At 65.7% G+C, this 115,343-nt stretch carries 79 protein-coding genes and 1 tRNA gene (1 of these 80 running past the window's edge); 43 read left to right on the top strand and 37 right to left on the bottom strand.

The annotated features are described in order from the left end of the window. On the top strand, positions 1-43 hold the 3' end of the coding sequence (locus ACFE77_RS00400) for a fasciclin domain-containing protein (RefSeq protein WP_375419633.1). The gene continues 383 nt to the left of window position 1, outside the view; 43 of the gene's 426 nt are visible here — the last part of the coding sequence; the start codon falls outside the window, past its left edge; its stop codon occupies positions 41-43. 87 nt (positions 44-130) lie between these two features. Continuing rightward, positions 131-1,078 carry an NAD(P)/FAD-dependent oxidoreductase gene (locus ACFE77_RS00395; protein WP_375419632.1) on the top strand — a complete coding sequence of 316 codons (948 nt, stop codon included), beginning with the start codon at positions 131-133 and terminating at the stop codon, positions 1,076-1,078. Here ACFE77_RS00395 and crtI read toward each other — a convergent pair. Genes crtI through ACFE77_RS00380 form a run of 3 tightly spaced genes read right to left on the bottom strand, consistent with a single transcriptional unit; the run spans position 1,034 to position 4,408 of the window. Next, positions 1,034-2,704, bottom strand: a complete 1,671-nt coding sequence (gene crtI / locus ACFE77_RS00390; protein ID WP_375419631.1) for a phytoene desaturase family protein — start codon at positions 2,702-2,704, stop codon at positions 1,034-1,036. The genes ACFE77_RS00395 and crtI overlap by 45 nt on opposite strands. Beyond that, the gene (locus ACFE77_RS00385) at positions 2,701-3,666 is read right to left on the bottom strand and encodes a beta-carotene 15,15'-dioxygenase, Brp/Blh family (protein WP_375419630.1); all 966 of its coding nucleotides are present in this window, start codon (positions 3,664-3,666) and stop codon (positions 2,701-2,703) included. The genes crtI and ACFE77_RS00385 overlap by 4 nt, the downstream gene beginning before the upstream one ends. Then, positions 3,641-4,408, bottom strand: a complete 768-nt coding sequence (locus ACFE77_RS00380) for a bacteriorhodopsin-like (RefSeq protein WP_375419629.1) — start codon at positions 4,406-4,408, stop codon at positions 3,641-3,643. Before ACFE77_RS00380 ends, ACFE77_RS00385 begins: the two co-directional genes overlap by 26 nt. Before the next feature lie 747 nt (positions 4,409-5,155). Between ACFE77_RS00380 and ACFE77_RS00375 the strand changes: the two genes are divergently transcribed. Further along, the gene (locus ACFE77_RS00375; RefSeq protein WP_375419628.1) at positions 5,156-5,620 is read left to right on the top strand and encodes a hypothetical protein; all 465 of its coding nucleotides are present in this window, start codon (positions 5,156-5,158) and stop codon (positions 5,618-5,620) included. 147 nt (positions 5,621-5,767) lie between these two features. On the opposite strand, the gene ACFE77_RS00370 is transcribed toward ACFE77_RS00375, so the two are convergent. Then, positions 5,768-6,163, bottom strand: a complete 396-nt coding sequence (locus tag ACFE77_RS00370) for a hypothetical protein (RefSeq protein ID WP_375419695.1) — start codon at positions 6,161-6,163, stop codon at positions 5,768-5,770. Here ACFE77_RS00370 and ACFE77_RS00365 point away from each other — a divergent pair. Further along, positions 6,117-7,763 (top strand): tetratricopeptide repeat protein, encoded by a 1,647-nt coding sequence (locus ACFE77_RS00365; RefSeq protein WP_375419690.1) that lies wholly within the window; start codon positions 6,117-6,119, stop codon positions 7,761-7,763. The genes ACFE77_RS00370 and ACFE77_RS00365 overlap by 47 nt on opposite strands. Here the strand turns inward: ACFE77_RS00365 and ACFE77_RS00360 are convergent. Both ACFE77_RS00360 and ACFE77_RS00355 read right to left on the bottom strand, forming a co-directional pair. After that, positions 7,747-9,615, bottom strand: a complete 1,869-nt coding sequence (locus tag ACFE77_RS00360) for a YcaO-like family protein (RefSeq protein WP_375419627.1) — start codon at positions 9,613-9,615, stop codon at positions 7,747-7,749. The two genes, ACFE77_RS00365 and ACFE77_RS00360, sit on opposite strands and share 17 nt — an antisense overlap. 41 nt (positions 9,616-9,656) lie before the next feature. Continuing rightward, positions 9,657-9,971, bottom strand: a complete 315-nt coding sequence (locus tag ACFE77_RS00355) for a hypothetical protein (RefSeq protein WP_375419626.1) — start codon at positions 9,969-9,971, stop codon at positions 9,657-9,659. A gap of 266 nt (positions 9,972-10,237) precedes the next feature. Between ACFE77_RS00355 and ACFE77_RS00350 the strand changes: the two genes are divergently transcribed. Together ACFE77_RS00350 and rsgA are read left to right on the top strand one after the other, a co-directional pair. Further along, positions 10,238-10,447: a hypothetical protein gene (locus tag ACFE77_RS00350; RefSeq protein ID WP_375419625.1), complete on the top strand. Its 210-nt coding sequence runs from the start codon at positions 10,238-10,240 to the stop codon at positions 10,445-10,447. 10 nt (positions 10,448-10,457) lie between these two features. Next, entirely contained in the window at positions 10,458-11,498 is a 1,041-nt protein-coding gene (gene rsgA / locus ACFE77_RS00345; protein WP_375419624.1) for a ribosome small subunit-dependent GTPase A, read from the top strand. A gap of 167 nt (positions 11,499-11,665) precedes the next feature. Here rsgA and ACFE77_RS00340 read toward each other — a convergent pair whose 3' ends face one another. Then, on the bottom strand, positions 11,666-12,004 hold the full coding sequence (locus ACFE77_RS00340; protein ID WP_375419689.1) for a hypothetical protein: 339 nt from the start codon (positions 12,002-12,004) through the stop codon (positions 11,666-11,668). Positions 12,005-12,141: 137 nt separating this feature from the next. Continuing rightward, complete coding sequence (locus tag ACFE77_RS00335; protein ID WP_375419623.1) at positions 12,142-13,968, bottom strand: DUF885 family protein; 1,827 nt, start codon at positions 13,966-13,968, stop codon at positions 12,142-12,144. A gap of 337 nt (positions 13,969-14,305) precedes the next feature. Between ACFE77_RS00335 and ACFE77_RS00330 the strand changes: the two genes are divergently transcribed. Then, positions 14,306-14,626, top strand: a complete 321-nt coding sequence (locus tag ACFE77_RS00330; RefSeq protein ID WP_375419622.1) for a DMT family transporter — start codon at positions 14,306-14,308, stop codon at positions 14,624-14,626. 691 nt (positions 14,627-15,317) lie between these two features. Further along, positions 15,318-15,623, top strand: coding sequence for a hypothetical protein (locus tag ACFE77_RS00325; RefSeq protein ID WP_375419621.1), 306 nt, complete (start codon positions 15,318-15,320; stop codon positions 15,621-15,623). 158 nt (positions 15,624-15,781) lie between these two features. Here ACFE77_RS00325 and ACFE77_RS00320 read toward each other — a convergent pair whose 3' ends face one another. Beyond that, positions 15,782-19,048, bottom strand: coding sequence for a TonB-dependent receptor (locus tag ACFE77_RS00320; protein ID WP_375419620.1), 3,267 nt, complete (start codon positions 19,046-19,048; stop codon positions 15,782-15,784). Positions 19,049-19,192: 144 nt separating this feature from the next. Between ACFE77_RS00320 and ACFE77_RS00315 the strand changes: the two genes are divergently transcribed. After that, the gene (locus tag ACFE77_RS00315; protein WP_375419619.1) at positions 19,193-20,269 is read left to right on the top strand and encodes a LacI family DNA-binding transcriptional regulator; all 1,077 of its coding nucleotides are present in this window, start codon (positions 19,193-19,195) and stop codon (positions 20,267-20,269) included. Positions 20,270-20,335: 66 nt separating this feature from the next. Beyond that, a complete protein-coding gene (locus tag ACFE77_RS00310) occupies positions 20,336-22,021 on the top strand; it encodes a DUF5597 domain-containing protein (RefSeq protein WP_375419618.1) in 1,686 nt (561 codons plus the stop codon). Positions 22,022-22,106: 85 nt separating this feature from the next. Here the strand turns inward: ACFE77_RS00310 and ACFE77_RS00305 are convergent, their stop codons facing one another. Both ACFE77_RS00305 and ACFE77_RS00300 read right to left on the bottom strand, forming a co-directional pair. Then, positions 22,107-22,850 (bottom strand): prolyl oligopeptidase family serine peptidase, encoded by a 744-nt coding sequence (locus ACFE77_RS00305; RefSeq protein WP_375419617.1) that lies wholly within the window; start codon positions 22,848-22,850, stop codon positions 22,107-22,109. Beyond that, on the bottom strand, positions 22,823-24,271 hold the full coding sequence (locus ACFE77_RS00300) for a hypothetical protein (protein ID WP_375419616.1): 1,449 nt from the start codon (positions 24,269-24,271) through the stop codon (positions 22,823-22,825). Before ACFE77_RS00300 ends, ACFE77_RS00305 begins: the two co-directional genes overlap by 28 nt. A gap of 706 nt (positions 24,272-24,977) precedes the next feature. Between ACFE77_RS00300 and ACFE77_RS00295 the strand changes: the two genes are divergently transcribed. From ACFE77_RS00295 to katG, 3 genes are all read left to right on the top strand, one after another. Further along, entirely contained in the window at positions 24,978-26,201 is a 1,224-nt protein-coding gene (locus tag ACFE77_RS00295) for a glycosyl hydrolase family 18 protein (RefSeq protein ID WP_375419615.1), read from the top strand. 4 nt (positions 26,202-26,205) lie between these two features. Then, positions 26,206-28,338, top strand: coding sequence for a glycosyltransferase (locus ACFE77_RS00290; protein ID WP_375419688.1), 2,133 nt, complete (start codon positions 26,206-26,208; stop codon positions 28,336-28,338). A 148-nt stretch (positions 28,339-28,486) separates the two neighbouring features. Next, complete coding sequence (gene katG, locus ACFE77_RS00285; protein ID WP_375419614.1) at positions 28,487-30,715, top strand: catalase/peroxidase HPI; 2,229 nt, start codon at positions 28,487-28,489, stop codon at positions 30,713-30,715. Positions 30,716-30,968: 253 nt separating this feature from the next. Here katG and ACFE77_RS00280 read toward each other — a convergent pair whose 3' ends face one another. After that, complete coding sequence (locus tag ACFE77_RS00280) at positions 30,969-33,260, bottom strand: TonB-dependent receptor (protein WP_375419613.1); 2,292 nt, start codon at positions 33,258-33,260, stop codon at positions 30,969-30,971. Between the two features lie 163 nt (positions 33,261-33,423). Here ACFE77_RS00280 and ACFE77_RS00275 point away from each other — a divergent pair, with 163 nt between their 5' ends. The 5 genes from ACFE77_RS00275 to ACFE77_RS00255 all read left to right on the top strand — a co-directional run bounded on the left by ACFE77_RS00275 (position 33,424) and on the right by ACFE77_RS00255 (position 41,861). Beyond that, a complete protein-coding gene (locus tag ACFE77_RS00275; protein ID WP_375419612.1) occupies positions 33,424-34,950 on the top strand; it encodes an alkaline phosphatase D family protein in 1,527 nt (508 codons plus the stop codon). A 187-nt stretch (positions 34,951-35,137) separates the two neighbouring features. Continuing rightward, the gene (locus tag ACFE77_RS00270) at positions 35,138-38,188 is read left to right on the top strand and encodes a TonB-dependent receptor (RefSeq protein ID WP_375419611.1); all 3,051 of its coding nucleotides are present in this window, start codon (positions 35,138-35,140) and stop codon (positions 38,186-38,188) included. Continuing rightward, a complete protein-coding gene (locus tag ACFE77_RS00265; RefSeq protein ID WP_375419610.1) occupies positions 38,188-39,228 on the top strand; it encodes a phytase in 1,041 nt (346 codons plus the stop codon). Before ACFE77_RS00270 ends, ACFE77_RS00265 begins: the two co-directional genes overlap by 1 nt. A gap of 53 nt (positions 39,229-39,281) precedes the next feature. After that, on the top strand, positions 39,282-40,436 hold the full coding sequence (locus ACFE77_RS00260) for an alkaline phosphatase (RefSeq protein WP_375419609.1): 1,155 nt from the start codon (positions 39,282-39,284) through the stop codon (positions 40,434-40,436). Positions 40,437-40,583: 147 nt separating this feature from the next. Continuing rightward, positions 40,584-41,861, top strand: a complete 1,278-nt coding sequence (locus tag ACFE77_RS00255) for an MFS transporter (RefSeq protein ID WP_375419608.1) — start codon at positions 40,584-40,586, stop codon at positions 41,859-41,861. Here the strand turns inward: ACFE77_RS00255 and ACFE77_RS00250 are convergent. Continuing rightward, positions 41,842-44,136, bottom strand: a complete 2,295-nt coding sequence (locus tag ACFE77_RS00250) for a glycoside hydrolase family 3 N-terminal domain-containing protein (RefSeq protein ID WP_375419607.1) — start codon at positions 44,134-44,136, stop codon at positions 41,842-41,844. The two genes, ACFE77_RS00255 and ACFE77_RS00250, sit on opposite strands and share 20 nt — an antisense overlap. Positions 44,137-44,290: 154 nt before the next feature. On the opposite strand from ACFE77_RS00250, the gene ACFE77_RS00245 reads away from it, so the two are divergent. The 8 genes from ACFE77_RS00245 (at position 44,291) to ACFE77_RS00210 (ending at position 60,642) form a co-directional block, all read left to right on the top strand. Then, positions 44,291-45,328: a LacI family DNA-binding transcriptional regulator gene (locus tag ACFE77_RS00245; RefSeq protein WP_375419606.1), complete on the top strand. Its 1,038-nt coding sequence runs from the start codon at positions 44,291-44,293 to the stop codon at positions 45,326-45,328. After that, positions 45,325-48,309, top strand: a complete 2,985-nt coding sequence (locus ACFE77_RS00240; protein ID WP_375419605.1) for a TonB-dependent receptor domain-containing protein — start codon at positions 45,325-45,327, stop codon at positions 48,307-48,309. The genes ACFE77_RS00245 and ACFE77_RS00240 overlap by 4 nt, the downstream gene beginning before the upstream one ends. Before the next feature lie 64 nt (positions 48,310-48,373). Then, the gene (locus ACFE77_RS00235; RefSeq protein WP_375419604.1) at positions 48,374-49,777 is read left to right on the top strand and encodes a glucoamylase family protein; all 1,404 of its coding nucleotides are present in this window, start codon (positions 48,374-48,376) and stop codon (positions 49,775-49,777) included. Continuing rightward, a complete protein-coding gene (locus tag ACFE77_RS00230; protein WP_375419603.1) occupies positions 49,774-50,742 on the top strand; it encodes a discoidin domain-containing protein in 969 nt (322 codons plus the stop codon). Before ACFE77_RS00235 ends, ACFE77_RS00230 begins: the two co-directional genes overlap by 4 nt. 2,560 nt (positions 50,743-53,302) lie before the next feature. Then, entirely contained in the window at positions 53,303-56,344 is a 3,042-nt protein-coding gene (locus ACFE77_RS00225) for a TonB-dependent receptor (RefSeq protein ID WP_375419602.1), read from the top strand. 80 nt (positions 56,345-56,424) lie between these two features. After that, complete coding sequence (locus ACFE77_RS00220; RefSeq protein WP_375419601.1) at positions 56,425-57,978, top strand: tryptophan halogenase family protein; 1,554 nt, start codon at positions 56,425-56,427, stop codon at positions 57,976-57,978. Continuing rightward, positions 57,975-59,513, top strand: coding sequence for a tryptophan halogenase family protein (locus ACFE77_RS00215; RefSeq protein ID WP_375419600.1), 1,539 nt, complete (start codon positions 57,975-57,977; stop codon positions 59,511-59,513). The genes ACFE77_RS00220 and ACFE77_RS00215 overlap by 4 nt, the downstream gene beginning before the upstream one ends. Before the next feature lie 127 nt (positions 59,514-59,640). Further along, positions 59,641-60,642: a M48 family metalloprotease gene (locus ACFE77_RS00210; RefSeq protein ID WP_375419599.1), complete on the top strand. Its 1,002-nt coding sequence runs from the start codon at positions 59,641-59,643 to the stop codon at positions 60,640-60,642. 78 nt (positions 60,643-60,720) lie between these two features. Here the strand turns inward: ACFE77_RS00210 and ACFE77_RS00205 are convergent, their stop codons facing one another. Next, positions 60,721-61,113, bottom strand: a complete 393-nt coding sequence (locus tag ACFE77_RS00205) for a hypothetical protein (protein WP_375419598.1) — start codon at positions 61,111-61,113, stop codon at positions 60,721-60,723. 509 nt (positions 61,114-61,622) lie between these two features. On the opposite strand from ACFE77_RS00205, the gene ACFE77_RS00200 reads away from it, so the two are divergent. Next, positions 61,623-64,625 carry a TonB-dependent receptor gene (locus ACFE77_RS00200; RefSeq protein ID WP_375419597.1) on the top strand — a complete coding sequence of 1,001 codons (3,003 nt, stop codon included), beginning with the start codon at positions 61,623-61,625 and terminating at the stop codon, positions 64,623-64,625. A gap of 69 nt (positions 64,626-64,694) precedes the next feature. Here ACFE77_RS00200 and ACFE77_RS00195 read toward each other — a convergent pair whose 3' ends face one another. Genes ACFE77_RS00195 through ACFE77_RS00180 form a run of 4 tightly spaced genes read right to left on the bottom strand, consistent with a single transcriptional unit; the run spans position 64,695 to position 69,544 of the window. After that, positions 64,695-66,386, bottom strand: coding sequence for an alpha-L-fucosidase (locus ACFE77_RS00195; RefSeq protein WP_375419596.1), 1,692 nt, complete (start codon positions 66,384-66,386; stop codon positions 64,695-64,697). After that, the gene (locus ACFE77_RS00190) at positions 66,383-67,189 is read right to left on the bottom strand and encodes an SGNH/GDSL hydrolase family protein (RefSeq protein ID WP_375419595.1); all 807 of its coding nucleotides are present in this window, start codon (positions 67,187-67,189) and stop codon (positions 66,383-66,385) included. The genes ACFE77_RS00195 and ACFE77_RS00190 overlap by 4 nt, the downstream gene beginning before the upstream one ends. Beyond that, positions 67,189-68,001, bottom strand: coding sequence for a GDSL-type esterase/lipase family protein (locus ACFE77_RS00185; protein WP_375419594.1), 813 nt, complete (start codon positions 67,999-68,001; stop codon positions 67,189-67,191). Before ACFE77_RS00185 ends, ACFE77_RS00190 begins: the two co-directional genes overlap by 1 nt. A gap of 46 nt (positions 68,002-68,047) precedes the next feature. Then, positions 68,048-69,544, bottom strand: coding sequence for a tryptophan halogenase family protein (locus ACFE77_RS00180; protein ID WP_375419593.1), 1,497 nt, complete (start codon positions 69,542-69,544; stop codon positions 68,048-68,050). Positions 69,545-69,673: 129 nt separating this feature from the next. Here ACFE77_RS00180 and ACFE77_RS00175 point away from each other — a divergent pair, with 129 nt between their 5' ends. The 7 genes from ACFE77_RS00175 to ACFE77_RS00145 all read left to right on the top strand — a co-directional run bounded on the left by ACFE77_RS00175 (position 69,674) and on the right by ACFE77_RS00145 (position 82,535). After that, positions 69,674-72,652 carry a TonB-dependent receptor gene (locus tag ACFE77_RS00175; RefSeq protein ID WP_375419592.1) on the top strand — a complete coding sequence of 993 codons (2,979 nt, stop codon included), beginning with the start codon at positions 69,674-69,676 and terminating at the stop codon, positions 72,650-72,652. A 152-nt stretch (positions 72,653-72,804) separates the two neighbouring features. After that, positions 72,805-74,979 carry a WD40/YVTN/BNR-like repeat-containing protein gene (locus ACFE77_RS00170; RefSeq protein WP_375419687.1) on the top strand — a complete coding sequence of 725 codons (2,175 nt, stop codon included), beginning with the start codon at positions 72,805-72,807 and terminating at the stop codon, positions 74,977-74,979. Continuing rightward, positions 74,976-76,595, top strand: coding sequence for a DUF5597 domain-containing protein (locus ACFE77_RS00165; protein ID WP_375419591.1), 1,620 nt, complete (start codon positions 74,976-74,978; stop codon positions 76,593-76,595). The genes ACFE77_RS00170 and ACFE77_RS00165 overlap by 4 nt, the downstream gene beginning before the upstream one ends. A gap of 41 nt (positions 76,596-76,636) precedes the next feature. Further along, positions 76,637-79,531: a TIM-barrel domain-containing protein gene (locus tag ACFE77_RS00160; protein WP_375419590.1), complete on the top strand. Its 2,895-nt coding sequence runs from the start codon at positions 76,637-76,639 to the stop codon at positions 79,529-79,531. Positions 79,532-79,639: 108 nt separating this feature from the next. Beyond that, entirely contained in the window at positions 79,640-80,422 is a 783-nt protein-coding gene (locus tag ACFE77_RS00155; protein WP_375419589.1) for a ThuA domain-containing protein, read from the top strand. Between the two features lie 44 nt (positions 80,423-80,466). After that, positions 80,467-81,471 (top strand): alpha/beta fold hydrolase, encoded by a 1,005-nt coding sequence (locus ACFE77_RS00150; RefSeq protein WP_375419588.1) that lies wholly within the window; start codon positions 80,467-80,469, stop codon positions 81,469-81,471. Between the two features lie 11 nt (positions 81,472-81,482). After that, positions 81,483-82,535 (top strand): serine hydrolase domain-containing protein, encoded by a 1,053-nt coding sequence (locus ACFE77_RS00145; RefSeq protein ID WP_375419587.1) that lies wholly within the window; start codon positions 81,483-81,485, stop codon positions 82,533-82,535. A gap of 10 nt (positions 82,536-82,545) precedes the next feature. Here the strand turns inward: ACFE77_RS00145 and ACFE77_RS00140 are convergent, their stop codons facing one another. After that, a complete protein-coding gene (locus ACFE77_RS00140) occupies positions 82,546-83,064 on the bottom strand; it encodes a pseudoazurin (RefSeq protein WP_375419586.1) in 519 nt (172 codons plus the stop codon). 69 nt (positions 83,065-83,133) lie between these two features. On the opposite strand from ACFE77_RS00140, the gene ACFE77_RS00135 reads away from it, so the two are divergent. Further along, the gene (locus ACFE77_RS00135) at positions 83,134-83,886 is read left to right on the top strand and encodes a GntR family transcriptional regulator (protein WP_375419585.1); all 753 of its coding nucleotides are present in this window, start codon (positions 83,134-83,136) and stop codon (positions 83,884-83,886) included. Positions 83,887-83,889: 3 nt separating this feature from the next. Here ACFE77_RS00135 and ACFE77_RS00130 read toward each other — a convergent pair whose 3' ends face one another. Together ACFE77_RS00130 and ACFE77_RS00125 are read right to left on the bottom strand one after the other, a co-directional pair. Then, complete coding sequence (locus ACFE77_RS00130; protein ID WP_375419584.1) at positions 83,890-85,212, bottom strand: MFS transporter; 1,323 nt, start codon at positions 85,210-85,212, stop codon at positions 83,890-83,892. Between the two features lie 5 nt (positions 85,213-85,217). Next, positions 85,218-86,555 carry an amidohydrolase family protein gene (locus ACFE77_RS00125; protein ID WP_375419583.1) on the bottom strand — a complete coding sequence of 446 codons (1,338 nt, stop codon included), beginning with the start codon at positions 86,553-86,555 and terminating at the stop codon, positions 85,218-85,220. 176 nt (positions 86,556-86,731) lie between these two features. Between ACFE77_RS00125 and ACFE77_RS00120 the strand changes: the two genes are divergently transcribed. Beyond that, complete coding sequence (locus ACFE77_RS00120; RefSeq protein WP_375419582.1) at positions 86,732-88,915, top strand: PQQ-binding-like beta-propeller repeat protein; 2,184 nt, start codon at positions 86,732-86,734, stop codon at positions 88,913-88,915. On the opposite strand, the gene ACFE77_RS00115 is transcribed toward ACFE77_RS00120, so the two are convergent. The 6 genes from ACFE77_RS00115 to ACFE77_RS00090 all read right to left on the bottom strand — a co-directional run bounded on the left by ACFE77_RS00115 (position 88,912) and on the right by ACFE77_RS00090 (position 95,590). Beyond that, positions 88,912-90,069, bottom strand: coding sequence for an L-lactate dehydrogenase (locus ACFE77_RS00115; protein ID WP_375419581.1), 1,158 nt, complete (start codon positions 90,067-90,069; stop codon positions 88,912-88,914). The genes ACFE77_RS00120 and ACFE77_RS00115 overlap by 4 nt on opposite strands. 10 nt (positions 90,070-90,079) lie before the next feature. Continuing rightward, the gene (locus ACFE77_RS00110) at positions 90,080-90,856 is read right to left on the bottom strand and encodes an enoyl-CoA hydratase (protein ID WP_375419580.1); all 777 of its coding nucleotides are present in this window, start codon (positions 90,854-90,856) and stop codon (positions 90,080-90,082) included. Further along, positions 90,853-92,037 carry a CaiB/BaiF CoA transferase family protein gene (locus tag ACFE77_RS00105; protein ID WP_375419579.1) on the bottom strand — a complete coding sequence of 395 codons (1,185 nt, stop codon included), beginning with the start codon at positions 92,035-92,037 and terminating at the stop codon, positions 90,853-90,855. The genes ACFE77_RS00110 and ACFE77_RS00105 overlap by 4 nt, the downstream gene beginning before the upstream one ends. Positions 92,038-92,152: 115 nt before the next feature. Next, positions 92,153-92,596 (bottom strand): c-type cytochrome, encoded by a 444-nt coding sequence (locus ACFE77_RS00100; RefSeq protein WP_375419578.1) that lies wholly within the window; start codon positions 92,594-92,596, stop codon positions 92,153-92,155. Between the two features lie 23 nt (positions 92,597-92,619). Further along, positions 92,620-94,620: a PQQ-binding-like beta-propeller repeat protein gene (locus tag ACFE77_RS00095; RefSeq protein WP_375419577.1), complete on the bottom strand. Its 2,001-nt coding sequence runs from the start codon at positions 94,618-94,620 to the stop codon at positions 92,620-92,622. Positions 94,621-94,642: 22 nt separating this feature from the next. Then, entirely contained in the window at positions 94,643-95,590 is a 948-nt protein-coding gene (locus ACFE77_RS00090; protein ID WP_375419576.1) for a cupin domain-containing protein, read from the bottom strand. Between the two features lie 192 nt (positions 95,591-95,782). Between ACFE77_RS00090 and ACFE77_RS00085 the strand changes: the two genes are divergently transcribed. The 4 genes from ACFE77_RS00085 to ACFE77_RS00070 all read left to right on the top strand — a co-directional run bounded on the left by ACFE77_RS00085 (position 95,783) and on the right by ACFE77_RS00070 (position 103,162). After that, entirely contained in the window at positions 95,783-96,295 is a 513-nt protein-coding gene (locus tag ACFE77_RS00085; protein WP_375419575.1) for a hypothetical protein, read from the top strand. Between the two features lie 17 nt (positions 96,296-96,312). Further along, positions 96,313-98,592, top strand: a complete 2,280-nt coding sequence (locus ACFE77_RS00080) for a PQQ-binding-like beta-propeller repeat protein (protein WP_375419574.1) — start codon at positions 96,313-96,315, stop codon at positions 98,590-98,592. Positions 98,593-98,871: 279 nt separating this feature from the next. Next, the gene (locus tag ACFE77_RS00075) at positions 98,872-102,000 is read left to right on the top strand and encodes a TonB-dependent receptor domain-containing protein (RefSeq protein ID WP_375419573.1); all 3,129 of its coding nucleotides are present in this window, start codon (positions 98,872-98,874) and stop codon (positions 101,998-102,000) included. Between the two features lie 106 nt (positions 102,001-102,106). Then, positions 102,107-103,162, top strand: coding sequence for an oxidoreductase (locus ACFE77_RS00070; RefSeq protein ID WP_375419572.1), 1,056 nt, complete (start codon positions 102,107-102,109; stop codon positions 103,160-103,162). A 54-nt stretch (positions 103,163-103,216) separates the two neighbouring features. Here the strand turns inward: ACFE77_RS00070 and ACFE77_RS00065 are convergent, their stop codons facing one another. From ACFE77_RS00065 to ACFE77_RS00055, 3 genes are all read right to left on the bottom strand, one after another. After that, complete coding sequence (locus tag ACFE77_RS00065) at positions 103,217-104,710, bottom strand: family 43 glycosylhydrolase (RefSeq protein ID WP_375419571.1); 1,494 nt, start codon at positions 104,708-104,710, stop codon at positions 103,217-103,219. Further along, positions 104,703-106,283: a DUF885 family protein gene (locus ACFE77_RS00060; protein WP_375419570.1), complete on the bottom strand. Its 1,581-nt coding sequence runs from the start codon at positions 106,281-106,283 to the stop codon at positions 104,703-104,705. The genes ACFE77_RS00065 and ACFE77_RS00060 overlap by 8 nt, the downstream gene beginning before the upstream one ends. A 188-nt stretch (positions 106,284-106,471) precedes the next feature. Then, a complete protein-coding gene (locus ACFE77_RS00055; RefSeq protein WP_375419569.1) occupies positions 106,472-106,978 on the bottom strand; it encodes a DUF6805 domain-containing protein in 507 nt (168 codons plus the stop codon). A gap of 17 nt (positions 106,979-106,995) precedes the next feature. Between ACFE77_RS00055 and ACFE77_RS00050 the strand changes: the two genes are divergently transcribed. Together ACFE77_RS00050 and ACFE77_RS00045 are read left to right on the top strand one after the other, a co-directional pair. Then, positions 106,996-107,613: a hypothetical protein gene (locus tag ACFE77_RS00050; RefSeq protein WP_375419686.1), complete on the top strand. Its 618-nt coding sequence runs from the start codon at positions 106,996-106,998 to the stop codon at positions 107,611-107,613. 269 nt (positions 107,614-107,882) lie between these two features. Further along, a complete protein-coding gene (locus ACFE77_RS00045; RefSeq protein ID WP_375419568.1) occupies positions 107,883-109,091 on the top strand; it encodes an NF038122 family metalloprotease in 1,209 nt (402 codons plus the stop codon). 412 nt (positions 109,092-109,503) lie between these two features. On the opposite strand, the gene ACFE77_RS00040 is transcribed toward ACFE77_RS00045, so the two are convergent. The 6 genes from ACFE77_RS00040 to ACFE77_RS00015 form a co-directional block, all read right to left on the bottom strand. Next, a tRNA-Phe gene (locus ACFE77_RS00040) sits at positions 109,504-109,579 on the bottom strand. Positions 109,580-109,609: 30 nt separating this feature from the next. Then, complete coding sequence (locus ACFE77_RS00035) at positions 109,610-109,780, bottom strand: DNA gyrase inhibitor YacG (protein ID WP_375419567.1); 171 nt, start codon at positions 109,778-109,780, stop codon at positions 109,610-109,612. Next, complete coding sequence (locus tag ACFE77_RS00030; RefSeq protein ID WP_375419566.1) at positions 109,780-110,718, bottom strand: ribonuclease; 939 nt, start codon at positions 110,716-110,718, stop codon at positions 109,780-109,782. Before ACFE77_RS00030 ends, ACFE77_RS00035 begins: the two co-directional genes overlap by 1 nt. Continuing rightward, positions 110,711-111,280, bottom strand: coding sequence for a Maf family protein (locus ACFE77_RS00025; RefSeq protein ID WP_375419565.1), 570 nt, complete (start codon positions 111,278-111,280; stop codon positions 110,711-110,713). The genes ACFE77_RS00030 and ACFE77_RS00025 overlap by 8 nt, the downstream gene beginning before the upstream one ends. A gap of 31 nt (positions 111,281-111,311) precedes the next feature. Beyond that, positions 111,312-111,557 (bottom strand): translation initiation factor IF-1, encoded by a 246-nt coding sequence (gene infA / locus ACFE77_RS00020; protein WP_183987054.1) that lies wholly within the window; start codon positions 111,555-111,557, stop codon positions 111,312-111,314. 711 nt (positions 111,558-112,268) lie between these two features. Continuing rightward, a complete protein-coding gene (locus ACFE77_RS00015) occupies positions 112,269-113,729 on the bottom strand; it encodes a DNA-methyltransferase (protein ID WP_375419564.1) in 1,461 nt (486 codons plus the stop codon). A 265-nt stretch (positions 113,730-113,994) separates the two neighbouring features. On the opposite strand from ACFE77_RS00015, the gene ACFE77_RS00010 reads away from it, so the two are divergent. After that, positions 113,995-114,120, top strand: coding sequence for a hypothetical protein (locus ACFE77_RS00010; RefSeq protein ID WP_375419563.1), 126 nt, complete (start codon positions 113,995-113,997; stop codon positions 114,118-114,120). A gap of 213 nt (positions 114,121-114,333) precedes the next feature. Here the strand turns inward: ACFE77_RS00010 and ACFE77_RS00005 are convergent. Continuing rightward, positions 114,334-115,343: sodium/proton-translocating pyrophosphatase (locus ACFE77_RS00005; RefSeq protein ID WP_375419562.1), on the bottom strand; the 1,010-nt coding region annotated here is incomplete at its 5' end.

Below are 115,343 nucleotides of genomic sequence, written 5' to 3'. Positions count from 1 at the left end.
CGTGATCCACGTCATCGACAAGGTGCTGTTGCCCACGGGCTGACAGCTTTCAGTATTCAGTCGGCGGCAGCGGTGTCGCCGGCTATTTTTTCGACCCGTCTAGCGCGCAACGACATACCAGAGGATGCGGATGGCCGTAGCGATTATTGGCGCCGGCATTGCCGGTCTGTCCTGTGCGACACGCCTTCAGGAAACGGGACACCACGTTACCCTCTTCGATAAAGGCCGGGCCGCTGGCGGCCGCATGTCGACGAGGTCCGTCGCCACCGTAGCCGGCGTCTTCTCGTTTGATCACGGCGCGCAGTATCTGACCGCCCGTGATCCCGAGTTTAGAAGTGCCATCGACGACTGGGAAGCCCATGGCGTTGTCGCGCCGTGGCCTGCGGCAGGGGCTAACGCCTGGGTCGGGACACCTGGCATGTCCGCGATCGTCAGGCACCTCGCGGCGGATGTCGATGTCCGCTGGGGCACCTGCGTCGAAAGCATCGATCGCACTGAGGCAGAATGGCGGCTCTATCCCCGCATCGATGGTTGCTACGATGCAGTGATCCTCGCCATACCTGCCGAACAGGCGGCGCCGCTGCTCGCGCCGCATGATCCGTCGATGGCAAGCGAGGCGCTGGCTTGCCGGTCGGCGCCATGCTGGACCGTGATGCTCGCGTTCGACTTAGTCCTGAAAACGCCTGGCGACATCATCCGCGATGCCGGGATTATCGGCTGGGCTGCGCGCGATGTGGCGAAGCCGGGACGATCGGGAGCCGAGACTTGGGTTATCCAGGCGACGCCCGATTGGTCGAAGGCGCATCTAGAGGATAGCGCCGAACTGGTGATCGACCGGCTCGTCGCGGCCTTCGCTGAGCATGTCGCAGGGCGGCTACCTGACCCGCTCGTCCGGATCGCGCATCGGTGGCGCTACGCCAGAGTCGCCGCGTCCGATCTCGGCAGTCTGTGGAACGCCGAAGAGCGGCTTGGCGCTGCCGGCGACTGGTTGCTTGGTCCTCGCGTGGAAAGCGCCTGGTTGTCGGGACGACAGCTAGCCGACCGCATCCTCGAGGATCACACGCTCAGGCCTGTCTGAGGAGCTATGTGACGGCACCGCGTTGACGATCGCTGCGTCGATATCGAAGTCTCGTGCGATTTCGCGCGCAGTCATCTTGGCCGACATCATCACGGACGGTGTGCCGCCGCCTGGTTGGGTGTTCTGCCCAACCAGATATAGATTGGCGATATCCTCGCTGCGGTTGTGCGGCCGGAAGAAAGCGGTCTGGGTCAGGCGCGGCTCCACCCCGAAGCCGTTGCCGACATGCGATCCGAGCACCTGTTCGAAATAGTCGGGGGTCACGAAGCTGCGATGCACGATGCGGTTGCGCAGATCGGGGATGTAGCCGCGTTCGTCGAGGAAGGTGAGAACCTTCTCCGCGAAGCCATCGCCGACCGTATCCCAGTCGATGTTGCTATCATTGTTGGGTACGGGGATCAGCGTGTAGGCCGCGTGATGACCAGCCGGCGCCAAGCTCGGGTCGGTCAGTGTTGGGATATGGAGATATTGCGAGAAGTCGCCTGCGAGGATTTTGCGTTCGAATAAGTCGGTCAGCAACTCCTCGTAGCGCGGCCCGAGGATAATGTTGTGGTGGCGAAGGTCGGGGTCGCCGTCCCGCTTCCGGTATCCGAAATAGATGACCATCAGCGACATGCTCTGCTTACGAAACTTGACCAGCGCGTCGCGATTGATCGGCCGCTGTGCCTTGTCGATCAAGCGCATATAGGTGTTGGCGTAGTCGGCGTTCGAGACCACGCAGTCCGCGCTCAGCGTCTCACCACCTGCAAGCGTCACACCAGTAGCAACGCGCTTGCGGCGGCGTTTCTCGACATCGATCCGTTCGACCTCGGCGCCGAGCCTTACCGTGCCGCCAAGCTCCTCGAGCTTGCGGACCATGGCCGCGACCAGCGCGCCGGTGCCGCCCATCGCGAAGTGGATGCCCCAGGTCTTCTCGACGAAATGGATCATTGCGTAGATCGCCGGCACCTTCAGCGGGTTGCCGCCAATCAGCAGCGGCTCGAAGCTGAACACCTGCCGCATCTTGTCGCTCTTGAAGTATTTCGAGATCAACGAGAACAGCGGCTGGATCGCACCCAGCCTGAGCAGGTCGGGCAGCACGCCGACCATAGATCCGACCGAGCCGAAATAGGTATAGCCCAGTTCCAGGAACCCACGTTCGAAGATGGCACGCGCTGCCTCGTGAAAGCGCTCGTAGCCGTCGAGATCCTCAGGTGCGAGCCGTTCGATCTGCGCACGCACATTCGTCGGATCGGCGTCGTAGTCGAAGAAGGTGCCATCATCGAAATAGATCCTGTAGAAGGGAAGGATCGGCACGATCTCGACATAGCGGCTGGTGTTCGGACCGCCGGTGATACCTGAAATCTTGCGTTGTCCGGGTGCGAGCACTTCAGGCGGAAAGTCTGGCTCGCCGAGCATCGCCTTGTCGCGTTCCAGAGAGAATAGCTCTTCGATGAAGTGCGGGACGGTGAGCACCGTCGGTCCCATGTCGAATACGAAGCCGTCGACGCGACGCACATAGGCGCGTCCACCCACATCATCGAGCTTTTCGAGCACCGTCGTGTCGAAGCCTAGGCTCTGCAATCGTATTGCACAGGCGATCCCGCCGATGCCAGATCCGATCACGATTGCCTTCTGTCTGGTCATTCGGTCGTTCCGTAATCAAGGCTCGCCGCTGCCGATCGACGCGCGAGCAGGTTGGTAATCGATCTGGACATCAGCAGGTGCGGCACCGCGACGGCAGCGAGCAACTGAAACGCCTGAGCTGTCAGATCTGGCGTTGGCAAGCTCCAAACAAGGCGCGTGAGCACCAGCCAACCCGCTATCGCCGCGGTCGACATCGACGCACCGGTGAGGAGCCACCGCCGGCGAGACATCATCCGCAGCGTGCCACGCGTCGATGCGAAGTGGCGCGGCGAATGGAGGAACACGAAGAACAAGGCGAAGCCAAGCACGGGTGGCGCGATGAGCAACGCCAGTAGCGCCACCGTAGTGGCTGTAGCCCAGGCCCGCGCACCTTCGCGCCATGCCACTGCAACACCGACTGCGGTGACGAGCAGTGCTACCGGCGCCGCGGCGACCATCACCTGCGCGATCACCACGCCAGCGCGATCCTCGCTCATCGCGACGAACAGCGCCGTCACTGCTGCTGGATGGGCGAGTGCGGGCGCGGCAATGATCGCCGCCCCCGCCGCAACCTTCAGCAACGGCTCGTCCAGCATCGTCCAGTCTTCGCCGAAATGAACTGCCGCGGCAGCCAGGAACGCGATCAGCGCCACGACGGGTGCAGCAAGCCACAGAACGACCATGGACACTGCCACCAGGATGTAGCCGCCTAAACCGAGCACCATGCCGCGGCCGTCGAGCATTCGGGTCTGCGCCAGCAAGGCAATGTCGTAGGCGCCGTGAGGGAGTCCGCCGCCGACGAACAGAATGGTAGCGGCCAGCGTCGCCACGGTCCCGCTCAAGGGAAGTCCGATGGCCACCGCGAACGTCAGTAACGCGGCAGCAATCCAGAACGGCGTTGGCACGGGTTCACCGCGCCCCGTCGGGACGCGGTGAGCTGGACCGGCAAGGGTCGGTTCAAGCAGGATGGACGACGGTGCCATGCGCCTCCACCTGCGACTTGCGGACCGAGATGAGGAAGATCAGCACTCCCACCCCTGCCTTGGCGACGATGTCCGCAATGGTGTAGCCGATCTGGATCACCGTCGTGGCGTTTGCACCGGTAAGGCCGGCATAGGGCGCCATGTAGACAATCGGGTAGAAACCCCAAGACGCGAACGTCAGCAGCCGCGCCTTGCGGATCAGGCCGCGGGCAGCGACCGGCTGCTGGTCGATCGAGGCGCCTAGGCCGCGGAACAGCTCCCAGACGATGTACACGAACGGTATCGACGATAGGGTGCCCCACAGCGCGCGCGTAGGGATGTCAGTTGCGATCTCGCCCGGGTAACCGAGGATGATCATCAACGCTGCAGCCGAACCAAGGCGAAGTGCCTTCGACGAGGTTTCCTCGGCCGACAGACGCATCACCAAGACGAGCTCGATCAGTAGCAGCGGAACCGTCAGCAACCAATCGACATAACGGTAGGCATCGTTGAACGCGAAGCCCGTCGTGGCGACGAGACCGTTCTGCAACGTGTAGCTGGCATTCCAGCTCTCGAAGATGCGGAAGTAATGATACGCCGCGATCGCAGTCACCAGGCCCGAGATCGTGACCGCTGTTCGATAAGCCGGAGCGACCTGGGAGCGACTGAGCCAGAGGAATGCAGTCGCTGCTGCCATCACTGCAAAGGTGAAGGAGAATGCGTTATACACGAGCGAAAATTGGAAAGGTGTTACGACGTCCATAGATCTCTCCATCACCTGTTGTGAAGTGTCGCCTTGCTGACGATCTTACTCATGCGCTCAAAAGCCAAAAGCTTGGCCTGCTCCGCCGACAAACATCTTGTCAGCTGAGTAATGACGATATCACCAGATCGCTCGACGACGATTCCCAAGTGATCGGCGTTCAGGCCGGAAGCCCACAGTTGCCGTTTTAGCACTTACCTCCACAACACCGATACGGACCTTCTCCCGTAGTGAGAGCGCGATTGATCGAGGCGCCTCTGCGTGGCGTTCAAGAGCAGAATGCTGTTTTCGATTCAGTTCGGAAGTTGACCCATCGGTCGACTATTCTGATCATGAAGGTGAGCCGCTTAGCGGCGAACCTCTTCACGCGAGGTGCTCGTTGGCTTGGAGCTGGCTTCGCAACACCGCCGGTGCTGCGGTCTCCACAAGCTCCTTCCGGGCGGAAACTACGTTGGTGCACGTGCCGCACTCGCTCTGTCCGGCACTGCGGCTATGGTCTGCTCGTCCAGAACTTTGATATTTTACCTGATTTCCGCCGACCCACTGATACTCGAACGCGAGAGGCGCTCCCCATTGGCAAAGGCAGCGACCCGCACGCCGCACGCCGCACGCTGATCGGCTCGATCTTTTCACGAGTTTGCCACGCTTTTGACGATCGTTTCACGGCCCGCTTCGCCTGACTTCACGAGCGTGAGCCTACTCCACGTGAACCAGCAATCAGGCTGTGAAGCGAGGAATGATCCGATGTTGAAGTCACTAATCCACACTGCGGTGACGGTGTGTGCGACGCTGTTCCCGATCGCCAGCGCGCATGCCGAGACATCCGAACGCGCACTTTCGAGGTGGGTTCAGAAGGTCAATAACACGATGGACGCATGGGCGATCGACGGGACACGGGCGCAAGCGGGAACCGCGCAGATCTCTTTCCGGCGAGGCGCTGATGGACGGCCAACAGGTATCGCGATCCGCCGCGGCAGTGCCTCGAACGCTGCGGCGGCCATCGAAGCATTGAAAATGATCCGCAATCTGCCACCGCTGCCGAAGGCTTATGCGCCCGACCAGCAAGTGGTCCTCAACTTCTTCGTCGGTGAGAGCAATAACCGTGCGTATCGCCAAACCCGCAACCGTATGCTCGCGTCGGCGCGGCTGGCGAACATGCGGCTGGCGGCGAACGTCGAAGGTGTTCGGCTTGCAGCACTGGAGCCGCGGTGAAGGGAGCATCTCGCGACGGGGGCAGCACCAAGGCGCTGCTCCCGCTTGCGTTGCAGACTGGTTTGCCAAATAAGGGGGCAGCACTGATCATCGGCTCCCGTCCTTGCAACCCTCGCGATGGCGCGAACCACGACCTTTCGATGGAGGTCACATGCGGGGCAGCGCGGGCGCGACCATCCAGTTGCTGGGCGAATTCGGTGTCTGGGTCGGTGACGTCGACGCCAGACCGCGAGGGCGCAAGGCTTGCGCCATGCTCGGCGTGGTCGCGGCGTCGTCGGCGAAGTGCGTCAGGCGCGAGGAACTCGCGAATCTGTTCTGGGGCGACCGCGGCGAACAGCAGGCGCGCAGCAGCCTCCGCCAGGCGCTGGGAGAGATCCGCAACTGCGCGGCGGGCGCAAGTGGGACGATCGTCATCAGCCGTGACGAGCTGGCGCTTTCCGAAGCTGAAAGCACGACCGACGTCGACGTCATTCTCGACGCATGTGCGATCGGCGACATGGATCGGCTCGGCCGCGCGCTTGCCGGTTTGGGCGGCGTGTTCATGGCCGGTTACGATGGCACCGCAACTGGCTTCGACGACTGGTTGCGGATCGAACGCCCCCGCAACCACAGCCGGATCGTCACCGCGGTGCTGGATCAAGCGCCCGCGATGCTGACGCGCAAGGGCATCGCCAACGCGCAGGACATCCTGCGTGCGCTTGATCGGCTCGATCCCTTCAACGAGGTCGTAGCTCGGCTCGGCATGCAAATCGATCATGCAGCGGGAGACGGCGCCTCGCTGCACCGCCGGTATCGTGCGCTTAGCGAAGAACTGGAGCAGGAGTTCGGCGCTCGACCCGCGGCGGAGACGCGCACGCTGTTCAATCGGCTGACTGCCGAGATATCCGCCCCAGCTTCAGCCGACGCGTCGGACGAGCGAAGGGGCTTGGTCATCCAGGGAGATCGGCTGCCGCCGATGGTTTTGGTCAATCCGATCGTCGCCATCGACGGCGACGAGGAAAGCGCACAGATCGCATTGGCGGCCAGCGACGACATCAGGGTGGCGCTGGCGCGACATTCCGACGTGCGCGTGATCTCGCTGGACACGCTGGATGCCGAGCGCATCGAGAGCGTTTGTTCGTCCGCAGTCGCTGCCTATGTCCTCTCCGGCAAGCTGCGCCGCAGCGCGGACGGTATCCGCGCCAACCTGCAACTGGGCAATATCGGCTCGAGCCTGGTCGTATGGTCGGAGCATCTCCGCCTTGATCGCGGCGAACTGGACGAAGCGGTCGATCGCATCGTCTCGAAAGCGGTCGGCGCGATCACACCGTCGATCGAGCGCGACTATGCGCTCAGCCATCGTTCGTCGGCGCGCAACGAGGAAGATGCCGTCGCGCTCTATGCCAGGGCGCGCTACCTGACGCGTACGGTTCGCACGCTCGATGCAGTTCGCGACGGCATGGCGCTGCTGGACCGCGTGCTGGCGATCGATCATGGGCACGTCGGCGCGCGGCTGTTGCTGGCACAATTGTACAATACTGATCTTTGGCAGCAGATTGCGGGCCATGATGTGGCGGAGTACCGGTCCCGCGCGCTTGCGCTCATCCAGGAAGCTGCCGCTATCGAACCGGAAAACAGCAGGATCCAGGTGAAGCTCGCCTGGTGCTATCTGCGGCGGGGCGACTGGGCGGCGGCCGAGCGGCGCCTGCGTACTGCGTACGACGCGTCACCCTATGATGCCGACGCGATCAACGAATGTGCGCTTGCGTTCGCGCAGATCGGCGACGTGGATTTCGCGATCGAGGCCATGCAGCGGGCTTTCCTGCTAAACCCGTTTCCGCCTGCGGATTATCATGCCGACTACGCGATCATGATGTCGCTGAAAGGCGATCACCTCGCCAGCGAAGAGCATTTCGAGGCGTCCGGAGATACGCGGCTCCAATACATTGCTGCACGGCTGATCAACCTTGTTCAAATGCCGGGCGTCTTGCCCGCACACGCCGGGCTACGGGACGATTTCCTCCAGCGGTTTGGCGGCGCCTGGCAGCCGACCCGCAGGTTTGCGGAGGCGGATCTGGTGGACTGGCTTCACCATACCTACCCACTCCGGCTTCCGGAGCATCACGCCGCCTGGCAAGCCGCGCTGATCAGGGCGCTGACATGACCTTCGCGACGAGCTCGACGTAGCTTCCGGTGAGTTCGGGCGGCGCGATGGCGTTCGGAGGAGACCATTGCCCGCGGTCGAGCCGCTGGATCATCGACATCGCGTCTTCGTGCTTCAGCGATCGACGCTGGCGTAGCGATCTCTCGACGTCACCGGGCACAGCTCGCCCAGTTCTCGCCGCGAATTGGCAGAGGCATTCGTGCCAAGTCCGTCGCGCGAACGGCGTCGTACGAACGATCCGCTGTAGCATGCGACGATCCGCTGGAGGCATTTGTGTCGCGCAAAGCGCATCTTCGGCATCGACCAGCGCTATCGTCAGGGCCCGCCAGCCGAGTTCGGCGGGCGCATGCACCAGCATCACCGCGTCGTCACGGCACACGGACCCGTTCAGATACGCGTCGAACACCTGGCCGACGCCGAACATGCCATAGGTAGCAAGTTCCGCCGCCCGCAAAGCGCCGAGGCTACCCGCGCCAATCACGGGAATGCCGTTCGCCAGCAGCGCGATGATCTCCTTGTGCCAGACGCTGGGCGAGGTCGCAAAGTAGCCGTCGACCAGCCCCACCGCAGCGGGTGGGTCTCGCAGCAAGCGGGTAAGGTCGCCACAAGTCGCGGGTGGGAGCACCTCCACACCAGGAGGAACAGTCGCGCCTTCCAGGGTGGGGCCGATGAATACGACCGGCCTTCTCGAGCGGGCAGCCGCGGGAGGGGTCGAGGAGGGCAAGGTGATAAGGGGATCGCGTCTCGATGGTTCGGTGAGATCGGGTGCGACGACGCGCACGACCGCGAGGCCCGCTACGCCGCTGTCGTGCTCGATCGCGATCAGCGGCAGTGAGGTGCGAGATGCCGCAGCAGCGACAAGCAAGGCGAGCGCCTCGGCGGCGGTGCTGCATTGCAGGTCCGGGGTTCTCGCCCAATCCAGTGTTCCGCTACCGAACCCGAGCGTCGTCATGATCATCTCGACCTTGCGAGCGTCCGCGTGATCATAATGCTCCTGCACGAGATCGTCGCGCGCGCCCGCGACGAGTGTGGCGTGCACCTGGATCGCCTCTAGGATCGCCCGTAGCGCAGCGACGTCGCGCCGCGGGTGGCAACCCGATCCCGCGGTCGGTGGCAGCTCGGGGTGGCCGCGTCCCACGATCACGCAGCGAAAGGCAGCGAGGCGCTGGTCGTCCCCGATGCTCCAGAGGCGAAGATCGAAGCCGGCGCGTTCCACTCGCGCGACGATCCCTACGATGGATTGTTGGTCGATCGTGTCGAGATCCACTTCCGCCGCTCGTCGTTGGCGAGGTGAAGAGCGCTCGAACTGAACCGATAGGTCACGCTCGAGAAGTTCGGCCATCGCGCCGCAAGTCGCCTCGTGAAGGTCGTTGCCCGTTGCCAGGCCTGACGACGACGCCTGTGCGTCGCGATGGGCTGGGACGGTGAAATCGAGCGAGATGAGGTCGAATGGCACCGCCGTCCTGCGGCCGGTGACCAGACATTCTCCCTTGATCCAGCGACGGGGTGTCGCGGGATCAAGCGTGATCGCATCTTGGCGGCGCGGAGCGTCCGACCAGCAACGACGCGTTTCGATGTCGAGGTTCGTGAGCGGCTGGACGATCGTGGGCGCAGGCTGCTGTTCCGCGACGAAGAGTTCGGCCGATTCCAGCAATGCGGAAATCTGCGCCGCCATCGGGGTAAGCCCCTTGCCCTGCGACACCGAAATCGAGCGCGCCGACGGCCGCACTGCCTGGAAAACAGGGACGCCGAATGGCGTCAGTCCGGTCACGTCCGAAAGCCGCGTAACTCCGGCGCGGTCACCAGCCCGTCGTGCGAGTACCAGGGTCGCACCAAGCTCCCGGCTTCTCATCTGACCCTGCACCAGATCGGTGCAGGCAGGGCAGGAGGAGGTCAGTCCTTGCGCTCGATCTTGATCAGGTTGACCTCGACCGCAGTCGCCACCCCGGCACGGGTCGAGGCACCACCCTCCAGGTTACGCAGCCGAACGCTGGATGTCGTCTTCCCGGGCATGCGGACGGCGCGAAGCGTCTTGCCTCGGAACAGCGCGGCCAACTCGTTCCATGGCAGATCCCGGCTGCTGTCGGGGTCGACCATGACGATCCGTTCGCAAATCGCGTAACGAGTTCCCTCGCCCGCCGGCAACTCGACGAGGAAAAGCTCCTCGTCTGCTTCGTGCCTCGGTCCGGTCAGGTCGGCTTCGTTCAACGATCGTCTCCTGATGGCGGTTGAGCCAAGCTGAGGCTACGCGCCATTGTCACCGAGCGATTGGATAAATGCGACAAAATCGCTCGGGCATGCGGGAACGTCCGAAGCCGGTAAGCTGGCAAGAGGCCCTGAGCGTCGGCATGTGAGCCGTCCGGGAGCTGACATGGCATACGGCGTTCCGGCCCGGAGGAGAACGCTGGTCGAACCGACGTTCTTGCGGTGCGTCGTTGTGAGACTGTTCTAGAGCGAGGGATCAGTGTATTCGGATGGCGTGGGTTTTCACGTCGAGCGCTGTGCTCAGCCGACACCACAGTTCCGGAGCGACCGACATAGCCCGCAAGCCTAATTACGATTTCGAGCGTCGCGAGCGCGAAAGAAACAAGGCCGCCGAGTCCGCGAAGAAGGCGCAAGCCAAGGCGGATAAACGCGTGGCTGAACATCGAACGCCGGACGCAGATCAACCGGACGAGTCGTGAGCCCGAGCGAGTGAAATTGGGTTTGTCCGATCCGTTTCTCGAGCAGCTCGGCTGGAAACCCTTCTTCAGCAAGCAGGTCTCCGCAGAGCAGAGCCAAGAGTGCCAGCCAGTCCGCGTCATGTCGGTTCATCGCGGAAGGGTGACGGTTTCGGGGTCAGGGATCGACGACTCCATTTCCTCCAGCGTCCGATCACAAGGGGGAGCGGAAGACCGCCCTACGGTTGGCGACTGGTTGCTGATCGACCGCAACACCCGAGACATCGTGCGCATTCTCGATCGTACGAGCCTGTTCAAAAGGCCGGCGCCGGGTGACGATCGCCGGACCCAGCTCATCGCCGCGAACGTCGATACCCTGTTCATCGTGACCTCCTGCGACCAGGACTTCAACGTTGCGCGTATCGAGCGCTACCTCGTGCTGACACGTGAGGTGGGCGTCTGCCCGGTGGTCGTGCTCACCAAGTCCGATCTCGCCTCCAGGCCTGAACTATTGGTCGACGCGGTGCGTGCGCTCCAGTCGGGGTTGCGGGTGGAGCTGGTCGATGGCCGCGATCAGACGAGCGCCGCCCGCCTCGCAGACTATTGCGGCCTCGGGCAGACCGTCGCTTTGGTGGGATCGTCAGGTGTGGGTAAGTCGACCCTCGTCAACACGTTGAAGGGATCAAACAGCATCGCGACACAAGATGTCCGCGAGGACGACGGCAAAGGCCGGCACACCACCACCGTCCGCGAAATGCACCGTGTTGCCGGTGGTGCGGTCGGCAGCGGCTGGCTCGTGGATACGCCTGGGATGCGCGAGTTACAGATGTCAGAAGTTGCCGCAGGCGTGATCGAAGTCTTCGATGATGTCACGGCGGTAACGCTCGAGTGTCGGTTTACGAACTGCACTCATGTCGACGAGCCTGGATGCGCCGTTCGCGCTGCGATGACGACAGCCGCTCTCGATCCCGCTCGTGTCGAACGGTGGCGTAAGCTTACCCGAGAGGACGCGGCGAACAGCGGCCCCGCAGCGGCTCGCCGCTCCCGAATCAGCAAGTCCGGCAACAGGAGATGATGGTGTGCGGGCCGCGCACGCCGGATCGGCTCTGAATCGCGGGACTTGGTAGCTAGAGCGGAGCACCGAGCGAAACCGGCTTTACGGTCGCACGAGTGCTAACCTCCGGCGACGCTGTAGCCTCGGCGCGGGTACAGGCGCCGGTGGTGTTCCGGCGCATAGGCTGATCAGCGCTGTTTCTTCGCCGTGGTCGCCGTGAAATCGGGATCCTTTTTCGCGACCCAATCGACGAATTTTCGGACGTTGGCGTTGGCCAAAAGAGCGTCCACGTCCGTAGCATGTCGCTGCAGTTCGGAGTTGGTGAAGTTGGCCATCAGCGTCTGCTGGCAAATAGGGTGCATGGGAACAACATCACGCCCGCCGCGGCTTTTGGGTACGGGGTGGTGCCAGACGATGGTCTTTCCAGTAGGCCTGCCACAGAGCCAGCAAGGCGCAACTGTCGGCAGAAGTGCATCGTTCTCGTTCAGATCGACGTGCGGATCATGTTTCGAATGCTTGCGGGCCATGGCTACCTGATCCTTTGATTCTAGCTTCGTCTTTTTGCCCGATCCAGATCGCGCGCCGACCGCCTGCCTGCGAAAGCTCAGCGACAACAAGGCGCCGACCTTCGCCGAGAGGAGCATGGCCGCCGTATGGACCGGCCTTATCGCGCCTTCGTTGCCGCGATGTAGCGATCGACCTGCTCCTCCAGCACCGCGAGCGGCAGGGCGCCTTGGCTCAGTATCGCCTCGTGGAAGTCGCGCAGGTCGAACTTGGCGCCGAGACTCTGTTCCGCCCGCTTGCGCAACTCGGCGATCTTGAGCTGCCCGACCATGTAGCTGGTCGCCTGACCCGGCCAATTGAAGTAGCGGTCGACCTCCCGGCCGATGTCCTTTTCCGACACCGAGCTGTTCGTCTTGAAATAGGCGACCGCCTGTTCGCGCGTCCACCGCTTGGAATGGATCCCAGTGTCGAGCACCAGCCGGATCGCGCGCCAGACCTGAAGCGACAGCATGCCGAACCGCGCATACGGGTCCTTGTACACACCCATCTCGTTCGCCAGCCGCTCCGAATACAGGCCCCATCCTTCGACATAGGCACCGTAGCCACCGAACTTGCGGAACTTGGGGATGCCGGTCATCTCCTGCTGGCGCGCGATCTGGAAGTGATGCCCCGGCGCGCCCTCATGCGCGGCGATGCCGGCGACCTGCACCTTCTGCGTCTGGTTCATGTCGACGAGATTGACGTAATAGATGCCCGGCCGCGATCCGTCGGCGGAGGGCGGATTGTAGAACGCGGTCGAGGCAGTGCCTTCCCGCCACTTCTCTACCGCGCGCACCTCCAAAGGTGCCTTGGGCAGGACACGAAAATAGCGTGGGGCCGCGACCATCACGGACGCGATCACCGCGCGGGCATCTCCAAGATACTCTTCACGGCCGGCGGCGGTGTTCGGATATTTGAATCTCGGATCGGTGCGTATGCTGTCGAAGAACTGCTCCAGCGTACCGGTGAAGCCGACCTCCTGCTTGATCTCCCCCATCTCCTGACGGATTGACGCAACCTGACGCAGGCCGAGCTGGTGAATTTCGTCCGCGGTCAGGTCGGTTGTCGTCGAGCCCTTCAGCCGGTCCGCATAATAGGCCGCGCCGTTCGGCAGGCTCCAAGCACCGAAATTGCCCTTGGACAGCGGCTCGATCGTGTCCAGCGCGGCGAACAGCGTGTTGTAGCCGCGGCGGAACGGTCCGGTCAGCGCCGCAGCGGCATGCGCCAGCAGCTTCGCCTTCGTTGCGTCGGGCGCCTTCAGTGCGGCCACCTTCTTGCGGAAATCGGCCATGACGGTCGAGTCGGGGCCGTCGTCGAACGGCGCGCCGGTGATCACGGCCCTGGCATCGGCGCGCGCAGGGGCGAAATTGACCTTGTTGGGGATGATCCCTGCCGCCGCCTGCTCGCGCATCGTCGCCGCGACTTCGCGCATCACGCGCTCGGTATCGCGCAGGCGAGAGACATAGGCCTGCGCATCGGCGATCGTGTCGACCTTGTGGTTGTTGATCAGCAGGACCGGGATCTCGCCCGCCGGGCTACCGTTGGTCGACACCGGGAAGCGGAGCTTCCGGAACTGGAAGGACTCGCCTTCGCGCTCGACCTGATATTCGAACAGGCGGTAGCTGACACGCGCACTCTCGCCCAGTTGTTCAGGTCGGAACTGCGTCCGCATCGTCTTCAGCTGCCGCTCGGCCAGAGCCCGCGCCCGCACCGCGGCGGCGTCGGTATAATCGTCGAGCTTGCCGTAATTGGTCTTGAACCCGAGTTGCGTCTGGTTCTCCGGGCTCAGCGCGAGTTGCTCGTCATAGGCGCGGTCGAGGAACTGCAGCAGCGCGGCATCCTGCGCCTTCGTCGCGGCAGCGGACGGAGCGGCCTGGAGCGGCACCGGCGCGCCCGCCTGGATCAGCGGGGTCAGGGGCAAGATCAAAAGGGAGAAGAAAAGACGCATCGAACACTCCTGGGCGGAACCAGATCTCTGGCTGCTCTCCGGCGTCTTGAAGAAGACGAAGCCGGAAGCGAGCATCGATAAGGATCGATCGTCGATCGGTCGAGGTCAGACAGGCCATCAGGCGGGCAGCAAGCTCAAGAACAAACAATCCACTCGAGCTCCGTTAGGATCTTAGATCGCCCGATCCGCAGCCCGGTCGGCGAGTTGGCGCGTCTCGCGCAAAGACGGCAGTTGAAAATCCCGGAAGAACCGCCAAATCTCCCGGGCGGTGACCACGTTCCCGCCCCGCATTGGGCGGTCAAGCCCGGGACGGCCCGGCAGCTTATTGGAGGCTGTCATGGCGTGGGTTGCACTCGTTCTCGCTGGTCTGTCCGAGGTCGTTTGGGCCACGGCGATGAAGCAATCGCATGGGTTCACGAAGCTTTGGCCCACGATCATCACGGCAACGGGCATGTTGGTCAGCTTCGGTCTGCTGGCCTGGGCGATGCGAACGTTGCCGCTCGGGACCGCCTACACGATCTGGACCGGCATCGGCGCGATCGGCGCCTTCATCGTCGGCATCGCGGCTTTCGGCGAGACGTTCACGGCGACGCGCCTGGTCGCTGGTGCGCTGATCGTCAGCGGTCTCGTCTTGATGAAGCTCTCGTCGACTTCGTAGCGCCGAGTGGTCGCTTATGGTTGATGGACACCGTTCCGCCGATGTCCCGCGTCACGGCAGGAGGTCGTCGGATGGTTAATAATGAGCTCCGGTGTCTCGAATCGCGTCATGAGAATACCTCGTTAACCCTGTTCATAGATAAACGTTAATATTCGGTGGATAGAACGTTTATAAACTGGAACTACGCGTGGTTTCTGACATTGCAACGTCATGGCTACTATCCTGAATATCACCGAAATATTGAACGAACGACGCAAGGCTCGTCGCCTTACTAAGGATGTTCAATGGTCGGAGTTGAGAATAGCGCATGGACTTCTCTTGGTTACCGAGCGTGAAGTTCGGCGACAGATGATGGTTCTTTGCGATGAGAAAGCTACCAAGGACGAAGTCGAGGAGGCGATCGAGTTGATGCCGCTATTGACCGAGATCCTACTCCAAAGACAGCGTGAGCTCAGATGCATGGAGATAGCTTTGTCCGAAGACAACGTAATCCGCTTCGAATGAAGCGGGTGCGCCGGACAATAGCCAATTAGGGGACTGCTTTCCTGCAGCTATCGCGTCCGGTCATGCGCAACCCCGCGAATTGAAGAGAACGTGGTGAGCCGCCGCAACATCAAGCTTCTGTTTACGCTCGGCACATCGTCAAATTGGCGATCCAAATGAGGCATGCTCGGCCCGGTCAGGAGGCGATATGGGACTTTATCCATCCAGATCGGTGCCCGATTGCGAGTATCTTCTGAAGAGGTCGATAGCCGAGGCGACGCTGGCGGCACAGGCGCGTACGTCTCGTGCCGCAGCCGCGCATCATGCGATCGCGAGTTGCTACTTGGCGAAGCTCTTTGGTGAGCAAGAGGCCGATCTCACCGGCACTACGCGCATGACGATCGACGGATTGCAGGCCAGCGCAGCGATCGGACCGGTCACATTGCGTTTCGAAGATGTAACGTCGCTGACGACGGACGAGGAACTGACCCGGATACTACGTTCGATCATCTAGGACATCGAGGCATATTCAAACGAGCGCCGAAGAAACGATGTCCGTTCGTCTCAGGAAAGGATGGTCGCGCGCAGTGCCGCGATCCGCATGTCTTTCATCCGTGCCATACCGCCCACTGTCGCGGCCCCTGAGGCCGCGACAGTGGGAGACCGGCTTCGTCAGAACCGCCCGCGAATGCCCACCAACACCGTGCGGCCCGGGTTATATTCGTTGAAGGTCGCGTTCGGGAACTGGAAGTAGCTGCTCTGTGCTTCCTTGTTGATGTTGATGACGTTGACCACCAACGTCGGCAGCAGGTCGTTGTCGAGGATCTTGCCCAGATCGATATTGCCGGAGAAATCCAGCTGCCCATAGTCGCGGCCGAAGATCGCCGCGGCGGGGATGCCGTTCTGGTTCAGGCCGGAGTTCTGCGACCCTTCATTGTAGGTGTAGGTCAGACGCGCCGAGATGCCGTTGCCTTCGTAATAGCCCGTCGCGGTGTAGGTGGTCGGTGCCACGCCGAGCGCGATCGCGGGAGCGCCGGTGCCTTCGCCCTTCTGGTCGATAAAGGTCAGATTGCCCTGAAAGCCGAACCCGCGGACACCGATGAAGCGGGTGACGAAATCGAGCGGTTGAGTCAGCTGGAACTCGAGCCCGTTGACCTTCAGCTTGCCGTCCGCGTTGACCTGCTGCTGGAGCTGGATGATCGCCTGCTCCGGCGCGACCCCGGTGCCGGCGACCCGCGCTCGCAGCGCGTCCTGCTGGGCCTGGGTCAGCGAGGCGAAGGTGATTCCGAACGGCTCCAGCGTCGAGAACGGTACGTTGGTGAGGCCGTTGACGGTGAACCCGGTGATCGACTTGCGGAAAGCCGCGAACGCGATCACGCCCTCGCCGCCGGTGTAATATTCAAAACCGAGGTCGATATTGTCGGAGATATACGGGTCGAGCGCGTTGTTGCCGAGGGTGCCGACATCAGCCGACGGCTGCACGAAGCTCGCACCCGGCAGCAGCTGGTTGGGATCGGGTCGCGTCAGCGTTCGCGACACGGACGCGCGGGCGACCGCCTTGCTGCCGAAGCTGTACGCCACGTTCGCCGACGGCAGGAAGTTCGAGTAGAGACGGTTGCTGTTGTTGAAACTGGTCAGGACCGGATAGCAGGAGCCGTCCAGCACGAAGGTCGGCGCGACGCCAGGGCAGGTCAACCCGCCGCGCGTGTTGCGAGGATCGGGAATGGTGGTGCGCCCGCCGACGATCTGCTGGGTGCGGACATACCGAACGCCGCCGTTGAGCCGGAGCGTGTCGTTGTCCCCGATGTCGAAAAGGGCGTTCATCTCGGCAAAGGTGCCGGTCACCTTCTCGCGGATGAGGCCGCCATTGGCGCCGCTGCTGCCCGCGCCGGTCTCGGTGGCGCCCGCAAGCAGCTGATCGTAATTGGTCGCAGCCTTGAACTTGTTCCAGTCGACCGTGACGAACCCGCCGGGACCGGGCAGCAGGAAACCCGGCACCGCGGCGGTCGGCACGACCGAGCCTGCATAGACCAGCGGCGGCGCGCCGGCGGAGAATCCGGTGCCGTAAGCGGGGTAGGTGGGGTAGCCGGGAGGCGCCGCGGTGCCGGGAAGGTTGGCGCCGTCGCAGATCGGCTGGCGGTTGGGACCAGGTAGCACGACGTTCGGGTTGTTGCCGCAGATCAGTGCCTGCCACGGGTTAGTGTTGTCGAACGGGGTAATCCGGCGGCTGGTATCGTCATAGGCGGCACCGACGCGGACGCTGAAGCGCTTCTCGTCGCCGAACAACAGACTGCCGCGGATGCCCTGGGTCTTGGTGTCGCGTTCTTCGCCGTTGAGATTGACGCGGCCGCCGCCCGCCCAGCCGAAGCTGGCCGGATTGTTGAGGTCGATGTTCGTGCCGATCGACGGAATGCCGCCATCGTTCGCATAGTCGACCGTCACGCCGCTGCTGGGCGGTGTGATGACGAGCACCGTCGGGCTTTCGCGGCGGAAGTGACTCTCGGTGTAGTTCGCCTGCAGGTCGCCCTTGATGAAGTCGTTGATGATGAACTCGGCGCCCGGGTTCACGCCCCAATAATCCTGCCGATCGCGATAGGGGCGATATTCGAGAAAGAACTGCGAATTGGCGAAGGTACCGCCGGTGACGGTGCACCCCGCGGCGCAGTCGGTCTTGTCGTAGGTCGTGTTCAGCGGAATGGCGGCGCCGTTGCGAACCGCCCAATTCATCGCGGTGCGCGTGAAGTCCGTGTTACGCTTGGCGTACATGCCGTCGACGTAGAAGTGGAACGCATCGCTCGGCCGCCATTCGAACGAAGCCAGGCCGTTATAGCGGGTGCGCTCGCCTATCTCGGTACGCGGCCGGCCGAGGCGCGGCAGCAGGCCGTTGTCGATCTGGTCGATCGTCGCGCCCGGATTGCGGCTCAACAGAAACGCCTGATCGATCACCGTACCCGTTAGGAGGCCGTTGCCGGCGTTCGCCGGGACGGTGCCGGGGATGGTAAAATTGCCGCCGCCCGTCGCATTGCGGTTCGTGGCCGTGTTTTGCGCGGCGGTCAGGTTAGGGTTGGTCCACCCGATCGTCTCGAACCCGTCGACGCGGAAGCGGTTCTTGACCGCAGCGCCGCCGATCAGCAGGCCGAAGTCGCCGAAGGTGGCGCTCGCCAGCGCATAGCCGCGATAGCCCCATTTGTCGGCCTTGCTGACCTTCGACCCCTGGATCCCATAGCTGACATAAGGCTTCGGGTTGTCGAACGGCCGCGCGGATCGCAGGTTCACGGTGCCCGCTGCGCCGCCCTCCACCTGGCTGGCAGTCGGTGATTTGCTGACGGTCAATTGGGTGAAGAGTTCGGTCGGAATGAGGTCGAGATCGACTTCGCGATTGGTGCTCTGCGCGTCGAAGCGGACCGATGCGATCGCGACCGGTGCCCCGTTGAGCAGCACGCGGGTGAAGTTGGTGCCGAGCCCGCGGATCGCGACGTTCGACCCTTCGCCCGTGACTTCGCGCGCGATGGTGACACCCGGGATGCGATTCACCGATTCCGCGATGTTGGTGTCGGGAAATTTGCCGATGTCTTCGGCGAAGATCGTGTCGGTGAACCCGATCGAGTTGCGCTTGGCGTTCGCCTGGCTTTCGAGCGACGCACGGTAGCCGGTGACCACGATGTCCTGATTGCCCGTAGCCGACGGATCGGCCGGCGCCTGCGCGGTATCGTCGATCTGGGTCGGCTGGGTTGCGCCGGCGCCATCCTGCGTCTGCGCACCGGCATCTTGTGCGGTGCTGTTCGACGAGGCCGAGGGCGCGTTGCCGGCGTCGGCCTTGGGGGTGGAAGAAGGCTGAGCCTGGCTCGCGCTCTGCGCCAGTGCCGGCCAAGCGGAGCCGCACAGCAGCACCGCGGTGATCAGCGCGCCACCGCGCACCTTGCGTGTCGAAAGCTCCATTGCATCCTCCCAAATAGGCCCGAAAGCGCCCGTGTGTTCACGGTAACATAGCTACCTGACCTCACTCGTCCGAGATTGTCAATTGCCAGTGATGTCGTCGTGCAATAGCCTCAGTGGCTTCTCGGTGAGTACGACAAGGATGCGATGACGGCGCGGGACGTGACGGTGCGGGACACGACGGTGCTCCGCAGTCCTACCATCCATGATGTAGCCAGGCATGCCGGTGTGTCGCACATGACCGTGTCGCGCGTGATCAACGGCGATCGCGCGGTGCGGCACAACACCCGTGCGTCGGTTGAGGCGTCGATCGAGGCGTTGCGGTTCTCGCCGAACCTCGCGGCGCGTGCGCTGTCGGGCGCGAAGCAGGCGCGGGTCGCGCTGCTGCATCGGTTTCCCAATCCAGGCTCCCTCGGCGAATACCTGATTCGCCTCTCGCAATCGGCGAGCCGCGCCCATGCGATCCTCAGCTTTCGCGAAGTCACGGGATCTAACCTGGACCCAACCGTGATGGACGATCTGATCGCGCGCGGTGTGCAGGGCGTGATCCTGGCCCCGCCTCTCGGCGACGACGTCGATCTGGTCGCCGCGCTGCGCCAAGCCGGGATGGCGATCGTCGCCACCGGGTCGACGCATGGGGATCAAGGAGTTCAGTCCGTTGGGATCGACGATCGCAAGGCGGCGCAGGAGATGACCGCGCATTTGCTCGAACTCGGGCACCGCCGGATCGGCTTCGTTCAGGGGCGGGCGACCCACGCGTCGAGCAAGTACCGGCTGGAGGGATATCGCGATGCGCTGCGCGCGAGCGATGTTCCGGTCGATGCCGAGCTGATCGCGCAGGGCAATTACGATTATCAGTCGGGTATGCAGGCAGCGGACGAGCTTCTCGCCCTTCGGGTGCCGCCGACTGCGATCTTCGCGAGCAACGACGACATGGCCGCCGCCGCCGTATCGGTCGCGCATCGCCGCGGCATCGACGTGCCGGCGGATCTGTCAATTTGCGGGTTCGACGATACCTCGCTGGCGACGACGATCTGGCCCACCCTCACGACGGTACGCCAACCCACCGCCGACCTCACCGAACTGGCGTTCAAGCTCGTGCTGCACGGGATCGCGCGGGATCAGCCGAGCGCGACGCCCGACCACGTCGTGCTCGAACACTTGATCGTTCTGCGTGAATCGCACGGTCCGCCGCCGCATGCGCACGACGCGAATTTGCGCTGAACCGGGCAAGCGGCCACAAGCTCCGCGCGTAGCGGCGCTCGCCCAGTCGGCTACTTAGGAGTTCCCATGCGTCATCTGCTGTCCGCTTTCGGCTTGATCCTGGCGACCATTGCCAGTGCGTTGACAGGGGTCGCCTATGCGCAATCGGCGTCGGCACCGCATCTGGAGCGTCGTGGCGAGGCGACCCAGTTGATCGTCACGGGCAAGCCGTTCCTGGTGCTGGGCGGCGAGACGCACAACTCCAGCAGCAGCGACCTCGCGTACATGGCCCCGATCTGGCCCAAGCTTAAGGCGCTGAACATCAACACCGTCCTCGTCCCCGTCGCCTGGGAGACGATCGAGCCGGAGGAGGGCAAGTTCGACTTCAGTAACGTGGATGGCCTGCTGAAGGGCGCGCGCGAGCACGATCTTCGCCTCGTCATCCTCTGGTTCGGTACGTGGAAGAACACCTATTCCAGCTATGTACCAGCGTGGGTGAAGCGCGATCAGGCGCGGTTCGGCCGCGTTCTGACGAGCGACGGACGCGGGACCGAACGTCTGTCGCCCTTTTCCGCCGCGTCACGCGATGCCGACGCGCGCGCCTTCAGCCAGTTGATGCGGCACCTCCGCGCCGTCGACGGCACGCGCCATACGGTGTTGTTCGTCCAGGTCGAGAACGAGGTCGGGATCATCCCGGAATCGCGGGATCACTCCGCGCCCGCGAACGCCGCGTTCGCTGCACCGGTGCCCGAGGCGCTGATCCGCCACCTGGAGCAGCACCGTGCGACGCTCCATCCGCAGCTACGGGCGGCTTGGGAAGCCGCCGGGGGGCGGGGGTCGGGGTCTTGGGAGGAGGTGTTGGGCACCGGCAGCACCACCGACGCGCTGTTCATGTCGTGGTGGTACGCGACCTACATCGAGAAGGTGACCGCCGCGGGGAAGGCGGAATACGCCTTACCGATGTTCACCAATGCGGCGTTGATCCGGCCCAATTACGAGCCAGGTCAGTATAATTCGGGCGGACCGCTGCCGATCTCCCTCGACATCTGGAAGGCTGGGGCGCCGTCGCTCGATTTCCTCGCGCCGGACATCTACTTCGACAACTACGCGCATTGGGCGTCCGAATATCGCCGAGCCGACAACCCGCTGTTCGTGCCCGAGGCAAGGGGCGGTCCGGCCGGCGCCGCCAACGCGCTCTATACGATCGGCGCGATGAAGGGGCTCGGCTTCTCCCCGTTCGGCGTCGACGGTCAGGGCGTCGTCCTGGCCGGGGACGTGAGCGTCGGTCTCGACGCGGGCAACGCCGGTGACGCCGCGATGGGTGCGATATACGGCCAATTGGCGCGCCTTGCCCCGCTGGTGCTTCAGAAGCAGGCCGAGGGGAAGATCGAGACGGCCATCATGGAAGGCTCCGCTCAGCGCGCGGGCCGCATCCGCATCGGCGACTATATCGCCAACATCACGCGCGCGACCGGCCCCGGCGGCAACGTCGATCAGGCGAGCCGCGTCGCCGCCATGTTCCTCAAGCTCGGGCCCGACGAGTTCCTGATCTTAGGCAGTGGAGACACCCAGATCAGCTTCACCACCGACCGGCCCGGCGCGCCGATCGTCGGGATCGAGAGCATCGACGAGCAGATCCTGCGTGACACCGGCGCGGTGACCGGCCGGCGCCTGAACGGCGACGAGAACGGGCAGGGCCAGTCGCTGCGTCTATTTTCGGCCGATGCTGCGGAGCACCGGGTCTATCGTGTGCGTCTTTATAGATACCGCTAGCGAGCCTTAGATTGGTGGCGCCCAGCCAAGCGGACGCGAGGCGGTCAGCAACGCTCGACCGACGCGCCGAGCTTGCAGTCGACCCCTATGCAGGGGCGCGTGCGGTCGACAGGACGAAGGCGAAGATGTCCGCCCATTGCGCATCGCTCTGCTGTCGCGTCGAGCCCAGGCCATGACCGGCGTCGAAGGTGACGCGCAGCAGCACCGGACCGCCGGTCGACGCCTTCTGCAGACGTGCGGCGAACTTGGCCGGGTGCCATGGCGCCACGCGTGGGTCGGTCATGCCGGTGATTGCAAGGACCGCGGGGTAGCGCACGCCATCCTTGACCTTCTGATAGGCGTCCATCGCCACCAGCCCGCGGAACTCCGTGTCGTTCGACGGATCGCCGAATTCCGGGAAGTTGGGCGCGGAATTCTGTTCGACGCCCGCGCGCGACGTGTTGGTCCAGCCGACATTGTCGATCGCGCCGGCGAAGAGGTCGGGCCGCTCCACCAGGGCGTTGCCGACCGCGATGCCACCGGCCGACGTGCCCATGATCGTCAGCGTCGCCGGCGACGTCCAACCGTCGCGGATCACCGCCTCGCAACCGGCAATGAAGTCCCGCCAGGTGTTTGGCTTGTTCGCCTTCTGCCCGGCCCGCCACCACGGCGCGCCATATTCGCCACCGCCGCGCGCGTGCACTTCGAACATGACCCCGCCACGCTCTAGAAAGGCGATGAACCGCGGCGAGAAGACGGGCGAGGCAGAGACGCCGTAGCTGGAATAGCATTGCCCCAGAGCGGGAGCCCGTCCGTCGCGCTTCAACCCTCGCTTCGCGATGATCGACACCGGTATCTTCGTGCCATCCGGGGCGGTGGCGAAGATCTGCCTGGACTCATATTCGGCGGTGGAGAAGGCCGGTTTGGGGCTGAGACCGGCGTCCGACAGCGTTCCGCCCGCCTTATACCGGTAGATCGCGAATGGCTGTATCCAGCCGCCGATCCGCACGTCGATGCCGTCCTGATCGGGCAACCGAACAGGCCGTAGACACCGGCATCGAACGGCATCGCGATGTCGGTCGTCTTGCCATCCGATCCGATGCGATGAAGCGTGGTCGGGCCGCCATTCTGGCGCGCGAAATAGATCCCGTCGCGTGCGGCCAGCAGCCCGGTATCGGCGGTTTCGATCGGCGCACGCGCTTCGGGTACGACGATGTCGGCCCGAGCGATGTCGGGGTTCGCGGCGTCGAGCTTCAGGATGCGGCCGAGCGGCGCGTCCCTCTCGCCGACCAGATAGAGATCCCGACCACGAAGCGCGAAGCTGGTGACCTGATCGTCCAGTCGTGCTGCCGTCTTCCAGCTTGCCCGCCCGGCCGACAGATCGGACAAGGAGGCGGTGAACAGGGGGTTCTCGCGCCGAACGCCGCCATAGGGCAGCAGTATCGCGACATCGGACCCCGGCGTGACCACAATGAACGGGAACTCGATCGGGAGTATCTTGTAGCCGTCGATCGTATCGCCACCGCCGACGACACGGATATCCTGTTTGGGATCGGTGCCGAGCTTGTGGAACCAGGCGACGGAATTGGCGAAATAATCGGGAGCCCCGCGCACCGCCCCTTCGCGGATGCGACCGTGGAAGAAGCCCGAACCATCCGCCAGCCATTGCGGGTTCGCGAAGCGTGCGCGGTCGATCGTCTCGGGAAAGTGCGTGCCGTCCGCAGTGCGCAGGATGCGCGCCACCGACTCCTCCGAACCGGCGGGCGAGACGCCGTAGGCGACGAGGGCGCCGTCGTCCGATGCCCGCCACCAGTCGAGGCTCGTGTGCGCGCCGCCGGCCTCCTTCGTCGCCTCGGGATCGACCAGCAGACGGCGATCGCCGCCCGCGCGATCGATGACGTAGAGCTTCGGCACGCTGGCGCCAGCCGGGCGGAATTCGACGAAGGTCAGGGCACCCGCCCGCTGCACGCGCGTGGCGATCGGAAGATCGCCGGTGAGCGCGCCGACCCGCTTCGCCAGCGCGGCCCGGCCAGGCAACGCATCCAGCGCCTTACGGGCGTAAGCACCCTGGGCGCGCATCCAGGGCTCCCAGGCGGGATCCTTCGCATCTTCCATCCAGCGATAGGGATCCGGTAGGGCCATGCCCAAACGCCGGTCGACGGCATCGACGGTCTTTGCGACCGGTGGCCCCGCGGTTTCTGCGAACGCTGCCCGGGGCAGTCCCAACGCCGTGCTCGCAGCGATCGCGCCGAGGAAATCACGACGGTTCATTGCTGTTCTCCGAAATTGCTGAGCTTGCCGATCATCTGCTCCGAGCCGGTCCGCATCAGCGAGCAGGTCGAAGGCTCGGGATGCACGACGATGTCGACGGAGCCGAACCATCCGGGTTCACGACGCCTGCGAGATTTGGCTCTGCCGAGGCCGTGGTGCCATCAAATGGATTGGGCCCAGTAGCAAGACTGATTGCTTGGGCCGGTGACGCAGCCAAGGCCAACGTCGCAATTGCTCTCGAAAGCATATTGTCCCCTTTGCATCTTGACCCCGCAACCGACATCGCCTTGGTCATCGGTCTTGATCATAGCGCCGGTAATCGGCTGCTCATTGGACAATTACGACGTGGTCGCCGTCCTTCGCGAGTAATCGGGAGACTATTTCGTCCGTCGCGCCGTGGTGTTGCTTTTCGAACAGCGAGGTCGACCACTGTTCACGCGAGAAGCGACCGTATGCCAACGGGCGTGCATCGTTCGCTGTGCACCGGCATGGAGAATCTGGATTAAAGATCGCACGCAGGCACGGGTTCGAACGGGACCTCGTCGAGCCCATGCAGGCTGATCGCTTAGGTTTGTCATTCGCTCGCCCGTCGATGCCCCCGGCTCCGGACATCGGGCTAATGTGCAATGGTCTAAACCATTTGCTGGTTAACCGTATCTTTCCCCGCCGAAGCTAGGCGCAGCCATCCAATCTGCCCGGGGGCTTCGTGAACCAACCTGTCTTCTACGACGCCAGCGGCCGGCGGGCACGCTGGACCTGGATCGTTGCCGCCACGACGCTGGTCGGGCTGGCGGCGGCGTTGGGTTTCCTGCTGCTGACGATCACGCAATCGCGCCCACGGCTCCCGGTCCGGCTGAGCGAGGATGCACAGCGGCCGCGCGGTATCGCCGCGGCGCCGGTCGGCGGCGAGCGAGGCACTTGGCTTCCGTCATCGACCGGTCCGGTCCGCCGCCAGGCGACGCCCGTGCTCGGCTTCTACATGCCTTGGGACGAGCCGTCGCGGCGCTCGCTGGCGCAGAATGTCGGCCGCTTGGACTGGCTCGTTCCCGGTCTCGCGACGGTGACCGGATCGGCGCACCGCTTCGTCTACGAAGGCGATCCGCATATGCGCGCGACGGTGGGGGCCTCAACGCGTCGCCCGCTGGTCCTGCCGATGCTGCAAAACGCGCGCGAAGATGGCCAATGGGATGGCGCCGGAACCGCCAAGCTGCTGCGGGATCGGGCGGCACGACGGCGCCTGGCCGAGCAGATCGTCGGCATGATCGAGGCGGAGCGCGGGGCCGGGGTCATGCTCGATCTGGAGAGCCTGCCGGCGAATGCGCATCGCGATTACCGGCGGTTCCTGGCCGAGTTGCGTACCCGGTTTGCCGGACGCGGTTGGCAGGTGATGATCGCGGCGCCGGTCGCGGACCCGACCTGGGATCTCGGCGCCTATGCCGCTGTCGTCGACCGCGTCGTGCTGATGGCATATGACGAACATTGGATGGGCGGAAGCGCCGGGCCGATCGCGTCGCAGCCCTGGTTCGTCCGCGTCGTCGCCGACGCTGTGGCTGAGGTGGGCCGACAAAAGGCGATCGTCGCGATCGGCAACTACGCCTATGATTGGGCGGCCAACGCCACGACGCCGCTGAGCGTGACCGACGCCTGGGCTTTGGCGCGCCGCGCACACACCATGCCCCGTTTCGACGCGGCGAGCGGGAACTGGCATTTCGCCTACCGCGCCGGTGGCCGCGATCATCAGGTGTGGATGATGGATGCGGTCGTCGCCAACAACCAGTTGCGCGCGATCGCGCACAGGTGCCGCGGCGGTCGCGCTGTGGCGGCTCGGCAGCGAGGATCCCAAGCTATGGAGCGTGCTGGGCGGCGACGCGCGCGCAGTTGTCGGGCGCATCGACGCGCCGCCGGGGATCATCGTCCATGGCAATGGTGAACTCATGCGATTGGACGAGGCGGCCACGCCGGGGCAGCGCACCGTTCAGGTCGATGGCGCCGGCCTGATCCGGTCGGCTGCGATGCGGCGCCTGCCCGGCACCGATGTCGTGCAGCGCACCGGCGCCCACCGGCGGTTGGTGGCGCTCACCTTCGACGACGGGCCGGACGCGCGCTGGACGCCGCGGATCCTGGACGTGCTGAAGCGTTTCGGCGCGCCGGCAACCTTCTTCGTCACCGGCACCAACGCGCTGGGGCAGGGCGAACTGCTGCGTCGGATCATCGCCGAGGGTAGCGAAATTGGCAATCACTCGACCTCGCATGCGGATCTGTCGAGCCGATCCCCCGCCACGGTGCGGCTCGAACTCAACGCGACCGAACGCTTGGTCGAGGCGTATACCGGCCGCGCGTTGCGGCTGTTCCGCCCACCCTTCCTGGGCGACGCTGATCCGGATCGCAGCGACGAACTCCACGCCACCCGCGTCGCCGCGGGGCTGGGCTATGTCACGGTAGGCCTCAACGTCGATCCGCTCGACTGGCAGTCGCCGTCTGCGGGCGAGATCGCCGCCCGCACGATCGCGCAGGTCGAAGCCGGCACGGCAGAGCGCCCCGCCCAGATCGTCCTGCTGCACGATGCAGGCGGCGATCGCAGCCGGACGCTCGCCGCCTTGCCGGCGATCATCGAGGGGCTGCGTGGCAGGGGCTATATACTGGTAGGGGTGTCGCGGCTCGCCGGGCTGACCCGCGATCAGGCGATGCCGCGATTGGAAGGCCACCGATCGAGCAGCGCAGCATCCATGCGGTTCATGTTCGACGGGGTCGCGCTTGCGAGGACCGGCCTGGGCGCGCTGTTCGTGCTGCTGATCGCGATCGGTATCGCTCGCGCGATCGCGATCGGCGCGCTCGCTCTGGCGGCCCATCGCAAGCAGCGACCGAGCGACCCGCTGCCGCATCTGGTGCCGACCTCGGTCTCAATCCTGATCCCCGCGTTCAACGAAGCACGGGTCATCGAGGCGTCGGTGCGCCGGATCCTCGGCAGCCAGGGCGTTCGGCTGGATGTTATCGTGATCGACGACGGCTCGACCGACGGCACCGCCGACATCGTCGCGCGCGCGTTCGGCATCGATCCACGGGTGCGCCTGCTCACCCTGTCGAACGGCGGCAAGGCACGGGCGCTGAACGCTGCGCTCGAGATCGCCAAGGGTGACATCGTCGTGGCGCTGGATGCCGACACCCAGTTCGAACCGGAAACGGTCGCGCGCTTGTTGCGCTGGTTCGCCGACCCCGCGATCGGCGCGGTCGCCGGCAATGCGAAGATCGGCAACGCGGTCAATCTGCTGACCCGCTGGCAGGCCGTCGAATATGTCACGGCGCAGAACTTGGAACGCCGCGCGCTCGAGGCATTGGGCGCGATCACCGTCGTGCCGGGGGCCGTTGGCGCGTGGCGCCGCGCGGCGCTGGACGAGGTGGGCGGCTATCCGGACGATACCCTGGCCGAGGATCAGGACCTGACGATCGCGATCCAGCGGGCAGGGTGGCGCGTCGCATGCGATATCGAGGCGGTGGCGTGGACCGAGGCGCCCGAGACGGTGCGCGCGTTGTTCCGGCAGCGGTACAGATGGGCGTACGGAACGCTGCAGTGCCTGTGGAAGCACCGTGGCTTTATCGGCCGCGGGCAGCCGCGTGGACTGAGCCTGATCGGCCTGCCCCAGGCCGTGGTCTTCCAGTTGCTGTTCACGCTCGCCGCGCCGCTGATCGACATCGCCCTGTTGACCGGCATCGGCGGAACCGCGTGGCGCGTCATCGACCGGGGTTGGTCGGCCGCCGGAACCGACGCACTGTGGGTCGCCGCATTCTGGGGCGCGTTCACCGCGATCGATCTGGCCTGCGGATGGATCGCCTATCGGCTGGATCCGCGTGAAGCCCGTTTTCCGGCGATGAGGTTGTTGGCGCAGCGGTTCGGCTATCGTCAGCTGCTCTACGCCGTCGTCCTCCGGGCAATCGTTGCCGCGGTGGCAGGGCCCAAGGTCGGTTGGGGCAAGCTGGAACGGCGCGGCAGTGTCGCCGTGATCGGCGTGGCCGAGAATGGCGGATGGGGGCCGGAGGATGTCGACATGCCGCTTCGGAAGGCAGCATAGCGGCTCCAGAACGCCAGTGACGCGTTGAAAGGGCCTGCGCGCCGTGGCGGACTTATCGATCGAAACGATAGCCGAAATCATTACAATTGATTGGATAGATTTATCGGCGGCGCTACTGAACGATAGACTGATTCAAGGAGTGAGATTTATGGCTGACGAAGATCCCGGCGCACGCTGTCCCATGGGTCAAGGCGGTGGCGGCGAAATCAAGCTCCGCTCGCTGCTCGGCCGCACCAACAAGGATTGGTGGCCAGACGCGCTGCCGGTCGAAATCCTCCACCAGCACGGCGTGTCGCCCGATCCGATGGGCGAGGATTATGACTATGCCGAGGCGTTCGGAAAGCTCGATTACTTCGCGCTGAAAGCCGATCTGACGGCGCTGATGACCGACAGCAAGCCGTGGTGGCCTGCCGACTATGGTCATTATGGTCCGTTCATGATCCGCATGGCCTGGCATGCCGCGGGCACGTACCGCGTCACCGATGGTCGCGGTGGCGCGTCGTCGGGCCAGCAGCGGTTCGAGCCGCTCAACAGCTGGCCGGACAACGGCAATCTCGACAAGGCACGCCGCCTGCTGTGGCCGCTGAAGCAGAAGTACGGAAAGCACATCAGCTGGGCCGACCTGTTCATCCTCGCCGGCAACGTCGCCATCGAGAGCATGGGCGGACCGGTGTTCGGCTTCGCTGGCGGGCGCCGTGACGTCTTCCAGTCGGAAGGCGATACCTACTGGGGCGCGGAAGAGCAGTGGATCGGGCACGCGGAACACCAGACCCGCATCCGTCCCGAGGAGGAGCTCGATCTGGACGGCCCGCTGGCGGCCGACTCGATGGGCCTCATCTACGTCAATCCAGAAGGCCCGGGCGGCAATCCCGATCCGCTCGGCTCGGCACGGGACATGCGCGCGACCTTCTCGCGCATGGCGATGAATTCGGAGGAGATCGTTGCGCTGACTGCCGGTGGTCACGCCTTCGGCAAGACGCATGGGGCGAAGCCCGCCGAGAATTTCGGCAAGGAACCCGCGTCGGAGGCCGTGCACATGCAGGGCCTCGGCTGGCTCACGGACAGCGAGGAGATCGGCAAGGGTCACATCACCACGTCGGGCATCGAAGGATCGTGGTCGAACAATCCGACCAAGTGGACCGGCGACTATTTCCGGCTGCTGTTCAAGTACGACTATGAGCTGACGGCGAGCCCGGCGGGCGCGAAGCAGTGGACGCCGGTCAATCCTGAAACGGAGGACATGGCGCCCGACGCACGCGACCCGAGCAAGCGCGTGCCGACGATCATGACGACGGCGGACATGGCGCTGAAGATGGATCCCGAGTTCCGCGCGATTTCGGAGCGGTTCCGCGACGACCAGTCGGCGCTCGACGACGCTTTTGCGCGGGCCTGGTACAAGCTGACGCACCGCGACATGGGTCCGAAGGTTCGTTTCCTTGGGCCCGAAGTTCCGGAAGAGACGCTGATCTGGCAGGATCCGGTGCCGGAAGGGACCGCGCCGAGCGACGCAGATATCGCTGCGTTCGGTGAGAAGGTGTTGGCGTCGGGGCTCAGCGTCGGGCAGCTCGTCAAGACTGCCTGGGCGTCCGCTTCGACCTACCGCAAGTCCGACCATCGCGGCGGTGCCAATGGTGCACGTATTGCGCTGGAGCCGCAGAAGAACTGGGAGATCAACGAGCCCGCAGAGCTCGCCATGGTGCTCGCCAAGCTCGACGAGCTGCGCGGTGCGATGTCGCTTGCCGATGCGATCGTCCTCGCCGGTTCGGTGGCCATCGAGAAGGCGGCGAAGGATGCGGGCTTTGCGGTGAAGGTCCCATTCACCGGCGGCCGCGGCGACGCGACGCAGGATTGGACCGACGTCGAGAGCTTCGTCTGGATGGAACCGAAGGCCGATGGCTTCCGCAACTATCTCAAGACGCGGCAGTCCGTGAAGACCGAGGAGCTTCTGCTCGACAAGGCATCGCTGCTCGGCCTGTCGGCTCCCGAGATGACGGTGCTGCTCGGCGGCCTGCGCGTCCTGGGCGCCAATTACGGCGACAAGCCCGAGGGCGTTCTGACCGACCGCAAGGGTCAGTTGACCAACGACTTCTTCGTCAACCTGCTCGACAACGAGACCTTCTGGGAGCTCGTCGACGCGTCGAGCGACGAGGAGTTCATCGGCCACGACCGTGGCGGCAAGGGCGAGAAGTGGCGCGCCACGCGTACCGATCTCGTCTTCGGCTCGAACTCGCAGCTGCGCGCGACCGCGGAAGTGTATGCCGAGAACGGTAACGAAGAGAAGTTCGTGAAGGACTTCGTCAAGGCGTGGGTGAAGGTGATGGACGCCGATCGCTTCGACGTGACCGCCAAGCCGGTGACGTCGAACATCGCGACCTGATCGCGGCTTGATCCGAAAAAAGAAGGCGGTCGCGAGAGCGGCCGCCTTTTTTCGTGCAGGTAGCTGCCTCACAGCGGCCGCGGGCTAGCGCCGAACGACCTCAAGTAGAACCAGCCACCTCGTTCGTCATCCCCGCGCAGGCGGGGATCCAGACTGGCAAGCGTTGCGGCTGACATACTGAAGCCAGCCAGTATGGATCCCCGCCTGCGCGGGGATGACGGGGGAAATTATCTCCGGGTGGGAAGCCGGCCGCTCAGAAGCGGCGCCTGATGGTGCCGAACACCTGTCGCGGCGAACCCGCCTGAAGCGTGTTGTTGAGCGAACTGGCATTGTTGAAGAACTGCCCGGATCCAAGGGCGGCGATGTACCGCTCGTCGGTCAGGTTGACCGCATTCACCTGCAACTCGACCCCCGCCAACGCGCTGCTTGCCGGGAAGCGATAGCCGATCGCGGCATCGAACAAGGTGTAGCCCTTCACCGTTACGTCGCCGGTATAGGTGACGTTGCGCCGCGAGGTGTAGGCGCCGGCGACGTTGCCGAAGAAGCTGCCGTCGTCGAAGTTGATCTCGCCTTTCGCCAGATGTGCGGGCGTGTCGACGGTGCGGACGCCCTTGGTCGGCACGAACGCGGCGCCGTTGACGGTGTCGTCGTCATAGGTGCTGTCGTTGTAGGAATAGGACGCGATCAGCGCGAGCGGGCGGCTCACCTGATAGGTCGCGCCGATCTCGACCCCGCGGCTGGTGACGCTGCCGACATTCTGCAGGATGCTGGGATTGCCGAGGATGTTCGCGCCGCTGAAGGCCGCGAGCAGCCGGTTCTCGAACTTGACGTCGTAGGCTGCGACCACGCCGCGGACGGCGCCGAGGTCGAACCGCCAACCGCCCTCGATCGTGCGCGAGGTCTCGGGCTTCAGCGTGTTGCGGATCGCCTCGAAACCGACCTGCGTCGTGCCGAACGGGCCGCGGAACGAGCTGATATAGGCGCGCATGTTCTCGGCGTAGTTGGCGAACAATTCCTGGCGGCCGATCTTGTAGGTCGCGCCGACCTGGGGCTGGAACCAGTCCTTCGCCGCGATCCGGCCGTTGATGAACGGGGTGCCGAAGGTCGTGACGATGCCGTTCGCGACCCGCGTACCCTTGAAGCCGCCGGCGATCGTCAGCACGTCGAAAACCGTCCAGCTGTCGCTGACGAAATACTGGTTCGTCAGCGTCGTCAGGTCGGTCAGGAAGTCGCTCCTGAACGGGTTCTCGAGAAAGTCGGTGACGTCGGGCCGGTTGGTCAGGCTCGCCGCGTAATAGTTGCGGTCGGTGCTGGCGCGGTTGTCCTCGTGCCAATAGCCGATCTGGATCGTGTGATCGCCGAGCGTCGCGGTGGCGCGCGCGATGCCGCCGTCGCGCTTGATGCCATATTCGGTGGTGCGCACCGACAGCGGGAAGCCATCGGGCGAGAACACGGCGGGCGTATAGATGCCGCCGCTGCCCTTGTCATAATGGTGATAATAGGTCGCGGTGACATCGAGCCATTCGGTGACCGACGCATCCAGCGTCAGCGCGCCCAGCCAGTCGCGACGCACGCCGCCGCTATCGTAATAGGTGTCGTTGACGTTGGTATACGGCGCCGGGAACGCGACGCCTGCGGTCGGGAAGGGCAGGGGCCGCCGCGCAGCCGCCGCAGTCTGGTTGGCGCTCACCTGAGACAACAGGATGGCGGTGGCGTAATCCGGGCGCAGGAAATCCAGATCATAGCCGATCCGATTGAGCGTCGCCGGCGACAGGTCGGCATAGTTGCGCTCCTTGTGGAGCGAATAGTTCAACCAGCCGGTCAGCGTCGCCGCACCCAGTCGCTGGACGATCTTGCCGTTGATCTTGGTGTCGGACTGGTTGCCGAACCCCTTCCACTTGCTGGCGTCGTGAACCACGCCAGACAGCGACAGCAGCGTGCCGGTCGGCAGCTCGCCGCTGTCGAGCCTGCCGTAGAGATGCACGGTGTCGTACATCCCGTAGGTCAGTGCCACCTCGCCGCCCAGCGTCTGCGACGGCGCGCGCGACACGAATTCGAGGTTGCCGCCGAGATTGCTGGTCGAGGCGATCCCCAGCGATCCCGCACCCTGCGACACGTCGACCCGCGCGATGTTCTCGGCCGCGATCGCGCGGCTGATGTGCAGGCCATTGTGGTTGTTGTAGAACATGTCGCCGAGCGGCACGCCGTCGAGCGTATACCCCATCTGGCTCTGGTTGAAGCCACGCACCGAGAGCCGCGTGCCGAGTTCGTAGCTGCCGAACGGGTCCGAGCTTTGCAGCGCGACGCCGGGCAGCCGTGCGACCGCCTTCAGCGGCGAACTGCCCGGGGGGAGGATCTCGATCGCCTTCTGGGTGACGGTCTGTTCCTGGCGGACCTTGCCGGTGCCGTAGACGACGATGTCGGCCTGCGGGGCCGGCGCGGTGTCCGTCGCGGTATCGACGACCGCGGCGGTCTGGGCCGCGGCGGGATGAGCGATAAACAGGAGCGAGCTCGCGGTGGCGAGCGTGAGCGTCTTGGGTGTCAATGGAGTTCCCGCCTTTGGAGATAGGAAGGGGTCGTTCGGCGACCTCTGCTGCCCGCCGCCTATCGCCGGTCCGCGACGATCGCATGACGATCGCGCGAAACTTTTGTGACGGAACGGCGCTCCGCGTCACGAACCGGTCATCGGGAGAGGGTAGCGCGCTGTGATGGCCGGTAACGACCTCCTCTGGCACCGTCGTGCGGTCCTCGGCGCCATGGCCTCGCTCGCCGCGACGCCGGCGATCGCGTGCGATGCGGGTGCCCGCGCGAGCGCCGACCCCTTCGCGCTGGGCGTGGCCAGCGGCGATCCCGATTCCGACGGCTTCGTCTTGTGGACACGGCTCGTCGGCGGGCCGTTGGAGCCGCTGGACGCGAAGGCGGTCGAGGTACGCTACGAGGTCGCCGCCGATCCGGCGTTCCACCGCATCGTCCGCGCCGGTCGCGGCTTGGCGCATCCCGAACGCGCGCATGCGGTCCATGTCGAGGTCGCCGGGCTGACGGCGGGGCGACCCTATTGGTATCGATTCCACGCCCTCGGCGCGACCAGCCCGGTAGGTCGTGCCGCCACCGTGCCGCGCAGCGCCGATCGGCTGCGGCTCGCGGTCACCTCGTGCCAGCATTGGGAGCAGGCGCAGTTCGGCGTCTACCGCGACATCGTCCGCGCCGAACCCGACCTGATCCTGCAACTCGGCGACTATATCTACGAGCAGAGCTATCCCGATCTGCCCAAGGTCCGTGCGTTCGGCGCTGCCGAGCCCGTCGATCTGGACGGCTATCGGCGCCGGCATGCACTCTACAAGACCGATCCCGAGCTACAGGCGGCGCATCGGGCGTGTCCGTGGATCGTCACCTGGGACGATCACGAAGTGCTCAACGACTATGCCGGGCTCGCCAACCGCGAGGGGCTTCCGCCGGCCATCTTCGCACCGCGCCGGGCTGCGGCCTACCAGGCCTATTTCGAGCATATGCCGATCCGCCCCAGCTTGTGGCGCGGACGGCGCGAACCACGCCTGTACCGCGCGGTCGACTGGGCGAACCTCGCCTCGCTGTCGGTGCTCGACACGCGGCAATATCGCAGCACGCCGCCCTGCGCGTCGCCGACCGTCGCGCGCAACGTCCGCCTGACCGACTGCGCGAACAGCGCCGATCCGTCGCGCACGATCATGGGCCGGGCACAGGAGCGATGGCTGGCCGATCGCCTGGCGCGCGAACATCGGCCCTGGGCCCTCATCGCACAGCAGGTGTTCTTCGCGCCATACTGGCTCGATGGCGATCGTCGGACGACCTTCAGCGACCAATGGGACGGCTATGCCGCCAATCGCGCCCGGCTGCTCGTCGAGATGAGCAGGCCGACGGTGCGCGACGCGATCGTCCTCAGCGGCGACGTCCACTCGTTCTGGGTCAACGACCTGGACGCCGCCGGCATCCCGGTCGGCAGCGAGATCGTCACCTCCGCACTCGCCGCGGCATCGCCCCCGGTCGGCCGCTTCGGCGACGTCGGCCGCAACAATCCGCAGGTGCGGTTCCACGACACGGTACATGCCGGCTGGGTGAAGCTGGATCTGCGGCAGCGCGAGATGCGGGCGGAATTACGGATCATCGAAGACCGCGCCGACGTCGCGAGCCGCTTCCGAACCGTGGCGACGGTGACGCAGCAATCGGGCGCGCGACGCGTTGCCGTGCTCGATCGATGACCGTGAACATGAGCGGATTACCGACGACCGCCACATCGATGCTCGCGACGGTTACCGATTAAGGTTGATATACATTGCGACTGTAACTCTCCCTTCACCGAACCGTCATCCCGCCGAAACATCGCGCCCCTAACCGCGGCTGCAGCGAACACGCCGGGAAAGGCCGTCGCTTCAAGGGGACACCATCGTGATCAAGATCCATTCGTGCCGCGCCCGCGGCCGTTCGTTCGCGCGAGTGCTGCTCACCGGTTGCGGCTATGCCGCGATCGTGACCGGCTCGGCTGCCGCGCAGACGCCCGTCGCCCTCAGCACCGCACCCTCCAGGGCGCCAGGGAGCGTCAGCGGCACGGTCTCGCAGGCCAATGGCGAGTATCTGGACGGCGCGTCGGTCGCCATCCCCGCGCTGGATCGTGCCACCGCGGCCGATCGGTCGGGCCGGTTCATGATCTCCGACCTGCCCGCCGGGACGCACGAGGTCGTGATCCGCTATGTCGGCTTCCCCGATCAGCGCCGGACGATCACCGTCGTCGGAGATCCGGTGACGCTCGACGTGCGCTTCGATGCGGTGCCCGATGCCGGCAGCACGGCGGATGCGAGCGACATCGTCGTCAACGGTGGGCGCCCGATCGCGGAATCGGAGGCGGCCGCGCTTCAGATCCAGCGTACCAGCCCTTCGCTGGTGTCGGTGGTCGCGTCGGATTCGGTCGGACGCTTGCCCGACCAGAACATTGCCCAGGCGGTCAGCCGGCTGCCCGGCGTCGCGGTGCAGCGCGACCAGGGGCAGGCGCGCTACATCAACCTGCGCGGTGCCCCGATCAACTGGACGACGCTGTCGTTCGACGGCATCAACGTCGTCAGCCCGGAAGGCCGTGACGCGCGGTTCGATTCCATTCCCTCGGCGATCGCGTCGCAGATCATCGTCCGCAAGGCGGTGACCCCCGACATGACCGGCGAGACGATCGCGGGCAATGTCGACATCATCACGCGGTCGGCGTTCGACTATCCGGGCTTCAAGGTGCAGGCGAAGGCCGGCGCCGGCCATGTCGAACTGGGCGGCAAGACCGAATATGAAGGCTCGCTGGTGGTTTCGGACCGCATCGACACGGGCATCGGCGAATTCGGCATCGTATCCTCGGGCAGCTACTATCGTCGCGGCATGGTCACCGACAATTTCGAGACCGACTTCGAGGCGGTCGGCGAGGATCGCCGTCCCGGCTTCAAGAACCGGATCTGGGGTCGCGAGACCGAGAACAAGCTCTATCGCCTGACGCGCAAGAACTATGCGCTGTCGACCAGGCTCGATTGGCGCCCCAACGACGGCGACTCCAAGCTGTTCTTCGAGACGATCTACTCGGCGTTCCAGGACGACGAGCAGCGCAGCAACTACATCTTCGACCTCGACGATCAGCAATCGCGGACGCCGACGGGGACCGCAGCCTGTGCGGTCAACCCGACCCCTGCGGCCAACACCACCGGCTATGCCGATGTGTGCACCGGCAACACGCCGCTGCGCGGCACCGTGTACGGCGTCGACCTGAACTCCAACTTCCTGGTGCGCGCGTACAAGCAGTCGGTGTTCACCAACACGATCGGCGGCGATCACAGCTTCGGCGGCTGGAAGGTCGCCTGGCGCGGCAACTACACCAAGTCCATCGACGACCGCAGCGCCCCGGCGCAGCTCAACTATGACAGCCCCGGCTTCGGCACCAACGGCGCGAACGCCGCCAACCGCCTGACCGTCGACTACGACTTCACCGATCCGCAGCTTGCCAAGGTGGCGCTGTATCGCACGCTTCGCGCGGCGAACGGCACGCTGAGCCGCGGCGCCCGGGTGACCGCGATCGAGGATTTCCCGCGTGCCCTCAACCGTCTGCGCGTGCTGGACGCCAAGGACGTGACGAAGGCGTACACCGCCAAGCTCGACGTCTCGCGCGAGATGCAGTTCGGCAGCGTGCCGGTGACGATCGCGGCGGGCCTGCGCTACGACGATCGCACCAAGACCTCCAACGAGTATCTCCTCGACATCAGCACACCGGCTGCGTTCACCGCGGCGGGCATTCCCACCGACTTCGGCGCCATCGCGATCCCCGGTGGGTTCCAGGGCAAGATCCCGCTCGGTTACGCCTTCCAGTATTTCGGCCGCGACAAGGTGCTGGAGCTCGCCGATCGGGCGCTGACCGTCGCGCCGCGGGCCTTCGTTCAGGCGAACTTCTACGATGTGACCGAGAAGGTCTATTCGGGTTACGCGATGGCGACCGCGACGATGAACTGGGGCAGCATCATCGGGGGTGCGCGGGTGGAGCACATCCGCAACGACAGCAGCGCGTTTTCATCGGTCGGGCTGCTCGACATCGGGTCGAAGCAGACGCTCGTCTATCCGAGCCTCCACTTCAACTGGGACGTCAACGACCGGATGAAGACGCGACTGTCGTTCAATACCGGCGCAGCACGCCCCGATTACGATCAGCTTCGCCCCAATCTGTCGTTCAGCGACGCCAATCTGACGATCTCGGGCGGCAACCCCGAAGCCAAGCCCGAAAAGGCGCGCGGCGTCGATCTGTACGTCGAATATTACACGATGCCGCGCGGCTTCCTGTCGGTGGGCGTGTTCTACAAGGACGTGCGCGACGTCCTGTTCGACACGTCCAGCACCTTCAACAGCACCATCCTCAACAGCAACGGGGTGGATCGCTCGCAGTATCAATATACCACGATCGCCAATGGCGGCGACGGCTACATCTACGGACTGGAGGCGGCGATCCAGCAGCAGCTGGAGCCGTTCGTGACCGATCTGGGCTTGCCCGACTGGATGGGCGGGTTCGGCGTCCAGCTCAATGCGACGCTCAACAAGAGCCGCTCGGAAACGCCGGACGGTCGCAAGATCCGTCTGCCCGGCGCGTCGGATGGGGTGTACAATCTGATCGGCTATTACGAGAAATACGGCTTCTCGGCGCGCGTCTCCTACCAGAACCGCTCGCCCTGGATCGACTCGATCGGTGCGTTCGGGCTCGTCAACGGCGTCAATCGCGGCATCGACGGCGGCGACGCCTATTGGGCGCGGGATGACGAACTCGACGCCAGCGTTCGGTTCGCGATCACCCCCAATGTCGAGGTCTACGGCGATTTCGCCAACCTGCTAAACGGCCCCGGCCGCCGTTATGCCGGCAGCAGCCAGTACACGATCGAACATGAGACGTTCGGCCGGCGCTACACGGGCGGCGTTCGGGTCAGCTTCTGATGCGCCCGGTTTTTGCCGCAGCATTGTTGTTGTCCGGCTGTGGTGCGACAACGGTGGTGGGTCCGCGCGCTGCCGATCGCATCACGGCGGCGCCCGACGTTCCCGCGATCGCGGAGACCGATCCGGTCGCCAGCGCCGACGATGCGGCCGACGATCCGGCGATCTGGCGCAACCGGCGTTCGCCAGCCAAGAGCCTAATCGTCGCCACCGACAAACAGGCCGGGGTCCACGTCTATGACCTCGCAGGCAAGCGGCTCAGCTACACGCCCGCGCCGCGGCTCAACAATGTCGACCTGCGCGAGAGCGGCGGCCGCATCACCGTGGTCGCCAGCGACCGCGCCGATGTGGCGCAGGCGCATGTATCACTGTTCGATCTCGATCCCGCGACCGCGAAGCTGCGCCCGCTGGGTCGTTTCCCGGTGGGCCCGGGCGAGGCTTACGGCATGTGCCTGTGGACCCGGCCGCGCGACGGCGCCTTGTTCGGTTTCGTCGTGCTGAAGGATGGGCGCATCGACCAGGTCGCGATCGATCGATCGGGCGCGGCGCCGCAGGTTCGTACCGTCCGTTCGATGAAGCTCGCCAGCCAGTCCGAGGGCTGCGTGGTCGACGACCGAACGGGCACGCTCTATGTCGCGGAGGAGGATGTCGGGTTGTGGCGCTTCGCCGCCGATCCCGCGGCGTCCACCGCTGCCACCGCAGTCGCGCGCGTCGATGGCACTACCCTGGTGGCCGATGCCGAAGGCCTGGCGCTTGCGCCGGAGGGCCGCACCGGCGGCTACCTCGTCGTCTCCAGCCAGGGCGACAACGCCTACACGCTCTACCGCTTGCCGGGCGTGACCTATGCCGGGCGCTTCCGCATCGGCGGTGGGGCCGTCGATGCCACCAGCGACACCGACGGCATCGACCTCGTGTTGGGCAGCTTCGGGCCGGCTTATCCGCGCGGCCTGATGGTCGCTCAGGACGGCGACAATGCGCCCGCCACCCAGAACTTCAAATATGTCAGCTGGGCCGCCGTGCGTAAGGCGCTGCGGCTGCGCTAGCTTCTGTTCCGGCGACATGCGCTTGCCGTTCGATGATGAACAAGGATCGTTCCATGACGAAGATACGAAGCAACCTGTCCGGACGCCGTCTTTCCCTCGCCGGGTGCGTCGTTGCCGCTCTCTTCGCAGCAACGACCGCTTCCGCGAAGCCCGCGCGTACCGCCGCCGCGCCGCGCCCGCGCAACGTCATCGTGTTCCTGGGTGACGCGGGCGGCCTCCCGACACTCAGCGCGGGCGGCATCATGGCTCACGACCGGCCGCAGTCGCTGTTCATCCATGCGATGCCCCATGTCGGCCTCTCCGACACGTCGTCGCTCAACCGGTGGGTGAGCGATTCCGCCGCCGGCATGACGGCGATCATGACGGGGTACAAGACCGACAACGGCGTCGTCTCGATGGTTCCCGGCGCCGCCGGCGCTGCGCCCAGGCCGGTGAAGACCTTCATGGAATATGCCGAACAGCGCGGGCTTTCGACAGGTGTCGTCACCAACATGCCGATCTGGGACGCGACACCCGCCGCCTGCTACGCGCACGTACCATCCCGCAAGGACAAGGACGCGATCTTCGCGCAGATGCTCGCGCCCCGCTTCGGCAACGGCGTCGATATCCTGATCGGCAAGGGCCGCAAGGACGCCGCCGCCTCGTTCGCCAAGCGCCAGATGACGGCGGAACAGGCGTTCGCCGCCGCGGGCTATCGCTATGGCGACGATCCCGCGCTCGTCCGCCAGGCGCCGCGCGCCGCGGTGCTGCGCGACAGCGACTTTGCACCACTGCCCGCGGTCGAGGCGACCATTCGCCAACTCGCGCGCAATCCCAAGGGCTATGTGTTGATGATCGAATGGGACATGCACACCGACGATCCGCAAGCGGGGCTCCGCCACGTCGTCGAAATGGACGACATGATCCGCCGCGTCACCGCCATCGCCGGCAAGGACACGCTCATCCTGTTCACTGCCGACCATAGTTTCGGCCTGCGGATGGGCGGCGGCGACCGCGGCCAACCGCTCGCCGAGCAATTCGCCGCCGCCGGCGCCAAGCCGGGTACAACCATCGCCAACAACCCGATCATCAGCATCGAGGATGGCCATACCGGCGAGGAGGTGATCGCAAGCGCGTCGGGGCCCGGCGCCGAGCAGGTCCACGGCTTCTTCGCGAACACGCGCATCTTCGACATGCTGATGAAGGCGGTCGGCTGGGCCCGCGACTAGCGCGTGAGAATGGAGAGCGTGTGAGGCCGCGCATCCCGCGCGTTCGGTAGGCGCCCCATCATCTCGGCCGAACGGCTTGCTACTCCGGCTCAAGCCTCGCTACCTGACCTGATGACTGATGCGTCACGACGTGGAACGGAGGGAAGGGTGCGCCCCTCTCGTCTGGTCTTGTTCGCCGCCGGGGACTTCGCCTGTAACCTGTATTGGCAGAGCATCTCGCTCTTCTTGTTCTTCTTCTACACCGACGTCCTGCTGCTGCCACCCGCGCTGGCAGGGGCGATCGCGATGGTCGGGGCGATCTGGGACGCGCTGGCGGATCTGGCGGTCGGGATCGTCGCGCAGCGGGCGAAGTCCTATCGCCGTTTCGTTGCGGGTGGGTCGGTGCCGCTCGGCCTGGCGTTCGTCGCGTTGTTCGTCGTGCCGGGCTTCGGGGTCACGGCGACCGCATTGCTCGCGCTCGTCGCGCAGATCGTATTTCGGACACTCTACGCCCTCGTCAACGTGCCCTACGCAGCGTGGAGCGCGCGGATCAGCGCAGATAGCCGAGACCGTTCGCACATCGCAGGGCTGCGGATGTTGTTCGGGGCGGCGGCGGCCAGCTTCGTCGCGTTGACGATGCCGCGTGCCGGCCATGTGATCGCCGCGGCGGGCTATGCCGCGGTGGCGGTGCCGCTTCTGTGGTTCGTCGCGACGCGCAGCCGCGAGGTGACGCCGCCACCGCCGCCCGCCCCGGTGCCGATCCGCGCCTATCTGGCCGTGCTCGGACGCAACCGCGCGTTCGTGACGCTGAACCTCGCCATGGCTGTAGCCGGCATCGCCGCCGCGATCGTCAACCAATCGGTGCTCTATTATTTCGACCATGTGGTCGCCGCACCCGCAGCCGGACGCGCCGTGCTGGCGACGATGGGGGTCGCCGGGGCGGCGTGCATCCCGGTCTGGATGCTGATCTCCCGGCGGACCGGCCCGAGAGCGACCTGGTTCGTGGCGAGCGTCATCGGCGTCGCCTCGCTCTCGTCGTACGTTCGAGCGGGGGACGCGATCAGCGAGACGCAGGCGCTGCTGGTCGCATTGCAGATCGTGTTTTCGGGCATGAACCTGGCGTTCTGGGCGATGCTCCCCGACACGGTCGAATATGGCGAGGTCCAGTCCGGGGTGCGGGTCGAAGCGCTCGCCTTCGGAGTCTCGGCGTTCGTGCAGAAGATCGCGCTTGCCGGCGCGGCCGCCGCGATGGGCGTGGTCTACACGCGGATCGGCTACCAGCCCGGGACGGTGCAGACGGACGTCGCCGCGGCCGGCATCCGCGCGATGATGCTGGGGGCCCCGGCAATCGGATTGACGATCGCGGCGCTGGTGATGCTCGCCAACCCGCTACGCCGCGGCGTCCACGCCCGCCTGGTCGCCGCGCTTACGCAGCGACGAGCGTGAAGCTGCCGGTCACGCCGTCATCCTGTGCCGACGGCGCGATCCAGAGATCGAAGCGCCCCGGCTCGACGGTGCGCGACAGGTCCAATCCGACGAATTCGAGATCGGCGCGCCGCAGCGTGAACATGACCTCCGCGCTGGCGCCCGGCGCGAGCTGGACCCGCTTGAACCCCTTCAATTGGCGGACCGGGCGGGTGATGCTCGCGGTGACGTCGCGGATGTAGAGCTGCGCGACCTCCACCGCGGCGGCGCGACCGGTGTTGGTGATCGTCGCCTTCACCGTCAGCGCGCCGTCCCAGGGCATCGTCGGCGCGCCGAGCGACAGCGCGGAATAGGCGATCCTGCCATAGGTCAGCCCGTGACCGAAGGCGAAGCGGGCGGCGTTCGGCGCCTCGCGATACTGCGCCTTGTACTCGACCGGCTTGCCCGAAGGGTTCGGGCGCCCGGTCGACTTGTGGTCGTAATGATAGGGCTCCTGGCCCGAGGCATAGGGGAAGCTGACCGGCAGTCGCGCCGACGGCCCTTCGACCCCGAACAGGATGTCCGCGATCGCAGGGCCCGATTGCGAGCCGAGGAACCAAGTGGCCAGGATCGCGGGGGCGTTGAGCACAGCGCCCTCCAGCGCCAGCGCGCGGCCGTGGCGCAGCAGCACGACGATCGGCTTGCCCGTCGCCGCCACCGCTTCGGCCAGCGCCTGCTGCGGTGCGGGTACGACGATCGCGGTGCGCGACTGCGCCTCGCCCGACATGCGCTGGCTCTCGCCGATCGCGAGGACGACGATATCGGCAGCGTTCGCCGCGGCGAACGCGGCGTCGATCCCGCCCGCGATCGGTGCCTCGACCGCGGAGCCCGCGACCGTCGTCACGCTCGCAGCGTTCGCGACCGCGGCGCGGACGCCGGTCGCCAGATCCACGGCCTCGGCATCGGTACCGTAGACGTTCCACGGTCCGATCAGGTCCTGCTGCCCCGACGCGAACGGACCGATCAGCGCGATGCGCTTGCCCACACGGGGCAGTGGCAGCAGGTCGCCGTCGTTCTTCAGCAGCACGATCGAGCGGCGGCCGGCCTCGCGTGCCAGCTTCAGATTGGCGGCGGAGCGGACGCGGGTCTTCTCGCGGCGCGGATCGATCCGGCGGAAGGGGTCGTCGAACAGGCCGAGCGCCTGCTTGACCGCCAGCACGCGGCGCACCGCCTGATCGAGCCGCGTCATCGGCACTTCGCCCTTCGCGACGAGATCGGGCAGGTGCTTGATGTAGAAGCTCGACTGCATGCTCATGTCGACGCCGGCCATGAACGCCAGCCTGGTGGCTTCGCGCGCGTCGGCGGCGAAGCCGTGCGCGATCAGCTCCTCGTCGCCGGTGTAATCCGACACGACGAGGCCGCCGAACCCCCATTGCTTGCGGAGCACGGTGTCGAGCAGCCAGGGGTTCGCGGTAGCGGGCACGCCGGAAATCTCGTTGAAAGAGGCCATCGTCGACAGCGCGCCGGCGTCGAAGGCCGCTTCGAACGGTGGGAAATACACCTCGCGCAATGTGCGTTCGGAGATGTCGACGGTGTTGTAGTCGAGCCCGGCCTCCGCCGCGCCATAGGCCGCGAAATGCTTGGCGCAGGCCATCACGGCATCGTCGGCGGTCAGCCCCCGACTGCCCTGGAAGCCGCGCACCCGTGCCGCCGCCATCAGGCCACCCAGGTACACGTCCTCGCCCGAACCTTCGACCACGCGACCCCAGCGCTGGTCGCGGCCGATGTCGACCATCGGCGCGAAGGTCCAGTCGATCCCGGCCGCCGCCGCCTCGACCGCCGCTGCGCGCGCGGTGCGCATCGCGAGATCGGCGTCGAAGCTGCCCGCCTCCGCGAGCGGCATCGGGAACACGGTGCGGAAGCCGTGGATCACGTCGGCGGCGAAGATCAGCGGGATCTTCAGCCGTGCCTCGCGCATCGCGACGGTCTGCATCTGCCGCGCCATCGCGGCGCCATTGCCGTTGAACACGCCCGTCAGCCGGCCCGTGCGCACCTCGGCGAGCTGGCTATCGAAGGTGGCGGCGCCGCCCGCGGGATTGAGGGTGGTCGCGGCACCGCCCGCCCAGGCGGCCGCGTTCAGCGTCAGCTGCCCGGCCTTTTCCTCGACCGTCATCTGGGCGAGCAACGCCTCGACCTTGCCGGACAGGGCAGGGGTGCCAGCGGCGGCGAGCAGCGCGCGGGCAGGGCTGGACAGCCAAGCCATCGTCGCCGCTGCACCGAGCATCGCGGCACGGCGCGAGATCTGCCGATCGTCCATCATCATCTCTCCAAATCGTCGCGCGCTCGCACCCCCTGAAGCTGAGCGGGTGCGGTCTTGAACCGCGTTTGTGAATGATGTAACCGGTTACATCAAGTAGATGATCGTACCGGCACCGGAACCGGGCGACGCGGAGAGGGGAGAAGACGCGGCAATGGCGAATGCCACAATTCGTGACGTGGCCCGTGAAGCGGCGGTTTCCGTCGCGTCGGTCTCCCGCGTCATGAACCGGCACGACAATGTCCGCCCCGCATTGCGCGACCGGGTGGAGGCTGCGGCGGCCGCGCTCGGCTATGTCCCGCATGCCGGCGCGCGCAATCTCAGTCTGGCGCGGGCCAATGCGATCGGGATCGTCCTTCCCGACATCCACGGCGAGTTCTTCTCCGAATTCCTGCGCGGGATGGACCGCGAGGCATCCGACCGCGGCCTGCAATTGCTGCTGTCGAATATGCACGCCGATGCCGAACGCGCGTTGGGCGCGCTGCAATCGATGCGCGGCCGGGTCGACGGGCTGGTGGTGATGGCGCCGCACGTCGATCCCGATCTGCTGTTCGCGCAACTGCCGCCCGGGTTGCCGGTGGTGCTGGTGAACTGCGCGCCGCATCATGAACGGCGACCCGAGATCCGGATCGACAACGCGGCGGGTGCCGCGGCGATGGTCGATCATCTGGTCGACCGGGGACGGCTCGCGATCGTTCACCTCGCTGGGCCTGACGGCAACATCGATGCCGCCGAGCGCGCCGAGGGTTATCGCGCGGCGATGGTGCGGCACGGTTTGGCGCCGCGGATCCTGAGCGGCGACTTTCTCGAGGAGTCGGGCGAAGCGGCGACCGCCACGCTGCTGCGGGGGCCGCGATTGCCCGATGCGCTGTTCGCGGCCAACGACATGATGGCGATCGGCGCGATGATGGCGCTGCGTCGTGCCGGTGTCGACGTACCGCGCCAGATCGCGATCGCGGGCTTCGACGACATTCCCCTCGCCAGGCTGATCTCGCCCGCGTTGACGACGATGCGGACCGGTATCGCCGGCGTCGGCGCGCGCGCGATCGCACGGCTGGTCCGCGCGATCGCCGGCGATCACGACGACGCGGTCGAGCGACCGCTGCCCGAGCTGGTCGTGCGCGAAACCACCGAATCCGAAGCATCCACAACAAGCCCGGTCAGCGGGTCATCAAGGGGAACATCATCATGAGGACTTATCAGACGCTCCGCGTCCTGCTGGCGAGCACCGCGCTGGCGGCGGGTGCGACGATCGCGATCGTACCGGCGGCGGCGCAGACCACCACCGCGCAGGTGCGCGGGCAGGTCAGCGATGCATCGGGTGCGGCGGTCGGCGGCGCCACCGTCGTCGCGGTGGCGAGCGGCACCAACCAGACGTTCCGGACGACGACCGACGCATCGGGCGCCTATGTGCTCGCCGGTCTACGGCCGGGCGGCTACACGGTGACGATCACCGGCGCGAGCGGCGACGTGTTCACGCAGGTGGTGAGCGTTTCGGTCGGGCAATCCGCGACGCTCGACGCGGCGCTGGGTGCGGCGGGTGCCGATGTCGCCGGTGCCGATGCAGGTGCCGATGTCGCGAGCTCCGGCGACGACATCGTCGTCACCGGCAACCGACTGGCCGAAACGCGGACGAGCGAGATCGCGACCAACGTCAACACCGAACAGCTGCGCACGTTGCCGCAGACCGACCGCAACTTCCTGAGCTTCGCGGCGCTCGCCCCGGGCGTCCGGTACAACGACAGCGAGACCGGCAAGGGCATCCAGTCGGGCGCGTCGACCGCCAGCCAGGTCAATGTCTTCATCGACGGCGTCAGCCTGAAGAACAAGCTGCGCGAGGGCGGCATCGCCGGCCAGCAGAACAGCCGCGGCAACCCGTTCGGCCAGCTTGCGGTCCAGGAGTTCCGTGTACTGACGCAGAACTACAAGGCGGAATACGAGCAGGCGGGATCGGCGATCATCACCGCGGTCACCAAGTCCGGGACCAACGAGTTCCACGGCGAGGCCTTCGGGCAGTATACCGACCGCAGCCTGACCGAGAAAAGCTACCTCGACAAGGTCAACAACCGCACCAAGCCCGCGTTCGAGCGCAAGCAATACGGCTTTTCGCTGGGCGGCCCGATCATCAAGGACAAGCTGTTCTTCTTCGCAACCTATGAGGGCAACGACCAGGATCGCGCGCTGATCGTAGACTCGACTGGGTCGGCCGACAACATCGCGGCGTTCGAAGCGGCTTCCGGGCGCCGCCTCAGCGAATTCGAAGGTAATTTCGTCAGCCCGTTCCGCGGCGATTTCTACTTCGGCAAGCTGACCTTCACGCCGGATGACCGGCAGACGTTCGACGTCTCGTACAGCAAGCGCAACGAGACCGACGTCCAGGGTTTCGGCGGCAACATCTCCTACGAATTTGCCGAGAACAAGCGCAACACGGTCGATACCTACCTGTTCAAATGGGCGTATCGCGGTGACAGCTTCATCAACGAAGTCAACGTCAACTATCTTAATTACGCATTCAGACCGACTGCGATCAATCCCAACCTGACGACGAACAATTACGACACAGTGATCTTGTTCGGCGGTCGCGAGTCGACGCGTAACGAGATCCAGCAGACCTACACCCTGCGCGATGACTTCACCTACAACGGTCTCGACAAGCATGTGATCAAGTTCGGTGCGCGGGTAGAGGCTACTGACATTGAGTTCGCCAGCCTCGCCTATGTGCAGCCCAGCTATCTCTTCCGCATCGACACGGTCGACAATCCCAATCTCAACCTCGCCAACGATACGGATTTTTCCTTCCCCGCGGAAGCTCGGCTCGGTCTTGGTAATGGGACCGTGCGCGGATCGAACACGCAGTACGGCTTCTACATACAGGACGATTGGGACGTCACCGACAAGCTGCAGCTAAACATCGGCTTGCGTTGGGACTACGAAACCAACGGCAACAACAATAATTTCGTGACCAGCGCCAATGCTGCCGCGGCGTTGCGGGCGCTGCCGAAGACCAGCTATTTCGACCCCGAAAACTACATCAGCACGGGCAGCAACCGAGATCCATTCGCACGGGCCTTCGCGCCACGTTTCGGCTTCTCGTACGACGTCAATGACGATGGTCGGACCGTCGTGTTCGGCGGCTTTGGCCGCTATTACGATCGCAACAACTTCAACAACACGATCGACGAACGATCGCGAACGATCAACCCGATCGGCCTGTTCCGCTTCTCCCGCGACGGGCAACCGCGCAACGGTGCCCAGACCACCGTGTGGGACCCGCGATACCTGACGCGTGAAGGGCTGCTGGAGCTACGCGCGACCTCGACCAGCGGCTCGCCGGAACTCTTCGCCGTGAAGAACAACACCCGTCCGCCGGTCAACGACCAGATCAGCCTCGGGGCCCGGCAGCAGGTCGGGCCGGTGCAGGTGTCGGTGACGGGATCTTACCAGCGCGGCCGCAACGGCTACACCAATCTGTTCGCGACGCGACAGAATGGCGGGTTCGGAGCCTGTTGCGATACCTCTCCGCTGGTGCCGTTCGGCTATCAGAACGCGCTGGTCGGTTTCGACGGGCTCGATACGCGCTACAAGGCGCTCTTCGTCACCATCGACAAGCCGTATACCGAAAGTGCAGGCTGGGGCGTCAACGTCGCCTACACCTTGTCGAAGGGGGAGCAGAACGGCGGCGACCTGTTCAGCCTCGATGCGCCGACGCCGGACCTATATGGCTGGCGTCCGCGCACCGGCGACGAGCGCCACCGCCTCGTGCTGTCGGGCATCGCCGATCTTCCGCTCGGCTTCCGGTTCTCGACGCTCAGTACCTTTGGAAGCGGCCAGGCATTCCTGCTGACGGACGGCACCAACGGCGCGAGTTCCGGGCTGAATTCGTTCAGCAGTCGCTATCCTCGCAAGAACTGTATCAGCGGCGTCCTGGCGTTCTGCGAAGTCAATCTGACCCTGGGCAACAAGGTGAAGGTCGCCGGTACCGAGATCGAGCTTGCGGTCGACGTGCTCAACGCCTTCAACAACGACAACTTCTCTGGCTTCGACGACTTCTTCAACAACCAGATCAATCCCGCTACCGGCAGGGTTGTGGACACGCTCGATCCTGCCGACATCGGCCGCGATCTGTTGACCCTGCCGCGTCGAGTGCAGTTCCGCGCGAACTTCCGTTTCTGAGGTCCCTCCTGGGCAAGCAGGCCTTCGGGCCCGCTTGCCCTTTTTCTATCCCAAGGACATGACAATGCTCGACCGTCGCGCATTCCTGGCAACGGCGGGCCTGGGGCTGGCGGGTGCCACCGGTGACGGGCTGACCCGGCGTCCGCGCGATCTCAGCCGGCGCGATCTCATCAGCGACGTGCAGCAACGCACCTTCGCGTTCTTCCGCGATACCACCGACCGGCGCACCGGGCTGTCGCCCGATCGCTGGCCGACGCCGTCGTTCGCGTCGATCGCGGCGATGGGCTTCGCGCTCACCAGCTGGCCGATCGGGGTGGTGAATGGCTGGATGACGCGAAACGAGGCGGTCACGCGGACGCTCGCCTGCCTCGAGCAACTCGCCGCCGCACCGCAGGGGCCAGCGGCCACCGGTACGAGCGGGCACAAGGGTTTCTTCTACCACTTCCTCGACATGCGCACCGGCACCCGGTTCGGGCGGACCGAACTATCGACCATCGATACCGCGTTGCTGCTGGCCGGCGTGCTGTTCGCGCAGACCTGGTATGATCGCGACGATCCGCGCGAGTTGCGCATCCGCGACGTGGCCGAACAACTCTACCGCGCGGTCGACTGGACCTGGATCATGCCGCGCGGGACCTTCATCGGCATGGGCTGGCACCCCGAGAGCGGGTTCATCCGCAGCGATTGGGACATCTACAACGAGGCGCTGCTGCTCTACGTGCTGGCGCTTGCATCGCCGACTCACCCGGTGCCGCCGACGACCTGGCCCGCACTGACCCGGCGCTTCGACGCGAGCTGGACCGATCGGTACGGCCCGGCGCATCTGCATTTCCCGCCCCTGTTCGGCCACCAGTACAGCCATCTGTGGATCGACTTTCGCGGCATCCGCGAGCCGTACATCGCCAGCAAGGGCATCGATTACTTCGAGAACAGCGTCCGCGCCACGCATGCGCAGCGGCGTTACGCGATCGCCAATGCGGGCGGGTTTGCGGGCTATGGCCCGAACTGCTGGGGGCTGACCGCATGCGACGGGCCCGGTGACTTCACGCGCAGCGTCGGCGGGCGCGAGCGCGAGTTCTTCAGCTATTCGGCCCGCGGTCCCGGCGACCGCGACGATGGTACGATCGCACCGACCGCCGCACTGGGCTCGATCGCCTTCGCGCCTGAGATCGTGGTCCCGGCGATCCGCGCGATGTACGCCCGCTACGGCCGCGGCATTTATGGCCGTTACGGCTTCTGCGATTCGTTCAACCCGACACTGACCGATCCCGCCGCGCCGCTGAAGCACGGCAGGATCGTGCCCGGAATCGGCTGGGTCGATGGCGATTATCTGGGCATCGATCAGGGGCCGATCGTCGGTGGCATCGAGAATTGGCGCAGCGGGCTGATCTGGGAGACGATGCGCCGCAACCCGCACATCCGCCGCGGCCTCGACCGGGCGGGCTTCACCGGCGGATGGCTGGCATGATCGCGCTGCTGCTCGCCGCGCAGGCGGCGACCACGCTCGACAGCTTCGACACGCCGGGCCGGTGGAAGGCGCAAGGCTCGGACGGGGTGATCGCGACTGCCAGCGAACAGGGTGGCGCGCTGCGGCTCGGCTATGATTTCGGCAAGGTGTCCGGCTATGCCTTCGTCGCCCGCTCGCTCGCGATCGACTGGGCGGCGGATTACGAGGTGACGCTGCGGGTCCGGGGCACGGGCGGCCTCAACGATCTCCAGCTCAAGTTCACCGACGCCAGCGGCGCCAACGTCTGGTGGTTTCAACGGCGCAACTTCCGCCCGTCGGAGGAATGGCAGACCCTGCGCATCCGCAAGCGCGACATCGAGTTCGCCTGGGGTCCGACCGCGGACAAGGTGCTGCGGCATAGCGACCGCGTCGAGCTGGTCGTCGTCCGTGGCCGCGACGGCGGTGCCGGGACGATCGAGATCGACGATCTCCGCTACGTCGTGCTGCCGCCGCCGACGCCGCTGCCGCCGCCCCGCGCCAGCGACCCGCGCGCGATCGATCGCGATCCGCGCACGGCGTGGATCGGGAAGGGCGGCGAGGGTTGGCGGATCGATTTCGGCGGACGCCAGTCGCTCGGCGGCCTGACGCTGCGCTGGGAAGGCGCGGCGCCGCGCTATGCGATCGAAACCTCCGACGACGGCAAGCGCTGGGCCGGCGTGCGGACGGTCGACGGCGGCGACGGCGGCGACGATCCGATCGCGCTTGCCGATCTCGAGACGCGCTGGCTGCGGGTCATGCTGCCAAGGGGTGCGAAGGCGGCGCGGCTTGCGGAACTGGTGGTGGAGCCGCCCGAATGGGGGCGACGCCGAACGCGTTCGTCGCCGCGCTGGCCAAGGCCGCGCCGCGTGGCGCCTTTCCGCGCGGCTTCACCGAACAGTCCTATTGGACGCTGGTCGGGCCGGATGGCGGCCCGGCATCGGGACTGATCGGCGAGGACGGCGCGATCGAGGTGGCCAAGGGCGGCTTTTCGATCGAGCCGTTCGTCGAGACGGGAGGCAAGCGCTTCGGCTGGGCCGATATGACCCCGAGCCAGTCGCTCGAGGATCGCAGCCTGCCGATGCCGCACGTATTGTGGAAAGCCGATGGCTGGACGCTCGACACCAGCTTGTTCGCGGACAGCGCCGCGCCGCGGCTGATGGCGCGCTGGCGAGTGACCAACACCGCCCGCACGCGGCGGACGCTGCGGCTGGTGCTCGGCGTGCGACCGTTCCAGGTGAACCCGCCGGCACAGTTCCTCAGCCAGGTCGGCGGGGTCACCCCGATCTCCCGCATCGCATGGGCCGGCACCGCGCTGTCGGTCACGACCCCGCCCGCGATCGAGGGCGATGCCGCAGTCACCCGCCTGCTCCAGCCGGTCGGCAAGCCGGACGAGGTCGGCATGCGGCCGTTCGATCGTGGCGCACTCGCCGAGCCGACGCGGGTCGAGCCGGCGACGGTGCTGGAAGACGCCACCGGCCTTGCCTCGGCCGCGCTCGCCTATCGGTTCGACCTCGGACCGGGCGAGAGCCGCGACGTCGACATGGCGATACCGTTCGTGGCCGGCATCCCGCCCGCCGACGCTGCCGCATTCGTGCGTGCCCATGATGCTACCGCGGCGTTCTGGCGCGCCAGGCTGGGCGGTGTGACCATGTCGGTGCCGCCGTCCAAACAGGCGGTTTCCGACACGCTGCGCACCGCGCTCGCGCATGTGCTGATGAGCCGCGATGGACCCGCGCTGAAGCCCGGCACGCGATCCTATGATCGTAGCTGGATCCGCGACGGCGCGATGATGTCGGACACGTTGCTGCGGCTCGGCGTGGACGCGCCGGCCAGGGCCTTCGCCGATTGGTATGGCGGCTTCCTGTTCGACAATGGCAAGGTGCCGTGCTGCGTCGATGCGCGTGGTGCCGATCCGGTGCCGGAAAACGACTCGCACGGCGAATACATCCACCTGGTGACCCAGCTCTACCGGTACACCGGAGATCGCGCCGCGCTGGCCCGCGACTGGCCGCGGCTGGACGCAGCGCGGCGCTATATGGAGGGCCTGCGCCAATCCGAGCGGACAGCGGCGAACACTGCGCCGGCCACGCGGATGCGCTACGGGCTGATGCCGCCCTCGATCAGTCACGAGGGCTATTCGGCGCAGGCGCAGTACAGCCTGTGGGACGATTTTTGGGCGTTGACCGGATACAAGGACGCGGCCTTTGCGGCGAGCGTCCTCGGTTCGCCCGAAGCCGCAGCGATCGCGCGTCAGCGCGACGCGTTCGCGACCGACGTGCACGCGGCGATCGCCGCCTCGGTAAAGCATTTCGGGATCGACTTCATTCCCGGCGCGACCAGCCTCGGCGATTTCGATGCGACCTCGACGACGATGGCGCTCGATCCCGCGGGCGAGCAGGCGCGGCTCGACCCCAGGCTGCTCGCGAACACCTTCGAGCGGCAATGGCGGCGGGTCGCCGGACGGAGCGGGCCCGATGCCGACTGGGCGGAGTACACGCCTTACGAGCTGCGCAACGTGTCGGCTTTCGTGAGGCTCGGCTGGCGATCGCGCGCCAACGCGCTGCTCGACGCCTATATGGCGGACCGGCGTCCGGCGGCGTGGAACGGCTGGGCCGAAGTGGTCGGCCGCAAGCCCCGCGAGATCCGCTTCATCGGCGACATGCCGCATGCCTGGGTCGCGTCCGACTTCATCCGCGCCGCGCTGGACCTGTTCGCCTATGAGCGCGACGGTACGATCGTGCTCGGCGGCGGCCTCGATCCGGCATGGCTGGCAGGGCAGGGATCGACGATCTCCGGGCTGCGGTCCAGCGTCGGCACGGTGGATCTATCGGTTAAGCGCGACGGCGACGGCATCGCGGCGACGATCGGCGGCACCGCGCGGCCTGCAGGGGGTTTCGTCCTGTCATGGCCGCTGGAGGGAAAGGCGGGCGCCGCGACCCTCAACGGCAAAGCGGCGCGCATCGATGCCGACGGGCTTCACCTTGCTGCGGACGGCCTACCCACATCGATCCGCTGGCGGATGGCCGGTGTCGATCGGCGGTCTTCGGAGTGATGGACGGGTGGGGGGGCACCGCCGGGTTTGTTACGGCCCTTGTCTCTCGTCCGCCAGCGGACGCGCAACCCTCGTCGAAGCAGAGCTGTTTGCTATAACCTCGTCTTCAGCGCGGAGGCCGCAGGCGCCATCAGCCCAGCCGCATTCTGACCAGAGCCGGCGCCAAACGTAGCCTACGATCCCACCTTCAGGCCTCTCGCGCTTGCGGGCCTTTCCGTCGAAGCGAGGTGATTTCGTCAGCGAGCCAAACCCGGCCTCCCAACAACTTTTATTAGCACCAGCGACATTTGCGCTTGCATGCCTTTTAGTATGAGTTTTAGTGCCAAAGAGAGCATCCGGAAGATGATGCGCATGACTGATGACGGTCGATGTCGCGATGCGATCGGGGAGAGGGCACAATGAAGGCTAAGCACACTGAGTCCATGCCGCGTCTGGGCGCGCGAACGGGTATATCGATGATCGCCCTGCTGTCGTGCAGCGTCAGCGCGCAAGCGTGGGCGCAAGCCGAAGTCCAGAGCATCTCGCCCGACACCACTCAGGCAGCCGCGCCCGGTGCCGAACAGAACGAGCCGCAGGCCGATGAAACCGGCGGCAGCGACATCGTCATTACCGGACGCCGCGCCGCGCTCGAAGCCGCCACGGATCGCAAGCGGCGTAGTGAGACGATCGTCGACTCGGTCGTTGCGGACGATGCCGGCAAGCTGCCCGACAATTCCATTACCGAGGTGCTCCAGCGCGTCTCCGGCGTCTCGATCGTCCGGTTCGCTGCACTCGGCGACCCCGATCACTTTTCGGTGCAGGGCTCGGGCGTGCAGGTCCGTGGCCTGACCGGCGTGGCATCGCGGCTTAACGGCCGTGAGATCTTCAGCGCCAACAATGGCCGCGCGATCCTGTGGAGCGACGTGACCCCGGAACTGATGGCCGCGGTCGACGTCTACAAGGCCTCTACTGCCGACCTGATCGAAGGCGGCACTGGCGGACAGATCGATCTGCGCACCAAGATGCCGTTCGACTTCAACGGCAAGTTCCATGTCGCCGGCACCGCCGAACTCAGCCTCGGCGACATGGCGAACAAGGCCGATCCGATGGCGTCGGTGCTGGTCACCGATTCGTTCGATACCCCGATCGGGCGCATCGGTCTGCTCGCCGACGTGGCCTATAGCCAGTTCAGCTCGCTATCGCAGTTCATCCGCACCGAGCCGTATTTCAAGACCAACGTCGGCGGCACCGATCGCTTCATCCCCGGCGGCTTCACCTATGGCGACGAGGCGTTCCAATATCGCCGCAACGGCATCTACGGCGCCGCGCAATGGGCCCCGGCCGACAGCCTGACCTTCACCGCCAGCTTCTTCCAGTCGCGCTACAAGAGCCAGTCCAGCGACTATGGCGCGCAGGTCTCTTCGCAGACGCTGGCGGTCGATCCGGCGACGAGCACCTTCGACTCGAACGGCCTGTTGCTCAAGACCAGCTCGCTGTTCAATCGCAACACTGCCACCTTCCTGCCCGGCGGCCAGGTGACGAGCAGCGGCAACAAGGGGTTCGTGGAAAGCGACACGCGTACGCGCGACTATTCGCTGTCGTTCGCATGGGCGCCCGAGGACGGTCCGCTGTCGGTGAAGGGTGCCCTTCAACGGGTCGATTCACGTCAGATCTACGACCGGATCGATATCTTCCGCGAGGTCAGCTTCGGGTCGCAATTCGGCATGGATCTGACCGGCGGCCTGCCACAGATCAGCGTTACGCCCGCCACCCAAGCGTCGTTCGCCGATCCGGCGAATTATTTCTGGTCGGCATCGATGCCGCATAACGAACGGAACAAGGGGCGTCTCGAAACCGCGCAGCTCGATGCCGAGTACAAGTTCGAGGACAGCTTCTTCCGGTCGATCAAGATCGGTGGTCGCTATGCCAAGCGCACCGAGCGCGACCTGCAGAACGGCTACAACTGGACCGCGCTCGGCCGTGGCTGGAATGGCGATCCCCAGCTGACTTATGCCAATGCGGCGCCCGGCGACGTGTCCGCGCACGCCTTCAAGGACTTCTTCCGTGGCGAGGCCCTGCTGCCGGGCAGCCTGCTGTTCGCGAGCCAGAGCCTGGCGGACCGTTACAACGAGAATCGTACCGGTCTGGTAGCATCGCCACCGGCCGGCTTCTGCGGTAATCCGACGATCGACAACGACAACAATCCAGCGACGCCGGAGATTTCGAATCCGCTGTACAGCAATTGCTCGCCTTCTGGGTCATTGCCGGCCGGGTCCGGCTATGGTGGCCTCTCCGGCATTCGCGCGCCGGGCTTCATTCTGCCGGGCGATCAGTTGGACAACCGGACGGTAAACACCGCGGGCTACGGGCTTCTGCGCTTCGGTCCGCAAGGCGATGCGCGTGGTCTCGCCGGAAATGTCGGCGTCCGCGTCGTGCATATCGAGAACGAAGGCAGCGGCTTCATCCAACAGAACCAGTTCACGTTCATCGGCAACGGCCAGAGCGTGACGCTCCTACCCCAAGCCATTCCCCGCGGCGGCAAGGCCGATTTCACTCGCGTGCTTCCATCGATAAACCTGGAGTTCGCAGCGTCGGATCGGATGAAGCTACGAGCAGGTTACAACATCACCGTCGATCTGCCGAGCTTCAACGCATTGCGATCATCGGGCTCGATCGGCGTCGCCACGACGGCCAATCCGATCGCGGGTCAGCCGGGAATCTTCACCAACTTCACGGCGGAAACGGGCAATCCGCTGCTCAAGCCGACCATGTCGAACAATTTCGACCTGTCGCTCGAATATTACGGCGAGCGGGGCACGACGTTCCACATCGCGCCCTTCTACAAGCGGCTGACCGATCTGCCGATATTCGCGCTGACGACGCGGCAGGTGCCGGTGGTATTCTCCGGCGGTACGACCCAGATCGTCGATGCCGCCGCCACCGATTACATCAATTCGACCGAAGCCGCGACGATCAAGGGCGTCGAGGTCGGTGGTCGCTTCTTCCTCGATATGTTCCAGGGGCCGATCAGCGGACTGGGCTTCGAGGGCAACTATACCTTCATCGACAGCAAGAATCCGGGCGACGTGTACCGCGACGTCAACGGGGTGATCCGCAATGACGCGCCGCTCGTCGGCTTGTCCAAGCACAACGCCAATGCCGCGCTGCTGTACGAACGCAATCCCTTCTCACTGCGCATCGCTTATTCCTGGCGGTCGAAGTATTTGCAGTCGACCAACAGCAACGGCACCAACCCGACGTACAATTACTTCGCGACTCCAGGTGTCGCGACCCCGATCCAGATCGCACTCCCGGTCTACAGTGCATCCTACGGCACGCTGGACGCGGGCATCCGCTTCAAGGTCACCGACAATTTTTCGTTCGGGATACAAGGCACCAACCTGACCGGCGCGACCGCGCGGACGTTGATGGGCGGCTATCCCGGCGGCGAGCTGGTCGGGCGCAGCTGGTTCCAAAGCGATCGCCGGATCAGTACGGGTATCAACCTGGCGTTTTGACCGACGCTGGTTGCTTCGCCTCGGCCGGGACATTTTCCGGTCGAGGCGAAGCGCCACAGGACAGGTGAGGAAGTGGCGAGATGAAGAAGCGCGTCCTCATCGTCGGCGGCGGCACCGCGGGCTGGCTGACCGCAGGCTATCTCGCCAAGCGTCTGAGCGCCGATCTGCCGGGGGGCGTTGCGATCACGCTGGTCGAGTCGCACGACATCGGCGTTCTTGGGGTGGGCGAGGGCACTTTCCCGACGATCCGGCGGACGCTGGCCACGATCGGCATCGACGAAGCGGATCTGGTCAGGCGTTGCGGCGCGACGTTCAAGCAGGGCGCCAAGTTCGTCCACTGGCGCAACGCCCCGGGCGAGGGCCCGACCGATCATTATTCGCACCCCTTCCAAGTCGCGGATGCGAGCGGCGGGCTCGAACTACTCCCTTACTGGCTGCTGGGGCTGGGTGGATCCGAGAATTGGGACGAGGTCTCCAGCCCGCAGAAGAAGGCGGCCGATGCGCGTCGCGCGCCCAAGCTGCCCAGCCATGCCGATTATATCGCGCCGCTCAACTACGCCTTCCACTTCGACGCGATCGCGCTCGCCGCTTTGCTGCGCGAACAGGGCATCGCCAATGGTGTCACGCATCTGGTCGATACCGTTACCGAGGTGATGCTCGATGCCGACGGATCGATCGGCGGTGTTCGAACCAATCGCCACGGAACGCTCGACGCCGATCTCTACATCGACTGCACGGGTTTCCGCGCCGAGTTGATCGGCAAGGCGATGGGCATCCCATTCCGTTCGTGCCGCGACGTCCTGTTCTGTAACCGGGCGGTCGCGGCGCAGATCCCCTATCCCGGTGAGCGCGACCCGATCGCGTCATATACCATTTCCACCGCCCAACAGGCGGGCTGGACCTGGGATATCGGGCTCGATCGGCGGCGGGGCATCGGCCATGTCTACTCGTCGGATCATATGGACGACGAGGCCGCGGAGCGCGTGTTGCGCGGCTATCTGGGGCCGGCAGGTGCCACGGCGGAGGTGCGTCGCTTCAAGTTCGAGGCCGGCTATCGCGAGATCAACTGGCACAAGAACTGTGTCGCGGTCGGGCTGTCGAGCGGCTTCTTCGAGCCGCTGGAGGCAACCGGGATCGCCTTTGCCGAAGTATCGGCCGGCATGATCGCGAACCTGTTCCCCTGGGGCGGCGACTACGAAACGTCCGCGCGGCAGTTCAACCTCAACCTGCGCCGCCGCTACGAGCGGGCGTTGGACTTCATCAAGCTCCATTATTGCATCTCGGAGCGGCGGGACACCGCCTTCTGGCGCGACAATGTCGGCGCGGGGTCGATCCCCGATACGCTTCAGGAGATGCTAGAGCGCTGGCGGTTCCGCTGGCCGAACGAGCTCGATATCGACACGCAGATCGACATCTTCACCGAGCCGAGCTGGCAATATGTGCTCTACGGCATGGGCTGGAAGACCGACCTTACGGCAAAGGCCGGGTCGCTACGCTACCATGACGATGCGCGCCGAGCGTTCGCGGAGGTCAGGCGGCAGGCCGACTATGCGATCGCCAACCTGCCATCGCACCGCGATCTCGTCGACTATGCGCGGTCGCACCGCTTCGGCCCGGGTCGGGCGGCGGCATGACCGGAAGCGCGCCGCAGCCGGTCCGCAAGGTCGTCATCGTCGGCGGTGGCACCGCCGGGTGGATGGCCGCGGCCGCGCTGTCGCGGCTGACCGCCGCCGGCGTTGCGATCACGCTCGTCGAATCGGACGAGATCGGGACGATCGGCGTCGGCGAGGCGACCATCCCATCGCTGCACGACTTCAACCGCATGCTCGGCATCGACGAAGACGAGTTCGTCCGCGCGACCCGCGCGACCTTCAAGCTCGGCATTGAGTTCGTCGATTGGGGTCGCCGCGGCGACCGCTACCTTCATCCGTTCGGCACCTATGGCCGCGACGTCCAGGGCCTCAAGTTCCACCAATTATGGCTCCGCCAGGCGCGACTAGCCGGCGCGATGGGCGATGTCGGCCGCTTGGACGAATACTGCCTGTCCGCGGTGGCCGCGCACGCCGGGCGTTTCACCAGGCCGTCGGCGGATCCTGCGGCGGTGCTGGCGTCGCTTGGTTATGCGTTCCATTTCGACGCCGGTCTCTACGCACGCTTCTTGCGCAACATGTCGGAAGAAGCCGGCGTCACTCGGATCGAGGGGAAGGTGGTCGCGGTCGATCGGGACGCGGTGACCGGGCACATCGCTGCGGTCGCGCTGGCCGATGGTCGTCGGATCGAGGGCGAGCTGTTCGTGGATTGTAGCGGGTTCCGCGCGTTGCTGCTCGGCGAAGCCCTGGGTGTGCGGTTCACCAGTTGGCAGCACTGGCTACCCTGCGACAGCGCACTCGCGGTGCCGAGCGCGAGCGGGGGCGCGCTGCTGCCCTATACCCGCGCCACGGCAGGGCGTGCGGGGTGGCGCTGGCGCATTCCGCTTCAGCACCGCACCGGCAACGGCCATGTCTATGCGAGCGCATTCTGCAGCGATGCCGCGGCGGAGGACGATCTGTTGCAAGGGCTCGACGGTGCCGCGCTCGCCGAGGTTCGTAAGCTGCGGTTCGTTGCCGGCGTGAGGGAGCGTCTGTGGGAGGGCAATTGCGTTGCGCTGGGCCTCGCGGGAGGCTTCCTTGAGCCACTGGAGTCGACGAGCATCCACCTGATCCAGTCGGGCATCGCGCGTTTGCTGAGCCTGTTCCCGGATGCGAGCTTCGCAGGCCCCGAACGCGACGAGTACAACCGACTGCTCGGGCTCGAATATCAACAGGTCCGCGACTTCATCATCCTCCATTATCACGCGACCACCCGCAACGATTCCGCCTTCTGGGACCATTGCCGGACGATGCAGATCCCGGCCTCGCTGGCGAGCAAGATAGACCTGTGGCGGAGCAAGGCCCGGGTGATCCGCGACCAGGGCGGCCTGTTCACCGAGGATAGCTGGATCGCGGTGCTCGCGGGGCAGGAGGCGCCGCCTGCATCCTACGATCCGCTCGTCGACACGCTGTCGATCGAAGAAAGCGCGCGCTTCATGCGGCACATGCGCGATCTGATCGGCAAGACCGCCGCCGCGATGCCCCGTCACGAGGACTTCATCGCGCGGCATTGCCGGGCCGATCTCGCGAATGCTGCATGATCTGAGGTCTCCCACCGGCGCTGACATGCGGCGGTCGGAACGGCAAGGTGGCGCTGGCGTTGTCCGATATGATGCGCGATGCAGCTACTCCGAACGTACGAGAGCGTCGCGACAAAGGGGGAAAAACATGAGCAGGCACTTCTCTGCGGCTGCCGGCATAGTGGCGCTTGTCACGATCACCGCACCGGCACCGTCACTGGCTCAGTCCGCCAACGCAACCCGCTCCATCTCGGCGTCGGACAAGGCGACGGGCGCTCAGGCGAACCCACAGCTCACCGCCGAATTTGGCGGCGCTTACACCGGACCGCAAGCAGCCTATGTGACGCGGGTCGGGCAGCGGGTGGCGGTCGAGTCCGGACTGTCCAATGCACGCGGCGACTTCACCGTCACGCTGCTCAATTCGCCGGTAGAGAATGCCTTCGCGATCCCCGGCGGCTATGTCTACGTCACGCGCCAGCTGCTCGCGTTGATGAACTCGGAGGCGGAGCTCGCCTCGGTACTCGGTCACGAGGTCGGGCATGTCGCGGCGCGCCACTCCGCCAAGCGCAACACGCGCGCACAGATCGGCGGCATCGCGGCGGCGATCGCCGGGCAGCTGACCGGCAGCAGCCTTGCATCGCGCGGCGTCGGTGCGGTGAGCCAGCTCTACACGCTCGGCTTCAGCCGGCAGCAGGAGTATGAAGCGGACGGCTTCGGCGTGCGCTACATGACGGCTGCCGGCTATACCCCCTATGCAGCGGCCGACATCCTCGAACAGCTGAACGATGAGGTGGCACTCGGCGGTACCATCTCCGGCAAGCAGACCAAGCAGCCGGGCTTCCTATCCACACACCCGAACGGGCCCGATCGCGTCGCCCGGGCGCGCAAGCTGGCGGAGGCAACGAACAAGCCGGACACGACGGATCGGCAGGACACCGTCTTCTTGCGAATGCTGGATGGCTTGCCGTACGACGATGGGAGCAAACGGATCCGCATCGTCACCGTGAAGGCTGGAGACACGGTGGCCAGTGTCGCACGGCAGATGGCCTATCCAGATTATCGCACCGAGCGTTTCGCCGTGCTCAACGGCGTGGACGCACAGGCACCACTCACCCCCGGTCGATTGATGAAGGTCGTCGTCGCACGTTGATGACGTGAGAACGGCTAGATCGCGTTCGACGAGGTAGGCGCGAGCTCTGTCGATCACTGGGAGAGGGGCAGGCGGCCGTTATGCTGCTACGTTCGTGTCCTTCGCGAGCAGCCACGTCTCCGCTTCGATCGTGTTTGTGAACACGCGAGCGTCCCGGTCGCCTAGCGTGCGCTGAAGCTGCATGCGCGCGAGCGCCGAGGAGACCACGAAGGCGAGCCGGCGTGAGCGGTGGGCAGGGTCGGCGAGAAACGAACGCCAGCGCGGCAGGACGTCCTGATCCTGTATCGCCAGGCGGCTGATGTCGTTGATCGTCAGCGGTCCGCCGCTAGGGCCGCATCCAAGCCGTCGGTGCGCTTGCATCAGTTCGGCTTGAAACCGTTCGATGTCGCCGATGCTGAAGAAGCCAGCCATGCGGATGCGCACCAACTCACGTGGTGGATCGACGTCGATCGAGAAAGTAGCCGAGAGCATGGCTGTGAGATTAGCCGAGAACGACTACGACTGAGTTAATGCTACCCATACGTTAGCTTTTCATATACGAGAAAAGCCATCGACGGATCTTCTTCATTGGCGGTTGAGCCCAGCAACAACGTCGCCAATTTATTGTCGGACTAATAAGATCCAGCCAGCTAGGTACAGTGTAGCTGGTAGGGATCATCGCCGTCGGGGTGCTTGCCTATTCACAGAGCCGCGTGGCGATCATACGGGTGGGCTTGCTCCTTTGATCAAGTGAGCGATGATCGTTGTCGCGATCGCCTTGGTATTTACTTGCCTGCTGCCGAGATGGTCGAACCGCATAGTGTGCCGGTTACTGCGGTACTCGGAGTGATTAAGCGGCAATCCTACGCATCGCCCCGGATCACCGGCGTCTTGCTACATGTTAAGAGCGAACCATACGCTTGCATATCGATGCGATCTGCCGCTACAATTGTCAGAGCAATAGCCGTCATCATCGGCAGGCTGACAGGGAGAGGCACGTGATGCGCAAGTCGTTCATCCTCAATACGGCATCGGCGATGACGCTGCTGATCGCGACCGCCGCCGAGGCGCAGACGCCGCCGCAAACCGGCGGTGTGGTCAGAGACAAGGCCGAGCAGCCGTCGGACGGTACGCCGGCGCGTGGCACCGGCGACGCAGCGGCAGATCAGGCGGGCGGGAACGTCAGCGATGCCGCCGCGAGCCAGGCTGGGGGCACGAGTTCCGAGCCGGGCACGGCCGACGCGTTGGGTGAGGACATCGTCGTCACGGGTGTCCGGGCATCGATCGTCGGCGCGCTGAATGTGAAGCGCAACGCGATCCAGATCGTCGACTCGATCGTCGCGGAGGATGTCGGCAAGTTGCCGGACAATAACGTGGTCGAGGCGCTGCAGCGGGTCACCGGCGTGCAGGTCACCAACCGCACCGGCGGCGAGGCCTCCGGCATCTCCATCCGCGGCCTTCCCGACGCGCTCACCACGCTCAACGGGCGCAACATCTTCACCGCGGCAGGGCAGGCGTTCGCGCTTCAGGATATCCCGGCCAACCTCGTCAAACGCATCGACGTGTACAAGACCCGTGCCGCCGAGCAGATCGAAACCGGCATCGCGGGGCAGATCGACGTCTTCACGCGGCGCCCGTTCGACTTCGACGGGTTCGCGATCGCGGCCTTCGCGCGCGGCATCTACAACGAGCAGGCCGACACGTATAATCCGAACGTCAGCGCGCTGATCAGCGACCGTTGGACGACGGGGATCGGCGACATCGGCGTCCTAGTCAATGCGAGCTATAGCCGTACGAAGTACCGCGACATGAGCGTGACTGCGGGCGCTCAAGTGCCGTTCGCGAACGCCACGCCAGCGGCTGGAACGGGGCTGTCGCCATATCAACGGATCTTTCCGGTCGCCACCGACCCGCGCACCGGCGCCGTCATCCGCGCACCAGGATTGGGCGAATGGCAGTTGGGCACGGATCGCGGGCTTGCCGACGCGGCTGGATCGACGATGCTCGTCAACGGCGTATCCACCCCGTATCTCCTGTCCCGCGACGCAGTATTCTCGTCCGACCTGCGCGGCCTGCGCGAGCGTCCGTCGGCCAATATCGCGCTGCAGTGGGCGCCGAACAGCAGCTCGACCTACACAGCCGAGGTCTTCTATTCGGGCTTCCGTGGGAACACGTTCAACAGCCTGCAATTCAGCTTCGTCGACTTCTGGGATCCGGCGCCGACGTCGGTCCAGCTTTATGACGGCACCAACATCGTCCGGTCGCGCAATGCCTTCAACGTCTTCGGCTTCCAGAGCGGCGACTATGCCAGCAACAAGACCGATGGCTTCGTCTATGCGTTGAACGGCAAGTGGGATGTCGGTGAAGGCGGTCGGATAACGGCCGATCTGTCGCGGCAGACGAGCAAGAACAAGACGACGTTCATCGCGCAACGCCTCACCCGCGTCGCGAACCGGATCGATGTCGACTTCAACACCGGCAACGGCATCCCGTCCTATCACTTCGCCGACGACACGCTGCTCACGCAGCCGGGCACATGGACGGTAGGCGAATTGTTCGACAACGCCGACACCAACAAGGGCGGCGCCTACACGCTGCACCTCGATGGCGAGTACAAGTGGGACGAAGGCTTCGTCCGGCAGGTGAAAGCCGGCATCCGTTATGACGATCGTAGCGCACGGTCGTTCTCGCGCACTGCGGACGCCGGTGCACTGAACGTGCCGTTCTCCAGCTTGGATCCGAAGTTCCAGTACACCAACAGCGGCTTCTTCGACGGCCGGGCAGATGTCCCGACCTCGTGGATCGCACCGAACGGCTATGCGCTAGCCTCGAACACGGACGAGATCCGGCAGCGCTATCTCGATCGACGCGTATCGGCGGCCAACCCCACCGGCGTATCGATCAACAACATCCGTCTCGGCAACGACCTCGCCTTCATACCCGTGTTCCGGGTGAGTGAGGTCAACATGGCAAGCTACATCCAAGCCGATACCGAGATCGCGATCTTCGGTCGGCCGCTGCAAGGCCAATTCGGGCTGCGCTACGTCGATGTGGATACCGACGTGACCTTCACCGACCGCTTTTCCGGCGTGACGACCAGCGGGTCGGTCAATGCCAACCGCTTCCTGCCCGCGGTTACCTTGCGGTTCGAACCGTTCGATGGCGTGCGGCTGCGCGCCAATTACGGTCAGACCCTTCGTCGTGCGGCGTTCGGCGATCTAAACCCGAACTTCACGCTGACCGGCGACTTGACCCAGGTCGGACGGGGATCGGGCTCACAGGGCAATCCCGGTCTCCAGCCCACGCGCTCGAAGAATTACGACCTGAGCGCCGAATGGTATTTCGATCGGGACAGCGCGATCTACACGACGCTGTTCCGTCGCGAGATCCAAGGTTTGGTGGTGCCGATCAGCTCGCTGATCCAGATCCCCAACACCGGGTTGAACACCAGCCAGTTCGTCATCACGCGGCCGGAGAACGCATCGAATGGCGTGCTGAAGGGCGCGGAGGTCGGGTTCACCCTGTTTCCGCAATGGCTGCCCAGCATCTTGAAGGGCTTGGGCGCGCAAGGTAGCTTCACCTTCCTCAAATCGTCGCAGAACATCCCGCAGGTCGACATCAACGGCAATGTCACCGGCCAAACGAGTTCGGCGTTCTTCGGCGTGTCCGACTTCTCCTACAACGTCACCGCGGCGTATGATCGTGGCCCGATCGGTGCGCGCTTGTCCTACGTTTGGCGCAAGGCGTTCCTGGCCCGCAACGAGGCGCGTCTATTCGCCAATCCGATCGGCGTGTGGCGCCGCCCGGAAAAGAGCCTGGACTTCCAGCTGACCGCGAAACTAACCAAGCGGCTCGGCCTGACCTTCGACGCGGTCAACCTGACCAAGGCGAAGCAGCAGGAATATTACAAGTTCGAGGATGCGGGCGGGCAGGATCAGTACAACCTCGGCACGGTCCTGCTCTCGCGGACCTTCGCACTCGGCATCCGCTACGCGCTCGATTGATCGAAGGAACGATGCAGGCACCGACCGATCGGCAGGTGCCTGCATCCCAATTCGACAACCGAGGGACCTTCAGTCCGTCAGCCCGTCACCGTTGATGACCAAGGCGAGCCCGATCGCAGTACGAAGGGCTGCCGGCACATCGACTTCGAGCGCGTCGGCGGTTCGCCGGAACGGCAGTGCAGAACCACCCGGTAGCGTAACGCGCTCGATCGTGCCGCGGCCTACGGGATTGTTGCTGCCCAGCAGCGTCATGCGGACCACGTTGTTGTCGGGCCAGCCCAGAACGAGCGCGTGCAAGGCGTTCCCCTTCCTAACGTAGCGAATGTCGCGCGGTGTGTAGCCGGAGTCCTGGCCACCTTCCGAAAAGCTGCCGCCGCCGGAGCCCGTCGGGCCCTCTGCGTGGATGCGCCACGGTCGCGTGCCGTAGATCGCCTCGCCATAGCGCCGCATCCAGGCGCCGATCGCCTCGACGATCTCGCGCTCCTTGGCATCGATGGTGCCGTCGCCCCGGATCGGCACGCTCAGCATCATGTTGCCGTTCTTGGACACGACGTCGCACAGGGTGTGCAGCACTTTCGCCGGCGTCTTGTAGCGGTTTTCCCGCGGGTATTGCTCGCCGTAGAACCAGTTCCCGAGGCACGTCTCGGTCTGCCACGGATACGGATCGATGAAGCCCTTCTGCCCGCGCTCGACGACGTCGACCAGCCCCATGCGACGCTCAGGCGCGGTCTCCTTGGCGGTGCACACAGCGTCCAGCTCGCCGCCATTGCGGCGCATGTTCTGATTGTAGAAATAGGCGGCGATATCGAGCCCGGCCTGACCCAGAGGCAGGTCGTGATTGTCGAAATACAGCATGTCTGGCTGGTAGCGGTCGATCAATTCGCGGCAGCGCAGTAGCCATCGACTGACGAAGCCGGCGTCGGGTGAAGGACCTTCGTTCCAGAGGCCATCGGTCGCGGCATGCCAGGCATTGGCTTCGGCGATCGACCCGATACCGTCCGGCATCTGCATCGTCGCGCCGCCATAGAGCTGCTGCGGGTCCAGACCGTCCCACCATTTGCCGCGGCCGTCGGCGCGCGTCAGCCGCGCGGCGTCGTAGCGCTGACCGCGTCGTGGCCCCTCCGGGTCATAGCCGTAAGCCGGCTGGTTCCAGTGCCAGGCATGGCCCGAATGGTTCGACACCGCGAACCGCAGGCCGCGTTCACGCGCGAGCGTCGCCCAGGTGCCGACGATATCCTTCTTCGGCCCGACGCGTGTCGAGTTCCACGCGTGATGGGACGACGCGTAGCAATCCAGATTGTCATGGTGATTGGCGAGCGCCATGAAGTAGCGGGCGCCGGCGTGCTTGTAGAGGTCGAGCAGCTCTGCGGGATCCCAGCGCTCCGCCTTCCAGGCGTTCTGGATTTCCATGAAGCCGCTATCGACGGGATGCCCGTAGCGTTTCAGATGGTGGGCGTACGACGGATGGCCCTGCAGGTACATGTCACGCGCGTACCAATCGTCGCCCGCCCCCGGCACCGACGGCGCACCCCAGTGCGCCCAGATGCCGAACTTCGCATCGCGAAACCAATCCGGAGCCGTATAGCCGGCGGTAAGCGACGCCCAATTGCCGGTGAAGCTTGCCGGCGCAGGCACCGCGACGGGGCGGAGCGCCGCACGGGAGGATTGGGCGGGTCGGGCTGCCCCCGTGACTACTGCGGCCTGACCGAGTCCGAGCGCGGCGGCGCCCGCCAGTACTTGCCGTCGATCCACGGGCATCATCGTGCGTTCCCCAGCGTCTGTGCGATCGCCGCGATGGCCAGGGGGCGCATGATCGCATAGCCTGCAGGCGTCGGATGGACGCCGTCCGTCGCCAATCCCGGTCTCATGCCGCCGTCCCGCGTTGTCATCGCCATGTGGTAGTCGACATAGGTGTAGCCGTGCGCCTTGGCGTAGTCGCGCAGCCAGGCATTGAGCGACATGATCTGCGGAGCGGGACGCTTGTCTGGATTCCAGGGGAAGGCGGCCGCGGGCGGGATCGAGGCAAGGATGACCTTGATGCCGTGCGCGTGCGCCAGCTCGGCCATGGTTTCGATATGACCCCGAACGGTGTCGATCGTCGCCGCGCCGGTGTTGCCGGCGATGTCGTTGGTTCCAGCCATGATGTGAACCGCCTGCGGGCGCAGCGCGATCACGTCCTGCCGAAAGCGCAGCAGCATCTGCGAGGTGGTCTGCCCGCTGATCCCGCGATCCAGCAACCCGCTGGTGAATAGTGCCGGGTCCGCACCGATCCAATTGTCGGTGATCGAGTCGCCCATGAAGACGACGCGTACCGGATCACGCTGCGCGGCGTTCTGCGCACGGTACCGGCACAATTGACCATGGTCGCGGGTAAGCATGTGCAGGTTCCACATCTGCCAGGATTGTCCGTTGGCTGGCTTGGAGTGGACGGGGCAGGGGTCTGCGACAATCCCGACCGGATCACCCGCATAAGGGTCGCCCGGCACGTTGGTCTGAGCCGCAGCCGCGGCGGCGAAGGACGCCCCGAACATGAAACTCGCCAGATATGTAGGCAGTCGGCGCATCATCGTTTCCCTTTGCGTGTCTTGTTGAGCGACGCCGCGATCGCGGCTTCGGCGATCGGCACCATGCGAGCGTAGCCGGCCGCAAGCGGGTGGACACCGTCGGCCGAGTAATGTGCTGCCATCAGCCCCTGGCGGTCCACCAGCGCATGATAATAGTCGGCAAAGGCATAGTCGCGGCGCCGGCAGAACCGTTCCAGCCACGCGTTCAGGGCGCGCAGCTCGTCAGGATTTCGTTCCTTCGTGACGTTGCGCGCGGCTTCGCTGTAGTCGTTCACCGGCAAGAGGGATCCGAACACCACTGCGATGCGGTGCCGGTCGGCGAGATCGGCCATTGCCTCCCAATTGGCTTCGACCTGCTCGGGGCGTTCCTGCTGGAGAAAGCCTTGCACGTCGTTGACGCCTGCAAGGATCACCACCGCGGCCGGCTTCAACGCTATGACATCCTGATGGAACCGCAGCAGCATCTGCGCCGTGACCTGGCTCCCGATGCCACGATTGACGTAGCGCCGACCGGGGAAGCTGACGGCCAGATCCCATTTATCGGTGATGGAATCGCCAAGGAAGACGACGCGGCGCTCGCCCGGGCGCGGCGCAGGCAGCGCGGCATTGGCGGGCTGGTAGATGTACCGCTCGCCGAAATCCTGCATCAGGACCGGGACGAGCTTGGCCCGGAAGGGGTTCAGCCACGGGCCCCAATCCTTGTCGACGGTGGTGCGCCGCTCCGGCGAGCTCTGATAATCGGTGCCCCAGGCAGAAGCAGGAAAGGCGCAGAGCAGCAACGGGCCAAACAGGGCCGCTGCCGTGCGCTTCATGTGAGCAGCTCGGAGAATACCGACACGAGCAGTGCTCATGAGGCTATCACGCGGTAGCGCGGCAATGCCGCTCGATGAACTGGTCGTGGGTAGGCATGGTCTCGACCCCGCGGCGGACGAGGTTGCGCATCCGATCGAGTTGCGCCGCGATGTCTGCCTCCGGCATCGCGGCTGCGATCGGGTCGAGCCGCTGCGGGCGCAGGCCCTGGCCCAGCATCACCGCGACCCAGGAGGATTCGGTAAACAGGTCGCCCGGCTCCACGAAGACCCGACCGTGGCTGCGGAACAGATCCATCCGGTGTCGCAGGCTGTCGGGGATATCCATGGTCCGGACCTGATTCCAGAAGGCGGAGTCATCACGGCGGGTCTGGTGATAATGGAGGATGATGAAGTCGCGGACCTGCTCGAACTCCCGGTCCATCAGGCGGTTATATTGCTCCACATCGGCGGCGGCGAAGCCGCGATCGGGAAAGAGCGACATCAGCGTCACGACGCCGCGCTGGATCAGATGGATGCTGGTCGATTCGAGTGGCTCCACGAAACCGGCGGCCAGTCCGAGTGCGACGACATTGCCGTTCCACATCAGCCGGCGCTTGCCCGTCTTGAAGCGGATCGGGCGTGGGTCGGCGAGCGCCGGTGCGTCGAGACCGGCCAGCAATTCGCTGGCGGCTTCGTCGTCCGAGAGATGCTGGCTACAATAAACGTGGCCATTTCCGGTTCGGTGCTGGAGCGGGATGCGCCAGCGCCAGCCGGCGCCCCCCGCCGTCGCGCGCGTGTAGGGAGTTCGCGGCGTGGTTGCCTCGCTCGGGACGGCGAGCGCGCGGTCCATCGGCAGCCATTGCGACCAATCGGTGTAGCCGGTGTGCAACGCCTCCTCGATCAGCAGGCCGCGGAAGCCCGAACAGTCGATGAAGAGATCGCCCGGTAGGAGCGCTCCGTCGTCGAGCACGAGCGACTCGACATGGCCGCGCGCGTCGAGGGTCGCGGACTGGATGCGGCGCTGGACGTGGACGACACCGCGCGCCACCGCCTGCTCTCGCAGGAAATCGGCGTAACGGGCAGCATCGAAATGGAGCGCATACGCGAGCCGTGAATGGACGTGCCGCGGGTCGTCCGGCGGGCGGGTGAAGCGCCCGGCGCGCGCGGCGGCGATCGTCATCGAATAATCGTCGAGCGCCGCGCCGCCGTTGCGTAGCCAATGGTGATGGAAATGCACGCCGTGGAGATCGGCGCCATAATGGCCGAAGGGGTGGAAATAGGTGTCCCCCACCGCGCCCCAGTTCCGGAATTCGATGCCCAGCTTGAACGTGGCGCCGGTCCGACGGACCAGCTCGTCCTCGTCGAGGCCAAGAAGGCGGTTCAACGTCAGGATCGGCGGGATCGTGGCCTCGCCGACACCCACGGTTCCGATCTCGGGAGATTCGACGAGCGTGACGCTGGCTTGGCCGGCGGGGATCGCACGCGAGATCACGGCCGCTGCCATCCAGCCCGCGGTGCCGCCGCCTGCGATCACGATCCGCCGGATCGGTCCATCCTGGCTCATCCCACTCTCCCGTTGGTGACCGAGCCTAACCGATGCGGAAGCATACTTGTAGTATGCATATCTAAAAAGTATAAGCACAGGTGCACAAGGGTACAGCGCCGCAACGGCGCAACACAGGGGACGGATCTGATGAGGCGCGATAACCAACGACTGAGCGGTGCGTCTGCGCTGGCGATCATCCTGGCGAGCGTGGCGACCCCTGCTGCCGTGCATGCGCAACAGCAGCCTACTGGGCCTGCCCCCGCGCAAGATCGTGCCGTCCCGCAGGCCGGCACTGCCGGCGAGCCGGATGAGACGGTGCAAGCAGACGCACAGACCGACGCGCCCGGCGCGGGCGGCGACATCGTCGTCACCGGCCTTCGCCAGTCGCTGGAAAGCGCGCAGGCGATCAAGCGCAATGCCGACCAGTTCGTCGATTCGATCACCGCACAGGACATCGGTCGCCTTCCCGACGTCAACGTCGCCGAGGCGCTTCAACGTATCTCGGGCGTGCAGATCACGCGCAACCGCGGCGAAGGTTCTGCGATCGCGGTCCGGGGTCTCAACCAGGTCCGTACCGAGCTGAATGGCCGCGACATCTTTTCGGCGAGCGGCGGGCGCGGGTTGTCGTTCGAGGAGGTCGGCTCCGAGCTTCTCGCCGGCGTCGACGTCTACAAGAACCCGTCTGCCGACCTGATCGAGGGCGGTCTGGCAGGCACGGTCAATCTGCGCACCCGGCTGCCGTTCGACAGCACCGGCCAGATCGTCGCCGCGACCGTCGGCTCCACCTATTACGACCTGATCGGGAAGGGCGGACAGCAGGCATCCGGCCTGTACTCCAATCGTTGGCAGACCGGCATCGGCGAGATCGGCATTCTGGCGAATGTCGGATACCAGACAACTTCGTTCCGGGACGACGTCGTCGTCGTCGAGCCCTTCTATCAGCAGGGCCCGGTCGCGCCGGGCGTGCAGGGACCGGTTCCGGGGTACGAGAACCAGACGGTGCTGCTGCCGCATGGCGGCGGCTTCCGCGTCGCTTACGGCGATCGCGAGCGGCTCAGCACCGCAGGCGCGGTGCAGTGGAAGCCGACCGACCGGCTCGAATTCTACGCGCAGTATTTCCGCGCCGACTATAAGTTCGACGAAGCGGGGACGTCGTTTTTCGCTTACGGATCGGACGTGCCCCCGGCGCAAGGCCGGCCATTCACGGTCGACGATCAGGGCATCGTTCGCACGGGCTACCTATCCAACCCGGGGACGGATTCGGTCAATTTCGGCACCAACCGCAAGACGGATACGACCGACATCTCGGGCGGCGTCAAATGGCAGGTTACCGATCGGCTGCGCCTGTCGCTCGACTACCAGCATATCGACTCGAACGTCGAACAGCAGACGCTGAACCTTACCGCGACCGCGCTCAATCCGCGCACCAGCGTGGCGGGGTTCGGGCAGCCATATGACCTCTTCTTCGACATCAGCGGCGACAAGCCCGTCTTCCAGTCGACGACCCCGGGTTATTTCTCCAATCCCGCGAACTACGGCCTCACCGCAATCCTGCCCTATGCGGAGCGCAACGACGCGCAGTCGGACGCCTTCCGCGCGGACGCGGACTGGAACTTCGACGAGGGGTTCATCAAGAACATCCGCGTCGGCGCGCGCTATACCGACCGTAGCGCAGTCAACCGGAACACCACCTACGGGACATGGACCGCGATCGGGTCGACCTGCGCAAACTGGTCGTCCGACGCCGGCTGCTACCTGCTGTCGGAGTTCCCGCAATATGCGGAAGCGAACCGGTTCCAAAACGATCTGCTGCGCGGCGACGTCCGCAACACCGTGTTCGGGCCGGTTCAGCAGTTCCGCGACTCCCTGGTCCAGAACTCGGATGCCGCGTTCGCCGCGGTCAAGCAGATCAGCGGTCAGGACATCTCCTTCCGGTCGTTCGACGCGCCCGACGCGTTCCTCGGCACCATCAAGGAGAAGACCTACGCCGCGTTCCTGCGGGTCGGGTTCGGATCGGAACTGGCGGGGATGCGGTTCGACGGCAATGTCGGCCTGCGCGGCGTGCGCACCGAGACGGAGGGGCTCGGGCGTCGCGTCCTGACCTATCGGTCGGGCGCGCCAGTCACCAACCCGGATGGCACCGTGACCGCGGCGCCGACGGTGACGCTGGATTCCGAGTTCAGCGGCGGTCGTAACTACGACAAGTATTTGCCCAGCGCGAACTTGCGCGTGTTCCTGACGGACGAGCTGATCCTGCGCGGCGCTGCGTCCAAGAACCTCTCGCGGCCGAGCTTCGATCAGCTCAACCCGCAGTTCAAGCTCGGCGCGAGCTACACCGACGCGGCGAGCGTGGCACCGACGCTCGTCAATCCGAACGCACCGTACGACCCGGTGAACAACCCGTATGTCGGCACCGGCACCGCGTTGGGTGATCCCAACCTGAAGCCGGAGCGGACCACCAGCTTCGACGCCGCGCTCGAATGGTATTTCGACCGGGTCGGGTATGTGTACCTCACCGGGTTCTACAAGAACATCAAGGACCTGATCGTCCGTCGCCCGACGGCGCCGGTCGAGCAGTCGATCGACGGCATCGGCACGATCCGGTTCAACGTCGAGCGCTTCATTAATCAGTCGAGCGGCTATGTGCGCGGTTTCGAGGTGGGCGGACAAAAGTTCTTCGACTTCTTGCCGGCGCCGTTCGACGGGCTCGGCGTGCAAGCCAACTATACGTTCGCGGATAGCGACGCGGGCCAGCAGGCGGCGGGCGACATCAACAGCGTCACGCAGATCGACGTACCGCTGGTCAATCTGTCGAAGCACAGCTTCAACCTGCTCGCGCTCTACGATCGCAACGGGCTGAACATGCGCGTCGCCTATAACTGGCGGGGCAAGTATCTGCAGGGCACCAGCAACACCGGAACGCAGAACCTGCCGATTTTCGGCGACTCGATCGGCTTCCTCGATGCGTCGGTCACCTATGACGTCACGAAGAACTTCGCGATCACGCTGGACGGCCAAAACCTGCTCGATACGGTCACCAAGACCTACCAGATCTTCAGCAACCGTCCGCGCGATTACCAGATCAACGATCGCCGCGTGTCGATACGTGCACGGGTCCGCTTGTAAATTCCGTCCTGCCTTCCCCCCTACCCGGGCGGTTCATCCGAACCGTCCGGGCTTTTTCTAGGCAGGCAGTTTGCTTGATGCCATCTTCGCCCGACATGCCCAGGAATCTTGCCATAGAGCGCCGACTGCTTGGCAGCGTATTGGCCGTGATCATGCTCGCGGCGCCCGTCGCTGCGCTCGGCCGCCCCGCCGCTGCCACCGAACCCTATCGCTGGACCAACGTGAAGGTCGGCGCGGGTGGCTATGCGCCCAATATCGTGTTCAGCCCGGTCGAGCGCGGGCTCGCCTATCTGCGTACCGACATGGGCGGCGCCTATCGTTGGGATGCCGCGCAGCGCCGCTGGATCGCGCTCCAGGATGGCAATGCCGTGTCCAGCTATATGGGCATCGAGAGCATCGCGCCCGATCCCGTGAACCCCGATGTGGTGTATCTGGCGGCGGGGATGAACGCCGGGCAGCCGGCGGCGATCATGCGGTCCGCGGATCGGGGTGCGACGTGGCGGATCGTGCCGGTGCCGTTCGCGATGGGCGGCAACGAAGCGGGCAGGGGGCTCGGCGAGCGGCTCGCGGTGGACCCGAACGATCCGACCAGGCTGTTCTTCGGCTCGCGCCACGACGGGCTTTGGCAGAGCAATGACTCGGGCGCGACCTGGGCCAAGATGCCGGGCTTCCCGCTGAAGGGGCTCGGCCGCCCGCAGCCGCGCACCAGTCACGGCGGGATCGCCTTCGTGGTGGTCGACCCGACCAGCGGCAGCAAGGGCACGGCGTCGCGGCGCATCTGGGCAGGCGTTGCCGATCCCGGCGGCGCATCGCTCTTTCGCTCCGACGATGGCGGAGCGACGTGGCATGCGGTCGATGGTCCCGGTCTGCTCGCGGTGAAAGCCGCGATCGACACGCGCGGCGTGCTGTGGGTCGGCTATGCGAGCGGCATCGGCCCGAGCGACGCGACGACCGGTGCGGTCTGGCGCTTCGATCCCCGAGGCGACGCGCGCGACGTGACGCCGCCGTCCTGGCGAGCGCAGGGAGCCGAAGGCGGATTCCTTGGCGTCGCAGTGGCGAGGTCTGCGCCCGGAACCGTCGCGGTGACGACGATCGATCGCTACCGGGCGGGTGACTCGCTGTGGATCACGCGTGATGACGGGCGGACGTGGGAAGACGTCGGCCAGCGGAGCCGCCGCGACGTGTCCAGCACGCCGTTCCTGCTGCACGAGGGCAAGGGTGCCGATTTCGGCCACTGGATCTCCGGGCTAGCGATCGACCCGTACGATCCGGCGCATCTGGCCTACACCACCGGCGCGACGGTCTATGCGACTGCCGGGCTGGGCGCGCGCGGTGCGGTGGACTGGGCGCCTTGGACCGAAGGTATCGAGCAGACCGCGATCATCACCCTGATCTCGCCGACGGGTGGTGCGCCGCTCGTGTCTGGGTTCGGCGACCTTGCCGGCTTCGTTCATCAGGATCTGCGACGGTCGCCCAAGCCGACCTTCACCAACCCGTATCTGTCGAACACCAACACGCTGGATTATGCGGGGCGCAAGCCCGCGATACTGGTCCGCAGCGGCAGCCTCTACGCCGACCGGCCACGCACCGCCTCGCTGGCCCGTTCCGACGACGGCGGCAAGACCTGGGCGCCGGTGCGCGTGCCGCCGATGGGCGATCCGCTCCGTCGCGAGGATCTTGCAGGCGAGGCGGCGATCACGGTGTCGGCGGACGGCGCGACCATGATCGTGGCGACGCCGATCCCGCAGCGCACGCGCGACGGTAGCCGCAGCTGGACCACAATACGCGGGTTGCCGGCTGGCGTTCGCGCGGTCGCGGACAAGGTCGACGCGCGGGTCTTCTATGCGGTGGATGTCGCGAACGGCCGGCTGCTGGTGTCGCGAGATGCCGGTGCGACCTTCGCGTCGGTCGCGGGGCGCGGTCTGCCTGCCGATCTCAGGCCGGGCGGGCGGCAGGGGCGGGAGGCGCAGAGCGCGCTGCTCGCCGCACCCGATCGCGCCGGCGAGCTATGGCTGAAGGCGGGCGAGCGGCTGTTCCACAGCATCGACGGCGGCGCCTCCTTCACACCGGCAAGCGGCGAGCTGGCGGTCGAGCTGTTCGGGATCGGCAAGGGTGCGCTGTTCGCGATCGGCACCGACCAGGGTATTCGCGGGATCTGGCGGTCCATCGATAGCGGGACGTCGTGGCAGCGGATCGACGACGACGCGCACCGTTGGGGCGCGCGCTACCGCGTGATTTCGGGGGATCCGCGCCTGCCCGGACGGGTCTATGTCGGCACCGACGGCCGCGGCCTGTTCTACGGCGATCCAGAGGGTAAAACACGATGATCGGACGCGTACTTTTTTTGTCGACCATGGCCGCAGCGATCCCCCAAACCGTCGTCGCGCAGACCGCGACGCCCGTGCCGCGGATCGAGACCCGGGGCGACCGGCATGCGCTGATCGTCGACGGCGCGCCGTTCACGATCCTCGGCGGGCAGGTCAACAATTCGACCAACTATCCCGAGATATTGAAGACCGCCTGGCCGGTGCTCGACCGAATCCACGCCAACACCGTCGAAGTGCCGATCGCGTGGCAGCAGGTCGAGCCGCAGGAGGGGCGCTTCGACCTCTCGTTTCTGCAAGCGCTGCTCGATCAGGCGCGGCAGCACGACAAGCGCGTGGTGCTGCTCTGGTTCGGAACGTGGAAGAACACCTCCCTCTCCTACACCCCCGACTGGGTGAAGCTCGACAACCGCCGGTTCCCGCGGATGAAGACGCGCGACATGAAGGATCATGGCGTGCTGAGCGCGCATGGCGCGGAGACGCTGAAGGCCGATACGCGCGCGTTCGTGAAGGTGATGGAGTATCTGCGCGATCACGACCCGCAGAACACCGTGATCCTGGTCCAGCCGCAGAACGAGACCGGCAGCTACCGCAACCCGCGCGATTATGGCGCGTCGGCGACGAGATTGTTCAATCAGCCGTTGCCGGCGGCGCTGGCCCGGCGCATCGGCAAGCGCGGGACGTGGTCGCAGGCGTATGGCGCGCAAGCCGACCGCGCGTTCAACACCTGGTACGTCGCATCCTATGTCGACGCGATCGCCGCGGCGGGCAAGGCGGTGAAGCCGTTGCCGATGTACGTGAACGCAAGCCTCGCCGGACCGTCCAACGTTCCCGATCCGGACGGCGTCGCCAGCGGAGGACCGCAGCAGGACGTGCTCGACATTTGGAAGGCGGCGGCGCCGCACATCGATTTCGCCGCTCCCGACATCTATGATCGGGCGAGCGCGAACGTGGTCCAGTATCTCGACAAATATGCGCGGCCCGACAATGCGCTGATGGTGCCGGAGATCGGCAACGCGCGCGAATTCCACCGCTATTTCTATGCCGCGCTCGGTCGCGGCGCGATCGGCTATTCGCCGTTCGGGATCGATGCGAGCGGCTATTTCAACTATCCGCTGGGTGCGCGCGACCTGAGCAACGCAACGCTGGAGCCGCTTGCCCTCGCCTACACGATGGTCGGATCGATCATGCGCGATTGGGCGCGGATCGCGTTCGAGCGGCCGACATGGGGCATGGCGAAGCCCGACGACGGCACCGCCCAATCGACGCGCATGGGCAAGTGGACGATCAAGGCATCGTGGGCCGAATGGCAGTTCGGGCTCAGCGACTGGAAGTGGCTGAAGTCTGAGCCGGTGCCCTGGGCCAAGGAGCCGATCGGCGGGATCGCGGTGGCGCAGTTGTCCGAGAACGAGTTCCTGGTGGTCGGCGACCATGTCCGGGTCGATTTCGCGGGCGCCGACGGCGTGGCGAACGGCATGGTCGTGCGGGTCGAGGAAGGCGGGTTCGTCGATGGCCGCTGGGTCATGAGCCGCGTCTGGAACGGCGACCAGACCGACTACGGCATCAACCTGGTCGATCGTCCGCAGGTGCTGAAGATCACGATGGGGCAGTTTCGATGAAGGCGGGTTCGATGAAGGCGGGTTCGACGAAGGCGGGTTCGATGAAGACGGGTTTGGAGACGAAGATGATCGTTAAGTCACTGGCCTCACTGCTGTTGGCGGGCACCGCGATCGGCGCGGCCGACGCCCAGCGGTTCGACCGGACGCCTGGTGGCGTGGTCGTCACGCCGGCGGGGGGTGCTGCGGCGAAGGTCGAGATCGCGGTGCATGGCGACGGCATCATCCATGTGGTCGCGACCCCGAAGGACGCATCGCCGCGCCCGCGCACGCCCAGCCTGATGGTGGCCAATCCGCCGGCGGCCGGGACCTTCGACGTCACCGAGGGCAAGGGCCAGGTCCGCGTGCGGACGCCCAAGACGATCGCCGAGATCAGCCTGGCGACCGGGCTCGTCCGCTTCTCCGATCCCGCCGGGCAGGCGCTACTGACCGAATCCGCGCCGACGTCGTTCGGATCGACGGTGATCGACGGCAAGCCGTCCAAGACGGTGTCGCAGCAGTTCAACCGCGGCACCGACGAGGGGCTTTACGGCCTCGGCCAGCACCAGAATGCGCAGATGGATTATAACGGCGAGGACGTCGAACTCGCGCAGCACAACATGGACATCGGCGTGCCGTTCGTGGTGTCGACGAAGGGCTACGGCCTGCTCTGGGACAACAACTCCTTCACCCGCTTCGGCAACCCCAAGCCCTACGACTTCGTCGGCGAGGGGATGAAGGTGACGAGCGGCGGCAAGCCCGGTTGGCGCGCAGAGTATTTCCTCGACGGCAAATCGGCGGTCACGCGACAGGAAGCGACGATCGACTATCAGTACATCAACGATCAGTCGAAATGGCCCGAAGCGGCGAAGGCGCGAACGGTCGCCGCGACCGGTGGCCAGAATACCGCAGGCAATGCCGTGCAGAAGCAGACCGTGGTCTGGTCGGGCGACATCATGCCGACTGCGACCGGCACCCACAAGTTCCAGCTCTACGCGTCGAGCTATTACAAGGTCTATGCCGACGGCAAGCTGGTGCTCGATCGCTGGCGGCAGAACTGGAACCCCTGGTACGCGAACTTCGACCTGCCGATGGTCAGCGGCAAGCCCGTCGCGATCCGCATCGAGTGGGAGCCGAACGCCGGCTATATGGCGTTCTTCCACAGCGATCCGCTGCCCGATGCCGATCGGCATTCGGTGTGGTTCACCAGCGACGTCGCGCAGGCCAAGGATTATTGGTTCATCCCGGGCGGCAGCATCGACGCGGCGATCGCCGGCTACCGGCAGGTCACGGGCAAGTCGGAGATGATGCCCAAATGGGTCTATGGCTTCTGGCAGTCGCGCCAGCGCTACGAGACCGCTGCCGAGGTCACCAACGTCGTCGACCGCTATCGCGAGCTGAAGATCCCGCTAGACAACATCGTGCTGGACTGGCGCTATTGGCGCGATCCCGACTGGGGCAGCCACAAGTTCGATCCGGCGCGCTTTCCCGACCCGGCCAAGATGATCGACGCGGTCCACGCCGATCATGCCAATTTCATGATCTCGGTCTGGCCCAAATTCTACCCGACCACCGACACCTACAAGGAACTGGCGGCTGCGGGTGCGGTCTACCAGGGCAATCTGCGGCAGGGGAACAAGGACTGGGTCGGGCCGGGCTATGCCAGCACCTTCTACGATCCGTATTCGGCGGACGGACGGCGGATCTTCTGGAAGCAGATCGAGGATCGGTTGGCGAAGCTCGGCACCGACGCCTGGTGGGCCGACGCGTCCGAGCCGGATCCGCATTCGAACCTGTCGATCGAGGAGCGGCTCGACGCGATGGGCCCGACCGCGATGGGACCGGCGTCAGAGTTCTTCAACAGCTACTCGCTGATGAATGCGCGATCCTTCTACGACGGATGGAGCGCCTTCAAGCCGACCGTTCGGCCGTTCCTGCTGACCCGTTCGGGCTTTGCCGGGCTGCAACGCTATGGCGCAGCGATCTGGTCGGGCGATGTCGCCAGCCGCTGGTACGATCTGCGTGCGCAGATCTCGGCCGGCGTGAATGCGTCGATGTCGGGCATCCCGAACTGGACGCACGACATCGGGGGCTTCGCGCTCGAGGACCGGTTCTCCACCAAGACGCCGACCGCCGCCAATCTGGCGGAGTGGCGCGAGCTCAACCTGCGCTGGTTCCAGTTCGGCGCGTTCAGCCCGCTGTTCCGGAGCCACGGCGAATATCCGTATCGCGAGATCTACGAGATCAGCCCCGAAGGCTCGCCGATGCGCGCATCGATGGTGCGGTACGACGAGCTTCGCTACCGGTTGATGCCGTATATCTACACGATCGGTGCCGACACCTACATGAAGGACGGCAGCATCATGCGTGCGCTTGCCGCCAGCTTCCCGGCGGATCGGCGCGCGCGCAAGATCGACGACCAGTATCTGTTCGGCGACGCGTTCCTGGTGGCACCGGTCACGGCGTATTCTGCGCGCAACCGGCAGGTCTATTTCCCGGGCAACGCGAGTTGGTACGACTTCGACACTGGGCGGACATTCGCTGGCGGCACCACCGCCGCGGTGGATGCGCCGCTCGAGCGGATGCCGTTGTTCGTGCGGGCCGGTGCGATCGTGCCGATGGGCCCGGTCACGCAATATGTCGACGAGCGCCGCGACTCGCCGCTGACGATCGCGGTCTACACCGGCGCGGATGGCAGCTTCTCGCTGTACGAGGATGACGGGCGATCGACGTCGTACAAAACGGGCGCGTTTTCGCGCATCCCGATCAGCTACGATCAACGGACCGGCGTCGTCCGCGTCGGCAAGCGCGAAGGCGCGGGCTGGGCGGGCATGCCCGCGAGCCGGACGCTGCGCGTGAAGTGGATCGGCGCTGGGCAGTCCGCCGCGACCGGCGACGCCTTCGATGCCGAGGTCACCTATGCCGGGGAGATGCTGCAGGTGACCAGACCGCGACGCTGACATCACGGCGGAACAGGCGCTGGACGGCCGGGCCTTATCGATGGAGGTCCGGCTGGCGCCTTGGACGCGGGGCTGGACAGGTGCTTCGGGGATCGAGGAGTGCGCTCAATGAAGGCCATCGTTCGGGCGTTCGTCGCCGTTTTCTGCCTGTTCGCGCCCGCGACGAGCTGGGCCGAGGAGCAGTTCAAGCTCCTCGTCATCGCCACGCCCAGCAAATATCACTACGAATACATTCCGGTCGCGCGGGAGAGCATCGAGCGTCTGGCGAAGCTGCACTCGTTCGGCGTCACCTGGACCAGCGATCCTGCGGTGTTCGACGGCGATCTGCGTCAATATGCGGCGGTGTTGTGGCTCAACACGCCGGCGGAGCAGTTGAACGAGGCGCAACGCAGGCATTTCGAGGACTATATGCGCGCCGGGGGCAACGCCATGGTCGTGCACCGGGCGGCGATCATCCCGCCTGATGCGTGGCCGTGGTACGAAAAGCTGGTCGGCCGATCCTTCGTCAATCATCCCATGATCCAGACCGCGGTCGTTGCCGTTACGGATCCAGGATTTCCCGCGACCTTCGGCTTGCCCGACAAATGGATCTGGAGCGACGAATATTACGTCACGTCCAACCCGTTCCGCATCACGATCAACACCGTCCTGAAGGTCGACGAAGCGAGCTACGATCCGACCAAGATCTGGCCGGGGCAAGTCGGCAAGCCGATGGGCAGCGATCATCCGGAAGCATGGTTCCGAACCTACGAGAAGGGGCGGGTGTTCGTCACCTTGCTGGGTCACAAGGTGGAGATGTACCAGGACGAGCGATATCTGCAGCACCTGCTGGGCGGCATCTATTGGACAGCTACCGGGCTGGGCCAGCAGCGCGGGCCTACTCGTCGGTAAGCTCGGCCCACGGAAATCTCGTCGCGGTCGGTCGTTGCAGGTCGATGATCCGCTTCAGCTACACCGCCGCCCTCATATCCGTCGCCCTGTCGGGCAGCGTCAGCATGGCGCAGACCGTTCCCCTTGGCGCGAACCTCGAACGCTTCGACTATCCGGCGCCGGTCCGCTGGTACGAAGCATCGTCGCAGGGCCGACCGATCCGGATGGCCTATCTCGACCTTGCGCCGACGGTTCGCGCCAACGGCACCACCGTGGTCCTGCTGCACGGCAAGAACTTCTGCGCGGCGACGTGGGACGAGACCGCGCGCGGGCTGACGGGCGCCGGCTTCCGGGTGATCGCGCCCGATCAGATCGGCTTCTGCAAGTCGTCCAAACCCGCCGGGTATCAATACAGCTTCCACACGATGGCCGAACTGACCCGTGGGCTGCTGGATCGAGCAGGGGCGGGCAAGGTCGTCCTGGTCGGTCATTCGACGGGCGGCATCCTCGCGACCCGGTTCGCGCTGCTGCACCCGGACCGCGTGTCGAGGCTGGTGCTGGTCAACCCGCTCGGCCTCAACGACACGCTGGCGGAGGGCGTGCCCTATGCCGACCTGGGCCAACTGCGCGTCGAGGAGGCGAAGACCGACGCCGCGTCGATCAAGGCCTACCAGCTTCGCAACTATTATCACGGCGAATGGCGGCCGGCTTATGATCGCTGGGTCGCGATGCTGGCCGGCCAATATGCCGCTGCCGATGGCGACGTCGTTCGGGACGCGCAGGCGCGTCTGTCCGACATGATCCAGACGCAGCCGATCGCAGCCGAACTGCCGCGCCTGACGATGCCGGTCACCCTCATCATCGGCGAGCGCGACCTCACCGCCTTTCGTGCGAACAGCGCCCCGGCGGATCGGCGGTCATCGATCCGCACCGTACCGCAGGCGGCCGAAGCGGCCGTCAAACGCATCCCGAACGCGCAGCTGATCCGCCTCGACGATCTGGGCCATGCGCCGCAGGTGGAGGCGCCGGCGCGCTTTGTTGTCACGCTGAAGGCCGCGATCGCTTCATGAGACGATCGTGGATGATGCCGATCGCGCTGCTCGCCTGCGCGTGCGACGCGGCGCCCGTGGGGCAGGCGCCGACGGGGCAAGCGCAGAGTGGGCGGGCGCCGGCAGCCGTGGTGACGTCCGGACTGAAGGCGGAGACGATGGCCCGTACGGTCGCCGCGGCAGGGCGGCTGCCCCGGATCCGTTCGCTGCTGGTGGTGCGCGACGGGCGGACGCTGGCCGAGCATCGCTTCAACAACGGACCGTCGCTCGACCAGCCGGTCAACATCAAGTCTGCGTCCAAGTCGGTCATCTCGGCGCTGGTCGGCATCGCAATCGCGCGCGGCGTGTTCCGCGGCGTGGATCAGCCGATCATGTCGGTACTCGGCGGCGATGCGCCCGCGAAAGCCGACCCGCGGCTCGCGCAGGTGACGATCGGCAATCTGCTGTCGATGCAGGCAGGCCTGGAGCGAACCTCGGGCGAGTTCTACGGCCGCTGGGTGTCGAGCCCGAACTGGGTCAGGTCTGCGCTGTCGCGGCCGTTCGTCGACGAGCCCGGCGGCGCCATGCTCTATTCGACCGGCAACACCCACCTGCTGTCGGCGATGCTCACCCGTGCGTCGGGCAGGAGCACCTTGCGACTGGCAAGGGAGTGGTTGGGCGAGCCGCTCGGGATCACAATTCCGGTATGGCCGGCCGATCCGCAAGGCGTGTATTTCGGCGGCAACGAGATGCGGCTGTCGCCACGCGCGCTCGCCCGTTTCGGCGAACTCTATCGGCTTGGCGGGGTCGTGGACGGCAGGCGGATCCTGCCCGCATCGTGGATCGAGCAGAGCTGGACCCCGCGGACGACCTCCCCGTGGAGCGGTGGCCAGTACGGCTATGGCTGGTTTATCGGGCAGGCCGCGGGCCACCCAGTCCGGTTCGCCTGGGGTTATGGGGGGCAGATGATCTACGTCGTGCCCGACCTGCGGCTGACCGTGGTGATGACCTCCGACGCGAACGGCGCGCGCGACAGCGGGCATATCGATGCGCTGCATCGCCTCCTGGCCGAGGGGATCGTGCCTGCAGCGGAGCAGGGTGCGTAACACTCCGCCGTTAGCGGGCCTGGGCGAACAGCGGCGCGAGGCGTTTGGTAGCGAGCGGCGTCGTCTTCACTGCGCTGGCTGTTACCAGGTTCGCCGGCGTCGCCTTGCCGGCCTTCACGAGGGCGACCATTCCCATGCCGTAATGCGGCAGGCATTTGAAGCCGTAGACACCCGGCTTGGTCAGCTTGACGACGTACGCCTGGTTCATCTTGCCCGCGGAAAGCGCCACGCCGGCCGGGAGCATCCCCGGAATCGGCTCCGCATTATGGCCCGGATCGGTAGGCACGAACCGGACCGTGTCGCCGACCGCGGCGCTGACGAAGGCGGGCTCGAACACCATCAATCCGGCTGCACCCTTGTTGCGCATCTGCACGACCAACTCTTTGGCGGACACCGGCGCGGAAACGGTCGCGGCGAGAACGGTGGCGGCAAGCAGTAAAAAATGACGGAACATGTGAGCACCTCTCCTGCGCTGCACTGTGCACATTCGCCACATCTTGTATACTAGGTATTTATATGCGGTGATCATGCATACTTCATTCATGCTATGGCACGTGGACAGATTGCCGTCATGAACCAGCAAGAGTAGACTCGATCGATGCAGCGAAAGATCGCCGACATGCCGACGACCAGCGAAGAGCGTATCCCTGCGCGCAAGGGGGATCGCCATCAGGAGGCGGTGACGCTGCTGCGGCGGATGATCCTGGCTGGTGAGCTGGCGCCGGGCGAGCCGCTGCGCGAGGTGGCGTTGAGCGAACAGTTCGGCACGTCGCGGACGCCGGTGCGCGAGGCGCTGCGGACGCTGGCGGCCGAGGGGCTGGTGACGCTGCTCCCCAATCGCACCGTGCAGGTCAGCCAGCTCGACGAGCAGGCGGCATCCGAGGTGTTCACGGTGCTGGGCGCGCTGGAGTCGCTGGCGGCGCGGCTGGCGTGCGAGCGGATGCAGCCCGAGGATCTGGAAGTCCTGTCCGAGTTGCAGGAGGACATGGCGCGCTATTTCGAGAGCCGCGATCGCCAACGCTATCTCGAAGCCAATCGCCTGATCCACGAACTGATCGTGGAGTCGTCCGGCAATGCGTCGCTGATCCTCGCGTGGCGGCTGCTGCTGCCACGGGCGGAGCGGGCGCGGCATGTCAGCACGCTGGATCACGAGCGCTGGGCCGCCGCGTTCGAGGAGCACAAGCTGATCGAGCAGGCGTTCCGATCGCGCGACGTGCCGGCGATCGCCGAGCTGATGCAGTCGCATTTCGACAACGGCGCCGACAGCATCAAGAACGCGCACCGGCGCGCCCGCCGCGAGGAACGATCGCGCGCCTATCAGACCGCGGCGTCCTCCACCCCGCGCCGGTAAATCTTACGCGGGGCGCTCGGCGTCCGGCTGGTAGATCGGTCGCGATGCGTCGATCCGCAGGAACAGCAGTCCCCCGATCGCGGACAACGCCGCGAGCACGTACATCGCCGCGTTCCAGCCGCTCCAGTGGAGAATGTAGCCGGTAATGACCGCCGCGAGCGCGCCGCCGATATTGCCGAAGGTGTTCATCACCGCCGACACCGATCCCGCGAAGATGCCGCCGACGTCGAGCGTCAGCGCCCAGGACACGCCCACGGTCAGCTCCAGCCCGAACACCGCCAGCGCGAACCACGCGACGCTGAGGAGCGGCGATGCGCTGAGCACGCCGGCCGGGATCGCCACCGCCGCCAGCGCGAAGCCGACCACCGCGACCACGCGGCGCGCGAGCGTGACATGGCCCCAACGATGGAGCAGCCGGTCCGATACCCAGCCGCCGGTGATGTCGCCAACCACACCCGCCATCAGCGGCAGGCTGGCGAATAGGCCCATCTGCGCGAGATCGAAATCGCGGACCTCGTTCAGATATTTGGGGAACCAGGTCAGGAAGATGTTGATCGAATAGGCGTAGCAGAAATACATCGCCGAGATCAGCCAGAGCTGCGGCTGCGCGAGGATGAAGCGCCACGGCACCTTGGCGGTGACCGCCCCGCCAGCGCCGCCAGCGCTGCCCTGGGGCGCCAGCGCATCGGCGATCAGCCGCCGCTCGGCGTCGTTGGTCGAGGCGTGCTGCTGCGGGCTGTCGCGATAATACCAAAACCAGACGGCGCCCCAGATCAGCCCCAACACCGCGAAGATCAGGAACGGCGCACGCCAGCCGAAGCGGAGCATCAGCCACACCACCAACACCGGGGTAAGCGCCGCACCGAGCCGGGCGCCGGCATGGGTCAGCCCCTGCGCGAAACCGCGTTCCGACGGCAGCATCCAGCGACTGAGCGAGCGCGTGGCGTTGGGGAAGGCGCCGGCCTCGCCGCAGCCGAACAGGAACCGGCACACGATGAGCGACGACGCGCTCCATGTCGCGGTCGTCAGCGCGGTGAAGGTCGACCACCAGATCACGATCGCGGTCAGCACCCGGCGCGGTCCGTACCGATCGCCCAGCCACCCGCCGGGGATCTGGAACATCGCATAGCCGATCTGGAAGATGCCCAGCACCCAGCCCCAGGTGCGGTTCGACAGCCCGTATTCGGCCTGGATCAGCGGGCCGGTCACCGAGATCACCACCCGGTCCATATAGGTGATCATATAGGCGAGGACGGTCAGCCAGAGCACCACGTGCCGCACCCGCGTCGGCCGTGCTCCCGCCGCGCCGCTCGCGGCCACCGCCATGTCGCTCATTTGACCGACGGAACCTTGCTGCCGCCGATATAGACCGCGGCGATCTTGCGGCTGTTGAGGATGTCGCGGGTGGGATCGGCGTTGAGCACGACGAAGTCGGCGAGCCGGCCCGGCGCGATCAGGCCGCGATCGTTGGTGTTCAGCCATTCCGCCGATCGGGCGGTGGCGGTGTGGATCGCCTCGGCGGGCGTGAAGCCCGCCTTCACCAGTTGTTCCAGCTCCCAATGCTCCGAATAGCCCGGGAGGCGACCCGGCGGACCCGCGTCGGTGCCGAACCCGTATTTCACGCCGCCGCGCGCGAGCAGCATGATGTTGTCGCGTGCCTGTTCGTCGATGCGGGGCAGGGCGGGGAAGATGCGGCTGGAGGCGATGGTCTTCTCACGCGTCGGGCTCTCCAGTCCGGCGATGGTCGCAGGATCGGCGGCCTGACGGAAGAATGGGTCGCGAGTGCGCGGATTGTCCGCCCCGAAGGCATAGACCGCGGCCTCGCGGCTGAGGGTGGCGGCGCCCTGCCAGACGCCGCGCGCCTTCATGGCGCCGATCAGCTCGGCATCGACCGGCTGGTCGCGGACGCTATGCATGAAGCCGTCGATGCCCTGCGCCACGAGTTGCTTGGCGTCGGCAAGGTAGAAGACATGGGCGAGGACGCGCTTGCCGTTGCGATGTCCCGCATCGATGATCGCCTTGCTGATCGAATAGGGCATCTTGGGCATCGCGCCGAGTTCGTCGTCCATCCACAACTTGATGTAGTCGACGCCCTTCTTCGCCTGCGCATCGACCTCCGCGGTCGCCTCTTCGGGGGTGGCGACCGGGTGGTTGATGCCGGGAACGCCGCCATAGCCGCCCTTGAAGACCAGTCCCTGACCCGCGGTCAGCAGGCGCGCCATGGTCTGCGGGCCGCTGCGGCCGGCATCGCGGATCGCGATGATGCTGTCCTTGTCGGTGCCCATCGACTGGACGGTGGTCACACCGAACGCGGCATAGGTGCGCAGGTCCTTGCGCACGCTGTCGGGCGTGAAATATTCCTCTTTCTGAACCAGATCGCGGACGGTGCCGATATGGACATGGAGATCGACGATCCCCGGCATCAGGAACTTGCGGCGCAGGTCGACGCGCGTGGCACCGGGGGTGCGCGGTGCCTGCTTGGTGGGGCCGACCCATTTGATCACCGCATCGTCGACGATCATCGCCTGATCGACCTTCGGCGCGGTGCCGCTGCCGTCGATCAGGGTAAAGCCGTGATACACCACCGGCGCTGCCTGCGCGCTGCCGGCGCATCCAATCGCTGCTCCTGCCAGCAATACCCATCCGAGCCGCTTCAATCGCGCCGTCATCGTCACCCTCCTTCTGCCGAGCAGCGGACCTGGTCCGTCATGCCGCTGCATGGGTCGTCTTCGCCGATCTTTCGTCAGCACCATCGACCGCAACGACACTATGCATGCAACCATAAGCTAATGTATGCAACATCGTAATGGTCGATGCAAAGTGGGCCGCGATGAGGAGAGTATGCGTGTCGCAGGTGGGATGGAAGACCGCGATCCTGGCACTGACGATGGCGGGTGCGGCGACCGCCACGGTCGCTTCGGTCGGCGACTGGACGGGGTTCGGTGGGGACGAGGCGGGCACCCGCTATTCCGGGCTGACCCAGATCGATCCCGGCAACGTGGCGCGGTTGATCCCGGTGTGGACGTTCGAGCTGAAGCCCGCCAACAGCAGCAGCAAGCGCCTGCTGGTGAGCAACTCGACGCCGCTGGCGATCGGCGGAAACTTGTACCTGGCAAGCCCCTATGGCCGAATCGTCGCGCTGGACGGGACGACTGGTGCGATCCGCTGGACATTCGGATTGCCCGCCGACGACGGCATCGCGGGTCGCAGCATAGGTTATTGGCCGGGCGGGAAAGGCGCATCGGCGCGGTTATTCTTCGGCACGCGTTCGGGGCAGCTGATCGCGCTTGAGCTCGCCACGGGCAAGCCGCCGGCCGATTTCGTCCCGATCCAGCTTCGCACCGCCGAGATCATGAACGGCACCAACGGCGGCGGGTTTCCGGCCGGCTATACCTACCAGATCAATAGCGCGCCGGCGATCGCCGGCGACGTCGTCATCACCGGCGCGCGACTACAGGAATCGCCGGTGGAGGGCCCGGCTGGCGACGTACGCGGCTGGGACGCCCGCACCGGCAAGCTGCTCTGGACGTTCCACTCGGTGCCGCGGCCGGGCGAGCGCTTTCACGGCACATGGCAGGGCGATAGCTGGGCCAAACGATCGGGCGTGAATGCGTGGAGCAGCATGTCGGTCGACGAGAAGCGCGGCATCGTGTTCGTGCCCTTCGGCGCACCCGCCTACGACCGGATCGGCATCGACCGGGCGGGGGCGAACCTGTTCTCGAATTCGCTGGTGGCGCTCGATACGCGGACCGGGCGCTATCTGTGGCATTTCCAGACGGTGCACCACGATATCTGGGACCTCGACCTGCCGGTGCAGCCTACCCTGCTCGAGGTGCGGCGCGGCGGACGGAGGATCCCCGCGGTCGCGGCGATGAACAAGAGCGGCTATCTGTTCGTGCTCGACCGGGTGACCGGCAAGCCGCTGTTCCCGGTGCGCGAGACGCCGATGCCCGCGAGCAGCCTGGCCGGGGAGCAGGCCTGGCCGACCCAGCCGATCCCCGCCGCGCCGCCGCCGATCATCCGCCAGGCGCTGACCGCCGACGATCTGGCGACGGTGACCCCGGAACTGACCGCGCATTGCCGCGCACGCGTGGCGAGCCAGGGCATCGGCTTCGCTGCGGCGTGGGAGCCGCTCAGGACCGATCGGCCGATGGTGCGCCTGCCCGGGAGCGGCGGCGGGCCGAACTGGGGCGGCGGTGCCTTCGACGGCCGGCGAGGGCTGTACATCATCAACACCAGCGAGCTTCCTTCCGTCGAGAAGATGGGAAAGGATGCCAAGGGCAATTGGTACAATAGCGGGCCGCAGCCATCATGGTTCGGCATGGGCGGCACCAAGATGCCGTGCCAGCGCCCGCCCTGGGGCAATCTCACTGCGATCGACGTGTCGAACGGGCGCATCGCCTGGCAAGTGCCGCTCGGCGTGACCGACAGCCTGCCGCCCGCCTTGCAGAAGACCGGGCGGCCCAATGTCGGCGGACCGCTGGTGACCGCGACCGGGCTGGTGTTCATCGGCGCGTCGGACGACGCGCGCTTCCGCGCCTTCGACTCCGCGACCGGGCGCGAACTATGGACGTTCCGCCTGGGCGCGTCGGCACATGCGACGCCGATCAGCTATCGCGGACGCGATGGGCGGCAATATGTCGCGGTCGTCTCCGCCGGTGGATCGTATCTGGGTAGTCCCGGCACGGCGAGCCGGCTGGTGGTGTTCGCGCTACCGCGCAGCGGCGAGCAGCCGGCGAAGAACGCCGCCATCGCACAGGCGGTGCCGGTCGAACCCAAGGGCAGCGTCGTCGCGGTCGCGGCAGCGCATGGCGATTCCGCGACGTTCGCGCCGGGACCGGAGAAGGCGTTCGCCGACAAGGCCTGCACCTCCTGCCACGTCGCGGCGCAGGTCACCAACCAGCGCAAGTCGCGCGCGGACTGGGCGGCGACCGTCGAAAAGATGGTCGGCTTCGGCGCGCAGGTGCCGGACGACCGGTTCGATCCACTGGTGACGTATCTTGCCACCAACTATCCGGCGGAACGCTAGGCGGCGGCGGGATCGGCGACCAGCGTGTCGCGCGTAATCGCGCGGACGTCGCGCTGGCCGGCAAGTGCCATGGCGACCGCAAGCTCGTGGCGCATCAGCGACAACATCGTCGTCACGCCCGCGCCGCCCTGGGCAGCGAGCGCGAAGGCCCAGGCCCGGCCGAGCAACACGCCCTTCGCCCCCAGCGCGAGGGCGCGGAGGATGTCGACGCCCGAGCGGATACCGCCGTCCATCAGCACGTCGGCGCGTCCGGCCACCGCCTCTACGATGGCGGGCAGCGCGACGATCGACGAGGGTGCGCCGTCGAGCTGGCGACCGCCATGGTTGGACACGATGATCGTTTCAGCCCCCGCCGACACCGCGTCACGCGCGTCGTCGGGATCGAGGATGCCCTTGATCGCGAGACGTCCGTGCCAGTGCTTCCGCAGCCAGTCCAGATCGGCCCAGGTGACGGTCGGATCGAAGTTGCGCCCGACCCAGGCGGTGAACTGCGCCAGACCGGCGCCGTCGGGCATCCGTGCGGCGAAATTGCCCAGCGTGTGCGGACGACCACGCACGCCGACGTCCCACGCCCAGCCGGGATGGCGCACGATCTCGTAGGAGCGGCGCAGCCTTGCGGACAGGTCCTGGGTGCCGGTCAGGCCGGTGCGCACGTCGCGGCGGCGCGGCGAATGGATGATGAGGTCGACGGTCAGGATCAGCGTCTCGACCCCGAGCGCGGCGGTGCGCGCCAGCAGGTCCTCCATGAAGGCGCGGTCCTTGATCATGTAGAGCTGGAGGATGACGGGCTTGGTCACGCCGGCCGCAACCTCCTCGATCGCGCAGCAGGCGGAGGAGGAGAGGATGAAGGGAATGCCCGCCGCTTCGGCCGCGCGTGCCGCCTGGACCTCGCCGCGGCGGGCGTAGAGGCCGGCGAGCCCGATCGGCGCGAGGGCGACGGGGAAGCTGGCGGGCTGGCCGAACAAGGTGGTGCCGAGCTGGACGTCGCCGACGTCGCGCATGACGCGCTGGCGCAGTTTCAGCCGCTGCAAATCGGCTACGTTGGCCCGCAAGGTTTCTTCCGCGAAGGAACCGCCATCGATATATTCGAACAGGAAGCGCGGCAGGCGGCGGCGCGCCATCTCGCGGAAATCGTCGATGCCGGCGGGTGTCATGCCCTTATGCTCATCGCCCGGTCCATGCCGGCTTCTCCTTAGCCAGGAAGCTGCGGACCCCCTCGGCGAAATCGGCGCTGCCGTAGATGGTGGCGATCAGGTCGTCGATGTCGGGCTGGCTGGCCACGGATAGGCGCCGGATCGCCTCCTTGCTGACCTGCATCGTCAGCGGTGCGTGGGTCAGCAGCCGTTCGACGAGCGCGTCCACGGCGGCGTCGACCTGATCGGGCGCGACCAGGTCGTTGAGCAGGCCGAGCGCCTTCATCTCGTCCGCGCCGATGATCTCGGCGCCGAGCAGCAGTCGCTTGGCGACCGCGATGCCCGCGTGCTGGACGAGCCGGGCATAGCCGCGCGCGGACAGGCAGTTGCCGATCGTGCGCGCCAGCGGCGAGCCGAACCGCGCGCCGGTGGCGGCGATGCGGAAATCGCTGGCGAAGGAGAGGGCGAGACCGCCGCCGACCGCCCAGCCGTCGACGATGGCGATGGTCGGTTGCGGCAGCGCCTCGACCGCGCCGACATAGGAGTCCATCTCCGCTTCGTACGCGACGCCCTGCTGCCCGTCGGTGAAGGACTGGAAGCCGGCGATGTCGGTGCCGGCGACGAACGCCTTGCCGCCGGCACCGCGTAGCGTCACCACGCGGATGTCGCGGTCGGCGGCCAAGGCGGCGCACGCCTCGCCCAGGCCGCGCCACATGTCCCAGGTCAGCGAGTTATAGGCGGCAGGACGATCGAAGATGATGCGCCCGACCGGCCCGAACTTCTCGTAGCGGGTAACGCCTTCGCTCATGCCGCCTGCGGCTCGGCGATCAGCCCCTTGTCAGCGAGTTCGCGGCGGATCTCCGCGCCATGTTCGTCGAGCAGCGGCGGCGGGAAGCGCACCGACTGCGGCGTGGCCGACAGCTTGACCGGGAAGCCGAGCGCCTTGAAGCTGCCTTCCACCGGATGGGCGATGTCCTGCACCATGGCGCGTGCCCTGGTGTGCTCGCTGGCGAGCGATTGTTCGTAGTTGAGGATCGGACCCGAAGGCACGCCGGCGGCGAGCAACGTCTCCACCCATTCCTCTGCAGTGCGGGTGCGGAAGTTCGGGCGCAGCGTGTCGATCAGTTCGCGCGCGTTGGCGACGCGGCTACTGTTGTCGTGAAAGCGAGGCGAGTCCGCCAGATCCTGCCGACCGATCACCTCGAGCAATGCGAGCCACAGCTTCTGGTTGGCGGCGGCAAACACGAACCAGCCGTCCGATGCCTCGACTGCCTGATAAGGCGCCGACATGCGATTGGCACTGCCGAGCGGCTTGGGGCTTTTGCCGGTGCCCCAAAGCTCGGCAGTCTCCCAGATCGACAGGCCCAATGCCGCCTCGAAAAGCGACGCGGTGATGAGCTGGCCTTCGCCGGTCTTCTCGCGACCGATGACCGCCGACAGGATGCCGTAGACCGCGAAAAGCGCCGAGCCCAGATCGCCGACCGGGGTGGTGTTCTTGACCGGCTCCTGATCGGGAATGCCCACCGCGCTCATCAGCCCCGACATCGCCTGGGCGATCAGGTCGTAGCCGGGGCGCAGCGCCCACGGGCCGCCGGGGCCGAAGCCGGAGATGCTGGCGTAGATCAGCCGCGGGTTGAGCGCGCTGAGCGTTTCGTATCCGATGCCGAGGCGATCGGCGACGCCCGGACGGCCATTCTCGACCACGACATCGGCGGTCTTGACCAGCGCGTAGAAGGTGTCGCGATCGGCCGGCGCCTTCAGGTCGAGCACTATCGAGCGCTTGTTGCGGTTGAGCGCCAGGAAGCCGGGGCTGTCCTCGCCCTTCAGCCGAAATCCCATCGAACGCCGCGAACTGTCACCGACCTGCGGCGGTTCGACCTTGATCACGTCGGCGCCCATGTCGCCCAGCAGCATGCAGCAGAACGGCCCGGCCATGACCTGCGACACGTCGAGGACGCGGATGCCCGCCAATGGCTGGTTGCTCGTCATCGTCCCACTCCCCAGCCTACGGCTCGCCCCTGCAGCATGCATTCAAAATTCTCAACTTGCATACAACATGCTTCTTGCATCGCAAGCCGTCTTTGCGGCTGGTCGTAAGCCACGGCTAACCCGCCGGTTTTGTGTCGGTGACTGCGATGCCGGCCTGCGCCGCCGGGTCGGCCGGCAGATCGGCCTGGCCGGCCGGGAAGCCGTTGCGGGCCAGGATCATCGCCTCGATCGAAGCGACGGTCGCGGCGCCGAGCGAATTGGGATTGTCCAGCGGCATCGTCGTCTTGATGCGGGTGAACAGGGCGCCGGCGTCCTGCCCGTTCCAGTTGGCGAGGAACGTGCCGCCGGCCAGCGGTGGCGCCTGATCGCCGCCCGCCAGCGAGTCGCCATGGCAGGACGCGCAGCGCTGCGCATAAGCGGCGGCCCCGCGATCCGCCTGCGCCTTGCTATAAACGCCGCTCCACACGGTGCGGCCCGTGGCGCCCTGCGACAGGGCGATGGACGGCACCGCGACGGCGGTCGCGGCGACGAGGAGGAGAGGGGCTACACGGGCGATCATCGACATACCTTTCGACGGACGGATCAGGCGGCCGGCACACGGAACGCGATCAACTCGGCGGGATAGTTGCCACCCCCGACCGCGATCACGATGTGCTGCCGTCCGTTCAACATATAGGTCATCGGTGCGCCGGTTTGACCCGCCGGCAAGTACACCGCGCCCTTCTGCTCGCCGGTCGCCTTGTCATAGGCGCACAGCATCGCACCACGACGCCCGTCGGGCAGCGTGAACACTCCCGGCTCGCCGCAGATCACCAGCGTCTTGGTGACCAGCGGGCCGACATTGCCGGCGCGCCCGGTCTTGGGAAGCTTCATGCCCTTCAGCTTGGGATGGTTGCGGATCGCGTCGGGCGTCTCGCCATGCGGCACCTGCCAGACATGGTTGCCGGTCTTCAGGTCGATCGCGGTGATCCGGCCGTAGGGCGGCTTCAGCAGCGGCAAGCCCTCGACGGTCAGCATGCCATAGGTGTGATCGCCACGCTTGGGCGCGGTCGGCATGCCGCGGACGTTGATGTAGGCGAAGTCGGACAGCTTGGTGTCGCTGTTCTTCAACTCGGTCATGACGTCGGCGACGGTCTTGGAATAGACGTAGACGACGCCCGTCTCGGGATCGGCGCCGCCGCCCGGCCAGTTGGTGCCGCCGGTCAGGTTCGGCGCGGTCAGCGTGCCCCAGGTCCCCTCCGGCTCGAACACCGACGCGGGCGTGAAGAGCGGGCCGATGCGATAATTCTTCATCACCTCCAGCGCCTTGGCATGGAGTTCGGGGGTGAAGTCGATCAGGTCGTCCGCGGTCACGCCCTGCACGTCGTAGGCGGCGGGCTTGGTCGGGATCGGCTGGGTCGGCGCATACCATTCACCCGGCACGTCGCCCTTCGGCACCTTGCGCTCGGGGATCGGCCACACCGGCTTGCCGGTCTCGCGGTCGAGGACATAGAGGAAGCTCTGCTTGGTGGGCTGCGCGAGCAGCTTCACCATCTTCCCCTTGATCCGCACGTCGAGCAGCATCGCGGCGCACGGCACGTCATAGTCCCACAGCCCGTGGTGGACGAGCTGATAGTGCCATTTGCGCTCGCCGGTATCGAGGTCGACCGCGACGATGCTCTCACCGAACAGGCCGTTGCCGCGTCGATATTGGCCGCCGACATCGCCGGTCGGCAGTTCGATGCCGAGATAGGCGAGGTTGAGCGCCGGGTCCGCAGAGATCTGGCACCACATGCCGGCATTGCCGATCTTGTCGGTGCCGTCGAGCCAAGTGTCGTAGCCGAACTCGCCCTTCTTCGGGATGGTGTGGAAGATCCATTTCCGCTTCCCGGTGACCGGATCGTAGCCGCGGACATAGCCGCGCACATTGTCATAGGTTCGCGGCACGTTGCCGGCGGTATGCGCAGCGCCGACGATCACAGTGTTCTTCGCCACCAACGGCGTCGAATTGAGCCCGACGTCGCTGTCGAGGGGATCGATCTCCTGGTCGAAGTTGGTCTTGAGGTCCACCGCGCCGTCGACGCCGAAGCCGGGGATGCGCTGCCCCGTCTTCACGTCGAGCGCGATCAGCCGGTAGCCGATCGTGACGTAGAGAAGGCGTTCCTCCGTGCCGTCGGTCCAATAGGCGACGCCGCGTCCCGAAAGCTGGCGCGGTGCCTTGCGCGCGCGCTCGCCCTCGTCCTCGCGGTGGACCCAGAGCAGTTCGCCGGTTTCGGCATCGAGCGCGACGACGTCGCGCCGCGATCCCGCGGTCGAGTAGATGACGCCGTTCACCACCAGCGGAGTGGCTTCGAGCTGGTAGTCGACACGCGCGCCGAGCTTGTCGGTCCGGAACGTCCAGGCGACCTCCAGAGCGTTGAAGTTCTCGGCCGTGACCTGATCGAGCGGCGCGTAGCGCGTACTGCCGAGGTCGTTGGCGTAATGCAGCCAGTCGGTGTCGCCCGAGGCCCGCTTGCGCGGGCTGATCTGGGCGAACGCCGGGGTACGCGCCGCCAGCCAGGTGAGCGGCGGCAGTGCGAGCAGCGCGCGTCGGTTCAATCGCATGTCGATCCGGCCTGTCGGGCGCTCAGTGCGCCGGTTCGAAGTTGTGGAGGATGACCGGGCGCGGGTTGATCGGAATACGCGTCGACATCGGCGCGCTGGGATCGTTGCCGGCGCGGTGCCAGCGGCCCTTGGCGGCGGTGACGATGTCGCCCGGCCCCGACACGAAATAGGGATAGCCCTCGATCTTGTAGCCGATCCTGCCTTCCATGATGAACCAGAACTCGGTCCAATCGGTGTGGAAGTGGCCCTTGTTGGTGTCGGGCGGCACCGCGTCGGCCGCCTTGCCGCGCAGAATGTTGGACGTGAAGTGATCGTCCCACACGAACTTGCCGTTATAGGGTTTGTCGCCGACCGCGACCGTCTTCATGAAATCGACCCACACGGGGTTGGTGTCGCGATCCTTTGCCGGACCCGGATTGCCGGTCACCTTCATATAGGTGCGGCCGGGCTGCGCGTCGGGCGTCTCGGTGCCGGGATATAGCGGCGCGGAACCCGCCTGGCGTACTTCGAACCACAAGGCCGGGCGATCGCCGATGTTCTCGACCGAGTAGACGTGGCGGAACGGCACGCTGACCATGAAGCCCTTGGTCGCGGTGAACGGTTCGGTGCCGTCGATCGTGACGCGGACGGAGCCGTCCCAGACGATGAACATGACCCGGTCGTCGGCGTAGAATTTCGGCTTGGTCTTCTTGCCGGCGCCGAGCGAGACATAGTCCCCGTCCTGCTCCTGATTGCGAATGATCGGCTGCACCCAATCGGTCTTACCGCGATGCGCCGCCAACACGTCGGACAGTTTCCAATGGACCCGGTTCGGCGTGACATAGGCGGTTGCCTTGGTCGGCTTGGGTGCCCAGTAATCGCCGGACATGCGCGGCTGGGTCACCGGCATCGTATCTTCGCGGCCGGAAAACTGCGCGGAGGCTGCGAATGTGGTGCCGAGCACCGCCATCGCTACGCCAAGTTTCAGCATGCCCTTCATCCCTGATCTCCTATGCTCGGCGCGTTTTCGCGTCCGGGTTATCGCCGACTTTGTATGGACAGCCACAATCTTGTATGCGATCTGTGACGCCGTCAAGCCGCAAAGCTGATCGAGGTTGCCGAACCCGAAAAACCGCGGCGGCAGGACAAGCCGGGATCACCGGCCAAGCAGGGAGGGATGCAGATGGGCAGGATATCGCTGGCCGTGATCACCGCGATGGCGTTTGCCGCACCGGCCATGTCGGCCGGCTATCAGGCCGATCTGAGCCCCATGCCGCTCGACGACGAGACCAAGGCGTTCATCGCCGGACGTGGCGAGGTGACGGCGATCATCGAGAACGGCTGGCTGGTGGTGAAGGGCAGCTTCCGCGGCGTGCCGTCACCGGTCACCGCCGCGAGCCTGTGGATCAGCCCGGCGATCGGCGTGCCCGGCGCCAAGCTGGTGCCGCTGGATGTCGCGGGCACGAGCGAAGGCAGCGTCAGCGGCAACCTTGCCGTCACCCGCACGATGCGCGACGCGTTGCGCACCGGACGGCTCTACGTCCAGGTCGACAGCGAGAAGGCGCCGCCTGGTTACACCTGGGGTCCCAAGGGCACGCTGTGGGGCTGGCTGCTGCCCGCGCATGATCGTGCCGCGCCCGGCGTCCCGCAGCAGGGCGCCTGGTTCATCCCGCAACTCGACACACCGTCGCGCTAAAAGGGTCCGTTGTACCGATGACCAACCGCCTTCGGCCCTATCTGCTGCTGGTCGCCGCGACCGGCGCCTTCGCCGCCAGCCTTGCCGTGGGGCAGGGCAGCATCGGCTTCTTCACTCCGCAGCAGGTTCAGGCAGGGCGTGTAGCCTATGCCGAGCAGTGCGCGGCCTGCCACCAGGGCGATCTCGCCGGGGCGAACGATGCGCCCGCGCTGGCCGGTGCCTCGTTCCTCAACGTGTGGGGAAAGCGGCCGGTCGCCGCGCTCTACAGCAAGGTCCACGCCTCGATGCCCTATGGCCGCGGCGGCTCGCTGGATGACGCGACCTACGACGCGATCGTGGCGTACATGCTCTACGTGAACGGCGTTCCGTCCGGCGCGACCCCGCTGGATCGGACCAATCAGACGGTGCTGGGCCCGATCGCCAGCGGCAAGGTGCCCGCCGATGCCTCCGTCGAAGCCGCGGTGTCGCCGCCCACGACCGAAGACGCCGGACCAGCGCCGGGCAGTGCCGCCTCGCAGAACGTGCAGATCGCCGGTGCGAAGGAGGCGGCTCCCGCCAACGGGCCGGGCGGCTCGCCTGCGCCCGCGACCTCCGCCGGGTTCGCCGCACCGGGGCAGGTGGTGAAATACTCCGATCCTGGCCGCTTCGTGCTGCCGACCAAGCTGGGCCTGAGCCTGGAAGGCGCCATCAAGGATTACGTGCCGGTCACCGACGCGATGCTGCGCGATCCGCCGGCGGGCGACTGGCTGATGTTCCGACGCAACTATCAGGGGTGGAGCTACAGTCCGCTGGACCAGATCGACACCGGCAACGTCGGTCGGTTGCAGCTCAAATGGATGTGGTCGATGCCCGAGAACGGCACGATGGAGGATACCCCCATCGTCCATAACGGCATCATGTACATGTGGGGCGTCGGCAACACGATCCAGGCGCTCGACGCGCGCGAGGGCGAGCTCCTGTGGGAGAATCGGCTCGGGCCGCTGCCCAAGAGTGCGGGGCCGGGGCCTTCGTCTGTCGAGACGCGTGCGATGGGGCTGTACGGCACCAATCTGTACGTCAACACGCCGGAGGGATACGTCTATGCACTCGACGCGCGCAGCGGGCGCGAAGTGTGGAAGACGCACATCACCGACGAGAAGAAGGGTGTCGGGTCCTCGACCGGGGGCCTCATCATCATCAAGGGCAAGGTGATCGTCGGGATGACGAACTGCGGGCGAAAGGGCACGCCCGACCATTGCTACATCAGCGCCTATGACGCGCAGACCGGCAAGCGCGACTGGAAATTCACCACGGTGGCGCTGACCGGGCAGCCGGGTGGCGACAGCTGGGGCGGGATGCCCGACAACGACCGCAAGGGTACGGAGACGTGGATCGCGGGCACTTACGATCCCGAGCTCGACACCACCTATTGGGGCACGGCGCAGGGCAAGCCCTGGCGACGCGACGAGCGCGGCTCCGCGACCGGCGCGACCGATTACGCCAATTCGACGCTCGCGCTGGATCCGGGCAACGGCAAGCTGAAATGGTGGTTCAACCACGCTCCCGGCGAGACGTTCGACCTGGACGAGGTGTTCGAGCGGGTCCTGATCGACCACGGGCCGAAGAAGTCGCTGTTCACGATCGGCAAGGTCGGCATCCTCTGGAAACTGGATCGCGAGACGGGCAAGTATGTCGATTCGGCACAGACCGTGTTCCAGAACGTCTTCACCAGCATCGATCCGAAGACCGGCCGCCCGACCTATCGCAAGGACGTGGTTCAGCAGAAATCCGACCAGTGGCTGTCGTCCTGCCCCGGTCCGGAAGGCGGGCATAATTGGCAGGCGATGAGCTATCATCAGCCGACCGATGCGCTGGTCATTCCGCTTAGCCAAAGCTGCGTGCTGATGCTGGGGAACGGTAGTCAGGTATATTACGAAAGCCCGGGCATCGGCGGCAATATCGGCCGCCTGTCGGCCTATCGCGCCGCCGACCTGAAGCCGCTCTGGACGTTTCAGCAGCGCGCGCCGTTCCTGACCTCCGTGGTCTCGACAGCCGGCAATCTGGCCTTCGTCGGCGATTTCGATCGCGTGTTCCGCGCAGTCGATGTGCGCAACGGGCAGACGCTGTGGAAGACACGACTCGGCACGACGGTGCAGGGGTTTCCGGTATCGTTCAGCGCCGACGGCAAGCAATATATCGCGGTTACCACCGCACTTGGTGGCGGCAGTCCGCAGCTGAAGCCCGGGACGATGCTGACGGAGGTGCACCGGCCGGTTACGGGATATGCGGTCTACGTCTTCGGCCTGCCCGAAAAATGACGACGCTGCACGCATCCAGAATTCCCGGTTCCTAAGTCTTTCTTCGATAATGTAATTTCGCCTGTGAACATCGAATGCAAAATTCTGCACACACGACGATAAAGTTGTCGACAAACGCTTGCGGATCGTCGACAAAGATGATGCTAGATGGAGAGGATCTCCCGGCGGGACGAGGGGGCGTGATCGAGCGGTAAAACCGCGATCACGCAGCAGGCGCGATGCGCCACCCGAGTTCAAGTCGACCCCTCTCCGAATGATAATTCGGGAGGAGGGGATTTCATGACGACATCTACAATCACGGCGCAATGCGGTGCTTCGATCCGTGGCTGGGCAATGGCGACCGCCAGCGGCACGGCGTTAGCCCTGACACTCGCATCACCCGCGCTTGCGCAGACCGATCCGGCCGCACGGACCGTGCCCGCGCCTACGGTCCAGCCCGGTTCCGCCGCCAGCACGCCATCCGCCGCCGATCCTGCGACCGCGGAGTCGGCTACTACCCTCGACGCGCAGGTCGCCGAGGATAGCACGGCGACGCAAGATATCGTCGTCAGCGGCTCGCGGATCACGTCCAGCGGCTTTTCCGCGCCGACTCCGACGCAGGTGATCGGCGCGGCCGATCTCAACCGCCTCGCCCAACCGAACATCTTCAATGCGGTGACGCAGTTGCCGTCGCTTCAGGGCAGCACGGGCCGCGCGACGTCGGTCGGCAGCACGTCGAGCGGCATCCAGGGTCTCAGCTCCTTCGCGCTCCGCGGCTTGGGCGCGATCCGGACGTTGACCCTGCTCGACGGGCAGCGCTTCGTCGGCGCCAACTACTCCGGCGTCACTGACGTCAGCCAGTTCCCGCAGCTGTTGATCCAGCGGGTCGACGTGGTGAATGGCGGCGCCTCGGCATCCTATGGGTCGGACGCGGTCGCGGGCGTGGTCAACTTCGTCACCGACAAGCGCTTCAAGGGCTTCAAGGCAAACATCCAGGGCAGCATCACCACCTATGGCGACGATGCGGGCGGCACCGCGCAGGTCGCGTGGGGCAATAGCTTCGCCGAAGATCGCCTGCACGTCGCGCTCAGCGGCGAATATGGCTACCAGGGCGGCGTTCCCAATCCCGGCTTCGGCATCACCGGCGCCAACGGCCGCGATTGGTTCGACTCGCCCGCCTTCGTGCAGACCGGCGTCACCAACACCCCCGCCGGCCAGCCGCGCATCCGCTACATCAACAACGCGCAACAGTATCAATATGCGAAGTTCGGTCTGATCACGTCGGGTCCGCTGCAGGGGATCGCCTTCGGCGCGGGTGGCCAGCCCTACCAGTTCCAATATGGATCGAACGGCGTGCCGACCGGCACGGGCGGCGTGACCGGCTGTACGCCGTCCTTTTGCTCGGGCGGCGACACCAGCGGCGTCGTGGGCGCGGGCACCAGCCTTGCGAGCAAGCTTGAGCGGTACAACGCTTACGGCCGCGTCGGCTATGACTTCGCGCCGGACAACGAGATCTACGCCACCTTCAATGCGTCGCGGGTGAAGTCGGAAAATTCGCCGAACCCGGGCTTCGCCCAGCAGGCGAACCTGACGATCCAGTGCGGCCTCGCCAACCCCAATGCCAATCCGTTCGTACCGGCTGCGATCCAGCAGGCCTGCACCAATGCGGGGATCACGCAGTTCCAGTACGGCTCGGCACTGGCGCAGCTCGGCGACTTCATCAAGGTGCGTCCGGTGCGCACCAACCTGCGCGGCGTGCTGGGTGCGGCGGGCAAGTTCCGCGGCCTCGGCACCGAGTGGAGCTACGACGCCTATTACGAATATGGGCACAACTATACCGACCTGCATGTGTCCAACATGCTCAACCTGTCGCGCTTCCGGACTGCCTATCAGGCCGTGCGCCTGCCGAACGGCACGATCGCCTGCGCGAACGTGGCGGCACGCGCCGCGGGCTGCTCGCCGCTCAACATCATCGGTGACGGCGGTGTGACTGAGGCGGCGTTGAACTACGTGAAGCCGGAGGTCGGACCGTACCAGCATACCTGGTCGAGCCAGAATGCAGCGGCGCTCAGCTTCAACGGCCAGCCAATGCAGACCTGGGCCGGACCGCTGTCGGTAGCATTCGGCTATGAATTCCGGCGGGAATGGTATCGCACCAGGGCCGACCCGTACGGCAATGGCGTAACGGCAGACAGCCCGAACACCGCCGACTACCCGGCCGATCCGACCCAGAACACCGCGACCGGGGGCAACTGGTATGCCGGCAACTACAAGAACGGCACCGGCCGGTACAACGTCCACGAAGGTTTTCTCGAGCTCGATATCCCGATTTCGAGCGAGGATCAGATCGGCCGCGCGAACATCAACGCCGGCGTCCGCCAGACCCGCTACAGCACCTCGGGCTGGATCACGAGCTGGAAGGTCGGCGGCACCTGGGACACCCCGCTCACGGGCATTCGCCTGCGCGGCGTAACCTCGCGCGACGTGCGTGCGCCGAACCTGTCGGAACTGTTCCGGACCCCGACATTCGCGAACGCGACGTATCTGGACACCCGCGCACCCGGTCAGTCGCCGACCGCCGGGCAGTTCGTCCAGGCGCCGACGAACACGATCGGCAATACCGGCCTGCGCCCTGAAACCTCGCGCAACACGACCGGCGGCATCGTCTTCGACGGCAGCGAAGCCGGTTTCCTGCCGGGCTTCAACGCCTCGTTCGACTATTACAACATCAAGGTGAAGGGGATCATCATCCCCTTCAGCGGTCAGGCGGCGATCAACCAGTGCTTCCAGCAGAACATCACCGAGTTCTGTTCATCCTTCAACCTCGACACCTCGGCCGGCTCGCTCTTCGTGAACGAGCAGCTGTTCAACTTCGCACAGGTGCGGACCAACGGGTTCGATATCGAAGCGAGCTATCGTCGTCCGCTCAGCGGGCTCGGCCTGCCGGGCTCTTTCGCCATCCGCGGGCTCGCGACGCGGGTGCTGCATTACACCGAAACATCGGGCCTGCCCGGAACCATCCCGACGGAGCAAGCCGGCAACAACCGGGGCAGCACGCCTGACTGGAAGCTGCTCGCGATCCAGAGCTGGGACACGGACAAGTTCTCGCTCTCGGTTACCGAGCGTTGGTTCTCCGACGGCGTCTATTCGAACGAATATGTCGAGTGCGATCCAGGCAGCTGCCCTGCAACGGATCCCACCGGCAACACCTCGACGATCGGCGACAATTCGATGCCGGGCGCCTTCTATGTCGATGTCGGCGGTTCGTGGAACATCTCCAAGCAAATCTCCGCTTACTTCAAGGTCGACAACCTCGCCAACAAGGCGCCCGAGCAATCGCCGCAGAACGGCGTGAGCTACGGGTTCAACCCGCTGCTCTACGACGTCCTGGGCCGCACCTTCCGCCTCGGTATCCGCGCCGACTTCTGATCGCGACGATTGCACGATATGCCGGTGCCCCGATGGGGCGCCGGCATTTTGTTTGTGCGATACCGCGCCCTGTGGATCGAGCGTCGCATCGTAAGGGAGTACCGCAGTGACCGGATTGACGGATCGTCCACCCGCGCCCGTCCGAGCCGCCGTCATCGGCTATGGCTATGGCGGGCGCACGCTCCACGTGCCGCTGATCAACAAGACGCGGGGAATGGAGGTCGCGACCGTCGTTACCAGCGACCCCTCCAAGGTCGCGCTTGATCTGCCTGGAATGAAGACGGTGCGCTCTCCGGAGGAGGCTTTTCTCGATGAGGCAATCGATCTCGTAGTCGTCGTCACGCCAAACGAGACACACGCCCCGCTGGCGGAGCAGGCGCTACGGCATGGCAAGCACGTGGTCGTGGACAAGCCCTTCACGGTCCGAAGCGCAGATGCCTGGCGTCTCGCAAAGCTCGCCGACGACTGCGGCACGACCCTCAGCGTTTATCAAAGCCGACGGTGGGATGCCGACTTTCTGGCCGTGCGGCAGGTGATGGACAGCGGGACCCTGGGAGACATCTCCTACTTCGAGTCCCGGCTGGACCGTTATCGCCCGGTCGTGCGCGATCGGTGGCGAGAGCGAGCCGAACCGGGTGCCGGTATCTGGTTCGATCTGGGCTCTCACCTCATCGACCAGGCTCATCAACTGTTCGGCCGTGCGCAAGCGATCTTCGCCGACATCGCGGCGCAACGACGAGGCGCTCGCGCGGACGATTATTTTCATGCGATCCTGTTCTATGACTCGCTCCGGGTGGTGCTCCATTCCACCTGCCTCGCGGTCGACGATCGCACGCGGTTCGTCCTGCACGGCGAACGCGGCAGCTACGTGAAGCAGGGCGTGGACCCGCAGGAGGCGGCGCTTCAGATTCGATCCGTTCCGGGGGGTGCCGATTGGGGAGTCGATAAGCAGCCGGGAATACTGACCTTGGCCGACGCGCCGGTAGACAGGTACCACGGTCCTCCGGGCGACTATCGACGCTTCTACGAAGGCGTGCGTGATGCAATCCGATCGGGAGGGCCCAACCCCGTTCCGGCCGAGCAAGGAGCGTGGGTGATCGAGGTCATCGAAGCCGGGATCAGGAGCTCGAGCAGCAAGGCCGTGGTCAGTCTCGACCATTGAAAGTCATGTTCGGCGGTCGATAAGGTCGTGTCGTGGGTTGAACGCACATGGTGCTCACCTGGATGACGGCGCTGCGAGTACCTCCCATTCCTCAACCGCCACCCCGGCTATGTCATTGCCGCGGCGAGAGGCCCCGAACACGGCGCGCAGGCGATTCGTGGTGACTCCCGGGAAGCGGGCGACCTCGAAGTGCGTGGCAGCATTGCCGTAGCGGGCTGCGATCCTTTTCCAGCCCTTCGCCCAATATTCCAGATGCCAGGCCGCGGGGGGTGCGATGCCGATGCCGGACCCGGCTGGCTGATCGGCGAAGAAGCGGATGCGCGCACCGTCGATCGTGACGGGTTGCGGCCAGCGATACTCGACCCACGACTGCGGTGGGTTCCGGCCCGTCCAGGTGCTCCACATGTCGGGGGGCAGGGGCGATTGGCGGACGATGCCGTCGTTCAGGGCCTTGATCCAGAATTGCACCGGGATCGGCTCGTCCGATGCCGATGCGGTCGCCGCGCCGGCGATATTGCGGGTTGGCGCTAGGGACGGCGGCGGACGCTTGGTTGGAAGGACGGGGAGGATCGCGGCGGGGGTGATGTCGTCGTTCCACGCCAATCGGTCGATCGCTACGCTGCGGCGGAAATGGCCGCCGCCGACCGCATCGGCGGTGTGGTAGGCGAGATACCAGTGTCCCTTGAACTCGACGGCGCCGGGGTGAGAGGTGGTGGAGGAAACGGGCTTCAGGATGACGCCGCGATAGGTCCACGGCCCGAGGGGCGAAGGGGCGGTGCCATAGGCGATGCAGGCGTGGTAGATCGCGGGGGTGCAATCACTGTGCGGCCCCGCGTCGTTGCCGGCGTAGAGCATGTAATAGGTGCCCCGCCGCTTCATGATCCAAGGTGCCTCGAAGAAGCCGGTCAGGCCGGGGATCGTGGTCTCCGGCCCTGCCGGCGTGGTCATGTCGCGCGCGAGTTCCATGCCGCGCAGTCGGCCGAACGTGCCCCAGAAGATGAAGACGCGGCCGTCATCGTCGATCGATATCGTCGGGTCGATGTTCTGGATGCGGTTGGTGACGGGGACGACCTGCGAGATGATCGGGCCGGCGGGATGCGCGTCGCGCCAGGGGCCGAGAGGGGTGTCCGCCACCGCGACGCCGATCGCGAACCTGTCGTCTGCATTGCTCTTCTTCTCGACTACCGAGGCGTAGAGATAGAAGCGGCCGTCGGTGCCCTTCACGATCTGGCCGGCATAGGCGCGGCCGCGGTCGGCCCAGACGAAGATCGCTTCCGGCTTGGCGATCGCGGGATAGTGGCGCCAGCGGTCGGAGGCGACATCGGTGGTGACCAGCAATTGCCACTCATTCATGATGAAGTCGTTGACGCCGACCGGCGCCTCGTCGCGGCCGGTGAGGATGTAAAGTGTCTCGCCGTCGACGAAGGGGGCCGGGTCGGCCGAGTAGTAGCGGCCGTCGGCGAGGATCGGGTTGCCGGGTGCGACGATATCCTGCTGCGCGAGGAGCGCGGCGGGGATCGCGGCGGCCCCGAGGAGGAGCCTATTCATCATCGCTGTACGGCCCTTTGCCGCCATCCGCGATCAGGCGGTCGATGCGGGCGCCGAGTTCCGGCAGGGGAACGGCCCCGGTCTCTAGGATCGCGTCGTGGAAATCGCGGACGTCGAATTTGGGGCCGAGCGCCTTTTCGGCCTTGATGCGGGCGGACTGGATGGCGAGTTGGCCGGTATAGTAGCTGACCGCCTGACCCGGCCATGCGATGTAGCGGTCGACTTCGGTGCCGATCTCGTGATCGGACAAAGCCGTGTTGTCGTGAAGATAGGTCCGGGCTTGTTCGCGGGGCCAGCCCTTTGCGTGGATGCCGGTGTCGACCACCAGGCGGGCGGCCCGCCACATCTGGTAGCTCAACATGCCGAAGACTTCGTAAGGCGTCTCGTAGATGCCCATCTCTTCGCCGAGGGCTTCGCAATATAACGCCCAGCCTTCGCCGTACACCGACAGATAGCCATCGCGACGGAAGGCGGGCAGGGTTTTGTTCTCGGCGGCGAGCGGCATCTGGAAGGCATGGCCGGGCGCGCTTTCGTGCAGGGTCAGCGCGGGGAGCGAATAGAGCGGACGGGCCGGGAGATCATAGGTGTTCACCAGATATATACCGGGGCCGCCGCGGCCCCCGGTGTAGAAGGGAGCGACCTCGGCAGGCACCGGCTTGATCGCGAACCGCATGCGGGGGAGGCGGCGGAAATAGCGGGATAGCTTGCCGTCGACGATCTTCGAAATCCACGCGGCTCGGTTCAGTAGTTCCTGGGGAGTTCTGGCGTAGAATCGCTTGTCGGTACGGAGAAACTTGAGAAAGGCAGGCAAGTCGCCGTCGAACGCTACTTGCCGCATCACGCTCTGCATGCGGATGCGGATCTTGGCGACTTCGGCGAGACCAATGGCATGAACCTGTTCGGGTGTCTGATCCAGCGTGGTGTATTCGGATATCTTGGACTGGTAATAGGCGCGCCCGTCCGGGAGGCTGTAGGCGTCGATACGCGTCGTCGCGCCGGGAATGTATTCGGCGCGCAGGAAGGCGAGAAGCTTGCGGTTCGCCGGGATGACGGCGTCCCGAATCGCGGTAACCGCTTCGGCGCGCAGGGCGGTTCGCGTGGCGGCCGGTATCTGCGAAGGGAAGGTCTGGAAGGGGGCGTAGAAGGGTGTTTCTGACGGTGTCTTCGCTTCCGCGATGGTCGCCACGTCGGCGTCGCGGCCTTGCAAGGTGATGCGGGGGATCGTGAAGCCGCGTCGCAGGCCGGCGCGCATGTTCGCGACCTGCTGATCATAATAGCGCGGGATGTCGCGAAGTATCGCGATGTAGCGCCGATAACCTTGCTCGGTATTCAGCGGCTCCTGAGCGGAAGCCGCGATATCGCCCCAAAAGCTGCTGTCGGCGTTGAGGGGGCGTTCGTAGTCGCGGAGTTTCTGTTCGTTCAACAGCGCGTCTATCTGGCCGCGATACACCGCGAGGTTCACGCGTTCGGCCTTCGACAGCGAAGGCGCTAGTCTGGCGAGCGATGCGGCGGTCTTCGTCCAGCGCTCCAATTTCAACGCCTGCGCCGCGGGGCCGACGTCGGGCAGGCGCATCGCTGGACCGCCGGCATTATCCTCACCGGGCGGTTCCTGCCGTTGCCGCCACGCATATTCGGATGTGTAGAGCGCGCGGAATTGCGCGTCCGCCGACAGCGGTTTGCCCGGAGCGGCTTCGCCGACACCGCTTAATGCTAGCGCGATCAGGGCGAAATGCATCATCCGGGGCGTTCGACGGGCTGCGCTCACGCGGTGGTGCCCGGCTTCGCGGTATAGAGGCGGACGCCGAACACCGGACCGGCGATGTGCCGGTCGTGGGGGACGAAACGGACCTTGATCTGCGCCTTGCCCTTCGTCAGCGCAGGCGGGAGCGGGTATTCGACGTCGAAGAACTTGCCGGGCCTGTCGTTCGCTAGCGTTTGCGTCGCGACCTTCACATTGTCGACGAGGATGTCGAAGTCGCGCTTGCGCTCATCGCCCCAATAGGTGGCCTGGAGGACGAGCGGGCCAGGCTTGATCTTCAGAGTGAATTCGAAATAGCCGCCAGACCGGGCGTCGCGGCCGTTCCGCCCACGATAGGTGACGGGGAAGGAATCGTCAGAGATCAAGGCGTGATCGCGCTCGGGCTGCATCTCGCCGAGGAACATGACGTCGACCGACCGCTCGGCGACATCTTTCAGCCTAGCCTGTTCGGCGTTGAACGCGGTCTCCTCGGTCACCCAGGCGGCATCGGAAAAGCGTTTGAAGTACACCGCGCTGCGCCGGTCATATTGTTTGTAGAAGGGCGCGAAATCGAGGTCGGCGGGGCGGCCGATGCAACGCCTATCTGCGCGACAATCTGGGTCTCTACGTCAACCTCTACACGCCCTCGCGCGTCGTCTGGCGGCAGGCCGACGGCGCGGTGGCGCTCACGCTCACGCAGCAGGGCAGCTATCCGCTCGGCGATGCCATCGCGATGACCGTGGCGGCAAAGCGGCCGGTGACGATGGCGCTCCGCCTGCGCATCCCCGCCTGGGCGGGCTCCGCGACGCGCATCGTGGTGAACGGCCAGCCCGTGGCGGCCGCGGTGACGCCCGGGCGCTTTGCCACGATCACCCGGCAATGGCGGCAGGGCGACCGTGTAGACCTGACGATGGACATGAAGCTGCGGCCGGAGGCTGTCGACCCCCAGCATCTCGACCGGGTTGCGATGATGCGCGGCCCGCTGGCCCTGTTTGCGACCGGCGATCGTTTCGTACCCTATACGCGGGAGCAATTAATGACCCTGCGCCAGCGGACTGCGGGCGCGGCAGAATGGGTGCTGGACGCCCAGACCGGCGCGCAGATCTTCAAACCCTATTTCGCGATTCGGACGGAACCGACGCGGCTCTACCAGTTCATGATCTAGCGGTTCGTGGGGCTGGATCAGATCCTTACTGGCAACGTAATTGCAAAGCGAAGTCGTAGGTCTGCCGATATGAGTTTAGCTGTGGGCAATCTTTGTGAGGTTGATGATAAGTCGATGAACAATTTGTCTGCAAATCAACTGCATTGTACTTACTGATATTTAGAAGTGTCTATCTCAGTATCATATTGACTCTGGAACCTGTCCTGACGTCTCTTACCTCATCAACGGCATCGCGCAGTTGGCGAAGAAATCAGCGATTGGGCCACACCATGACTATCAAGCAAATACTCGGTTGCACGGCTGCCTCACTCTGCCTTGCCACGGCGAGCGCCGACGCTGCGGTCATCAACATGATCGACCAGGGCGGCATCGCGGGCACGCAGGCCGAGCGCGGCTTCAAGATCGCTGCGCTATATTGGGGCTCAGTGCTGACCAACGACGTGACAATCAATCTGGGCGTTTCGCTATCGCCGAACGTGATCGCTGCGGCCGACATCGTGCGGCAGGACTATAGTGTCGCGGATTGGCAGCGGCAGATCGGCCTGACCCGCAGCGGATCCACGCTCGATCGGGCGGCAATACTGCCGACGCTCAATGCACAGGGTGGTGCGACCTTCATCACCAACGCCACCGCTGCCGACGGGAATGTCGATACCGGCACCCTCAGCCTCGTGACCGGCGACACCGAAAGCAGCCGGATGCTGTACGTCAACACCGCGGTGTTGAAGGCGATCGGCGCAATCGCCGCCGACGATCCGATCGTCGACGGCATGATCGCGTTCAACGACGGCGTGTCGCGCTTTCTCGATTTCGACTTCGATCCCACGGACGGAATAAACACCTTCGATGTCGATTTCGTCGGCGTGGCGATTCACGAGATCGGTCATGCGCTCGGCTTCGCCTCCGGCGTGGACGATCTCGATGAACATGGTCACCCGAACGGGGACGACATCGGAACGCCCGGCTACAATCTGAGCGAAACGCCGACGTTCAACGCGCTCGACATGTTTCGCTACGGTGCCGATCCGTCCGGCTTAGCCGGTAACGATCCCGTGCTCGATCTTGCGGTGGGCACCGCGACTTACTTCTCGATAGACGGCGGCGAAACCGAAGTGTTCGGCAACGCTCCCTTCTCCACCGGCGGGTATAATGGCGACGGCGGTCAGGCGTCGCACTGGCGCTCCACCAGCACGAGTTGCGACTTGATCGGCATCATGGAGCCGAGAGGCTGCCAGGGGAGGGTCGGGGTGGTCACGGCGCTCGACCTTGCCGCCTTCGACGCGATCGGGTGGAACTTGAATTTCGACGTGCTGAACAACCGCGGCTACGTGGCCAATAGCGCGGATATCTACCGCCAGTTCCTGTCGGCGGTCCCGGAGCCGGCGACTTGGGCGATGATGCTGGTTGGCTTCGCGATGGTAGGGCCGGCACTCCGCGGCCGGCGGTCGCAGGTCAAGGTGACCGTCGTCGCAAGCTGATCTGCTGCGATGTGGCGGGGCGTATTGCGAGCCGGTCGTCGTCTGTCCGGCTGAAGCCCAGATCCAGGCAGAGTGAGGCGGAGAAGCGTGTCCTCACTCCCTTCGAGCATAAAGCCGCGTTGGAGCGAGCGTCATGAAACCTGTTTGTCTTCTCGCGAAGGCGGGAGCCGAAGACTGGGTCCCCGCCTTCGCGGGGACACGTGGAGCTACTTGTCGAAAGAGATGATTATCGACGAAAAGCGCCGTTCGTCGCTGCTGTGCTGAAGGGGCGGTAGCCCTAGGCCAGGCTTGGGCGTCCGCGATGCGCCCTTAAGGTTTTGGGCGGCGCCGACGCTCGCTCGCAGCATCGTTCGGCGCAGTTCGGTCGTTTCGCAGCCACACAACCAGAACACGCCAGCAGCGGTAAGGTCTATGGTGCCCGGGGACGGGGTCGAACCGCCGACACTGCGATTTTCAGTCGCATGCTCTACCAACTGAGCTACCCGGGCATGCCCGAACGCCGTTCGGGAGCGGCGGCTTTAGTCGGCACTTTTGTCGCTGTCCACCCCGTCTTGATCGGCTGGCGGTCCCGGAATGCGATAGCCGTCGCCGAGCCATTGCAGCAGGTCGCGGTCGCGGCAGCCGCGGGAGCAGAACGGGTCCTGGGTGGCGGACGCGGGCTTGCCGCAGATCGGGCAGGGCTTGGCCATCAGGCAATCTCCAGTCGGTGGACGACGCCCGTGCGGCGGGCGAGTTCCGCGAGCAGCGCGGGTCGCGCGGTCAGCCATGCGATCACCGGGGCGGGCAGGCGGTGGCCGAGCGGGGCGCCGGGTGGTTCGCGCTCGATCCGGCGGAGTGCGGCGCGAGCGGCGGTGCCGGCGGGGTCGGCGCGGAGCAGCTCGGGAAGCGAGGCGCGCGGGCGGGGGCGGACGATCTGGAGGAAGCCGAAGCCGTTTACCGCGGTGCGTTCGAACGGGGGCGGCAGGTGCGCGTCGATCGTCTCGGCCACCGCTTGGCGCGGGGCCTTGCCGGCGAGGGTCGGGAAGTCGATGCCGATCGAGCCGCCGATGCCGTGGCGGCGGATCGCGAGCGCGACGCTGCGAGCGGCGGCGAGCGCGAGCGGTTCGATCGGGGCGGGACCGTCGACGTCGAAGAGCGTCATCGCCGGGGTGGGCGAGAGACGGAGCGCGCCTAGCGGGAAGACGATCTCGCCGGTGATCGCCTCTTCCAGGGTCTCCGACCAGCCGGCAGCCTCGAGCGCATCGGGTTGGTGGGCTAGGCAGTGGCGGACGGGCACGCCAGTGGCGGTGATGCGGGCGAGCAGGTCGGGGCCCGGGGCTGGGGCGGCTTCGGTGGCGCGGGCACGGGCTAGCTTGGGGCGGCCTGCCTCAGGAATGACCTCGCGGACGATCTCGACGGTCAGCGTCGCGCCCTGGGTCACGCCGGGCGGTATGCGGGTGAGCAGCGCCTCGCCACCCGCAAGCGCGATGCGGCCCATATTGCCGGGGATGAGATCGACCAGCCGGGCGGGGGCGACGGTGCCGAGGCGGAGGCCGTCGCGCTCGACGATCGCCTCGACGATCGTGCCGTCGTCGACCAGCGCGGCACGGGCCTCGCCGATGCCGGCTTCATAGAGCCATTCAGGCAAGGAGCAGGCCGGCGGTCTTCAATAGGGCGCGGGTTTCGGACAGCGGCAGCCCGACCACGCCCGAATGGCTCCCCGCCATGAACCGGACGAAGGCCTCGGCACGGCCCTGGATGGCGTAGCCGCCGGCTTTACCTATGCCTTCCCCGCACGCGACATAGGCGTCGATCTCCGCCGCGCCGAGGGGGCGGAAGGCGATGACGGTGTCGGAGAGGCGGTGGCGGACGGTGCCGTCGGCGGCGATCGCGACGACCGCGGACAGGCAGTGGTGGCGGCGGCCGGACAGCAGGGCGAGCATGCGGCGGAGGTCGGCCTCGTCCTCCGGCTTGCCGAGGATCCGACGGCCGACCGCGACGGTGGTGTCGCCGGCGAGCACGATCTCACCCGGCGCGCGATCGATCGCTGCGGCCTTGGCGAGCGCGATGCGCAGGACATAGGCGCGCGGTGGCTCGGCCTTCAGCGGCGCCTCGTCGATGTCGGGCGCGGCGATGCGATCGGGCACGATGCCGATCCGCGCGAGCAGCTCTAGCCGGCGCGGGGAGGAGGAAGCGAGAACGAGGGTCACGGGGCCATCCGCCCGGAGACGCCGGTCGGGATCAGGACGGGCCAGGACCGCCGCGACCCGGCATGAACCGGTAGGTGATCCGCCCCTTGGTCAGATCGTAGGGGGTCATCTCGACCAGCACTTCGTCGCCGACGAGCACGCGGATGCGGTTCTTGCGCATCTTGCCCGCGGTGTGGCCCAGGACTTCGTGATCGTTTTCGAGCCGGACACGGAACATGGCGTTGGGGAGAAGCTCCACCACCTGTCCGCGCATTTCGAGCAGTTCTTCCTTGGCCAAACAAACCTCTAGCGATGTCGGGGAATTCGTGAGCGGGGCCCTTAGCCGAAGAGGCGGCAAAAGGAAAGGCGAACGCCAAGGTCGAGGCAGCCGAGGTTAAATCGGTTCGAAGAGTCACAAGAGTCGCACCTTACGCGCGGGTGCGGGCGCGGGCCTGGGTCTGGGTTGGTGGAGTGAGCTTGGCCGACGATGAGAAAGAGCGTTGGGAGCGTGTCAGGGGCGGGGGTTGTAGGACAGGGTTCACGCGAAGGCGCGACGGCGCGAAGAAGATGGTTCGCGCGGAGACGCGGAGGCGCGGAGATTGTTGCGGTTCGGGAACTGATGGTGGGTGGTGCACCGAGGGTGAGCGTTGCTGCTGCGCAGCGGAGTAGGCGGTCTAGCTATGCTCGGAGTCGTGCCTTGGTTGGTCCGAGATGCGAAGGGTCGAGAGGGCACCTGTTCGGTAGCTCTTCGACGGTCATGCCATTCCAGCTTCGTCACTCAGATTTCATCGCTGTTCATATCATTCCGACATGTAGCCTTGTGTCCCCGCGAAGGCGGGGACCGAGTACTGGGCTCCCGCCTTCGCGGGAGCACAGCACGCTGCCTCGAGATCGCGACCATTCGGCTAGATATTCGAGCGGCGGTTGACCCGAGCCGATCCGTGTGGCGGCGTTCTCGGAGAGAAGCGAAGTGTTCTCTGGGCTGGTAGCGGTGCTGCCCCCATGCTCTCTACAGAAACGCGCCCTGCGAGTCCGGCTGATGGGAGGGGCGCACCTCCACGCGGCTTGCCCTGCGATTGGGGCTGACGAGCGGCGGCAGGCGCGGGTGGCGGTTTTCGAATAGTTCGGCGAGCGTGAAGATCTGCAGCGCGGGGAAGCGGCCGAACTCGGTCTGGATCAGGCCGTGGCTGGCGGCTTCGTCAGCCATTCCGCGGGTCGGGGTCGCGGCGCAGACGAAGAGGCCGAGGGCGTGGCCGTCGCGGGCCATCACGCGGCCGAGGTCGCGGACCATCGCCGGGTTGACGTTGGCGCCCGCCTTTACCGAGATCACGCCGGTCTCGGTCTGGCCGTTCGCGCCGACATAATAGAAATAGCCGTCGACGCCGCGGTCGCCGCCCTTCTTGCCGCCCTTCCACGGCCACCCGCCGAGCTTCAGCGCGATCCATTGCTGGAACTGATGCGGATCGTCGGCGGCGAGGCGTTCCGCGCTCTCGCGGTCTGCGGGGACGCCGATGGTCTGCCAGGAAGCGGCGGTGCCATAGCCTTCGGTCAGGCGTTTTTCGATGAGGCCGATCGACAGATGCGTGACGTCGATCCCGATCCAGCGCCGCCCGAGCTTCTGCGCGGCGTCGACCGCGGTGCCGCAGCCGCAGAACGGGTCGAGCACCACGTCTCCGGGGTTAGACGCCGCCGCGACGATGCGTTCGAGCAGCTTGATCGGCTTCTGCGTGGGATAGCCGAGATATTCCTTGCCGCGCGGCGCGATCGCGAACTGCCACCAATCCTCGGGCACCTTGCCGCCTTCGTGGATGAGGTGATCGGCGCCGACGAAGCCCGACCCGACCAGCCCGCCCTTGTAGTTCGCCTTGGTCTTGGCGCTGTGCGGCTGGCGGACCGCGTCGACGTTGAAGGTCCAGGTCTCGCCCTTCGCATACCAGAAGATGGTGTCGTGCTTGCGCAGGAACTGGCGGACGCCGGGCGAGCCGGGGCCGGTGTAGAGCCAGACGATCTCGTTGCGGAACTGCTTCACGCCGAACACCGCGTCGAGCACGAGCTTCAGGTAATGGCTGGCGGTGGGGTCGCAGTGGAGGAACAGGCTGCCCGTGGGTTTCAGCACGCGGTGCAGCTCGACCAGCCGGACCGCCATCATCGCGAGATAGGCCATCATCGCGTTCTCGCCGATCGCCGTCCGGATCGCCTGCATCAGTACGTGGAGGCTGTGGTTGCCGCTTTCAGTGACGTCCATCAGCGCGGCGGAGGCGGCAGGCCCCCACGCCCAGGTGTCGTCGAACGCCTCGATACTGGCGTCCGCGCCTGCACCGTCGGGCGATTTGAAGAGGATGTTGTAGCTGGCGTTGGAGTTGAACGGCGGATCGAGATAGATCAGGTCGACGCTCTCGGCCGCGACATGATCGCGCAGGACGTCGAGATTGTCGCCATAATAGAGCTGGTTCGGCGGCGTGGTTCGCATCGCCGGAGTGTGGCGGGTGGTGGCGCTGTGGTAACCCTGGGTCGGGTCCGTTTTGGAGGTGATTGCGGGGGACGATGGCTCCGTTTGGGAGGCATCTGTGCGTCGCGGGCGACGGCGTGCCGGGCCGCGTTGTGCTCCCGCGAAGGCGGGAGCCCAGTACTGGGTCCCCGCCTTCGCTGGGACACATGGACGGGTTGGAGGTCGGCGCGCACGTCGCGGGGCCAAATGCGCCTAGACGCGTTTCAGGTGGTGAAGGGATGCTGTGATGACCGATATGCCTACCGAACCCGACGAGAATGTTGAGCCTGTCGACGGTCTGAATGAGGGAGCGATTTCTCCGGAAGAAGCTAAGGCGGAAGAGGAAGCGGCCAAGCTCGGCGACTTCGCCTGATGTGTCGGCGAGGATGATGCCAGCTTGATCCCCACCGTTCGTTTCGAAGGACGTCGAGAACCTGTGGGGTGGGTGGACGTCGCGGTTTCTCGACTTCGCTCGAAACGAACGGGGTGGGTGGGCATCACTCCGGGGCGATCTTCACCGGACAAAGAAAGGCCCTGCCGTTGCATGTCCGGCAGGGCCCGTTCGGCGTAGTTCATCCGTCGGACGTCAGCCCCCGCCATTCCCCGCCGCGAGCGCCGCGAGCAACAGCAGCGCGACGATGTTGGTGATCTTGATCATCGGGTTGACCGCGGGGCCGGCGGTGTCCTTGTAGGGATCGCCGACGGTGTCGCCGGTCACCGCGGCCTTGTGCGCCTCGCTGCCCTTGCCGCCGTAATGGCCGTCTTCGATATACTTCTTGGCGTTGTCCCACGCGCCGCCGCCCGAGGTCATCGAGATCGCGACGAACAGCCCCGACACGATCACGCCGAGGAGCAGTGCACCCACCGCGGCGAAGGCGCTGGCCTGGTCCGATACGGCGAGGATGACGTAGTAGACCACGATCGGCGTCAGGACCGGCAGCAGCGACGGGATGATCATCTCCTTGATCGCGGCGCGGGTGACGAGATCGACGGTGCGCGCGTAGTCGGGGCGGCTGGTGCCAGCCATGATCCCGGGATTGTCGCGGAACTGCGCGCGGACGTCTTCCACCACCGAGCCGGCGGCGCGGCCGACCGCGGTCATCCCGAAGGCGCCGAAGCTGAACGGCAGCAGCGCGCCGAGCAGCAGGCCGACGATGACATAGGGGTTGCTCAGCGAGAAGTTCACCGTGATCTCGGGGAAATAGATGCCGAGATCGGTGGTGTAGGCGCCGAACAGCACGAGCGCCGCTAGCGCCGCGGAGCCAATCGCATAGCCCTTGGTCACGGCTTTGGTGGTGTTGCCGACCGCGTCGAGTGCGTCGGTGCGCTGGCGGACGTCGTCGGGGAGGCCCGCCATTTCGGCGATGCCGCCGGCATTGTCGGTGACCGGACCGTAGGCGTCGAGTGCGACGACCATGCCCGCGAGCGCGAGCATCGAGGTGGCGCCGAACGCGATGCCGATGATCCCGGCGAGCTGATAGGTGGCGATCACCGCGACCGAGATGACGATCGTGGGGAGGGCGGGGCTCTCCAGGCTGACCGCGAGACCCTGGATGACGTTGGTGCCGTGGCCGGTCTCGGACGCCTTCGCGATCG

The sequence above is a fragment of the uncultured Sphingomonas sp. genome (assembly GCF_964243315.1).
Classification (GTDB): Bacteria; Pseudomonadota; Alphaproteobacteria; order Sphingomonadales; family Sphingomonadaceae; genus Sphingomonas.
Note: the sequence above shows the minus strand (reverse complement) of the source record. Positions and strands in the feature narration are given on the sequence as shown.

Coding starts and splice junctions, on each gene's coding strand:
- ACFE77_RS00395 (WP_375419632.1), top strand. CDS start 131: ATGGCCGTAGCGATTATTGGCGCCGGCATTGCCGGTCTGTCCTGTGCG.
- crtI (WP_375419631.1), bottom strand. CDS start 2,704: ATGACCAGACAGAAGGCAATCGTGATCGGATCTGGCATCGGCGGGATC.
- ACFE77_RS00385 (WP_375419630.1), bottom strand. CDS start 3,666: ATGGCACCGTCGTCCATCCTGCTTGAACCGACCCTTGCCGGTCCAGCT.
- ACFE77_RS00380 (WP_375419629.1), bottom strand. CDS start 4,408: ATGGACGTCGTAACACCTTTCCAATTTTCGCTCGTGTATAACGCATTC.
- ACFE77_RS00365 (WP_375419690.1), top strand. CDS start 6,117: ATGGATCGGCTCGGCCGCGCGCTTGCCGGTTTGGGCGGCGTGTTCATG.
- ACFE77_RS00370 (WP_375419695.1), bottom strand. CDS start 6,163: ATGAACACGCCGCCCAAACCGGCAAGCGCGCGGCCGAGCCGATCCATG.
- ACFE77_RS00360 (WP_375419627.1), bottom strand. CDS start 9,615: ATGAGAAGCCGGGAGCTTGGTGCGACCCTGGTACTCGCACGACGGGCT.
- ACFE77_RS00350 (WP_375419625.1), top strand. CDS start 10,238: ATGGCGTGGGTTTTCACGTCGAGCGCTGTGCTCAGCCGACACCACAGT.
- ACFE77_RS00340 (WP_375419689.1), bottom strand. CDS start 12,004: ATGGCCCGCAAGCATTCGAAACATGATCCGCACGTCGATCTGAACGAG.
- ACFE77_RS00335 (WP_375419623.1), bottom strand. CDS start 13,968: ATGCGTCTTTTCTTCTCCCTTTTGATCTTGCCCCTGACCCCGCTGATC.
- ACFE77_RS00330 (WP_375419622.1), top strand. CDS start 14,306: ATGGCGTGGGTTGCACTCGTTCTCGCTGGTCTGTCCGAGGTCGTTTGG.
- ACFE77_RS00325 (WP_375419621.1), top strand. CDS start 15,318: ATGGGACTTTATCCATCCAGATCGGTGCCCGATTGCGAGTATCTTCTG.
- ACFE77_RS00320 (WP_375419620.1), bottom strand. CDS start 19,048: ATGGAGCTTTCGACACGCAAGGTGCGCGGTGGCGCGCTGATCACCGCG.
- ACFE77_RS00315 (WP_375419619.1), top strand. CDS start 19,193: ATGACGGCGCGGGACGTGACGGTGCGGGACACGACGGTGCTCCGCAGT.
- ACFE77_RS00310 (WP_375419618.1), top strand. CDS start 20,336: ATGCGTCATCTGCTGTCCGCTTTCGGCTTGATCCTGGCGACCATTGCC.
- ACFE77_RS00300 (WP_375419616.1), bottom strand. CDS start 24,271: ATGAACCGTCGTGATTTCCTCGGCGCGATCGCTGCGAGCACGGCGTTG.
- ACFE77_RS00290 (WP_375419688.1), top strand. CDS start 26,206: ATGCGATTGGACGAGGCGGCCACGCCGGGGCAGCGCACCGTTCAGGTC.
- katG (WP_375419614.1), top strand. CDS start 28,487: ATGGCTGACGAAGATCCCGGCGCACGCTGTCCCATGGGTCAAGGCGGT.
- ACFE77_RS00275 (WP_375419612.1), top strand. CDS start 33,424: ATGGCCGGTAACGACCTCCTCTGGCACCGTCGTGCGGTCCTCGGCGCC.
- ACFE77_RS00265 (WP_375419610.1), top strand. CDS start 38,188: ATGCGCCCGGTTTTTGCCGCAGCATTGTTGTTGTCCGGCTGTGGTGCG.
- ACFE77_RS00260 (WP_375419609.1), top strand. CDS start 39,282: ATGACGAAGATACGAAGCAACCTGTCCGGACGCCGTCTTTCCCTCGCC.
- ACFE77_RS00250 (WP_375419607.1), bottom strand. CDS start 44,136: ATGGACGATCGGCAGATCTCGCGCCGTGCCGCGATGCTCGGTGCAGCG.
- ACFE77_RS00245 (WP_375419606.1), top strand. CDS start 44,291: ATGGCGAATGCCACAATTCGTGACGTGGCCCGTGAAGCGGCGGTTTCC.
- ACFE77_RS00240 (WP_375419605.1), top strand. CDS start 45,325: ATGAGGACTTATCAGACGCTCCGCGTCCTGCTGGCGAGCACCGCGCTG.
- ACFE77_RS00235 (WP_375419604.1), top strand. CDS start 48,374: ATGCTCGACCGTCGCGCATTCCTGGCAACGGCGGGCCTGGGGCTGGCG.
- ACFE77_RS00230 (WP_375419603.1), top strand. CDS start 49,774: ATGATCGCGCTGCTGCTCGCCGCGCAGGCGGCGACCACGCTCGACAGC.
- ACFE77_RS00225 (WP_375419602.1), top strand. CDS start 53,303: ATGATCGCCCTGCTGTCGTGCAGCGTCAGCGCGCAAGCGTGGGCGCAA.
- ACFE77_RS00220 (WP_375419601.1), top strand. CDS start 56,425: ATGAAGAAGCGCGTCCTCATCGTCGGCGGCGGCACCGCGGGCTGGCTG.
- ACFE77_RS00215 (WP_375419600.1), top strand. CDS start 57,975: ATGACCGGAAGCGCGCCGCAGCCGGTCCGCAAGGTCGTCATCGTCGGC.
- ACFE77_RS00210 (WP_375419599.1), top strand. CDS start 59,641: ATGAGCAGGCACTTCTCTGCGGCTGCCGGCATAGTGGCGCTTGTCACG.
- ACFE77_RS00205 (WP_375419598.1), bottom strand. CDS start 61,113: ATGCTCTCGGCTACTTTCTCGATCGACGTCGATCCACCACGTGAGTTG.
- ACFE77_RS00200 (WP_375419597.1), top strand. CDS start 61,623: ATGCGCAAGTCGTTCATCCTCAATACGGCATCGGCGATGACGCTGCTG.
- ACFE77_RS00195 (WP_375419596.1), bottom strand. CDS start 66,386: ATGATGCCCGTGGATCGACGGCAAGTACTGGCGGGCGCCGCCGCGCTC.
- ACFE77_RS00190 (WP_375419595.1), bottom strand. CDS start 67,189: ATGCGCCGACTGCCTACATATCTGGCGAGTTTCATGTTCGGGGCGTCC.
- ACFE77_RS00185 (WP_375419594.1), bottom strand. CDS start 68,001: ATGAAGCGCACGGCAGCGGCCCTGTTTGGCCCGTTGCTGCTCTGCGCC.
- ACFE77_RS00180 (WP_375419593.1), bottom strand. CDS start 69,544: ATGAGCCAGGATGGACCGATCCGGCGGATCGTGATCGCAGGCGGCGGC.
- ACFE77_RS00175 (WP_375419592.1), top strand. CDS start 69,674: ATGAGGCGCGATAACCAACGACTGAGCGGTGCGTCTGCGCTGGCGATC.
- ACFE77_RS00170 (WP_375419687.1), top strand. CDS start 72,805: ATGCTCGCGGCGCCCGTCGCTGCGCTCGGCCGCCCCGCCGCTGCCACC.
- ACFE77_RS00165 (WP_375419591.1), top strand. CDS start 74,976: ATGATCGGACGCGTACTTTTTTTGTCGACCATGGCCGCAGCGATCCCC.
- ACFE77_RS00160 (WP_375419590.1), top strand. CDS start 76,637: ATGAAGACGGGTTTGGAGACGAAGATGATCGTTAAGTCACTGGCCTCA.
- ACFE77_RS00155 (WP_375419589.1), top strand. CDS start 79,640: ATGAAGGCCATCGTTCGGGCGTTCGTCGCCGTTTTCTGCCTGTTCGCG.
- ACFE77_RS00150 (WP_375419588.1), top strand. CDS start 80,467: ATGATCCGCTTCAGCTACACCGCCGCCCTCATATCCGTCGCCCTGTCG.
- ACFE77_RS00145 (WP_375419587.1), top strand. CDS start 81,483: ATGATGCCGATCGCGCTGCTCGCCTGCGCGTGCGACGCGGCGCCCGTG.
- ACFE77_RS00140 (WP_375419586.1), bottom strand. CDS start 83,064: ATGATCACCGCATATAAATACCTAGTATACAAGATGTGGCGAATGTGC.
- ACFE77_RS00135 (WP_375419585.1), top strand. CDS start 83,134: ATGCAGCGAAAGATCGCCGACATGCCGACGACCAGCGAAGAGCGTATC.
- ACFE77_RS00130 (WP_375419584.1), bottom strand. CDS start 85,212: ATGGCGGTGGCCGCGAGCGGCGCGGCGGGAGCACGGCCGACGCGGGTG.
- ACFE77_RS00125 (WP_375419583.1), bottom strand. CDS start 86,555: ATGACGGCGCGATTGAAGCGGCTCGGATGGGTATTGCTGGCAGGAGCA.
- ACFE77_RS00115 (WP_375419581.1), bottom strand. CDS start 90,069: ATGACACCCGCCGGCATCGACGATTTCCGCGAGATGGCGCGCCGCCGC.
- ACFE77_RS00110 (WP_375419580.1), bottom strand. CDS start 90,856: ATGAGCGAAGGCGTTACCCGCTACGAGAAGTTCGGGCCGGTCGGGCGC.
- ACFE77_RS00105 (WP_375419579.1), bottom strand. CDS start 92,037: ATGACGAGCAACCAGCCATTGGCGGGCATCCGCGTCCTCGACGTGTCG.
- ACFE77_RS00100 (WP_375419578.1), bottom strand. CDS start 92,596: ATGATCGCCCGTGTAGCCCCTCTCCTCCTCGTCGCCGCGACCGCCGTC.
- ACFE77_RS00095 (WP_375419577.1), bottom strand. CDS start 94,620: ATGCGATTGAACCGACGCGCGCTGCTCGCACTGCCGCCGCTCACCTGG.
- ACFE77_RS00090 (WP_375419576.1), bottom strand. CDS start 95,590: ATGCTGAAACTTGGCGTAGCGATGGCGGTGCTCGGCACCACATTCGCA.
- ACFE77_RS00085 (WP_375419575.1), top strand. CDS start 95,783: ATGGGCAGGATATCGCTGGCCGTGATCACCGCGATGGCGTTTGCCGCA.
- ACFE77_RS00080 (WP_375419574.1), top strand. CDS start 96,313: ATGACCAACCGCCTTCGGCCCTATCTGCTGCTGGTCGCCGCGACCGGC.
- ACFE77_RS00075 (WP_375419573.1), top strand. CDS start 98,872: ATGACGACATCTACAATCACGGCGCAATGCGGTGCTTCGATCCGTGGC.
- ACFE77_RS00065 (WP_375419571.1), bottom strand. CDS start 104,710: ATGAATAGGCTCCTCCTCGGGGCCGCCGCGATCCCCGCCGCGCTCCTC.
- ACFE77_RS00060 (WP_375419570.1), bottom strand. CDS start 106,283: ATGCGCCTGCCCGACGTCGGCCCCGCGGCGCAGGCGTTGAAATTGGAG.
- ACFE77_RS00045 (WP_375419568.1), top strand. CDS start 107,883: ATGACTATCAAGCAAATACTCGGTTGCACGGCTGCCTCACTCTGCCTT.
- ACFE77_RS00035 (WP_375419567.1), bottom strand. CDS start 109,780: ATGGCCAAGCCCTGCCCGATCTGCGGCAAGCCCGCGTCCGCCACCCAG.
- ACFE77_RS00015 (WP_375419564.1), bottom strand. CDS start 113,729: ATGCGAACCACGCCGCCGAACCAGCTCTATTATGGCGACAATCTCGAC.
- ACFE77_RS00010 (WP_375419563.1), top strand. CDS start 113,995: ATGACCGATATGCCTACCGAACCCGACGAGAATGTTGAGCCTGTCGAC.